This window comes from Ruegeria sp. I1, assembly GCF_056532675.1.
Genome location: NZ_JBQFNM010000001.1, coordinates 170,809 through 282,396, shown reverse-complemented (window position 1 = coordinate 282,396; position 111,588 = coordinate 170,809). Strand labels below are relative to the sequence as shown.

Here is a 111,588-nt window from a genome sequence, read left to right as displayed (position 1 = left end):
CACAATCAGAAATGACCAGCCTCGCCACACGCCCAGTGTCAAAGCCAGCCCCCAAAGAATGAATGAATTGTCGATCGCAAAGATCGTCTGCCAAGTGGATGAGAAATAAAGCTCATCAAAGACGACATTTGGCGGGATACCCAGAATATAGAGTGATGTACCCGCCATCAGATAAAGCGACAGGTCTGGCAGCAACGACCCCAGCAAGGCGGCCCCCAGAATGCGCCCATGTGCGGGCCGAGCAAAAACGGCGGCGCCGATCAAAAGATGCGCGGGAGTGTTCATCCAGGGCTTTCCCTTCGGCGTCAAATCAGGTCATCTGCACGCCAGCATAGGAGACGACTATGGTTCGTGCCATCATGATACAGGGTACCGGCAGCAATGTCGGGAAATCGGTGCTCGTGGCCGGGCTGGCGCGCGCTTATACGCGGCGTGGGTTGAGAATTGCTCCGTTCAAACCGCAGAACATGTCGAATAATGCTGCGGTGACCGAAAACGGTGGTGAGATCGGTCGGGCGCAGGCACTGCAAGCGCGGGCTGCAAAACGTGCCACGCATACGGATATGAACCCGATCTTGCTGAAACCCGAAACCGACACCGGTGCTCAGATCATCGTGCAGGGGCAGCGCGCTGGGACCATGAAGGCCGGAGACTACCGCAAGGACAAATCCAAACTTTTGGACGCTGCTTTGGAAAGCTTCGACCGGCTTTGCAGTGATGCCGATCTGGTCCTGATCGAAGGGGCCGGCAGCCCCGCCGAGACCAACCTGCGCAAGGGCGACATCGCCAATATGGGCTTTGCCTGTGCGGCGGGTGTTCCGGTGGTTCTGGTCGGTGACATCCACCGGGGTGGCGTGATCGCGCAGATCGTTGGTACCCAGGCCGTACTGAATGACGGCGATCTGGCGATGATCAAGGGATTTGCCGTGAACCGGTTCAAGGGCGATGTGTCCCTTTTCGATGAAGGGCGCGATGACATTGCGGAACGCACCGGTTGGCCATGCTTGGGCGTTGTTCCCTGGTTTCACGATGCGTGGAAACTGCCCGCCGAAGACATGATGGACATTCGATCCCATACCGGCGGCGCCTGTAAGGTTGTGGTTCCTCAACTTGAGAGGATGGCCAATTTCGACGATCTGGACCCGTTATCCGCAGAATCCGGCGTGAGCGTCGAGATCATACCCGCAGGCCGCCCCTTGCCCGGCGATGCCGACCTTGTGTTACTGCCCGGCAGCAAATCCACCATCGGCGACCTGACCTATTTCAGGGCTCAGGGATGGGATATCGACCTGCTGGCGCATGTCCGTCGTGGCGGACATGTTCTGGGCCTGTGTGGCGGCTATCAGATGCTGGGCAAAACCATCGCTGATCCGGATGGCGTGGATGGTCGTCCAGGCACGATTGACGGGCTCGGCCTCCTAGATGTCGACACAGTCATGGCAGGCAAGAAACATGTGACGCTGACCGAAGCCATTGCCCTGCCCAACCGCGCGCCTGTCAGCGGGTATGAAATTCATATGGGCCGGACCGAAGGCCCGGATTGCGCACGTGCTTGGTTGGAGGTCGATGGTCGCCCCGAAGGGGCTGCAAGCGCAAACAACCGTATTCTGGGCAGCTACCTGCACGGCATATTCTCATCCGATGTGTTCCGCGCCCAATATCTGGCAACATTGGGTGTGAAATCTGAGAATGCGTATGAAGACGGGGTTGAGCAAACGCTTGATGCGCTGGCCGATCACCTGGAACAGACCATGGATTTAGACCTGTTGCTGGAACTGGCGCAGGCACCCAAGCGCGCCTGAGCGGCTATTCCAATTCCTGCGCAGCCAATGCGCGATAAATCTCGCGCCGCACCATTTTGCGGACATTGCGCGTGATCCGTTCGCCCAACGCGCCTTTCAGCTCTTCCCGTACGACCTCGGCGATCATTGAACGCAGCGCTTCTTCGTCGACTGACAATTCCCGAAGCTGCGCAGCCTCCTGTTCCGCAGCCTCGGTCACGGGCACAGCCTCGGCAGAGCGGATAAATGTGGCGGGCTGCGCCTCATCACTTTCTAACTCTTCTTGTTGAGGCGTTTCGATGACTGGTTCTTCGACGTCGGAAGCAACCTGATCGCTCTGGGGCAGTTCATCTTCTGGCTGTTCATCCAGAGAGGTTTGCCCATCACCTTCAGCAAATGCCGTACCCGTATCCCAGGACAGGCTTTGATTCGGTGTACCTGAATAGGCATCATCGCTGTCACCGTCAGGCTCCCACTGATCTTCAGTACGGGCAATGGCAGCTTCCAGCGCTTCAATCTTTGCGCTCAGGCTGAGTGTCGGGTCGTCCGAATGCTCATCCATCGCCACTTCGCTGGGGGTTTCCTGATCGGCGCCCGCATCATCTCGCACGATATCGCAGGCGCGCAGCAGCATTGGTTTTGCCGAAACTTCGGCACTGTATTCAGGTTCCAGTTTCAACGGGGCAGTTTCAGCCGCAGCGGGTTTTGAGATGCGCAGCGCATCCGTTAGCACCAAACGACCGGGTTTGCGCGCTTTGGCGCTTTGATCAGCCCCCTTGCCCGTTTTACCTTCTTCACTGACAAGACGTTTGACCGAAGACAAAACGTCTTCGATCCCGGCTTTTACGACATTATCCGCCATTTTTCTCTACCGCTCTATCCTCAGGGTAGAGTGTAGCCAATCCTGTCAAAGCGAACAACAGGTAGTATTGCCCGTCAGTCCCGGCGCAACGCTTTTAGCACGCGATCCAGATCCTTGCTCTGTTTGCTGACCTGCGCTGGTGCATTTTTGACCAGATTGTAGTACAGCGTCGGGTCGTAAATCTGCACAGCCAGTCCCAAACGTTCGGCCGTCAGAAGGCCCTGAGCCTGAAGCAGCTGATACGCGGCCAGCGAACGCTCGGTCCGCGATGCGATCTCAGCCAGTTGCGCATCCAGCAAATCCTGCTGGGCCGTCAACACATCCAATGTGGTTCGTGCACCAAGTGTGGCCTCTTCGCGGATACCGTCGAACGCCACCTGCGACGCGCGAACGCGCTCGGTCGATGCCGTCAGACTGGCTGTTGCAGTTTCAAACCGGACATAGGCATCGGTCACGCCCTGCGTGATATCTTTTTGCACATTCAACAGGTTCGCCCGCGACGCATCTCGGGTGGCCATGGCACGGCGGACAACCGCTGCCAATCGGCCACCAGCATAGATCGGCTGGCGGAAGATCAGCGAGACAGATGCGTTTTCGTTGTTGTCGTCATTGTCGTAGCTCTCAGTCAGACCGGCATCTGCACTCAAACTGACATTTGGACCAAGTCCGGCACGCTGCTGCTGAACGGTCAAATCCAAAGCGCGCACCTGATGCTGGGCCGACAAGATCGACGGATGATTGCGAAGCGCCAGATTGATCGCCTCGGACTGCGAGCGCGGTAAGTTTGGCAGGCTGGGCTGCCCCGTTGTGCGGCCCGGCAGTTTGCCGACGGCATTGACATACTCCGCTTGTGCCGTGCTCAGATCACCACGCGCATCGGCAAGATCCGCGCGCGAGCTTGCCAGCTGTGACTGCGACAAGGCCACGTCAGTCCGGGTCACTTCACCCACTTCGAAACGGTCATTCGATGCCCGCAGTTCTTCACTGGACAGATCGACGTTGTTTTGACGAATTTGAACTGTCTCTTCCTGCAAAAGCACATTCAGATAGGCGGTCGCCGCGCGGAATAGAACCTGTTGCTCGATATTGATCAGCGATTGACGTGTCGCCAGAACAGTTTCCTGCGCGGATTGCTTGCCAAGAACGGATGCGCCACCGTCATAGACCAACTGGCTCAGCGTCAGACCCGTGAAAAAATCTGTGGGCTCATTGCTTGATACAACGCCGCTGGTTCTGCTTCGGTTGTAAGTTTGCGTGACACGCACGGTCCAGTCGATGATGGGGCGCAGAGCAGCCAGCGCAATCGCCACGTCTTCATCTGCAGCCCGCAGCAGCGCGCGATTTTGCTCCAACAACCCGCTGGTGTTGTAGGCCCCGATAAACGCATCTGTAAGGTTATCAGCCCATGCCTGACGCAGCGGCATAACGCTTAAGGCCAGTCCTGCGGTCAATGCACACGCTCTGACCAGTTTGCCAGTCGACGTCCTACGCATCACCAAATCCTCTCAACTCAAAAAATTTCTGCCCTGTCGGCAATTTGCGCCGTCATTTTCAACTAATCAAGGTGGCAGAACAAACTACCTCTGGACTATAGCGAAAATGCACTCTGATGTGAAAAGCTATCCAGCACTGGCGCGCTGGCATTGAAAACGTCACGCCAACTGACACGCCCACTCGTCTTGCGCCCGATACGAACAACACCCAAGCCATCCTCGACAAACAAGCAGGCGATGCGGCCATTGTCTTTCAATTGATCCAACAGAGCGCCCGGCACTTGTTGCACCCCTCCCTGGATCATGATCACATCGTAGGGCCCATGCTCTTCCGCACCCTGTTCTAGCGGACCAACGTGCACCACGGCATTGTCAGCAGCAACTTCGGTGAGCGCATTCTGCGCCTCCGATGCCAGTGCTTCATCGCTTTCCACTGCGACAACCAATTCTGCCATACGCGCGGCTACCGCGGTCGAATACCCCAGAGCCGGCGCGATATCGAGCACGACCTCGTCATTGCAAATATTCAACGCATCCAACATCTTGGCCAGGGTTCGCGGCTCCAACAAACTACGCCCATTCCCCAGATCGATTACATCTTCGACATAGGCGGCTTCGCGCTGCGAATCCGGCACAAAGTCTTCGCGCGGCACCGAGAGCATGGCATCAATGATCGGGAACTTCGTCACATCCGAAGGTCGCACCTGAGTATCAACCATTATGCGGCGTCGCGTTGCGAAATCTGTCATGTGATCTCTCGTCTGAAGTCTCAAGCCTGTTCGGCTTTTGCCACATCCCTTGGTCACCGGCAACGCCTCTATTGCCGCAATCCGCCATCATCAATGATTGGGCTGAGTATGAAATCACGGTATTTCGCACTTTGGTCCTGAAATTTCATGGCTGTCCTCTGGACGCCCTGCCGCAAAGCTGCTAAAACGCCAACCACACCACGGCAAGTATTTGATTTTACTTGAAAAGGCGAGTTGGCGGAGTGGTGACGCAGCGGATTGCAAATCCGTGTACACCGGTTCGATTCCGGTACTCGCCTCCAATTGTTTCCAAATCATTGACTTAGCCCTGTGGTGCTCGGGTGGGCCACACCTACAATGATACAATCATCCTGCCTAAGCCTTTAAAGACACGGTGTTTATTGCTCCCGTTGGCTTATCACTCCTTCTATTGAGGGAAGACGGACATCTATAAGAATATCGCTGCGCACGCACTGCCCGCATCGAGCTGGTGATCTGGCCCGCTGTCCACGACTGGAGCGCGCACTTGAATAAACACTAAAGTCCAATGTCTCATGGGCGTGCAGGTTACCCGGGAAAGCGGATCTAGCGTTGGTAATTTGGGGGAGGCTTCCAACATGACGCACTCATTTTCACCCCCGCGAACCGGTTCATCTTTCGCAACGACCGAACGGCTACCGAGTATTTTGTTCATGCCTACCGGCTAACCAGTAAGTTCAGTGGGGCGGTGCATGCCAACCCCCGGTAAATAGTGACGATCTACGCCCCCGGAAATCGAGCAGGAGAATACCCGAATGAAACTATTTTTCGCTGAAAAAGTTGACGGCACCGCGCGCGTTTTCAACACTCGCTATCTGGTCGGCATCAGTGGCTATTCTGTCGGTGGCGTAAAGCAAAAAGGAAAGTGTTGTTTTCACACCGACCCGAGTTCTGATGGCGTCGGACGGCACTATATCAAGGGCAGCCTCAAGAGCTGGATCAAGCGCTTGGGCGTGATGGAATGAGCGTCCAAATCAGTTTTTTGCGGTGCATTGATCACTTGATCGGTGAGATCAATGAACTCAAAGACCACCCAATCGCACTGCACCAAGGCCAACAAACACGGCTAGATTCGGACGGTCGGACCGACGGGGAATCTAGAACGAGGTAACTGTTTGTTTTGCTCTTATTTAGTGGTGCCCCCACACGGACTCGAACCGCGGACCTACTGATTACAAATCAAGTAGCAAGGGTGTTGCAAGGGCGTGCGACCCATTGCGATGCAGTGCATCCAAGCCATTGTTTTTAATGGTTTAACAGTGCCAGCCGCTTTGCGAGGCGTTATCATTTGTTACATGCGAATGCGACGCGTGATTTGTGAAATTGTCTGCCATATGTCTGACAGGATGAAATGAGAAACTGGTCGAATCTGGATTGAGAGAATGGCCCGGCCATGCGCCGGGCAACATCCAGCCGAGCCTCAACATGCTGATTTGAAATGATGATTTCAGACCAGGAAAAGTGATCTTATTTCTTGTTGATGCACAGATGCCCGTCGCCCTACGGATGAAGAGGCCAGACCAGAAAAAAGGTCGGCCAGTTTGAAAGGGTTTGGATATGGTTGAACGTGTCAGATTGACGGATCGCTCGGTTGCTGCGCTCAAGGCGCGGGACAAGCGCTATGACGTATCGGACAGCTTGCGGGTTGGTCTTCGCGTTCGAGTAACCCCGACTGGGATCAAAACTTGGGTGTTTGAAAAGCGCATTCGTGGTGGTCCCCTGCGTAGCCACACCCTTGGCCGTTTTCCTGCCATCAGCCTGTCTGAGGCACGGGAGAAAGCAATCGCACTTGAGAAAGAGGCCATGGAAGGCGTCGACCGCAAGGCCGAGCAAATCCGCAACACAACGGTCGCCACAGTTTTGGACACCTATAAGACGCTTCATCTCGACAACCTGAAATCCGGCGTTGAACGCTACCGCCAGTTACAGGCCGCATTGGCTGACCATCTGACCAAACCGATTTCCAAGCTGACCCGACGCGATATGCAGGCTTTCATTGACGCGACCGCAGCAAGTGCTCCGATCCATGCAAACCGGTACAAGGCGGCATTGAGTGCATTCGGCAAGTTCGCATGGCAGCGGTCATATACGGATGAAAGCATCGGCGCTGGCTTGTCAAACGCTGTACGTGAAAAGCCACGCGACCGGGTTTTGGCGCTGGACGAAATCCGCGCCATCTATGACGCCGCCGAGTTCCTTAGCCCCCTGTGGACACCGATAGTTCGCCTGCTCATCCTGACCGCGCAACGCCGCTCGGACATTGCACACCTACGCTGGTCTGAGGTCGAACTTGAGAAGCAGCGCTTCACCCTGCCTGCTGCTCGCACCAAATCAGGGCGCGCCCATATCGTTCACTTGTCAGAAGCAGCACTGGCGGAACTGCCCGAGCAAGGCGAATGGGATTTGCTCTTCACGACTACTGGCAACAGTCCGGTTTCAGGGTTCAGCAAGATGAAGCGAGAATTGGACAAACTTCTGCCTGATCTTGAGCCTTGGCGGTTTCATGATTTTCGCACATCGTTTGCCACTGTTATGGCGGAATCCGGGGCCAACGAAGGTGTGGTGGATCGTATCCTTAACCACGCAGCCACTGGGTCGGCGGCATCAGCGGTCGCGAGGGTCTACAACATGTCCAGCCAACTGCCCCAACGCGCCAAAGTGCTGGATGACTGGGCCACACTGATCACGCAACGGGAATCCAATGTTGTGAGGCTGGCAGTATGACAAGCGCAACCGATCCCGTGGACCTGCTGACCCACTACCTACAGCGTACCTATCCTGAACCTATCATTGCTCCAATTCGGACCGACGATGCCGTGCTACTGCGTGAACTGGGATACCCGGCAATCCCTGATCGAGTTCAGGCGTTCAATGACTATTGCGCTCTTGATCCCGACGCACAACGGGACTTGGTACTGCGGTTGTTAAACGCGGCGGCGGAAAAGCAAAACCAAGCAGCATGGGACGAGGCAGCGGATTTGGTTCGCCGAATGACCGAGGCTTATAAAATCTGGGGTGTTGAACACCGTCACTTCCGCGACCTTCAATTCGAGCTTGGTCTGGTTTTACGTCCCAAGCCCGGGAAACGGCGATCCGACCCAAATGGGGGTGATCAACGTAAAGCATTGATGAAAACACTTGTGACTATCCTCGTCAAAGAATTTGGAATCAAAGCCTCGCACAGCAAGGACAATTCACACGATTGCACCTGCGCAATCGTCGCTCGCGTCTGCGCCGCCCATTTCGAAGACACACGGTTCACCGAATCTGCGGCTTGGACGGCTTATTATCGGGGCTGACGGCCCCACCTTTTGCTCCCGATATTAACAAGCGTCGATCCCGCTTGTCTGTCGCGTTGTTGCTAGGTTCACAACGCGACAACGCCCCTAAATGCCCCTACATATACGCCCCCCTCGAAACCGCCGTAGAACGCGGAATATGAAGATGCGCAAAGGGAGGCCAAGCGCCCGGATGATGATCCCCCCAGCCACCTGTGGTGACCATATTATTGTGTGATTTTTGGGGGCCCTCTCCATACATCACATGCGCCCCCCAATTGAGCCGAATACGTTGATTGCAGCACAGCAATTGAGGGCGACACAATGGACGAGATCAGACTTCTCCGGCGTCAGCAGGTTGTCGATTTGACGGGTCTGTCCGTCTCGACCCTGTACGCAAAAATCCGAAACAACGAATTTCCCAAACCGCTCAAGACGAGCGCAAACACCGTGGCGTGGCGATATTCAGACGTCGCAGCATGGGTACAATCACTCCAAGAAGTGGAACGCTGAAATGACCGAGGCAATCGCAAAAGAACTTCACTTGAGCGGCGAGGTTAAGAGGGCTTTGAAAACCCACGGCAAGTCCTTCACGCCCGACGCGGTTCAACACCTTACCGACGAAACCCAAAACCTCATTGGCGATCTGGAAGGCGAAATTACCAAAAAGCAGAAGGTTGTCCGGGACATAACCACCGAAGACGACGTCCGCGAAAGTGCAAAACGTGATCTGTTGGCGCTGCAAGGGCAACTGGACATGTTCGGCGATGCCTTGCCGCGATTGGAGGAATTGCATCAGTTGGTCTCTGTCCGGGTGCGCGATGAGCAACAAAAGCGCGACTACACGGCGTTGCAAAAGGAGGGTGCTGAACTGCACACCTTGATGCGTGAGTTTATGCAAGCTTGTCCCGGTTTCGCGCGACTGTTGGCTCGCACGGCGCGGTATCACGATGCCATCCGCCGTTTCAATCAGCCGCCGCAGCCGGGCCACCAGTTTATCAATCCCAAGGATCGACTGGAAAGCAAATATGAGCCGCTGCCACATATCGCCCCGGACGCCGTTATCCGCCAATCCGTGATCTGCGATATGACCGGTGCTGTTCTGTATTCTGGCGCTACACCCAAGGCCAGCCACCCGGCCCCGATGGCGGCAAACCCTGTGGACACCGTTAAACACACCGCTGAAATTGAGCAGGTAAAACAGGCTCGGGAAATGCGAGCCCATGCCAAAAATCGCTTAAAAGACCTTACGGGGATAGCTCAGAGCAGAAAGGTTTCACTTGAGACCGTGGCATCATGGCAACCCCCGGCAGGCGAGGATTTAAAGCTGCTACAGGAACAGGCCGACGGCAAGTTCTTGGCAAAGGCACAACGCGAACTTGAGAAGGCGATTGGCGCAGAACAACCCTCTGTGAAAAAGGACGGGCCTAGCGGCGGGCATTGAGCCTGTATCGCTCTCAAAAACCGGCTCGCTGACAAATGATCAGCGGGCCAAGTCTAAAACTCTTAACCTTTCCAATGATCTATCGCCTGACCTGTGGTTCAAGCAGACACATGTCAGACAATAGGCCCAATTTCGCATCTCAAGAGGTCAAAATGGCCAAGCTCGCCTCCGTCTTTGACGCGTCCAATGTCACCCCCTTCCCGAATGACACCACAACCCGGTTTGCGAAAATTCCGAAAAAGATGCGCGACGGTAAATGGTGGATGGTCGCGCGTGCCGGGACCAAGAAGCCTTGCCGTGTTGTTGACGGCAAGGTGCTGCCGGGCAGTTGGAACAACCCGGATCATCACTGCACATTCGATACCGCAGTTGAAATGATCAAACGCGAACCCTCGCTGAATCTGGCGCTGATACTTGGCTTTCGAAATGACTTCGTTTGTTTGGATGTCGATCCGCTTGAGAAAGTGGCCAGAGAAAACTTAGACGAAGCAATCAGGGTTCGAGCAAAGATAAAACTTGCCCTTTCCAATGTCACCTATTGCGAGACCTCCATGTCTGGGGCCGGTTTACATTACATCGGCAGAGCGCCTGCTCTAACCGAACAAGAAAGAGCAACCCACAAAGCCCGGCATTCGAAGTACAATATTGACCTCCTGATGCGGCACACACTGATTTTGACCGGGAATTGCCTCAGTACCAATTTACTCGCAGATATAAGCGAGGAAACCGCGCAGACGCTGCAGGCGTTCCGAAAAACTAGCGTTCCTGCGCTTCCATCATCTCTGGGCACAGTTACCCCGGCGCACTGCACCGAAGCCCGGTTGCAGGCCATCATAGGCGGCAGCGTTCACGGTGACGCATTCCGCACAGGCTCCAACCTCCGAAACGGATGGTCGGATGTTATGACAGCGGTCACCAACACAGCAGCGCAATTCTGCACGGATGAGCAGACCGTCTATCGTGTCCTTTCACGAAGCGGCCTTGTCCAGCTTGCGGAGCCATCGGCCAGTGGCGAAAGCCGAGTGGACAAGTTCAACCGACTTTGGTCCAGCGAATGGCCCAAAGCCCTCGCGACCACAGAGCAGTCTCGGTGCGAACAATCTCAGGAAGCGGCAGTGGCACCAAAAGTTTCACTCGCCAACTTCTGGGAGCAAACTCTGTTCGTCAAACGTATGGTGGAAAATCGCGCAGCTATGTTGGTCTCGCAGGCGCTGATGAACAAATCCGAGCCTGCCACTTTCGCCCCTTATTTCCTCTATATGCGTCCAGAACGTGCCAACGCGCTGCAAGACGATTTGAAAGATGCAGATGACGACTTCGGGGCCAAGCTGATGGAGGCCAGAATGCAATCGTCTCGATTGGACAAATCCGCCGTCACTATCTTGGACGACTGTATCAACGATATGATTGCCAAAGAGGCAAAGATCGGCAGACAGGCACGCATCAAATGGTACAATGAAAACTACTATCTGATTGAGAACCACGGCGGCACACCAATGGTGTTTGAAGACAGGTTCGATCCCTTCAATGGTTCACAAATCAGCTGGCGGATGCCGCAGTTTTGCCAAGCAAAATCTTACGATGACATGTTCTGTGGCTGGGATATCGACAAGAATGTGCCGATCATCAAACCAGCCGCTGGCGAATGGTGCAAATCCGACAAGGCGCGCCGCTACGTCAAACAAGAAATGCGATATGACACTCTGAACCGCACCATTTCGACCGACACTGGCAGCATTCTCAACACCTTCAGAGGATGGGCGACAACCCCAGTCATGGGCGAGTGGCCCACGATATCCTATCTAATCCGAGAGGTGATTTGCGCTAGCAACAATCAGGCAGCCGAATATTTGCTAAATTACCTCGCCCACTTGATTCAGAAGCCAATGCATCTGCCGGGAACGGCAATCATCCTGCAAAGCGAAGAACAGGGTACGGGAAAATCCACCTTCATGGACCTGCTGCGAGAACTCCTTGGTGAGCAGTACTGTGCCACAACCGCAGATGCCAATACGCTGGTTGGTCAGTTTAACAGCAGCGCCAAAGAGAAGATTCTGCTGCATTTTGAAGAGGCTGTTGCTCCAAATGATAGGGCTGTGGAAAGCAAGGTTAAGGCGCTCATCACCAACAAAACCATGACCTACAATGCAAAGGGGATTGCCGCCGTTGAGGCGCGGAATTGCGCGAGGGTGTTCATGACATCTAACGCATCGCAGGTCGCTCATATCGCCCGTCACGACCGCCGTATGTTCGTGTTGGTCGTATCCCCGCGCCATGCGAAAGACTGGGATTATTGGGGGCAATTCAGGCGGCGGTATCCACATGAGATGGAAGCATTCATGCATGCTCTGACAACCCGTGATATTTCCTCTTTCAACCCAGGTTCCGTCCCTCACACTCAAGGCCGTGATGATCAGAAACTTGAATCCGCGGTTGGGCCGGAACGGGTATTGCGTGATTTGTTGGAAAACGGTGTTTTGCCCCCGTGTTCACGCAATGTTGGTGGAGCATGGGAAGTGCGAACCAAAGCGCTTGCTGAACATTTTCGGAGTTTTAACATCCGCGTTGGATCAAATGCCCCGCAGCCTGCAAGGGTGTTGAAACCGATTACTTTGATGCCGGGCCGCAATCGCACTATGTCTGTGAGCGGCGATCCGGCACAGACACACAGGGTAATCACCATCCCGGCTCTACAAGCTGCTCGTACAGCTTTCCTCCAGCACATGAATGTCGCCGCGCATAATTGGGGTGACGCCGAGGACGCGGATTGGTCCTTGGCATGACCCCCATGTAGGTGGGGGTGGGGGGTGGCAAGAGGCGGGAGGTCTCAATTTACACTTGAGCGGTTTTTTGGGGAGTAGAACCCATTTTAGTTCAATACACCCCTGCCCAGGGCGAGCGATCCCATTGGCCCAGGCGGCTAAGTTAGGTCGCCAAACCTATTTGAAATCAAACAAAAGGATTATGTAAGCTGTAGGTGTCAGAAAGATTTAAGGTGCAAGAATGCAAGACGTGGAATTCGTTAAACAACTTCTGGCGACGAAGTATAGAACTCACCTACCAAGTGAATACCCATACCCCGACCTTAGGCAGCTGATTGCAGACACAGATTTTGACTTTATGTCCGGCGAGGTTCTCGACCAACGAGAAAACGGCGAGCCAAATCGAGACGGGCTATTTTACCAGTTTTTTCAAGCCGAAAATAAGCGAATATTGGTACATCGCTTTATAGTCGCTTTGGCCTTAGGCAAATGGCCACCACGGGATTTGGACGTACACCATATAAACAGCAGACCAGACGACAATAGACCGATCAATCTGGAGCTAGTTACTCGCAGGGACAACAACGCAGCACGTAGAGCACCATTGAAGAAAGTCGCCGACTTGGACAAAGCGAACAAGTGGGCAAACAGTATACCGAAAGCGGAAAAACAGGAAAAAAGAAAGAATGCCCGTGGCAGCAACGTTGTACTTGGGCAAACGGATCCAGCATTGAACTACCCACGCTCCAGAAAAGTGGATACCCAAGCAGTATTGAACCAGTTCTATCAAATTCCCGAGGGCGTCACTTGGACCGGTAAACGCAAGGGCAACGGAGGGTGCTACCACGAGGCAACTAACGGAGTATGGTACTATGTGAACCCCGAAGCGGAGAGCTAGCACTTCTGGGGTTTAGTCGCCGTTTTTTATACCTCCGCCATAGCAACTTAGCTGAATGTCTTGTCGGCGTAGCCGGTTAAGTAACTATCGGAAAAAAGATCCAGTATCATAGATGCCAAGGTGCTCGATCTTCGCATCATATCCCCTTGGATCGTCTCCGCGCTCAAACATGATCATTGGATTCAGGTGCATGAGCCTCGTCAGCGTCTTCCGTAGCAACAATAAGTGAACGTCTTTGCCATACCCGGCGACTGATGGATGCAATGCTGAAACACGTCCGCCGATCAATTTGTATGCAGCGTTAGCAATTGTGGAGACTTTCGTGGGGCGATCCTGCTCAAGCAATGTTGCCAGAGCATTTCGCTCGTAGGGATTTGTGCCATCATGCATGCGTGAATAGTCGATCTTGGCAAGCTTGCGGCCCATTTCGGGTTTCCACAGATGAGCGTGAAACTTGGGTTTGCGCCCGCTTCCATCCATCACATAGACAAGCGCATGGCTGATCTGAATATCGGGGTCGATTTCGCTCCACTTCCAGCAATTGTCTTGCATATCTGCCAATGCCAACTCGAAATCGTTGAATGCGTAGTACTTGCGGCCATAGAGAGGGTTGGACAACAGCGACCCTCCTTCGGCAGGTCTGCCGTACAAGCGAAACGCACCAAAAACGCGTTCATTTCTCACTGCGTGGTTCAGGTCAAACCGCATCTGCTTTTCATCAAATTCCAACCCCTCAGGCATCGCGCTGATCATGATCTCACCCTCATTATTGAACATCCACCAATGTATTTGGCTTTCACGCTCAACCCAATGAAAAATAAGATGCTTTTTCGTCTTCGATAATATGCATCAGGTCGTATTACGGCCCAGTGCGCGGCGCTCACATCTGTCTTACAATAACCCTCAAAACGATGGAGGCAGCTGCAATGACCCCTGAAGAAGAAGCCAAAGTGAACCATGCGTTGACGCTCAGGGCGCAAGGCGGTGACGCAGACGCCGCACGCATTCTGTTCAGCGAGAAATCGAAGCGTATTCGCCCCGTTAAATTCAGCGAATGCGAAACGCTGGATCAGTTGAAACGGGCGTTCGAGCAGTACATGGCGCAAGCAGACATAACGAAAGCAGAGTCTGAACATGCGACGAAGGCGTTTGACCGACTGTTCAAGCTCATGGTCGCGCAAGAAGAGGTCAAAGCCCTGCACAGTAAGGAATTAGGTCGGGTGTCCGGTCTGATGCTGGTCCCACTGATGTCGGCAACAGACTGGGAAGCCGAAGCCATGCGTTCGCAAACTGCGCTGAAACAACACGCAAGGCACTGACACACTCATTTACAATGCAGCTTGAAGCTCTACCGAGAAAATGGGGGGCCAATGGCCCCCCAAAAAATGATTAGGTTAGCTTTTCAGCTCGGACATGCGATCTGCTTCAACAGCTAAATCCACCACATGATGCCAAAGAAACGCTTCAATTAGCGAAAGCGCGTACTCGCTGTCGATAGGCAACATGTCATCACTTAAGTGGTGATTGTCGACATAGTCAGCCACATCCCAAAGCTCTCTGGTTTTCTTAGGATTATTGGGTTCGATCCGCCTAAAGGCCATTTCGAATGTAGAGTTTGCGAGATCGATGGCTTCAGCTCGGTATTCGGCGCTGAACGGTAAGCTTTCAATTGGATAGCCGGTTTTCGGCCCAACCAATGGCTTCGGTTTTTGATCTTCGAGCTTTCGGATCAGTAGGCTCCAGCTTTGGTACCCTTCTTCTCGCGCGATGCGATCCAACGCCTGATTGTGAGGCAAGCCGGTTTCGCGACGAAGGTTCTTTGCCTTGCGTTTCAGTTCATAGATTGGTGCTGATAGGTCCATCTGAGGTTCTCCTATTGCGAGCTTTGAACACAATCCCCCCTTATGTGTGCGCTCGAACAGAAAAAACTCTAGCTCATACCCTACATGAAAAGTGCTTCCCCGTCGGAGGGAGGAGGCGCGGGCGCAAACCTGCATCCAACTTAGGAAACTCGGGTCAGAGCTTCAAGTACAAATAGCTCGAATATATCATCTGCTCTCTCATCTCGACGCTACTCATGGCCTCGTTAGCTACGGCCACCATATTGGTTGAAAGTGTTTGTCGGATGTTCGGTTGCGGCAAAGGGCACTCCGATATCTTGTTCTAAGTCGGTCGAGATATGGGTGTCCCTTCGGGGAACACCTACATATTGCGTGGGTTTCGATATGTTTTGTCTTTGTTCCCGTGAAGGGATAAGTTGACGACACAACTCTAGTTAGAGCGATTCAAATACGGATATTTCAATGGGTGAACTAAAAATTTTTGAGCGTCACATCGTTGTCGATCAACCAGCCCGAGAGGACGACTTTGAAGGTAAAGGTCACCTTCGAACTGCTCATCAATTGGCCAGAACTATTGTCGAATTTGTCAATGAAGATCGTTCAATTGGATTGGAGGGCGATTGGGGGGCAGGGAAATCTACGGTGGTTCAACTCGCCTCCAAAAAGTTGTCTGACACAGAAAATAGAAACTTTAGGTTCTTCACCTTTGATATGTGGAGCAACCAAACGAGCCCCTTCCGCCGTACCTTCCTTGAAAAACTGATAGACTGGGGAAAGCGCGAGTTCACCGATGAAAAGAGCCGCGTTGATAAGCTTGATGAACTGCTAGACAGGGTTCGTGACAGAACTGTAACAACAAAATCCAACTCTTTCAGGCGACTTGACTGGTTTGGGGTTCTCTTCATCTTGTTTGGACCGATGCTGCCTTTGGCTTTTGCCTGGCTCAGCCCATTCTCGATAAACCCAACGAGCGGTTCAGCCTTATCCTTCACCATTTTCGGCATTTGTGTGCCGGTTTGGTCCGTGGCAATTCTACTAGTTGCTTTCCTATATGCGGCGTTCATTGTCAGAGTTTGGAAACGAGGAAAGAGCGAAAACATCAAGTTTTCCGAAGCACTTTCGATGTCGGCATCACTGTTCACCAAACAGCAGGAAAACGAAACCACTACCCAAAACATTCGAGAAGAAGACCCTAACGAGTACGAGTTTGAGATCACATTGTTGGATACTTTACAGGTTCTCCAAGAAAACGACGACCGGATTGTCGTCGTATTTGACAACATCGACCGCCTTCCAAAAAACAGTATCTCTAATGCTTGGGCGGACATCCGAGCAGTGTTTTCTGGCGATCCGACAAACCCGAACAAAGACCAACGCGCGTGTACTGCCATCGTACCATACGACCGAGATCACGTCTTCGAAGCGATATCTGATGGGGGTCCTAACGGCTCTTCTGAAAAGGACTTATTCCGAAAAACATTTGACGAAATATTTCGGGTTTCACCCCCAGTTGCTTCAAATGTATCCGAGCATGTAGAAACTACTCTTCGAAAAGGGTTACCTAACTTCGATGACAAAGCCGCAATCTACAACGTAACAAAAATCTTCCAACGGTCGACACAACTACAGGATCGCCCTGTCACACCAAGGCAAGTCATTTCCTTCGTCAATGCAATTTCAAGCATGTTCGCCCAATGGGAAGGAAAGATACCCCTCGACACAATTGCACTTTTTCAAGTTTTTCGAGACGATATCGAACGTAAACCGCAGTTGTTGAACGAAATTTCTGACAAGCTAGCACCGTATCTGGTTAACTCCAGTGATGGTGACTTGAACCGGCATCTAGCGGCGATTGCCTACAACGTTGAACCCCAGTTGGCATACCAAATTCTGCTGGAAGGTCCTGTTTCAGCAGCACTCGTGGACAAGGAGCCCAACCAAATTCAAGCCCTCTCGGATGCGCCGGGGTTCCCACAGGTTTTGATTGAGATTATGGAGACGCAGGCATCAACTTGGGCAAAGGAAGCGGCAGCCACTTATGCCCAAGTCGCCAAAAATCTGAGTTCCGTTTCTCTAGATGATCAGACCTCTTCGCATGTGCTCACGCTATTTCTTTCGGGGCTGAATGATTTGAGTTCCACAAAAATTCAGGACCCCGAAGACGTGCAGAGCCTGCGCGGGATAATTGATCTATGCCCAAGTGATCAGCGTTCGACCGTATCACTTCGCTTGGCGGAATGGATGAAGAACTGCTTTGACGCTAAGGAAGCGACTTTCGACGATGGCAAGATTTGGGTCAAGTCACTCGGTATGCTGATCAACGACCCCGATGGAAGGGTTGAACCGTTCGCCCATCCATTGCTCGATGCGTTGCGGCTGCCTCAAAATGTACAGTTTGTACTCGGTGTTGCCTATGATTGTGACGAAATTGGCCTTTCGTTCTCTCAGTTCAAGCATTCTATTTCTTCGAAGGCATTCTTAGAACCCCTCAAAAAGATATGGTCAGACGAACCCCAAACTTTTCACTATGTTTTCAAACAGCTGAAGTCGGCAAAATCATTGAATGCGTCTGACCTTTTGGCGCTGCTGCAACACCAGCACGATCAGCTAACGGGCCAAACATTCGGGGGTGAAGAAGACTATTTCGCCTCTCGCGCTGAAAATTTCATTGCTACCTATGGAGCAATTTCAGGTCACAAGAAAGCTAATGAGTTGCTTGGAACACTTTCTAGCAACGGCACTCTTGCATGGCATGCAAACGCCACAAAACAATCAAATGAAGCGGATGAAGCCTTGGCCGCCGCGGTATGGTTGACGTTGCGGAACCTTGAAACGGCGACATTTGAAGTCGGCGGAAACACGAACCAGCCACCTTTTGGGAACCTTCACCCAGCACGACAGTGGTTAAGTCAAGTATTGAATGGTTCCGTCGAGTTGTCGGATAAAGCGATCGATCAACTGGCTTCTCATGTTATTCGCCAGAACATGGTGTCGCGTTGGATTGGTTTGGCCGCCGAGACTTCACCGAGCCAAAAAATCTACTCTTCTGTTTCCGAACGCTTGGGCGAGAGGGATGACCTGTATCCATTGCCTTTGACGACTCTGCTTAGCCGCTACGATCAGATACATGACACATTTGGAGATAGGACCGATCAAGTTCTCAAAAATACAGGTGGGATTGTTCGAGATGACCATTTGGAGAACCTAGATCTTAATTCGATACCTACTGCACTTTTGCGGGATACGGCCAATCGTGAAGAGAACGGCTGGAAGCTTTTTCACACCGCCGTTGAAAAGGCCCTTACGGAAGTTTCGGACGAGGACTGGAAATCCCATCTAGCATCCGACAGTGTTGTTCTTACGGTATTGTCGGTTGAAGCCACCCGGAGAGGCTTCAAGCTACCCGCGCATAGGTTTCAAGAGCCATTTTCTGATCTGATGGTTGAGTTGATGTCTGGACAAGCTAAGCTGGGCAAGCGGCCAAATTTGTCTGAAAAACTTTTGGATTCGATCCCTCCCAAGGCACGAGCTGCGATGCCCAAGGCAATAGCTGACCGGATGGGCAGCGTGTCCACAAACAAAGAAACCTTCGGATACGTGCAAACCAGATTTGCGGAACTTGTCGATAAGATTTTCTCCAAGTCATCCGACGATGCAAAAGTGAGAAATTTTGCCACGCCGGCCATCGCATCCGCTAACGAGCAAGGTGTAAGTTTTGTGGAGAGGCATTCTAGATCGTTGAAATCTTCGCTTGCCAAGGTTGACGAAGAACAAAGAGATCACTTTGTAGAGGTGATTGAAAGCGTTCGCTCCGAAATCGATCCGCAACGCGTCCACGCTCTAGCTAGTAAGGTTGGAATCGATTTGACGCCTATTGAAAACAATGAAGACGAGGCCAGCGAAACGAAGCAATGATGTTGGGGATGAGTGCGAGCTAGTCAACGTGGTGTTTACAAGCGAGATCACGGAAGAACCATCCGTACACGGCGAAGAGAGTTCTTTTGGGTATCCTTGCTTATGAACAATGCGTTGATATCAAAATACGGAAATGCCGAGCTTCTTATACGACTTCATTCGTCACCTTTTGTGCCCGATTCCTGTGTTGAAATCTGATGTCTCATTGAACAACGTATTTTCATATCAAAGCATATCAAGATATTGAAAATAAAAACAAAAACTGGGTACGAGAACTGTCTCCCAATCTACTAGAACGTATTGAACATGTCAGACTGATGTGCCGCAGGGCACACGGGGCCTGAATCGCAGAATGTCTGCTATATGTCTGATTGTGCAATGGGCAGCAAATTCGCGCGACCAGATGTCGCGCAACACGTTGTTTTATATTGAAAAAATGGTGCCCCCACACGGACTCGAACCGCGGACCTACTGATTACAAATCAGTTGCTCTACCAGCTGAGCTATAGGGGCGCTGACCGTCGATTACTTTCTCCAGAGAAAGACTGCAAGCCGGAAATTTAGCATAGAGTTAGGGATTGTCGATTTTCCTTAGAAAGTGTGAAATCACTCGCAACGAAATGCCCAGTCTTGATAACAGTGAAGCAAAGCTGAAAACGGCTCTGTAGGACAGTCGGGCGCAAGGAACATGATGCATGTAGTCATTCACGCCGGGGTCCCCTACACGGATGCGGGACAATTGCTGGCAAATCTCGCAGCCCACAAAGGCGCGTTGTACAAGGCTGGGACCTTACCACTAGGACCACGCCGGTGTAGGCAATTCGTCAAGGTCATGTCCGACGCCATGGCGAGCGGTCTGCCTCTGGCAGAGGCGCGCGAGCAGATGAATGCCGTGCTGCCTGATGCTGCTGATATTCAGCGTGTCGTTGTTTCCAGCGAAAAGTTCTTTGGGCCGATGCGCGCAGCCTTGCAACATGGGCAGATCTATCCCTTTGCGGGGAAGCGGGCTGCGTATACGCAGGACCTGCTGAATGGCGCGCAGATCGAAATTTTTGCCGGGCTGATGAACCCCGGCCTTTTCATCCCAAGGGTTTTGACGGCACTGGACCCGGCGCGCACCAGATCAATACTGGACACGACAGACCTGAGTTGTCTCAGCTGGGTCACCATGATCGAAGACCTGGGCGATCTGGTTCCAGATGTCAAAATCACCCTTTGGGAGAACGAGGACTCACCACTGATCTGGGGAGACATCCTGCGCGCTATGGCCGGTTTGCCCGACAGCATTGCCATCCCTGGGGAACATACCTTGCTCGCTTCTTTACTGACCGAACAGGGTAAACATCAGCTTTTGCCGTTGATCCAGCAGGAACAATCCGGCGCACGGCTTGCATCAGGCGCTGAACTGGCTGGGCTACTTGAGGCCCATGCTCAACCCGATCGGGTTGAGGAGGAGTTAGACCTGCCCGGCTGGAGCACTGAAATCGTCAGTGCGTTTTCCGAGCTTTATGCACAAGACATGGCAAAAATCCGAACGATGCCGAATGTACGAATATTAGAGGTCTGAACCAGTCAGACGCTCTACATTCCCAATGCTTCTTTGTACATTTCCAGCACCGCTTCTTCTTCGGCGATGTCGTCCTTGTCGCGCTTGCGCAAGGCGATGACCTTCCGCATGACCTTGGTGTCGTAGCCCCGGGCCTTGGCCTCGGCCATGACTTCTTTTTGCTGTTCAGCCAGATCCTTTTTCTCAGCATCCAGCCGCTCAAACCGCTCGATGAACTGACGCAGCTCTCCCGCTGTGACGCGGTAGTTGGCGGTGGCCTGATCTTCGGTCATGTCTTCCATAGGCGTCTCTCCCCAAGGCTAGAATCTGATGCTGTGACATCGGCAAGATGCCGGATACAGTGCGACCGCCCGGGTCGCAAGCACGCAATCCCGAACCGGGCCCAAAGCACGCTTGTGCGAATTGCCCCGATCCTTTAATCGCGGGTGCGGATCAGGCAGCTTTGCGGGGAACCATGTTTGAATTCATCACTTGGGGCGGGGCCGCCCTGTCCGTTGCCGGGCTTACCGGGTTGGTCTGGTGCATTCTTCGCGTGATAAAAGCGCGCAAGGCCGGACTGTCTGATGATGAACTGCGTACGGTTGTTCAGGGCGTTCTGCCCTGGAACCTCGGATCACTTTTTCTGTCGGTGATTGGCTTGATGCTGGTCATCCTCGGGATTTCCTTTGGATGACCTTGCGGAGTTAGACAGGCATATTGTCAAACTGCGCTTCCATTGCATCTTCGCACAACGCCGAGTCCAGTCGACGCAAACGAGATGGGACATGCATGCCCTGACGGCGCATGCGATCAACGATCTTGCTCACATTCGGTTGCAGGGCCAGGCGCGTATCGAGACAGGCATTCTCGAGCTTTTGTTCAATCTCTGTGAATTCGGAAAACAGGGTGTTCTGTTTCATATTGCTCCTCCCAGGTGGTGCCAGTATCTCCGATATAGGTAACGGGATTAAGACCAGAACAATCTAACCTCAGGTTGTGCGGAATCTTGCCGGGTAATTCGGTAGATTCGGCAGTCTTTCCCGGTTCGACTAAAGTTTAATCCAATATTGGTGTGGCTGCCTTGACAGACATCAATTGCCAAATCGGCAGTTGAAACACATTCCACATCCAATACATGTTATATAGACCGGGACGGAGGATGATATGACCCCTAAAGTGCAGGCTTTTTTTGATGATCAAACCTTCACGGTTTCCTATGTCGTGCGCGAACCCGAAGGCCGGGCCTGCGCTATTATCGACAGCGTTCTGGATTTCGATCATGCATCCGGACGCACCGGGACGAAGGCCGCGGACGTCATCGTTAAGTATGTTCAGACGAACGATTTGAAGGTCGAGTGGATCCTCGAAAGCCATGTCCACGCCGATCACCTGTCGGCCGCGCCTTATCTTCAGGAGAAGCTGGGTGGCAAAATCGGGATCGGCGATCAGATCGTGACCGTGCAAGACACCTTTGGCAAAGTGTTCAACGAAGGCACTGAATTCCAGCGCGACGGCAGTCAGTTCGATGCCCTGTTCAAGCAAGGCGATAGCTTTCATATCGGTCAGATGCGTGGGGATGTGTTGCACACGCCCGGTCATACCCCAGCCTGCCTGACCTATGTGATCGGCGACGCGGCCTTTGTTGGCGATACATTGTTCATGCCTGATTTTGGCACCGCCCGTTGCGACTTTCCGGGCGGGTCGTCCTCTACGCTGTATGAATCGATCCAGAAAATCCTCGCCCTGCCTGATGAAACGCGGGTCTATGTGGGACATGACTACAAGGCCCCAGGCCGGGATCAATACGCCTGGGAAACCACTGTGGGTGAGCAAAAAGCGCTCAACATTCATATCGGACAGGGGCGCAGCGTCGAAGAGTTCGTGGAAATGCGCGATGCACGGGATGCAACGCTGGCAATGCCACGCCTGATCCTGCCGTCTCTGCAGGTCAATATGCGTGCGGGTCAGATGCCCCCGGCGGATGAGCAGGGCGATGTGATGCTCAAGCTGCCGATCAACAAGCTCTGACTCTGCGACAACAACATTAAGGACGAACCGGATATGGACGCATCTTGGGTGATGGGCCTTTTGGGCGGATTGCTGATTGGTCTTGGCGGTGCGGTGTATCTGCTCGGCAATGGCCGCGTCATGGGGGCCAGCGGTATACTGGGCGGACTGGTCGACGGCAGCGCGCGCAACGAGATCGCCGAGCGTCTGGCATTTATTGTCGGCTTAATCGGAATGCCCCTGCTGTTACGCCCATTGATCGCGCCACATTCTGAAACACATCTGACCGGAAATCTGCTGCTGGTCGTGATCGCCGGGCTGCTGGTGGGTGTCGGGACCCGCATCGCAAATGGTTGCACCTCTGGCCACGGTGTGTGCGGCATCTCTCGGTTCTCACCGCGCGGGATTGTGGCAACACTGATTTACATCGCAGCTGGTGCGCTGACCGTTTTGGCCCTGCGGCACATGCTGGAGGTCATTTGATGCGCATCCTGATCGCTTTGATCGCAGGGGCCTTGTTCGGCACCGGCCTGCTGGTTTCGGGCATGACCGACACGACCAAGGTTCAAGGTTGGCTGGACCTGTTCGGCGCCTGGGATCCAACACTTGCCTTTGTCATGGGTGGGGCCATCCTGCCTATGTTGATCGCCTGGCGGATGACCAACGGACGGAAACCCATCGCTGGCGGCCAATTTCCGGCACCTCCACGCCCCGAACTGGACCATCGCTTGATCATCGGCTCTGTGCTGTTTGGCATGGGCTGGGGGCTTGTTGGGCTGTGCCCCGGGCCTGCAATGGCTTCGCTAAGTTTTGGGGGCCTCGGCGGATTGCTGTTTATGCTGGCGATGATCACAGGAATGTTCATCGCACCTAGCCTTGGCGCACAGCTAGACAGGGCTGCAAACCCAACCTAAGGATTTGTCATGGAGATTCGCCCAATTACCCCCCGCTACGCCGTCTCACCGCAGATCACGGTTGAGGATGTGCCCGCCATCGCCCAAGCCGGGTTCGTCAAGGTGATTTGCAACCGTCCCAATGACGAGGTTCCCTCAGACATGCAATCCGACACCATCGGCGAGGCAGTGCGCGCAGCCGGGTTGGAGTATGAGGTTCTGGAACTGACCCACCAGACCATGACACCCGAAAACGTGGCACGTCAGAGGGATATGGCCGAAGCTTGTGGCGGACCGGTTTTGGCATATTGTGCATCTGGCACACGGTGTTCGGTCGTCTGGGCCCTTGGTCAATGCGACCGGATGAGCACCGATGACATTCTAAGTGCCACAACACATGCAGGGTACCAGTTGGAAAACCTGCGCCCGGCATTGGATCACATGCGCAAGGCTGTCGACTAATGTTTCGGCATCTCGGGCGACTAACTCGCGTCTTCGGGGCCGTCCAGCCCCGCTAGTTGCGATATCTCAGCCACCATTTGTTCAGAGTTTTCAAAACTCAGATCACCGTCTTGTGCCTCTAGGGTGTCTGGACCAGCATCATAATCCGTAACATCGACGGCTTGGGCGCCCAGAGGCATATCAGGTGCGTTTTGACTGGCCGAGGCTGCCCGGCTTTCAATAAACTCCTGCGTCTCAATATCTGACAGAGCAGCCAAAGGGGCCTGTTCGTTAATCCGCACCGCGCGCAGTCCGCCACATTGGCCAAGCCGGCCAACCGCAGTCCGCGACCGATCAATGGCCAGAATTTCCGTCCGGTCAATGCGCGCATGTTGCAGCGGCAGAATATCCCCGGCGCTTAGCCCTGACAGGTCAGACAGTGGCACGTTCATGCGGCACAAAACGGCATTCAATTCGGCCCGGACAACGCCAGAGGATTGCTCCAGGCTGGGGCCCTCATCCGTTTCGGGGATCAGGCAATCCTCTTCCGGGGATGATTGTTGAGGCAACAAAATACAGACATGACCCTGCCGAACGCCACCTGCCAGATCGACCGTCAGTTCGAACCCACAATACAGATCTTCAACCAATGTCAGGCAAACGGATCGCAAACCCTGCGCACGGGACATGTATTCATAGCCGATCAGCCCAACATCATCTGATGCATTTTCGGCCAGCTCAGCCGCCTTGGCCAGCGCAGCTTCCAGCAGCGGTGCCGTCATAGCAGCATCCGTATTTGTGAACGCGCGCGCCTCTGGCGCAGTTTCGGTGACCTGACCAATAGTCTGGGTTTGCAAAATCGCCGACACCGCATTTGGATCCAGGCAGGCGGCTGCAATTCCATCTGGCCCTTTCAGGAACAGCAGCAGCCAGTCATTCCCAACCACATCGACCAGATCATTGGCAGGCTGCAGCGATTGCTTCGCACCAATCACAGCAAGGGGCAGGTTCAACCGATCCGCCGCTGCCCGCGCGAATCCCAGACGCAGCGCGCGCAGCACTGAACGCGGCCGGTTCTTCAAATCCTCGCGCCCCGCTGACAGCTTGCGCAACAGCGCGGTGTTCCCTGCCTCTGACATGACCAAAACTCACCAAATTGCTCGAGCCTCTGACCCTTGATGTAACCCGGTGAGTGTTACGAAGTTCTTTATCCGTCCCTCATTGCGCCGCTTGCTGATAGGCCAACGGCAGGCTGACCCGGAACGCAGCCCCGCCCTGCCCCGGCAGATAGCTGATCTCGCCCCCAAGCCGCTGCATGATCTCACGGCAGATCGCCAGCCCCAGACCCGCGCCGCCGGCCTTATCGATCCCGATCCGCGCAAATTTCTCGAATACCAACGATTGGGCCTCGACTGGAATGCCGTTGCCGTTATCAACGAAATCGATCACCACGCGTCCCCCGATATCATGCGCCGAAATCGTCAGAACGGGCTCATCCGCGTCGCAGTATTTCAGTGCATTGGAAATCAAGTTGATGACAACCTGCCCGAAACGGTCGAGGTCAGTGTGTAGCGGAATACGTTCCGAAGCGCGTGTTCGGCGGATTGTCAGAGGTTTCGATGCTCCGGCCAGCGCGGTTGAAACCGCACGATCCAGCACCGAACGCAGGCTACCATCGCTCATGTTCAGGCTGACCTGACCATTTTCAAGTACGCTCAGATCCAACAGATCATCCAGCAAACGGGTTAGGCGTAAGGCTTCATCATGAATGGTTGCAGCAAATTTAGTCTGTTCCTCGTCGCTCAGCCCTTCGGTGTCGCGCAGGATTTCGGAAAACGCGCGGATCGAGGTCATCGGGGTGCGCAGCTCATGGCTAACTTGGCTCAGGAAGCTGTCTTTTTGTTCCGACATTAGGGTCAGTTTGGTATTGGCTTCGCGCAGCTGCCGCGCGGTCCGGCTTAGTTCTGCCGACTTGACCTCCAGCTGGCTGGAGTATTCCAACAACTGAGCAGATTCGTCCGCCACAGCCAACAAATCCTCGACCGAGATTGAGGCGCCTCCAACGATCTGACCAATCATGGCATGGGCCGTGGCCGCACCAACCGAACCGCTGAGTTCACGTTCAAGCCGGTTCAGGAAGCCCGGCGTGGGCTCGGGCAGGTGTGACCTCCCACCCTGATGCTCGGCTTCGGCCTGAAAGAATGCCTGCGCGGGGCCAGTACCCAGAATGCGCTGGGTCATGATCATCAAATCTTCGCTTTGCGCCACCGACCCCGACCAGCCGCGCGGTGCAACGGAATGGTCGAAGACATTCACAAACTGCGCCCCCTGCAAACGCTCCAGCGGGCTGGGGAAGCTAATAAGCGACGCGACGCAAAAGGCGATTGTGTTCAAAGAGATCGACCACATCACGGTGTGGACCATCGGGTCCATTCCCTCGATCCCAAACAAGGCATGAGGGCGCAACCACCCTATCCCAAACGGGCCCTGTTCGATCACTATTTGAGACATCCAAAGCCCACCCATACCAGGCAAGAGCAGCGTGTAGCACCAGAGCGTAAATCCCACAGTCAGCCCGGCCAAAGCGCCGATGCGCGTCGCCCCTCGCCAGAACAATCCGCCCACAAGGGCGGGCAGGATTTGCGAGACCCCGGCAAAGGCAATCAAGCCGATCGAAGCCAGCGCCGCGCCATCGCCGATCAGGCTATAGTAGAAATATCCCAGCGCCATGACCGCAGCGATCGAAACCCGACGCGCCATCAAAACAATGGTCCGTACATCACCAGGGACAGATCCCACCCGCTCATGGGTATTCAGCCAGATCGGCATGACAATCTGGTTCGATACCATAGTGGACAGCGCCATCGCCGTGATGATCACCATCGAAGTGGCCGACGAAAAACCACCGATGAATGACAGCATGGCAAGCCAATCATTGCCCTGTGACAGTGGCACCGTCAGCACAAAAAGATCAGGGTTAGAACCAGGCGGTAAAAGGTCCAACCCGACGACCGCAATGGGCACAACAAACAGGCTCATCAGCAGCAGGTACAAGGGAAACGCCCAAGCTGCTGTCCTCAGATGGCCTTCATCGTCATTTTCAACGACCATGACCTGAAACATGCGCGGCAGACAGACAAAGGCAGCTGCGGACAGGAAGATGAACGCAGTCCAGCGGCCGGCGTCGATGTTCCATTGGCCAATTTCCGAGGCATCAATCCGATCCATCATTGGGCTAATCCCACCGGCAATACCCCATACGACAAACACACCAACGGCGATCAGGGCAAACAATTTGACCACCGATTCCACCGCAATCGCTGTGACAACGCCATGATGACGCTCGTTCACGTCCAGATTCCGTGTGCCGAATAGAATAGCAAAGACAGCCAAACCGGCCGCAACCCAGAATACGTTTGATCCGCTAGGGTATAGGCCAGATGGATCAGCCTCGACAAAAATCGAAAACGACAGGGTGATCGACTGAAGTTGCAGGGCAATATAGGGCGTTCCGGCAAGAACCGCCAAAATGGTAACGCATACGGCCAGCGTGTTGGATTTACCATAACGAGACGACAATAGGTCCGCGATCGAGGTCACCCTTTGGCTACGCGCAACCCGAACCAGTTTGCGCAAGCCCCACCACCAGCTGACCATCACCAACGTCGGCCCCAGATAGATCGTCACGTATTCCAGCCCGGACCGCGCGGCATTGCCAACCGCGCCATAAAAGGTCCAGGCGGTACAATAGATCGACAAGGAAAGTGTGTAGATCAGGGGCGAGCGTAGCCATTTCCCTCGCCCTGCCTCGGCCATTCTTTCAGCTGCGAAGGCCACACCAAATAGTAGTACCACGTAGCCCAGGCTTACCAATATCAGAATATTCGGCGTCGCCATCACTCAGTGTCCGCGCCGATATCGTCGCGAACGCCCAGACTTCTGGCAGTCAGGCCAAAGATCAGGCCAATCGCAATCAGCACGCCCCAGCATACAAATATGTACAGCATAGCCGATGAAAGCGGTACAGCGTCGTCGCCCGCGCTCTGATCCGGCCAAAGCAGCGGTAGTGCGAGAAGTGCCGCGCCTAAAAATGGCAATAGCCGGGCAGCATCGGCCAGTCTGCGACGGCGATAGCTTTGCCGCCCAAGGAATAGCGAGGACCGTTTGCCAGTAGGCATCTGGTCTATGTCACTATCAGAGGTCATGCCCGTGAGGCCTGCGCGTGAAGATCACGCACCGCAGTCAGCACCTCGGCATTTGAAAACGGTTTTGTCATGAACCGGCTAACACCCGCATTCTCGGCCATTTCCCGATCGCGGGATTGCCCGCGTGCCGTTAGCATCAAGACCGGCAAGCGTTGCATATCATCCAACTCGCGCAGGTCTCGCAGAATATCCATGCCGTTCTTTCCCGGTAGCATGACATCAAGGATGACAAGATCCGGGGCTGCAGACTGAATCACCTGAATCGCATCAGACCCTTCTGAATGCGTTTCAACATGCCAGCCTTCGCGTGTCAGCAAAAAGCGGATGGCCTCAGCGATGTTCGGCTCATCCTCGATCAACAGAACCTTACGGCTCATATTTTCAGTTCCTCCCCATGGCAGATCGCGCTCTTGGCACGCTGCCACCGCCAGATTAAGCGGTCAGTCATCGACCTGTCAAAAACCTTCGCTCAGAATCGAAGGCTCACGCCGCGATGTGCAATCCCGGCTGGGGCACACCCGGCAATTGGCCCCGACATGGGTCAAAGCCGATGCCCCCTCCTCCCCGACCGGTCGCACCAGCATGATCGACCGATAAGCCGGATCCTGATCATATCCGGGCACCGCATGAGGCCAAGCGTAAGCATGGCACTCGAACTCAGCCGCACTGCGCCCCAACTGAGCGATTTGTTTGCGAACCGGCACCAGAGGACGACTTAGCGCGGTGAACAAGGGCCACAACGGACAAGCCTCGCCATGGCGCGGCATAACGAAACCGGGAAGCGGTTTGAGGAACAGGACGCTGCCCGATGCATCGCACAAGGCCAGCCCTGCAGGGCGCGGCAAATACTCCTCTGGCACAAAGGCCAAACGTCGCAGAACTGTAGGGATATCGACCGCGAAACGTTGCGCCAACGTGATAGGGTCCGGTTCGCCCTTAGCGAGAATTTGCTTCAAATCGGCAAGCGGCATCGCAACCGCGTCCTCTGCGCACCAGCGCAGAATCTCTTGGGCGACAGAACGGGCGGTGGCGGTGTTCAATCCGTCTAGGGCAATACTCTCAGCCCCTGCCCTCGCTTCGAGTTCGGGAAAACTGTAGTTTCGAGCTGCAAAAAAGCTCTCAACCTCTTCCAGAGGGACACTACGAGGGGTCTTGGCCGCATCGCTTTCATCCAGATAAGACACCAGCGCCTTAGAGCTTTCGGCCAGTCGTTCAGCATCCTGATGCAGGTTCTTGTGAAACCGGTCCTGCCATTCGATTTCGATATCCTGCGTATCGGCCAGAATGGATGCGGTAGATCGAATGGCGGCAGCGGTTGTCAGAACCTCATGCATCGACGCGGCCAGATGCGGGTCATGTGTCAATCGGTCCGATAGCGTTTCGACCGTGCGTTCCAGTGACACGACGCGCTGATGCAATTGCGCCAGAACGCCGGCCCAGCCAGCAAAGCGGCTGGCAAATTCCTCCACCCCGTCAACCTCAGCCTGCTGTCCAACTGCATCTGCCGCCGCCTCTCGCAGTGCAGAAATCAGCGCCGCCTCGATCCCCTGGGTCAGTAGCGAGGGCTCTACATCCAAGGCTTCGGCAATATCGACTAAAAGCTTTCCACCGATTCTGCGGCGGTTATGTTCAATCAAGTTCAGATATGACGGCGAAATTCCAACGCGCTTTGCAAGCTCGGATTGCTTGAGCCCAGAGATCTGACGGCGTTCGCGGATCCGGCTACCGGTAAGCGTATCGCGCATCAAAGGCTCCTCCCTCACCAAGCTTTCAATCACAATCGAGCATTTTCAAGATATCTTATTTAGGCAATGTAGTTAAGGCAGAATTTTCAGATAGAATTTACAAGATTAACAAAAGCAACGGTAAATCACCCACTTCAAATCCACAGCAAATTCTCATGACCTCTTCTATTTCCGACCAATTCCCGGCACGATATGACGATGAGTGACCCCGCCTTCGAATATGCCCCAATTGGGCTGGTTGAACTGGAAAACCGGATCATCCGGCGCTGCAATCTGCAGTTTGCCCGGACGTTCGGAGGGGGTGAGAGCGACTATCGCAACATGCCTCTGCTTCACCTTTACCCCTCCGTCGCAGATTGGGAAAGGATCGGCGCGCGTAGTTTGCAGGTGATGCGGGACACCGGGTATTACACCGATGAACGGGTTATGCGACGACGCAATGGCGATTTATTCTGGTGTCGCGCACGCGGCAGGTCGCTGACACCGGATGATCCATTCCGTCATGGTATTTGGAGCTTTTCAGACATCTCGGAAGAACGCCCCCTGGTCGAACTGACCGTGCGGGAACGCGAAGTGGCGATCCTGTCCTGCCGCGGCCTCTCGGCCAAGGAAATCGGTGTCGAACTCGGCCTCAGCTATCGCACGATCGAAGCCTACCGCGCGCGCCTATTGGAAAAGTTCGGCGCGCGTAAGTTATCAGAGCTCGTGGCGAAACTTTCGGGCATGCCGCTCTGACCGCTCAGAGCGCGCACAAATTCCTTGAATCCTCGCTTCAGACTGCGCTTTTCATGGCCCCAAGCTTAGCTTATAACGCTGCGTAATTAGACCAAAGCCCGCAGGTTTAGATGGGCCACTAGGGGAACCGTCGAGGACACTCATGACAGATACCAAACACGACGCAGATGTAGCATTCATCAAGGCACTGGCCGAGTTGCTGCGCGAAAACGACCTGACTGAATTGCAGGTGAAACGCGAGTATGGCGAAGAAGACAGCCTGAATGTGCGCGTCAGCCGCATGACGCAGGCAGTCGCTGCGCCGGTTCAGGTCGCCGTACCTGCCGCCGCCCCGGCAGCCCCAGCCGCCGCACCCGCCCCTGCTGCAGCTGCCGCCGAAGCCCCTGCTGCACAGGAAGACCCGGCCAGCCACCCCGGCGCTGTCACCTCTCCCATGGTGGGCACGGTTTACATGCAGGCCGAACCCGGCGCGCCGTCGTTCATTTCCGTCGGCGGAGCGGTGTCCGAAGGTGACACGCTGCTGATCGTCGAAGCGATGAAGACCATGAACCACATCCACGCGCCCAAATCGGGTACCGTCAAACGCATCTTGGTTGGCGACGGCGACGCTGTGGAATTCGGTACTCCTCTGGTCATCATCGAGTAAGGCGGGCCCATGTTCGACAAGATCCTGATTGCCAACCGAGGCGAGATCGCCCTGCGCGTCATCCGCGCCGCGCGCGAGATGGGGATTAAGACGGTCGCCGTCCACTCCACCGCCGACAGCGACGCGATGCATGTGCGCATGGCAGACGAATCGGTCTGTATCGGCCCTCCGCCAAGCCCGCAAAGTTACCTATCTATGCCAGCGATCATCTCGGCCTGTGAGATCACCGGCGCACAAGCGATTCACCCCGGCTATGGCTTCCTGTCGGAGAATGCCGAGTTCGTGCAGATCGTCGAAGATCATGACATCACATTTATCGGTCCGAACGCCGAGCACATTCGTGTCATGGGCGACAAGATCACCGCCAAGGATACAATGAAAGAACTGGGCGTCCCTTGTGTACCCGGTTCCGATGGCGGCGTTCCCACGCTGGATGACGCAAAGCGCATCGGTGAGGAGTTCGGCTATCCCGTCATTATCAAAGCCACCGCCGGCGGCGGCGGGCGCGGGATGAAAGTCGCCCAAAACGCCGATGAGATGGAAAGCGCCTTCATGACCGCGCGCGCCGAGGGCAAGGCCGCCTTTGGCAATGACGAGGTTTATATCGAGAAATACCTTACCACGCCGCGCCATATCGAGATTCAGGTCTTTGGCGACGGCAAGGGCAACGCGGTCCATCTGGGCGAGCGCGATTGCTCGTTGCAGCGCCGCCATCAGAAAGTGTTTGAGGAGGCCCCCGGCCCCAGCATCACCCCTGAAGAACGCGCCAGGATCGGTAAGATCTGCGCCGATGCTGTGGCGAAGATCAACTATATCGGTGCAGGCACCATCGAGTTCCTGTACGAAAACGGTGAGTTCTATTTCATCGAGATGAACACCCGCTTGCAGGTGGAACACCCGGTAACCGAAGGCATTTTCGGCGTCGATCTTGTGCGCGAGCAGATCCGCGTCGCCTCAGGCCTACCGATGTCGTTCACTCAGGACGACCTGGAAATCGAAGGCCACGCCATCGAGGTTCGGATCAATGCAGAGAAACTACCCAATTTCTCACCCTGCCCCGGTAAGATAACGGCGTATCATGCGCCGGGCGGTCTGGGCGTGCGGATGGATTCGGCGTTGTATGACGGGTATTCGATCCCGCCCTACTACGACTCGCTAATCGCAAAGCTGATCGTACAGGGGCGCGACCGGACCGAAGCGCTGGCGCGCCTTGAGCGCGCATTGGGAGAGTTGATCGTTGACGGTATCGACACCACCGTGCCGCTGTTCCACGCGCTGCTGCAGGAACCTGACCTGCATAGCGGCGATTACAACATCCACTGGCTGGAGCACTGGCTTGCGGAGAATATGGCAGACTAACCTGTCTGGAAGGCCGGATGGAACCAATCCTCCGGCCTTCGGGTTTTTCTAATGAGCCTGACTACGGAACTTTTGCTGCATGGCTACTCCATCGGCATTTTTCCCATGGCAGAACATCGGGATGACCCAGAACTGTTCTGGGTCGACCCAAAATACAGGGGCGTGTTCCCTCTGGACGGGTTTCATATTTCGCGCAGTCTGGCCCGGAGCCTACGCAGATCCGGCTTTGACATCTCAATCGATCAGGATTTCAACGGCGTGGTCGATGGCTGCGCAGACCGGGTGGATACCTGGATCAACGGCGAGTTGCGACACCTTTATGATCAACTACACATGACAGGTCACGCCCATTCACTTGAGGTATGGGATAATGACAAGCTGGTCGGCGGCGTCTATGGCGTGGTGTTGGGGGCGGCTTTCTTTGGCGAAAGCATGTTTTCGAGGCGTACTGATGCCTCAAAAATCGCCCTGGCCTATCTGGTCGACCGGCTTAGACAAACGGGTTTCAAACTGTTTGATACGCAGTTCTTGACAACTCACCTTGCCTCGCTTGGCGCCATCGAAATTCCACGCGGTACATATCGTGAAGCACTTGAGGAAGCGATCAACGCAAGCGCTGATTTTTCCGCTGATATTCCTCAGTCAGCGGATGGTGTGATACAGCGGATCACCCAGACGTCATAGCGCGCATGATCCAAAGCATTCAACGCCGGTGACGTCGCAATCATCCAACCGTCAAACAGCTGATCTGCTTTGCCTTTTTCCCAGATCGTCAGATAGGCAAACGCATCGCCTGTGGGATTGTCCGCCGGGTACCGACAATCCCCCAAGGCTACATCCAATCCAAACACAGGCTGGGTGTCGCCGTTTTGCATTTCGATATCGATGGTCTGGCCGTTTACTTTGTCCAAGCCGCGCAACATGGCACCAGGGCCGGATTCGACCTTCTGCTGCGCAGATGCAGCGGTTGCGCAAAACGCGATGGCCATCAGCACCGAATGCTTCATTCGCTGCCATCTCCGGCCACGAATTTGACGAGCAGTGAAATCAGGCTGACCGCGCCTTGAGTATCTTCGATCTCGTCCCCCGGCTCGAAAAAGAACGGTGAGCCGCCCGGCATGACCTCAACAAAATTCCCACCCAGCAGACCTTCGGACGAGATCACGATGGCACTGTCATCAGGCACAAGGATCCCATCCGCAATCGTAAAGGTCGTATCGGCGCGATAGGTGTCCGGGTTCAGATCGACGTCGGTTACGGTGCCGATCTTGACCCCGGCCAAACGCACATCAGTCCCCACGCCGACCCCTTCAAGCGACCGGAAGGAAGCCCCCAGCTCATAACCCGCGCTGCTTTGCGACAGGCCCGTCGACTGGCTGGCGTAAACGCCAAATGACACGGCAACCGCCAGAACGGCACCACCGACGATGACTTCGGTCCAATTGTGGGTCGACATTGCTCGCCTCTGTTATTCGGGGCTCCAGGCCTCATAGTCTTTGCGCTCGACCGGATCGGGTCTGCGCAGCGATCCTGCCGGAGTGTAAGCCAGAGCGGTGCCCGTCAGGTTTTCCTGATGCGGTTTCTCCCAAGATTTATGAGGCAGCGGCTTATCGGTCGGCGGTTCATCCCAGGTACGATGCAACCAGCCATGCCAATCTGGATCAACGCGGCTGGCTTCGGCTTCGCCATTGAAAATCACCCAGCGTTTGCTGTCATCCGCATTGCGATAGAAGACGTTGCCTTCGTTGTCTTCGCCAACTTTCACACCTTTTCGCGCGGTATAAATCTGGGTGTTCAGGGTTGCCCCGTTCCACCAGGTCACGGCCCGCAGAAGAGTGTTCAGAATGCCCATCAGGTGCCTCCGGCAAAGTGCTCGGGAATGGTATGGACCAAAGGCGCGCCAAGGTCCAGTGCCACAGAAATCATCCGCGTTTTTCCGACAACGCGGCCGTTACTTCGATCTCGATACGATCCTCTGGCGTAATCAGATTACACTCAATGACTGTCGCTGCTGGAGGGTTGAGGCCAAAGGCCTCTTTTAGCAGAGGCCAGCATTGTTCAAATTCTGACATATCGGGCAGGTAATAGTTTACGCGCACAACGTCTTCAAAACCTGCGCCCGCCTCAGCCAGAGCTTTTTCGATAGCGTGCAACGACGATTTGCATTGCGAAACTACATCTTTCGGGATGTTATCGCCTTGGGCACATGTTCCTGCCACAAATACGAAGCCATTCGCTACCACCGCTCTGCAGTACCCAACCTTCTCTTCATACTCTCCGCCAGAATGAATTCTTCTAATCATTTAACCCTCCTTTACTGAAAAACGGCACGGGTTTACCGTGCCGTTTCATCAATTCGGTCGAACTGTTCAGCCGGCTGACGCAGATTCAGCCGCCTCGGCATAGATGATTAAAGGTTGTGCGACAGAGGTCACGGCCTCTTCGTTCACGACCACCTCGGTCACGTTCTTCATGCCCGGTAGTTCGAACATCGTGTCCAGCAAGATATCTTCGAGGATCGATCGCAATCCGCGCGCGCCGGTCTTGCGTTCGATGGCCTTTTTGGCAATCGCTTTCAACGCATCATCCGTAAAGGCCAACTCGGCGTCTTCGAGTTCGAAGAGGCGTTGATATTGCTTGACCAATGCGTTTTTGGGCTTGGTCAGAATTGTGACAAGTGCGTCTTCGTCCAAGTCTTCCAAAGTCGCCAGAACCGGCAAGCGGCCGACAAATTCCGGGATCAGACCAAATTTCAGCAGGTCTTCGGGTTCCAGGTCCTTGAATATCTCACCGACACCGCGATCATCATTCTCACGCACATCAGCGCCAAAGCCCATGGCAGAGCCTTTGCCACGCTGTGCGATAATCTTGTCCAGCCCCGCAAAAGCACCGCCGCAGATAAACAGGATGTTGGTCGTGTCCACCTGCAGGAATTCCTGCTGCGGGTGCTTGCGACCGCCCTGAGGCGGTACGCTGGCCACAGTGCCTTCCATCAGCTTCAGCAGAGCCTGCTGCACCCCTTCGCCCGAGACGTCGCGCGTGATCGATGGGTTTTCTGATTTGCGCGTGATCTTGTCGACCTCGTCAATATAGACGATACCGCGTTGTGCGCGTTCAACATTATACTCACTGGCCTGCAGCAGTTTGAGGATGATGTTCTCGACATCTTCACCCACATAGCCCGCCTCGGTCAGAGTGGTTGCATCTGCCATCGTGAACGGGACATCCAGAATGCGCGCCAGCGTCTGGGCCAGCAATGTCTTGCCGCAACCCGTTGGGCCGATCAAAAGAATGTTGGACTTCGCCAGTTCAATATCACCGCCGGCCTTTTGCGCGTGGTTCAGACGTTTGTAGTGATTGTGGACCGCCACCGAGAGAACACGCTTTGCCGTGGCCTGACCGATGACATAGTCGTCCAGCACCTCACAAATGTCCTTGGGCGTTGGTACCCCATCAGAAGATTTCAGCCCGCTGGCTTTGGTCTCTTCCCGAATGATGTCCATGCAAAGCTCGACACATTCATCGCAGATGAAAACGGTCGGACCCGCGATCAGCTTGCGCACCTCATGCTGGCTTTTTCCACAAAAGCTACAGTAGAGCGTGTTTTTGCTGTCACCGCCTGAATTCGTCGCCATGATCTACCTTTCGGGCTTCGTCCACTGCCCCTTATTCGGGGCCGCGCTTGCGCATGTTCATGCAGCTTAGGCCAGCACTGTGGCGGCTACAATCTCAAAAATGCGCCCGACGCCGATGGCGCCAGGCATGTTTCTTAGGCTTCTTCCGTGTCCATCTTGGCGCGGTTCTCGACAATCTCGTCGATATGGCCCCAGTCCTTGGCCTCTTCCGGGCTCATGAAATTGTCACGATCCAGCGCTTTTTCAACCGCCTTTTTTGTCTGCCCTGTATGGCGCACATAGATGTCATACAGGCGATCTTTCAGTTTCTGCGTCTCGGCCGCGTGGATCATGATGTCGCTCGCCTGACCCTGATAGCCACCGCTGGGCTGGTGCACCATGATGCGGCTGTTGGGCAGCGAAAAGCGCATACCCTTCTCGCCACCGGCGAGCAGGACCGACCCCATCGAGGCCGCCTGACCGATCACCAATGTCGAACATTTCGGCTTGATGTACTGCATTGTGTCGTAGATCGACAAACCACTGGTCACTACGCCGCCGGGCGAATTGATGTAAATCGAGATTTCTTTGTTTGGGTTTTCCGCCTCAAGATGCAGCAGCTGCGCCACCACCAGATGGCTCATCCCATCATGGATCGGGCCGTTGATGAAAATGATCCGCTCTTTCAGCAGACGCGAGAAGATGTCATAGGCGCGCTCACCCCGGCTGGTCTGCTCGACAACCATGGGGACAAGCGTATTCATGTAGGTTTCTACGGGATCGAACATTCTTAACCTGCCTGCTTTGCGATGGATCGGGAGAGTATCCCAACAAGTGTTACCCGAGTCTTAGTGTTGCCTTTGGGGGGCTGCAAGGGGTGCACCTCACTTCGCAGGCCGATTGTGAGATTGTTGATCGCTGGTGCTAACTCAGGTCATATTCAACCGGGCCTGCCGCTTTTGTCACGAACAGCGCCGCTGATGCTGGTCCCGCTTGGGAAAAGGTGCTACCGAAATCAAGATCGACCACCAAGGAGACGAATATGATCCGAGCAATCCTGATTGGCCTGAGCCTGTTGGCCCTGACCGCCTGCGAAACCGCCAAAGGCGCGGGCAAAGATATCGAAAACGCAGGGGATGCAATCCAGAATGCGGCCACTGAGGTTCAAGAGAACATCTGACAAGCCCAGTATATTGCGGAGCCGCGCCAAAATTCATCAACATATTGTTGATCTTCTGATCTAGAACCACTAGTCTCGGCGCTACAGGTGCATAGACGCGGCACTGCATTATCTGACACAAAGACGGGGTTCTTTCGTTCACACGAAGGAACCCCGTTTCCATTCGAAGGGGTCTTGGATGATGGCCTGTATGGAACCAGAATAGGAAAAGGCGTCAGGTGCGCAGACGCGGTCTTTGCATGTATCCTTGCGGACACTCCTGACGCCTTACCGGTTCAGCGCGCCCCAAGGGGCACCCTGATCCAGTTGCCTCAGCCCCTTTCGAAGCTGCGACTGCTGCTTCGACCCGAAGGCCGTTACAGCGCCCAAGACCCATTTTGAGAAGCTGATCTATCGACCCGGGATCTGACACCCAATTCGACCGCTCAGCAACCGGTAAACCCCTGCAAACCCGAGCAAATCCTAAAACTTACCCGATCCTGCGTTGGCCCCCTGGCCCTTGCGCCCCGCTGCCTGTTCCGAGGAAGTGCTGCGGTGATTTCACTGTTACATTGCGGCCAGAAACCGGCAAGAAAATAGCACTGCAGCATGAAAAATAGACGGGGATAACCTGTTGATATCCGCCGGGAGGGCGATGTGGATAAATCGAGAAGTTTTGCAACTTGGCCTGCTTGCGCGTGGAAAAGTCCGAACCGAACAAAAACGCTCGAAACCCAGTCGATGCTGCAGGTGCGAAGGCCACCTGCAGCCGAAACTTGACTGATCCCGCCTTGGTTGAGCCCGAATCGATGGGCGACGACCAAAGCGGGTTGGTTCTGAGAAGCGTCCCGACCTGATCATAAATACCTACTAAACGCCGCCCGCTTGGGCAGCTGGTACCCCCTACAATAGATCAGGCCGGAGACGCTTCAGTTCACCTGTCGTTCCAGAACAGTGCTGTAGGTCGTTCCAGTCCGCAGGCTACGGAAATCTGCGTAGATCTTGTCGTCCTAATATCGCGCATCGATCAGCGCGTTGATTCCGGTAGTAGGTTCGGCAGAACTCTCGATGATGCCGATCTTGCCCGAGCCATCCTGACTGATCGAACCCGTCGCTTCGTACATGGTCCAATCATCCATGGCGCTGCGGCGCCACATGCTGGGCCCCCAAAACGCATTGTCATGTTGCACCTTGATGTCGAGCACCCATTCCGACTTGTTGAAACGCGGCGCAGCGCCGGTGGCCGAATTCGAGGGCGAAACGGTGGTTTGGCTGGCTGTCCAAGTTCCACGCAGATCGGGTGTGGTGTCGGCGGCGGCAGCGGTGCCGAGGGCGAGGCTCGTGGCCAGAGCGGCTGCTCCGGCAGTCATAAATCTGGTCATGGGCTTTCCTCCCTGAGGTTGAGGCCATCAGCGGCCCGTGTTCCACAGATTGGGAGGGGGAGGACGGGTTGCAACTTACCTAAAGGAAACTTCATGAAGGGCTTAGATTGGCGTTAAGTACCGGGCGCGCTCAGGCCCAGGCCAGCGCGGTGCCGATGATGACAAGGCTGATGCCGAAGGCTTCACGGTATGAGAAATTCTCGCCGAACAGAAAGTACGAGGCGATGGCGATCAGAACAACCTCGGCCCCCAGAATGCCGGTATAGATGATGCCCAGCCGTTCTTCGCGCAGCGCGGCGAGTTCCAGCGTCGCCCCGGCCAGCAGGGTCGCAACGATCAGCAGCCCGAGCCCCACACCGGGGAGCTTCCACCAGAACTTCATCGCGATCATGGCCACGGAATAGAGCCCCGCCGACCCGAGGGCGATGATGGGGATCATGGATGTGGACATCTGCGCCTCCTGCCGAGGGTTCCGATGGGTCAAGTGTAGCAGGAGAGGGTGGTTGGGGCTGTGAGGTGGGTCACAGTGGATTTGGGAATAGCGGTGACGAGTCGCTTTGCTCTGGGCGAGGTAAGTGATTGGTTGAGACCGCTGCGGCGTACATCTCGCCAATCACAGTAACCAAATAAGACCACCGACAATCAACGGCTTCTATGTCGTTGTTTTTTCACACGCATTACTTGAACATCGCCCCTCGAAAAACTATCCTAAAGATACCAATTCTCGGAGGCAAAAAGTGCTTGAACAGATCAAACAATTTGATGATGAAACGATTCAAAAATTATTTGGAACAGATACAGCGGAAGACGAAGACCCAGTCAGGTTAAAAGAATATTTCTTCAAAAACAAAAGTTACCAAAACATTCGCTCAAGTTTGCCACTCAGAATTCTAGTCGGGCACAAGGGTATCGGTAAGAGCGCTCTCTTAAGAATGTCGCACTTAGAGGATTTGGATGACGGAACGCTCTCACTATGGATTCAACCAAACGATTTGATCTTGGAAAATTCCAAGGACAAAACTTTTCTAGAGAAAATTTCCGGTTACAAAAAACTAATTAGCCGCGCCATCTACCACAAAGCATTGGAAAGCTTAGGTATTCAAGACGCCAGCACGCCAACGATTACCCTCCAAAACGCTGGAAAACAAATTATTTCAGCTTTAGTTGAAAAAGTATTAAGCCATACCGGCGCGGATACCGATCTGGAAATTCAAAAGATGCGCGACCTCTTTGCCTCGGATCGCGAGATACGAATTTATATCGATGACATCGATCGCGGCTGGAAAGCAACGCAGGATGACATCAACAACATCTCCGCCCTAGTAAATGCATCTAGGGATCTAACAAACGAGGATCAACGTATTAAGATACGCATTGGTCTGCGTAGCGACGCTTACTATCTGTTCAGAACATCCGATGAGAGCACTGACAAAGTTGAAGGCAACGTGGTTAGACTTTCATGGACTAGGCACGATGTTATCAGCGTTATGGCTCTCCGTGTCGCAAGTTACTTCGGAAAAAGTATAGACCCTGCAATACTGGAAGAATTGGGTCAGAAGGACATTGCCAGAGAGATTCATCCGGTGATTGAGGATCGGTTTACTGTAGGAAAAGGGCATTGGTCCGGTGCACCAATCCACATCGTTCTTTTATCGTTAAATCGCAATAGACCTCGTGATTTGATTAAATTGCTGACTGCAGCGGCTCGCGAAGCCTACAAGAATGGTAACGACAAAATCAAATCGAGTGATTTGGAGAAAACATTCTCCGATTACTCGCACGGGCGCATCACAGACCTTACCCTGGAATTTAAATCTGAAATGCCGGAGATTGAAAAACTCCTGTACAATATGAGGCCGAGTGGGAAAAGGCAGCAAGATAAAGATAAAAGATGGTTATACACAAATGACGAGCTGATCAAAAAAATTAAGGATATCGGCCAGAGTCAATCTCTTTCGTTTAGGAACGGAAAAGCCGCCACACCCAAAGCGATCGCTGAATTTCTATATAAAATCGACTTCATTATAGCCCGCGACGATGACGAGCGAGGTGACGCTCGGTGGACTCACTTTGATCAAAACCGAATGCTACAAAGCCAATTCGTGGATTTCGGATATAAATGGGAGGTACACCCCGCTTATCGTTGGGCACTACAGCCTAAGAGCGTCCACGAGATCATGGATGATATAAGTTTCAGCTAGTACACATTTTGCTACCATGTGGGCACGCGGTTGCCTGCACCAACCACATTCGCCCACCCGCCGTAAAAATGGCCAGCCTTTAGCTGTCCACTTGCTCTCAAACTGCACCGGGTGCCGCACGCGTTTGGCTTTGCCAAAAGCTTTCGCGCACTCGCACTTAAAATGGACTAAGAGTCCATTTTAAGTGCGGAAATAAACGCCTCCTGCGGGATATCGACCTTCCCGAACTGACGCATCTTCTTCTTACCCGCCTTCTGCTTGTCCAGCAGTTTGCGTTTCCGCGTGGCGTCGCCTCCGTAGCATTTTGCGGTCACGTCCTTGCGCAGCGCCGAGAGGGTCTCACGCGCGATGACCTTGCCTCCGATGGCGGCCTGGATCGGGATTTTGAACATGTGGCGCGGGATCAGGTCCTTGAGCTTTTCGCACATCGCCCGGCCCCGCATCTCAGCCCGGTCGCGGTGAACCATGGTTGACAGCGCGTCGACTGGTTCATCATTCACCAGCACCGACATCTTGACCAGATTGTCCTCGGTATAGCCGGTCATCTGGTAGTCGAACGAGGCATAGCCCTTGGTCACCGATTTCAGGCGGTCGTAGAAGTCGAAGACGACCTCGTTCAGCGGCAGGTCATAGACGACCATGGCACGGGTACCCGCATAGGTCAGGTCCAGCTGGATGCCACGGCGGTCCTGGCAGAGTTTCAGCACGTCGCCGAGATATTCATCGGGCACAAGGATGGTCGCCTTGATGCGCGGTTCCTCGATATGGTCAACCTTGGACGGGTCGGGCATGTCGGCGGGGTTGTGCAGCTCGATCATCTCGCCGTCCTTCATGTAGACGTGATAGATCACCGACGGCGCGGTGGTGATGAGCTCGATATCATATTCGCGTTCGATGCGGTCGCGGATGACCTCAAGGTGCAGAAGGCCGAGGAAGCCGCAGCGGAAGCCAAAACCCAGCGCGGCCGAGGTTTCCATTTCAAAGCTGAAGCTGGCGTCGTTCAGGGCCAATTTGTCGATCGCATCGCGCAGGTCTTCGAATTCGGAACTGTCGACGGGGAAGAGACCGCAGAACACCACCGGCTGCGCGGGCTTGAAGCCGTCCAGCGCGATTTCAGTCCCGTTGCGGTCATTGGTGATCGTGTCACCGACGCGGGTGTCACGGACCTGTTTGATCGAGGCGGTCAGGAAGCCGATCTCACCGGGGCCAAGACTGTCGACCATCTCCATCTCGGGCCGGAAAACGCCGACGCGGTCGACATGGTGCAGGGTGCCGTTCGACATGAACTTGACCCGCATGCCCTTTTTCAGCGTGCCGTCCATAATGCGGACCAGAACGATGACGCCGAGATAGGCGTCGTACCACGAATCCACCAGCATCGCCTTGAGCGGCGCGTCCAGATTGCCCTGCGGCGCGGGCAGTTGCTGCACGATGGCTTCGAGCGTTTCGTGGATGCCCTGCCCCGTCTTGGCGCTGACCTGAATGGCGTCGGTCGCGTCGATGCCGATCACGTCCTCGATCTGTTCCGCCACGCGGTCACAATCGGAGGCAGGCAGGTCGATCTTGTTCAGAACCGGCACGATCTCATGATCGGCGTCGATGGCCTGATACACGTTCGCCAGCGTCTGCGCCTCGACCCCTTGGGTCGAGTCAACGACCAGCAGCGAGCCCTCGACCGCACGCATGGACCGGCTGACCTCATAGGCAAAGTCCACGTGGCCGGGCGTGTCGATCAGGTTCAGCACATATGCCTCGCCATTGTCGGCGGTATAGTCGATGCGGACCGTGTTGGCCTTGATGGTGATGCCGCGTTCCCGCTCGATATCCATGCTGTCGAGCAGCTGCTCCTTCATGTCGCGATCCTTGACGGTTCCGGTCTCTTGGATGAGCCGGTCAGCAAGGGTGGATTTGCCATGGTCGATATGCGCGACGATGGAGAAATTGCGGATATGAGCGAGGTCTGTCATGGGTTGGGGATATGCGTCGGAAATGGACTGTGGTCAAGGTGGGACGAGTCCCCAGCGAAACCCTTTGATTGCGAGGCCTCAGACCGTTCAGAGCAACCTGTTTTTGACCAACTCCGCGTTCATCCAATGCGTCTCGCTTTGAACGTGGCCCTCGCGCACATATTTCGCGAGGTGAGTGGGCATGTCTTCCTCGTTAAACGCAGCCGTTGTGCGAACGACAAACCCCTCCTGCGTATCCAGATTCAAGTCTGCTATCACATCCGCCACGACCTTAGCAGAGAACCGCCCGCGATAGAGTTCGGGCACAGCGGTGATCCCAAGCTCGACGAAGCGTGAACGCGTCGCGTCCCAAGACTGTACCATGTCCCGCTTCACCCACGCGAACCCAAGGAAATAGGTCGGCAATGCCGAATACGCTATGGAGTGGCACGCAAACAGTTATTCACCAACAATGCGCTCGTCTTCGGCAAGCTGCGGCGAAATTCCGGCTGCGAAGGCCTTCATCCAATCTCGAGACGGGTGGTATCGTGCGTCAATACTGCGGGGGTGACAGCCGTGGCTGTGAATAGTCGTGTTCTCGCCATCCATCTTTTCAGTAAAAACCACCTCGTCAGCCGACACCAACGCGTCAACGCTGGACATGATCTTGTCATCGCTGGTGGCACCGGGAGATTGCGGCAAATGAAATGTACGCCCGTATTTCTTAAGCATATTCGTCTCGCGAATGAATTCTAAGCAAACTCGGGCCAGAAAACGCGACATCAACCATGTGTGCAATCACTTTTTCGAAGCACCCGATTGATCCCGAATCCACTTTGATTCATACTCCGCCGCAGACTGAGAGGGGCACAAGACCCCTCCGGGCAGGCAAAGAACGAGGCTCTAGCATGAAACAGTTCCTCCTCATCGCATTTTGTACGGCATCGCTGACGGCGATTGCTCCGGTTGCAGACGCGTCTCAGATCAAGCGGGCGTGTCTGGCATCAGATCGTCAGGCGGCGACGCGGGATCGGTGCAGTTGCATTCAGCGCGTGGCGGATCAGGCGTTGACGCGCAGTGATCAAAAGACCGTCTCGAAATGGTTCGAGGACCCCCATCAGGCGCAGCAGTTGAAGATGTCGCAGACCGCGCGTGATGATGCGCTGTGGGATCGATATCAGAACTTCGGCCAGATGGCGCAGGCGATCTGCAGCTAACCCCTGTCAGTCCTTGACCTGACCCGCCCTGCGCCCCAGAAAAGGCGCAGCGAAAGGTGTGTGCGATGGTGATGAAAGGGCTGACCCTGCGGGGCCTTGAGGTGTTTGAGGCTCTGGCACGGACCGGATCGGTGGCGCAGGCGGCCGAGATCACGGGGCTCAGCCAGCCCTCGGTTTCCCAGCAATTGCGCAATCTGGAAAAGGCCTTGGGCACCGATCTGGTGGATCACGGGCGGCGGCCGATGCGGCTGACGCAGGCCGGGCGCAGCTTTTTGACCCGCGCGCAGGCGGTTTTGGCTGAGTTGCAAATGGCCCAAAGCGAATTGACCGTGATGGATCTGGGGCATCTCACAACTTTGTCCATCGGTCTGATCGACGACTTCGACAATGACCTAACACCTCGGCTGGCGACACTGCTGGCTGACAGCCTGACCCGATCCAAATTCAAGCTCATCACCCTACCCAGCCTGGACCTGTTTGCCGAGTTAGAGGCCCAGCGCCTGCATCTGGCGGTTTCCGCCCATAGCGGCGAAGTGCTGGAAGGTGTCATCGAGTACCCGCTGGTACAGGATCCGTTCATACTGGTCGCTCCGGCTGGCGCGGGTGATGCGCAGACCGTCGTGCAGAACCTGCCTTTTCTGCGCTACGCACGTGAGCAACTGATCAGCCGCCAAATCGAAGGGCATCTGGCCCGTCAGCAGATTGACTATGAAGAACGGTTCGAGATCGGCTCACACCTGGCGCTGATGGCCATGGTTGCACGCGGTCTGGGCTGGGCCATCACAACGCCGCTGGGCTATATGCGTGCGGCACGGTTTCACGACGACATGCAGGCCCATCCCTGCCCGTTTGGCGCATTTGCCCGCACCATTTCATTGTTCACCCGAACGGACTGGTCCGATCAGGTGCCGCAAGAGGTGGCAGGCATGATGCGGCGCTTGATGCAAAGCCAGATCATTGACCCGGCGACGGCGAAACTGCCCTGGCTCAGTGATCAACTAAAGGTGCTGGACGACCCATCCAAGTGATCGAGCAACCCGGCGATGGCGATCTCGATCAAATCCAACGCCCCGTCAAAATCCCGCGTATAGTAAGGATCGGGTACATGATCGGCACCGGCTTGGGGCGCGAACTCTGTCAACAGCCGAACTGGCGTGTCGTTTCCATCCGGCCTAAGGGCTTCGATGTTCGCGATGTTGTCGGCATCCATTCCTATGATCAGATCGAACTGATCAAAATCCTTAGCCACAAACTGCCTTGCGCGCAGATCGCCTAGCTCGACGTCACGGGCACGCGCAGAAGATTGCATGGGACCATAAGGCGGGTTGCCAATATGCCAACCCGCAGTTCCAGCACTGTCGGCCATGTGATGCGGGGCTTGGGCGCGAAACACACCCTCGGCCGCAGGTGACCGACAGATATTGCCCAAACAGACAAAGAGGATACGCTGTGTCATAAGCAATCTTCTATCGCGCAGAGGACAAATGGAAAAGATCGTCATTCTCACCGGAGCAGGCATTTCCGCCGAAAGTGGCCTTAGCACCTTTCGGGATGAAGGCGGGTTATGGGCGCAACACAAGATCGAAGACGTCGCAACCCCCGAGGCGTTTGCCCGGAATCCGGCTTTGGTTCAGGGATTTTACAACACCCGCAGGGCTCAGGCCGCTCAGGTCCACCCCAATGCTGCGCATCGAGCCCTTGCGCGGTTGCAACAGGATTGGCCCGGAGATGTGGTCATAGTGACGCAAAACGTGGATGGCTTGCACGAGGCTGGTGGTGCCACAGCGGTGATCCATATGCATGGTATCCTGTCTGGTGCATTATGTGCGGCTTGTGGTCATCGATGGACGGCACCGCCAGAAATGGCCCCTGACGAGCCCTGCCCGGCCTGCGCCGCCCCTTCCGGGCGGCCTGATATCGTCTGGTTCGGCGAGATGCCCTATCATATGGACAAGATTTTCGATCATCTCGCCACCGCTTCGATCTTTGCCGCAATCGGCACGTCTGGTCAGGTCTACCCCGCCGCTGCCTTTGTGCACGAAGCGCAGGCAACAGGGGCGCACACCATTGAAATCAATCTGGAGCCGACAGGTGGTGGTTTCGATGATCGCCTTCTGGGCAAAGCAACCGAAACTGTACCAAGATGGGTTGATCGGTTGCTGATGGCAAAGACTTAAGACAACATGGGCGGCAAATTGCACGATCAAATGCATCACCTCCCTCAGGAGAAGCCGCGACATGACAGATCAAGACCCAAAAACCGGTGAAATTCTCGAAGACGGCAGCATGGCTGACCGCGACCAGCTTAGCGCTCAGCTGTCCAGTCTTTGGTGGACCTTCTTGGTTCGCGGTGTTTTGGCCGGTGCTGTTGGCATTGCCGCGCTCTTCTGGCCCTCTGGCAGCATTGCATTGCTACTGCGCTTGGTCGGGGCCCTGCTGATCATTGATGGCGGGCTAACGCTGCTTGGGGTCGGACGCCGGGGCCTGTTAGGTGGCGCAGCCATCGGTGCAGTACTGATCGGACTGATCTTGCTGATCTGGCCTGAGGGCACCGTGAAATTGGCCTTCTTCCTGTTGGGGGCCTGGGCGCTGATTATTGGCATAGGCTCACTGGCTGCGTCGCAGCAGATGAATGAGCGTGATCCGCAACGCGGTTCGATGCGCGGTTCGGGGATTGCGGCACTGATCGTGGGTCTGGTGTTGATGATCTGGCCCGCCATTGCGCTGGTCGCGCTGGGATGGGCGATTGCATTCTCGGCGCTTGCCATTGCGGTTGTCATGTTCTGGCTGGCAAACCGTCTGCGCAGCGCCAACGACCGGATCGGCATGAAGACCATACATCGCTAGGAAAGATCACGAGCCACCTTGCAAACAGGCCGGGCAATGCCCGGCCTGACGCATGGATGACGGCCGCAAACCGGCCCGAAGACAGGCGTTGCTGCTAGTTCGAATGGGATCCGTGATCGTGACCATGCTTGTCCTGGCGCTCCAGATCCACTGGGATGTCTAGAACAACCTCTCCGGCCTGCTCAAACACCAGTGTGACGGGAACCGTGGCACCGTGCTCAAATGGGGCTTTCAAACCCATCAACATCACATGCGCACCACCGCGTTTGAGCATATAGGTCCCGCCTGCAGGGATGGTAAAGCCTTCCTCGACATGGACCATCTGAGCCACGCCGTCATCGTTGATCTTATGCGTGTGCAACTCTACCCGGGCTGCGGCATCTGATGTTGCACTGATCAAGCGGTCATCCGTCTCGCCCTGGTTCTGGATCATCATGAACGCGGCCCCTGCCTTGGCGGCTTTGCCGGATGAACGGGCGTAGGCGTCGTCAACAATGATCTGGCTGTCAGCAAAGGCCGGAACGGCCAGAAGGACGGTTGAAAAAGTAGCGAACAGGGTTGTTTTGAGGGACATTGTGCCTCTCCTTATGTGTCTAGCGGTCTGAAAATCTGTAGGTCGGGTCAGACCAAGACAGGAGGTGCACGTGCGGGTGTGTCCGGGACGGGAGCTGCGACAAGGTTGTCCGTCTCACGAATTGGCGTGGGAAGCCGAAGAACCGGGGCCTCGGGCTGCGCGGGTTGTGCATCCGCAACCGCCCCCAACAGGGTCAGCGCATAGTCGGGGCAATAATGTGGTGGGGCTGTTGGCTGTCCATTTGCGTCAACATGGACAACAACAGGACCGTTTCCCGTACACAGGACCATCTGGCCCGTCGCCATATCCACGCCACGCGACACAGCAATACTCTGCCCGGTCAGAACCAGCAGCAGAGACAAAATTACCGGCAAAAACTTATGAAACGCAGATCTCATCCTGACCTGCATATAGGCCAGACAGATGAAACGCTTCAAGCGCCAAACAGTCGCGCTTGAAGCGTTTCTTAGTAATCCAGCCCAGGCCGTTTAACGACCCCTTTAGTCAGGCTGGTATGGGAGCGATTCACCTGACGCTGAATACGCGTGCAGGCTAAAATTGCTTTTTTGATAACGGTCGAAAGCAACAGGAAAATATAGAAACTCTTTAACGACATCACTCGGCCCCCAACCCAAAGAATGTAGTCAACATACGCCCTACATCTGCGCGCGTATGTGAACTGTTTCACGGTCGTTACAATTTATTTGAACTTTTTTGGGGCCCGAGCTGAATCGCAAAACGAAAAACCCCGCACCAATCGGGTACGGGGTCATTCAAACGGAATGTCAAAGAGGGTTACGCCGACACTTGTGCCTTGGCGATTTCCTTTTTCACTTTCAATGCGTTCGCAGACAGCTCTTCATCCTTGGCCTTCGCCAGGAACGCGTCCAGACCACCGCGGTGGTCGACAGAACGCAGCGCAGCCGCCGAGATACGCAGCTTAACGCCACGGCCCAGGGTTTCGGACTGCAGGGTGACATCGTTCAGGTTCGGCAGAAAACGACGACGAGTTCTGTTTTTGGCGTGGCTGACATTGTTGCCAGTCATCGGGCCTTTTCCGGTCAGTTCGCAACGGCGCGACATGGTTTCTTCCTTTGTTTCTGGAGGCCGGGCAAAACGCCTGCGGCCAAATCACAAGGGGCGCAACCCGAAGTCGCGCCCGAAAACTGGTTGGATGCGTGTAGTGGGAATCGCAGGAAGGGTCAAGACGGGTTACGCGGAATATTTGCGCCCTCTGTACCTTCCCTGAATGCCGGCGCGACCGGCGCATGCAACAGGGGTTTATTGTTTTTTAAATGACGCGAAACCAGCCGGGTCTGTAACTTGCCACGTGGGATCAGCCGCGCCGGGTCGGGGCTGTGATCGTGATCCGCCAGCTCCGGGAATATCTTGAATATCTCACGCCGCGCAGAGATGCTGAGCGATTTCAACGCCTCAGGCCCGGAATACAAGCTCTCAGTTGGGGCGCCTTCAGCATAGATCACCTCATGCCGGTCAAACAGCAAGTGGAAATACTCGACCGATTGCACCTCTTGATCCACATAGATACCCGGCACTGAGGTCAGCTTGATCGCCGGGATAAGAACTTCAGCTGCTCCAAACATGCGCTGCGCGATTTTGGATTGAACCAGCATCCTGTGCTGGCGCGAGACCAGCAAATCGCGGTTAGGCATCCCTTGCCCCAAGGCGCCTGCCACGATGCGTACCGGGCGCAGTTTGGGGTCCTGTTCAAGGTCACGGGTTGTGAACGCCCGCCGTCCCGTCCAACGCACTGTTTGGGGTCCCAAGCCAACCGTCTGGACCCTGTCCCCGGCCATGATGTTCTGGATCGGGCGAAACCCACAATTCGTCGCGATCAGAGTATCGCGGGTAAAGCACGGAAACCCGGCACCATTTTCGAAACCTGTATACGTAACAGTTGTTCCCGACGGCAGGGTAAACGACCCGCTGGAAAGCGAATAGCTCGTGCCTGCCACGACTGTGATTGTGCCGAACGTACTGTCAGTGATCACGGTACCTTCGGGTAGGTTCAGCGTATCGGTACCACCGCCGCCTTCGACCGTACCTGACACACTGGTGCTTTGGAAATCCAGCGTATCGTTGCCATTCCCCAATGCAATGCTGCTTATGTCGGACCCACGGACAACGACGGTATCCGCGCCCCCTCCGGCATTCAGCGTTCCAACTGTGCTGCCGGTGATGGTAATATCGTCACCACCCCCGTTGCCACGTACAACTCCGATAACCGTGCTGTTCGTAACCGTGATCTGGTCGCTGCCTCCACGGCCGCGAATATTGTCAATCGGAGTACCCTGAGGCGTACCATTCAACGTACCGTTGTCATCGGTAACGTCGATTATGTCGTTGCCATTGGTACCCCTTATATTGGGCATCGTCCTCTATTCCCAAGCAACAGTCAGGTCTAAGATAGCAACCAATTACGCGACCAGATCGGCATGATCCGATACAATACGCAACCATAGTGCGATGAGACGCCGCGCGCATCAAGGCCCGGGCCAAAACACCCGAAGACTGAATCAGGTGGCAGAGAGTTTTGACAACATATGCCGCGCAGCGGTCGTGGGGCTGATCGTACCTTGACCCACCTCAGTGCTCAGCTCATCCATTTCCCGGCGCGCCTCGGGTGTGTCGAGACGGGCCAGCAGAGCATGCCGAACCTCTTGATCGAACCAGTAGCGGGCCTGTGCAGCTCGGTTTGTTGTCCAAAACCCGTTGTCCCGCCGCCATTGGCTGAGCGACTGTATTTCTGTCCAGGCTTGGTCGAGGCCATGTTCTTCAATGGCTGAGACTGTCATCGCTTTGGGAAACCCCTCCGGGTCCTGCGGGCGTTTGCGTAACAGGCGCAGGGCACCGGCATAATCCGCGCAGGTGCGTGTCGCCGTCGCCTTCAGGTCGCCATCGGCCTTATTGATCAGGATGATATCTGCCATCTCCATTATACCGCGTTTGACACCCTGCAACTCATCCCCGCCCGCCGGAGCAAGCAGCAGCAGGAACAGATCCGAGAGCTCGGACACTACAGTTTCCGACTGGCCGACGCCCACGGTTTCGATCAATACGACATCATATCCTGCCGCCTCACACAGCGCGATGGCTTCGCGCGTGCGACGGGCAACACCCCCAAGCTGGCTTTGGCTGGGAGAAGGCCGGATAAAGGCGTTTGGATCACGGCTCAGACGTTCCATCCGGGTCTTGTCACCCAGGATAGACCCCCCGGACCGGGCCGAGCTTGGATCGACGGCAAGAACAGCAACGCGCAGGCCTTGCCCGGTCAACATCATGCCAAAGCTTTCTATGAAGGTGGATTTACCCACGCCCGGCGTACCCGACAGGCCAATCCGCAATGATTGTCGGCCTGACTGCGCCAGATAACTCAGAAGTTCCGAGGCCTGCTCCCGATGATCTGCACGGATGCTCTCGACCAGCGTGATTGCACGCGCCAGGGCCCGGCGTTCACCTTGCACGATCCTTTCACCCAATTCAGCTATGTCCATCCGCCCGGCCTCTTTTGGAGATTTGCCCTAAATGACGGTGCCGCGTAGCAATTGTCCAGAGCGCATCCAGTGTTTTGGCTGGGCCTTCTGGACGTTGACCAGCGCTTTGGCGATAAGGCGGTATGACACGACTACCAATAGACGACGCGCTGCCCGACTTGATTTCAGCCCTCCGGGACCATGGGCGCGCCGTTCTTCAAGCCCCGCCGGGCGCGGGTAAGACAACCCGCGTTCCTCTGGCAATGCTAAAGGCCGGTCTTTGTACCGGTAAGATCGTGATGCTGGAGCCGCGCCGTCTGGCCGCACGCGCCGCGGCTGAACGCATGGCGGATACGCTGGGTGAGCGCGCGGGTCAAACCGTCGGCTACAGGGTCCGTGGTGAGGCCAAAACCTCGAACTCCACACGGATTGAGGTCGTGACCGAAGGTATCCTGACCCGAATGCTGCAATATGACCCTGATCTTCCTGGTGTCGGGGCTGTGATCTTTGATGAGTTTCACGAACGATCCCTGAACGCGGATCTAGGTCTGGCGCTGTGCCTTGAGGTCGCCGGGGCGTTGCGCGATGACCTTATCCTCGTGGCGATGTCGGCCACGCTGGACGCTGAGCCGGTCGGGCGGTTAATGGAAGCCCCTCTCGTGACCTCGGAAGGGCGCAGCTATCCGGTTGAAACCCGCTGGCTGGACCGTCCGTTGGGCCCACAGGCCAGACGGTTGGATGCGCTGATTGATCTGGTTGAAACGGCAGTGTCCGAGACGCCGGCGATTGGCGGCGGCATTCTGGTTTTCCTACCCGGCGAAGGTGAAATCCGACGGGCCGAAGCAGCGCTGAACAAGCGCCTGCCAAAGACCTGCACGTTACGCCCTTTGTTCGGTGCCCTGCCTTTTACTGCCCAGAGCGCGGCCATCGCACCGGTTGAGGCCGGACGCAAAGTGGTGCTGGCAACATCAATCGCGGAAACCTCGCTGACCATTCCCGACATCCGCGTGGTCGTGGATATGGGTCAGGCGCGACGGTCGCGGTTCGATCCGGGCTCGGGCATGTCGCGGCTGGTGACCGAACGCGTCACACGAGCCGAAGCCACCCAGCGAACTGGCCGCGCGGGCCGCGTGGCCGAAGGGGTCTGTTATCGGTTGTGGTCAAAGGGCGAGGAAGGTGCCTTGCATGCCTATCCGCCCGCAGAAATTGAGGCCGCTGACCTGGCCGGACTGGCTTTAGAGCTTGCCTTATGGGGTGCGGAAGCTGGTGATCTAGCGTTTCTGACCCCTCCACCCGATGGCACATTGGCCGAGGCACGATCCCTGTTACGAATGCTTGGCGCGCTGGATGGCAAAGGGCGGATCACAGATCACGGGCGGCGTTTGGCATCCCTGCCGCTACACCCGCGTTTGGGCCATATGCTGGTTCGCGCCGGAACACAGGCAGCCCCGCTGGCCGCGTTACTGGCTGAACGAGATCCCCTTAAGGGCGCTCCGGTCGATCTGACCCTCAGGATGGCTGCGATACGCGATACACGCGCTTTTCAAAGGGAAAAGCCCTGGCAGGTCAATCCAAGCGTCGTGGATCGGATCAAAGGCGAAACGAAACGTCTGCGCGCGATGATCAAACCTCAGGACGAAACCCTCAGCGCCGCAGCGATGGCGGCACTCGCCTATCCCGATCGGATCGGACAAAGGCGAAATGGGGATACACCAAGCTATGTCCTGTCGGGCGGCAAAGGCGTGGTGCTGGAAAACGACGATACCCTGGCCACTGCGCCCTATCTTGTCGTGCTCGACACCGATGGGAACCCGCGCGAAGCCCGCGTGCGGATGGCGGTGCCAATATCCGAACGCGACATCCGCGATCAGTTCGCTGACCAACTGTGTTGGGTCGATACCTGCACCTGGTCCAAGCGCGAACGGCGCGTAATCGCGCGACAGCAGGAACGGCTTGGCGCAATCACCCTGAGCGACCGCCTGTGGAAAGACGCTCCCGATGACACCGTGGTACAAGCTATGCTGGACGGTGTGCGCGATCTGGGGCTGCGCCTGGAAGGCGCCGCCGCGCGTTTTGCCGCGCGGGTCGAACTGGTACGCGCCGATGGGATTGATCTGCCGGATTTTTCAATCGAAGGGCTGATGTCTTCAATCGAAGATTGGCTATTGCCCATGCTGTCTGGCGTGCGCAGCGCCGAAGACTGGAAACGCTTTGACCTACTACCCGCGCTCCGGGCGCGGCTGGATTGGGAACAGATGCAAGAGTTGGACAAGCGTGCGCCGGGGTCTTTCAGCACGCCATTGGGGCGCAAAGTGCCGATTGACTATGGAGGCGACGTACCTGAAATCGCAGTTCGCCTACAGGAGCTTTTCGGGGTTGCGCAACATCCCGTTGTCGCAGGCGCGCCGCTTAAGATCACCCTGCTGTCCCCTGCGCAGCGCCCTATTCAGATCACGCGGGATTTGCCCGGGTTCTGGTCCGGGTCCTATGCGGATGTCCGCAAAGATATGCGAGCGCAGTATCCCAAACACCCGTGGCCCGAAGATCCGACGCAAGCAGACCCTACCCTGCGCGCTAAACGCCGCAGAAGCTGAGGCAAATCGGGGGATCAGCCACCAAAGACCACAAAAAGACACATATTTCCTTAAAAATGGGTAAAATATTAATCTTTTGGTCACGGATTTGTTGAAATATCATGACTCAATTGTTACCTGATCGGCCGAAGAATCGAGAAAAGCACCTGATATTTTGACTATGTCACATTGGTTTCGCAACATATGGGAAGAGGTCGCAAAACCCCTGTTTCTGCGCCCGCGCCGGGTGCAATTTGCAGCCCTGTGCACGCGACAAACCGATGCAGGGCCCGAAGTTTTGCTGATTACCAGCCGCGATACCGGGCGTTGGATAATTCCAAAAGGTTGGCCGATTGACGGGCTGGATGGCGCAGAAACCGCCGCGCAAGAAGCCTGGGAAGAGGCCGGTGTTGAAGCTGATATGGTTGAAAAGAACCCGTTAGGCCACTTCACCTACGACAAAATACTAAAAGACGGTTCTGCACAGCCGGTTCTGACAAGCGTTTATCGTGTTGCGGTACGCGCGCTGGCCGATGAATTCCCCGAAATTGGCCAACGAAAGCGCAACTGGGTTACCCCCAAAACGGCGGCGACCTTGGTCAGAGAGCCGGAATTGCAGGCCTTACTACAGAAGATCGAGTAGCACGTGTCGAAGCCAGCCAGAACTCGCGGCCCCGTTACTGGGAAACCACTGGCACTTTAACACTGCGAGCTCTCGTGTCGCCCGGCCGCACATGGGCTCAGTTGAAGGTCTTGATGGGACTGATTGAAATAGTCGGTTCGGCAATCCATAGGGAGCATCGATCGTTCATGCTGCCGCGGAGATGGTCTAGCAACATAGATCGACGTTGGAAAACACCCGCTGTCAGCGCCCCGGGCAAATCCGCCAGGAACATCAAAGGCACGGTCTTATCCAGACTGATCTACCTGCCTCTGAACGCCTTTGCCCCGGGCCGTATCTCCTGTGGGCGCACGGGCGGCGCGGGTCGCTGTTGGATCAAATCAGAAACTCGAGCACAAATTGGTGTCTTCATGCCCGTTTGCTCTGCGAGACGCATAACCTCACCTTGAAGGCTATCAATTTCCGTTTTGCGACCCTGCATCAAATCATAGGCCATCGAAGTGCGTGCGGTTGGGTCAATCGTCAGCATCTTCGACGCTACACGCATAAAGATCGGCGTTGGCAGACGCAGAATGAAAGGTGTCAGGCCGGCGGGTAACGGCGTAGTCGACGCGACCGGCTTACCCGCAGCTTTCAGCACATTCAATGCCTCGGCCATCTGGTCGGCCATCAGGCAGCGCCATTGTCGATCCATCAACTGATCGACAAGTGTTAGTCCGGACAAGGCGTTCAGCGCATTGTTCAGATTGATGACCAGTTTGCCCCACTGGACCGCTTCGATCTGATCGCTTGCCGAGATTGGCAGATTAGGGCTGTTCAGGCGTTCAGCCAAGTTTCCGGGGCCGGTCCGAACTACGATGTCACCGGATGTGGCACAGTGGTAGGTTGCGGGTTCAGTCGGGACCACATTAAACGGTACCATGCCCGCGCGCACGTCGTAGCCAGGCAATGCGTCGCGCAGGGTTTGGACATTCTGGATCCCATTTTGCCAAGATAGAACGGGCACCCCTTGTGTCGCATGAATAGCAATCAGACCCGCCATTTCAGACGTGGCCCCAGATTTTACCGTCACGATGATCGCATCGGCACCACCGAGGCATTTGGGATCATCGCTTAGAGTCAGCTTCTGCGCGGGCAGATGGCGATGCAGCCCCGCATAGTTTGTGACCGTCAGGCCCTGCTTTCGGATCGGTTCCAATACCCGGGGCCGCCCAAGCAAGGTGACTTCGTGACCGGCATCAGCCAGCAGCGCACCGCAATAGCATCCGATACTGCCAGCCCCAGCGATGACAATCTTCATGGCGATCCCTCCGCTTTGCAAAGGATCACCGGGTTCTCAGCCCGGGACAAGCCCATGGCTCAATGACGTCGCGTTCACCGTGCCAGACGGGGCTTGGTGCGTTCCAATTCCTCTGAGATCGGAATGAACTCCTGATCATCCCCGGGCGGCAGATGGAATGCGCCATTGGCCCAATCTGCGGTTTTCCACTCGCGGGTTGCGGTTTCGATCTTTTCTTTCGACGAGGATACAAAGTTCCACCAGATATACCGGTCCTCGTTCAACGTCGCCCCGCCCAACAGCATGAGCCGCGCGCCAAGAGGCCCTGCTGTAACCGAAAGTTTGTCGCCTGGGCGGAAAACCATCATGCGCCCCGCGTCGAACCTGTCTCCGGCGATCTCAACCTGACCTTCGGTGACATAAACGCCCCGATCTTCATGATCGTCGGGCAGCGGGAAGGATGCACCAGGGTCGAGCTGCACATCCAGATAGAAGGTTTCAGACAGCATGGTCACCGGGCTTGTTTCGCCATAGGCTGAACCCAAGATCAGCCGCGCGCTGACACCCGCATCCTGAATATGCGGCAACGCGCCCTGTTTGTGATGCTCGAAATCAGGGGCCATGTCTTCATGTTGTTCTGGCAGTGCGATCCAGGTCTGGATACCGAACAGACTGTTTCGCTTGCCTCGGGTCTCATCGCTCGTACGTTCTGAATGGGTTACGCCGCGTCCGGCAACCATCCAGTTGACCTCACCCGGATAGATCATCTGGTGGGTTCCCAGGCTGTCGCGGTGCTCGAACTCACCCTGATAAAGATAAGTCACGGTACCCAGCCCGATATGGGGGTGAGGGCGCACGTCGATTCCGCCTTCGGTGATGAATTCCGCCGGGCCCATCTGGTCGAAAAAAATGAAAGGTCCCACAAGCTGCCGCTGAACCGAAGGCAGTGCTCGGCGCACCTCGAACCCGCCAAGGTCACGCGCGCGCGGGATGATCAAAGTGTCCAATGCCGGGTTTTCGGATAGGCATTCGGGATTGTGGGTCGGATTCCAACTCATTCCTGCTCTCCCAGTCGGGCGGCCCGAGGGGCCATATTGCGTTCACAAATGTGAATATAGGGCGAAACGTGTGCGGTAAAAGCGCATCAACGCACAGTTTGCGTGCAGGGAGATATCAGTGTTGGCAACAGGCACCAAACCTCACAGAGGCGTGAGGGCGAAACCTTGCGATTCCATTCGACGCGACCTCGGAATCGTCCGCGCATGTGCTATCTTTGGATATAGAGGCCATTGAACGAAGGGCTGCATTAGGTTCGACAGGAGAGTATCCATGACCCGCCTACTAATCACGCGCCGGAACCTGATCGCTACCGGAACAGCCGCACTAGCAGGCGGATTTACACCGGCACTGGCGGCTGGCGTTGCTCCTACTCCATCGATGCGAGGTGGGTCGAACAATTATCGCCCGGGCGCTCCGATCGTTGAACGGATCGGTGGCGGCGGCTTTTGGATGACAGGCTCGGTGCGCCGCGCGGGCGATGGGGCTCCCTTGCCGGGTCAACGCATCCAGATCTGGGCCCATACCACCGAAGGGCACGAGCGCGATCCGCAAAGCCATGGCGCGACACTAACGGATGCAAATGGTGAATTCCGGCTGGAAATGCCACAAATCGTTCCAGCCTTTGGTCAACCACATGGTCACCTGGCCTATGACAGTGGCACATATGAGACTGTGTTTCTGCGCCCGGTGATGTCCAGCTCTAAGGATAAAACGCTGGCTGCGCATTTCGTGTTGCAACCGATCTGACCCTCGTGATCCGTAAAATCGCACTCTGGGCGAGCCTGTTTGCCGCACTGGCCATTCCTTTGATGGTCGCAGGCTTCAGCCCATTGCTGGCATGGCGCGACCCTGTCTACATTGCGGCCGGTTTTTCGGGGATCATCGGCCTAGGTCTGCTGTTGGTTCAGCCCCTGCTCGCGGCCAGAGACCTGCCTGGCCTGACCCCAATGACCAGCAGAAACCTGCATCGCTTGTTGGGCGTCACGCTGATCATCTCCATTTTATTGCATGTCGGAGGTTTGTGGATCACCAGCCCGCCTGATGTTGTTGATGCGCTGCTATTCGTTTCACCGACACCATTTTCCGCCTGGGGTGTTGTCGCGATGTGGGCCGCCTTTGGCGCCGCTGTGCTGGCCCTTTACCGAACGCGCCTACGCCTTCGGTTTCGCATCTGGCGGCTGGGTCATGCGGGGCTCGCAACTATCACCATTCTAGGCAGCGTGATCCATGCGATGCTGATCGAAGGCACGATGGAAGTCATAAGCAAGACTGCACTCTGTGTGCTGGTTGTTTTGGCGACCGCGCAGGCGCTCGCCAAATTGCGGGTATGGGATGTGAAGCGAAGGGCTTAGACGCCCAGACACCAGCGCATTACCGCCTTTTGCGCATGCAGGCGGTTCTCGGCTTCATCAAAAATGACCGAGTTCGGGCCGTCCATAACCTCGGAAGTTGCTTCTTCTTCACGGTGTGCGGGCAGGCAATGCATGAACAGCGCATCCTGTTTCGCATGGGACATCAGTTCGGCGTTGACCTGATAAGGGCGAAGCAGGTTGTGGCGACGCTCTTTCGCGGACTGAGAGTCATGCATGGACACCCAGGTATCCGCAACAATTAGGTCAGCCCCTTCGACAGCTTTATGGGGGTCGCGTTCGACGATTACCTTTGAGCCCCGCTGACGGGCAAAGCCCATGAACTCTTCCTCGGGGTCGAACTGGGCCGGGCCAGTAAAGGTGAAGTCAAATCCAAACTGTCCGGCAGCATGCAGGAACGAGGCGCAGACATTGTTGCCGTCCCCTGTCCAGACGACCTTTTTGCCTTTGATCGGTCCGCGATGTTCTTCGAAGGTTAGGACATCGGCCATGATCTGGCAGGGATGGGTTCGGTCGGTAAGTCCGTTGATCACCGGCACGTCCGAATATTCGGCCATTTCGGTCAGAATGGTTTCGTCAAAGGTCCGGATCATGATCATATCGACATAGCGCGACAGAACGCGGGCGGTGTCAGCGATGGTTTCGCCATGGCCCAGCTGCATGTCCTTCCCTGACAGAACCATAGTCTGCCCCCCCATCTGGCGAACGCCCACATCAAAGGAAACACGCGTCCGGGTTGATGGTTTTTCAAAGATCAGCGCAACCATGCAGCCCTTGAGGGGCTGTTCATCATCCGGCGCGGCTTTGCGGAGACCCAAACGGGCCTGTTTCATTTCGCTGGCCTGATCGATCATCGCTCTAAGGGATGCGGTATCGGTTTTGTGGATATCAAGGAAATGGTTCATGGCGTATCGCTTTTTGTTGTCGACGGGCGGGGGCTCTGCCCCCGAACCCCCGAGGTATTTTTTAACAGAAGAAGGGTCATGCGGTGGCAAGTTGGCCTTCAACCTGTGCGGCAGCCTTGTCGAGGCGGATCAGAGCTTCGACGATGTCATCCTCGCTGAGGGTCAAGGGCGGTAGCAAGCGGATCACGTTGTCGGCAGCGGGCACAGTAATGACCTGGTTGTCATAACCTGCGTTGACGACTTCGATATTCGCCGCCTTGCATTTCAGGCCCAACATCAGGCCGGATCCGCGCACCTCTTCAAAGACATCCGGATGTGCGGCAACCAGACCTTCGAGTTTCTGACGCATCAAGCCCGCTTTTCGGTTGACGCCCTCAAGGAATGCGGGTGTGGCAACCTGATCAATCACGGCGCAGCCCACAGCGCAACCCAGCGGGTTCCCCCCATAGGTCGAACCATGAGTGCCAGCAGTCATGCCGCTGGCGGCTTCTTCTGTGGCCAGCACTGCGCCTAAAGGGAAGCCTCCGCCAATGCCTTTGGCGACCATCATGATATCCGGGGTGATGCCCGCCCATTCATGCGCGAAGAGTTTGCCAGTGCGGCCCACGCCGCATTGCACTTCGTCCAGGATCAGAAGCAGGCCATGGTCGTCGCAAATCTGGCGCAAAGCTTTAAGTTCGGCATCGGGAACAGGCCGAATACCTCCTTCACCCTGCACTGGCTCGATCATGATCGCAGCGGTGGTTTCGGAGATGGCGTTGGTCACACCGTCGAGATCTCCGAAGGTGAGATGCACAAAGCCGGGCAACAGAGGGCCGAAGCCCTTGGTCATCTTCTCGGACCCGGCGGCGGCGATACCAGCCGAGGAGCGGCCGTGGAACGAGCCATCAAAGGTGATGATCTCGACCCTCTCGGGCTGGCCTTTGTCATAGAAATACTTGCGGGCCATTTTGACGGCCAGTTCACAGGCCTCGGTGCCCGAGTTGGTGAAGAACACGGTATCCGCAAAGGTGTGTTCGACAAGCTTATCGGCCAGCGCCTGCTGCTGCGGAATGTGGTAGAGGTTCGAGACATGCCACAGCGCATGCGCCTGTTCCGTCAGCGCATTGACTAACGCCGGATGCGCGTGGCCAAGCGCGTTCACCGCGATCCCGGCACCGAGGTCCAGAAAACGTCGGCCATCCGCCTCAGTCAGCCAGGCACCTTCGCCCTTCACAAAAGTCAGGGGCGCACGGTTATAGGTCGGCAGAACGGACGGGATCATCGGATCATCCTTTTAAGATAGCTTAAGCCCTGTGAGTGATACACCGGGGCCATGGTCGTCAACTGATTTGGTGAGATTTGCGGCGCTTTACACGGCGCAAAGAGATCAAACGAAGCGGTTACGCAGAAAAGCGTCGGCGTCGGAGGCGCAGGATATGTGCGGTTTTGATCATGCGGGCCGTATAGCGACCCGTAGCGGTTCTGGAAACCCATAATTTGCGTCGTGCAAGAAATATTGCTCAGCATCGCTGCGCCTTGCAGTTACGTCTTGCCATTCTGGACGCGCTGCCCCACCGGTAGACCATGTTCGAACCCAAGGATCAGAATCCGCCACTGGCCGCCCTGCTGATTTTCTTCGCCAGCGCCTTTATTGCTGCAACGACCTTGTTGGCCAAGGCGTTGGGAACAGAAACGCTCGGCCCGCCGCTTCACCCAATGCAAATCAGCCATGGGCGGTTTTTGTTTGCGTTTGTGGTGATTGTCAGCGCAGTTGGCATTCTGCGCCCGCAGTTGCGGCGCCCCCATTGGAAGCTGCATATTGGTCGAACAAGCTTTGGCTGGCTTGGCATCACACTGATGTTTGCCTCGGTCGCGTTCATTCCAATCGCAGATGCAACGGCAATTTCCTTCTTGAACCCGGTCTTTGCGATGGTGCTTGCAATTCCTTTGCTGAAAGAAGGTGTTGGACCATGGCGCTGGCTGGCTGCTGCTGTATCGCTGGCAGGTGCGTTGATCCTGCTACGCCCAACCCCAGAAAGCTTTCAGCCCGCAGCATTGTTAGCCTTGTCGGCTGCCGCTGTAATAGGAATGGAACTGATTTTCATCAAAAAACTCTCAGGCAAGGAAATTCCTATCCAAATCCTACTGGTTAACAACTCGATGGGATTGGCCATCGCATCCGTTGCTGTCGTCTTCGTCTGGCAAATGCCCAACCCAGCACAATGGGCTGCGCTAATTGGAATCGGTGTCTTGATGGCCTGTGCCCAAGCCTGTTTCGTGAATGGTATGGCGCGTGCGGATGCCTCATTCGTGGCACCGATCAGCTATGCAACACTGATCTTTGCTGCGATCTATGATTTCGCCGTGTTTCGAGTCGTGCCGGATCCGGTCAGCATCATCGGCTCGTCCATCATCATTGCCGGAGCGTTGATCCTGGTCTGGCGTGAAGCGCGGCAGCGTCAGGCCTTGAGCCGGTAACCCTTGCGCAACATCCACCATGTCATCGTACAGACCAGCAGAGTTGCCAGGCTGCACACAATGGCCCCCAAAACGGGAGAGCTGTCAGACACACCGATCATGCCGTATCGCAACCCGTCGATCAGATAGAAAACCGGGTTTACATGGCTGATCGCGTTCAGAACCGGAGGCAGGGCGTCGACGGAATAGAATGTGCCCGACAAAAACGCCAAAGGTGTAACGATGAAATTGGTGATCGCAGCCATCTGATCAAACTTGTTGGCAAAGATACCGGCGAACAGGCCCAACGCGCCCATGAAAGCGCCTCCGAGAAGCACAAAGACCAGTGTGACCAAGGGATTCTGCGGAGCAATAGACAAGTAAACCCAAAAGGCCAGGGACACAACGCAGGCGATCAATGCGCCCCGTGCGATCCCACCTGCCAGGTAACCCAACATAATCTCAAGCGGTGACAGGGGCGGCATCAACGTATCAACGATATTGCCCTGCACTTTGGCGATCACCATCGAGGACGAGGTATTGGCAAAGGCGTTTTGAATAACGGTCATCATCATGATGCCCGGCGCAAGGAAGGTCAGGAATGGCACACCCATCACATCTGGCCTGCTGGGACCGATGGCGATTGTAAAAATTAGCAGAAACAAACCAGCCGTCACCAAAGGGGCCAGCAGAGTTTGTGTCCAGACCGCCAGAAAGCGCAGAGTTTCGCGCTGCGCCAGCGTATAAAGCCCCATCCAATTCACCGCACCGAACCGGCGCGTGCCCTGATCCACAAGATTCTGCATGTCTGCCCCATAGCTGATTCGAAGACCGCTTGTAACTCGGCCCGCAGTGATTAGAATAGGGCGCTGAAACAAATTCCCAAGGCGGCCCGAATCCGGGGCCGCTTTCCGCTTTTGAAAGGCAAATGATGTCCTGGACTGACGAGCGTGTAGAGCTGCTGAAGAAGATGTGGGGCGAGGGCCAGTCGGCCAGCCAGATCGCAAAAGAACTGGGTGGCGTGACCCGCAACGCCGTGATCGGCAAGGTACACCGTCTGGGCCTGTCAAACCGCGCAACCGGCGCGACCCCGGCGAAATCCGAGCCCAAGGAAAAGCCTGCCCCCTCACCCAAGGTCGAGGCCAAGCCCAAAGCTGCACCCAAGACTGAACCCGCTCGCCCCGCGCCAGCGCCTGCGGCCGAGTCAAAACCTGCGGTTCCTGCCCGCCGGCAGATCATCCCGGCCGGTCAGCCGTTGCCGCCGCAGCCTTCAGCCAATGAAATCAGCCCCGAGGCATTGGCCAAGGTCAACGAGGTTGAGAAGAAGGCCAAGAAGCTGACGCTGATGGAACTGACCGAAAAAACCTGCAAATGGCCCGTGGGTGACCCGGCAACCGATGATTTCTGGTTCTGCGGTCTGCCGGTTGAGCCCGGAAAACCCTATTGCGAGGCCCATGTAGGTGTGGCGTTCCAGCCCATGAGCTCACGCCGCGACCGGCGGCGGTAACGGCACATCGGGTGCAATTCAATTGTCTTGGTTTTGCACCTTTCGAACAAACACTGTCTTTGGCAAGCCGTTACCTTGAAAGAGGTTGGCTTGTCCTAAATATTTCAGTCTTCGCCGGGTATTTCGCTTTGAGGCCCGTTTGAAACACAAAGTTTTATTCTTTGCCTATGCCGCACTAATTATTCTGGCTTACCTACAACCATTCAACAACACGGTGTACACCCCTTCCGCGTCTGGCAAAGGCCAACCCTTTTGGGTGCAAACTTTATACCTTTCAACTTGGATAGCCCCAATCCTACCTCTGGCAATCGCAGGATTTGTATCAATGGGGGTGCACTACATACCAGCCACTCTTGCCAAGCTTTGTGCTGCAATATCGGCTGTTGCAGGTATCTTTCTGACGCTGGCATCAGGAGTTTTTTCTCTGTTTTCAGAAACCCAGGTAGTTCATGGAATCAGTCTGACGATTGCCGTCTCATCCAGCTTTCTTGTTTGGTCGGGGAGTGACGGAAATCCAAAACCCTCATGGTTAGCCAAAATCGGGGTTTCGATTGGAACAGTGGCAGCGCTTTGGTCTCTTGTGACAGTTCCTATGATCCAAGTTCAAGCTCACATCATCGCGAATGGGTCACCTTTCTGCATTGCGCATCACTCACCGCGATCCACAGTCGAGACACTTTATGAACTACGTGGGTTTTCTTTTTACACCGAAGCGACGGGCTGCAAATCCACTTCCGATTGGTTCTTTCACGGCCTGATGATCGTGGATCATCCAGACGCACAACGCATTTACAACTGGTCCCCACGGCGATGGCGGTTCGATCAGGTTGAGCGCCCAGACGCATTTGTCGCGACTGTAAGGAATGTTTGCATTCCAACCTGAACCCTCATCGCGCCGGATAGGTCGCTTCGTCTGACATCGGCACCCAACCCGGCAGATCCTGAGGCGATACCGAGACGTGCAGTTGTTCGGATCGATCCTGTCCGACCCTGCGATGCTTGCGTAGCAAGAAAATCTTGCCCCACCCCCGCCAAGTGCCCACCGAAGGCGCGCTGACATCTGTTGGGAACCGGTCCCTCCACCCGTCTGGCAAAGGCAGCCCATGTCGCTCGGCCTTATCCAGCATCCAGATCATCGAGATATTGCTAAGCGGTCGGGCCTGTTCGAACCCGTTCAACTGACCACCTACATCTCCATGGCTGCCGCGGAACCAGACCTGTTCAACATGGCCTTTAAAGTCGGGTTTGCACTGCCAGAGAACGGGCTCATAGACTTCACGCGTCTCATCCAGGGCCATGGCGTGATAGCCATGGCGCGTTGCTTGCCCCAGATGATGGTTGTGAAAAGCGTGCCTGTCTTCTGCCCAGCGCCACAACAATGGCAGACGCAGCCCAAGCGCCTTTACGGTATCCCAGACGCCAATCATCTCGATGGCAAGGTCGTCATGGCAGAACTTGCCCCGGAAATCCCGCGCCGCCGCGCCCGAAGGGTTGCACTCATAGTGGCGGTAGGCCTGTTTGATATTGCGCTCGGTTGCGTGCTCGGCCTTAAGCAGGCCGATCATATCGATCACCCCGGCCAGGCTGCGCACGCCATAGGCACCGCGTGAGTAACCCATGAAATAAATACGATCCCCCGGTTTGTACCGCGATGCCAGATATCCATAAGCGCGCCTGATTTGCCGGTTGATCCCACGCCCCATCATCACATCCAGCGAGGATTTCCAGCTGTCCCACTGTACGCCAGCTTCATAGAAAACGGATACTTGGCTGCCCATCTCCTTGCACAGTCGGTAAGTCTGACCCGCGTGGGTTTCGAATCCCGGTTCGAGCGTCGACATGGTCCCGTCCAGAATGATGACATGGCTGATCGGCTCGCGATGCCGCACTTCGGCAGAATGCTCGGACCGCAATGGCCGCCCAAGCCATCCCAGTACCTTTCTGCTTAGCCGCGACCAAACCATATCTCAACCACTCCTGTACTCTGCAAGGTTGCGCGCGCGTCTCAGCATCGCACCTCCTCTGACCCTGGTCGCATGCGCACCAATAGCCTCTGCATCCGCCTCTCACCCCCGCAACACCAACGAGCGTCCAGCTTAAGGCGCGCTGATAAACGCGGCATGGAGATAAACTTAAGGATGGGCATCCTGCCCCTGCCGGACAAGGCACCCAACGAAACCGTGAGCCTCTGCGCCATCATCTCGATCCTAGTCAGCCATTTGGGCAGCATCATGGCCAAGTCCGTCACCTGCTTCAGCGCCTTCAATAGAACCACCATATGTCTGAATATATTACGAAAGTTCAAAACCAGTGCAAATCTCCAGAAAGCGTCTGTCGCCGGGTCACGAAACTGACAGCAAAGCTACATGTTGTCCCGCCGCGCGGCCCTGTGACCACACCGTAAGAGTGTGATCGACCCGACCATCCGTTGTCTGTGGTGTGGTTCACGGTCGCGATGAACTTCGCCGCTGAGGGGAATTGGCGGCAAAGCCTTCCACTTTCGCAAACCTTTCGCTATTGCAGGCGCTGACCCTCAATTCGATGACGCAGGACGCATCCCATGGCGATGGAAAAGACATTCAACGCGGCCGAGGCTGAGGCCCGCATTTATGAGGCCTGGGAACAGGCCGGAGCCTTCAAGGCAGGCGCGAACAGATCGCGAGACGAAAGCTTTACCATCATGATCCCGCCGCCCAACGTTACCGGTGCTTTGCATGTGGGCCATGCGTTCAACAACACGCTACAGGACATCTTGATCCGCTGGCACCGCATGCGTGGGTTTGACACTCTCTGGCAGCCTGGTCAGGACCATGCCGGTATCGCCACGCAGATGCAGGTCGAAAAGATGCTGGCCAACACCCAGCAGCCCGGTCGGCGAGAGTTGGGCCGTGAGAAATTCCTTGAGAAAGTCTGGGAGTGGAAAGGCGAATACGGCGGCACGATCATTGAGCAGTTGAAACGCCTCGGCTCCTCCTGCGACTGGTCGCGCAACGCGTTCACGATGGCCGGCGCCGCGGGCGACCCGCGCACTGGCCATGAGAACTCGGCCAATTTCCACGATGCCGTGATCAAGGTCTTCGTCGACATGTACGAAAAAGGCCTGATCTATCGCGGCAAGCGCCTGGTCAACTGGGACCCGCATTTTGAAACTGCTATCTCGGACCTCGAAGTCGAGAATATCGAAGTCGCGGGCCACATGTGGCACTTCAAATACCCGCTGGCCGGGGGTGAGACCTACACCTATGTCGAGAAAGACGAGGACGGGAACATTGTGCTTGAGGAAGAGCGCGATTATATCTCGATCGCCACGACCCGCCCCGAAACCATGCTGGGCGATGGCGCGGTTGCGGTTCATCCCTCGGATGAACGTTATACGCCAATTGTCGGCAAACTCTGCGAAATCCCGGTTGGCCCGAAGGAACATCGCCGCCAGATCCCGATCATCACCGATGACTATCCCGATCCCGATTTCGGCTCGGGCGCGGTAAAGATCACCGGCGCGCATGACTTCAACGACAACATGGTCGCCAAGCGTGGCGGCATTCCGATGTACCGCCTGATGGACACCAAAGGCGCGATGCGGGCCGATGGCGCGCCTTATGCCGAGGCGGCGGATTTGGCGCAGGAATTTGCACGTGGGCGTGAGTTCACCGAGAACGAGATCGACGCGATCAACCTGATCCCCGACCACCTGCGCGGCCTCGACCGGTTCGAGGCGCGGGCGAAGGTGGTGGAAGAGATCACCGCTGACGGCCTGGCCGTCATGACCCGCGCAGACGATCCGCGTTTGGGTTCAACCGCTCTGAAGCCCGATCATGAGGGCGCAGACAAGCTGGTCCCGCTGGTCGAGAGCAAACCGATCATGCAGCCCTTCGGCGACCGCTCGAAAGTGGTGATCGAACCGATGTTCACCGACCAGTGGTTCGTCGACGCCGAAAAAGTCGTCGGCCCCGCGCTGGATGCGGTCAAGGACGGCACGGTCAAGATCATCCCCGAGTCGGGCGAGAAGACCTACTATCACTGGCTGGAAAACATTGAGCCCTGGTGCATCTCGCGCCAGCTGTGGTGGGGGCATCAGATTCCGGTTTGGTATCTTCTCGGGACTGGTGAAAACGCAGACCCGAAACCATTCTGTGCCGCAAGTTTCGATGAGCTGACTGAGCGCCTGAAGCAGGAGTTTGGCAGTGACGAAGTGGTCGAGATCACAATCAACTCTGAGCAATATGAACGGAGCGATTATGTCGCTCCAATGGACGTTCATCACGGAAACTGGGCAACAATCAACAATGGCTTTGCTCCGAATGGTGTTAAGAAGCTCTTAGTTTATCGCGACCCCGACGTCCTCGACACATGGTTCTCCTCCGGCCTCTGGCCCATCGGCACGCTGGGCTGGCCCGAGCAAACCGAGGAGCTGGAGCGCTATTTCCCGACGGACGTTCTGATCACCGGCTTTGACATCCTGTTCTTCTGGGTCGCCCGGATGATGATGATGCAACTGGCCGTGGTCGATCAGATCCCGTTCCACACCGTCTACCTGCACCAGCTCGTCCGCGACGAGAAGGGCAAGAAGATGTCCAAGACCACCGGCAACGTCATCGACCCGCTGGAGATCGTGGACGAATTCGGTGCGGATGCGCTGCGCTTTACCAACGCCTCGATGGCGGCGATTGGCGGCGTGCTGAAACTGTCGCGGGAACGCATCACCGGTTATCGCAACTTCGGCACCAAACTGTGGAACGCCGTCCGCTTTGCCGAGATGAACGAAGTCTTCACCGACGCCGTGCCGCAACTGGATGTGGCCGACCTGAAGCCCAAGGCGGCCGTGAACCGCTGGATCATCGGCGAAACCGCCCGCGTGCGAGAAGAAGTCGATGCTGCGCTGGAAAGCTATCGTTTCAACGATGCCGCGAATGGGCTTTATGCCTTTGTGTGGGGCAAGGTTTGTGACTGGTACGTGGAGCTATCGAAACCTCTGCTGCAAGGCGATGACGCCGAGGCGCAGGCCGAGACCCGCGCCACCATGCGCTGGGTTCTGGATCAGTGCATGGTCCTGCTGCATCCGATCATGCCCTTCATCACCGAAGAACTATGGGGCCTGACCGGCGTGCGCGCCAAGATGGTCGTCCACGCCGACTGGCCGACCTATGCGGCCACCGACCTGATCGACGCCGATGCGGATCGTGAGATGAACTGGGTGATCTCGGTGATCGAAAACACTCGCTCAGCCCGTGCGCAGATGCGCGTCCCCGCCGGCCTCTATGTGCCTATGCTGGTGACGGAAATCGACGACCACGGCCAAGCCGCATGGGACCGCAACCAAGCGCTGATCAAACGCCTCGCGCGGATCGACAGCCTGACCAAGACGGATGAGCTACCCAAAGGCACCATCTCGATCGCCGCCCCCGGCGCGTCCTTCGGCCTGCCGCTGGCCGATATCATCGACATCGGCGCGGAAAAGGAACGGTTGGAAAAGGCCAAGGGCAAGCTGGCCAAAGAACTCGGCGGTTTGCGTGGGCGTTTGAACAACCCCAAATTCGTGGCCTCGGCCCCGGAAGAGGTGGTTGAAGAAGCCAAAGCCAACCTTGCCGCCCGCGAGGAAGAAGAGGCGAAACTGAACGAGGCGCTTGCGCGTCTGGCCGAAATCGCCTGATCTTCATCTTTCCACAATCGCACAACTCAGAAACCCCGCCACGCGCTTTGGCGGGGTTTTCCTTTTCTCTGACGCTTTTGACCTTGTTCCCTGCAGGCTGCGATTGTTAGCAAATGCAAGTGGCAACCCCTGAGGACGCAATGACACAGCGCTTTCCCCCGATGCAGACCGTTTCAACCGGGTTGGTGGTTGCAATCGTTGGGTTCTTTAGCTCATTCCCGATTGTCTTGCAGGGGTTGGCCGCCATGGGTGCCTCGCCCGCTCAGGCCGCATCCGGCCTGATGTGCGCGGCCATCGCAATGGGATTGGCCGCCATCATTCTCAGCACAGTCTACAAGCAGCCAATCAGCGTCGCGTGGTCCACGCCGGGGGCTGCGCTGCTGGCTGTTTCGGCCACGCCGGTGGAGGGCTACTCCGGCGCTATCGGAGCGTTCTTATGCGCCGGCGCTCTGACGGTTCTGGCCGGGCTCTGGAAACCGCTGGGACGCCTGGCGGCGGCGATCCCGACTACGCTGGCTCAGGCGATGCTCGCTGGCGTGCTTTTGCCACTTTGTCTGGTGCCTTTCAAAGCAGCGGTAGAGATACCTTGGCAGGCCCTGCCGGTAATCCTGACCTGGTTCATCGCAGGTCGTTTCAATCGACTATTCGCCGTCCCCGCCGCTGTGATCGCGGCGGCCATTGTGGTGACGTTGAATGCCGGGGACGTCCAGTTGCGGCCCGATCAACTGGTAGCCGCCCCGGTCTGGATCATGCCTACGTTTTCAGTCGCGTCCGCAATAGGGATAGGCGTGCCGCTTTTCATCGTGACAATGGCAACGCAGAACATCCCCGGCGTCGCAGTGATGCGCAGCTTTGGCTACAAGCCAGACGCAGGTCGGTTGTTCTCGGCCGTTGGGGGCGCAAGTCTGCTGTCGGCACCTTTTGGCGCACCCGCAACCTGCCTGGCTGCGATCACCGCCGCGATGTGCTCGAACGAAGACAGCCATCCCGACCCTGCTCTGCGCTATTGGTCCGCGATCATGGGCGGCGTGTTCTACTGCCTGTTCGGCGTCTTTGCGGTGGCGATCACCAGTTTCGCCACACATGCAGATCCGTTGCTTATGGGTACTCTGGCCGGTGTAGCCCTGATAGGTGTAATGGCCAACTCAATGCACGCAGCATTGAACGTGCCTGCCGAGCGAGAGGCCGCCATTCTAACCCTGGCTATCACTGCCTCGGGCATCACCGTGTACGGGTTGGGGGCTGCGGTCTGGGGGCTGCTGGCAGGTGGAATCGCGTATCTTGTGTCAATCCGCGTGCGCTAGCGACTTTTACCAGCGCTTTATCGCATGTAGACTGCAAACATGTTTGGATCATTGGCAAAACTGGTGGAACACCAGATCAAGAAGGCGCAGACTGAAGGCCAGATGCAAGACCTGGAAGGCGAAGGGGCGCCTTTGCCAGATCGGTCAGGCGAGGCCCAAGGCGATCCCGCCATTGCGATCGGGCATCGGATCATGGCACAGGCCGGGGTGCTGCCAGAAGAGTTCAACATCAAGAAGGAACTGGACGCGGCACGCAAATCCTATGCTGATCTCATGGATCCGTTTGAGCGCAAATCTGCAATGGCAAAAATTGCCGACCTCGAGATGCGTTACCATATGGCACGTGACGCACGACGCGCCTTTATGCGCTAGATTTGGTCAGAAAATGCCCGACTAGATACAGAAATCGAATTTTTTGAAGGGTCTTTTGCGTTGGCAAAATCATACCCGTCCGCATGATGTATAGCGCCGAATTCCAAACCATTCTCTTTGGCACGTGCACAGAAGGCCGCGACGTCATCCACATCGAACACCAATTTGACCGCGACCTGTCCTTCGCGCGCAGATTTTGCCGCAGGGTGCAAGAGAAGGCGCAACCCGGTGTTTGGAGGAACCAACTCCACAATGCGATCCCCAGCGGCTTGTTGAGCCGAGTACCCAAAATACGTTTCATAAAATCGGATCATTTCATCCATGCGTTTGGTATAGATAATGATCCGAGCTATCGTGGCGGTAGTCATTTGAATTCCGGCTTTCGACCTTGCATCTGGGCCATAACAACCTCCATCTGGTCGGGCTTTCCGATCAGGTCCACTTGCTCTGAAGATTCTGCCAACAAAACATCCTGACGGCCCCTGGATTCGGCAACCTCGATCAGCCGTTTTGCGGCCCGGATTGCTGAGGGGCTTTGGCCTGCGATGTTTTCAGCCATCGCGAGGGCCTCGGTGAGGGGATCGTCAGACAATTTTGTCACCAACCCCCAGTCCGATGCCTGAGGCGCGCCGATGGGACGGGCAGTATAGGTCAACAGACGCAGCACATCAGAGCGAACCAACCGAGGCAGCAGGACCATGCCGCCCATATCCGGAATGATGCCCCATTTCATTTCCATCACGGCCAGTTTGGCCTCGGGATGCGCGATGCGGATATCTGCGCCCAGCGCGATCTGCAGCCCGCCGCCATAGGCCACGCCCTGAATCGCGCAGATCACCGGAACCGGAATGCGGCGCCAGATCAGGGCAAGCTCTTGCATCTCATTGGCGTCTTCGTGGCTGCGGGTCATCAGCCATTCGGTCGGGTCTTTATGCGCCATGCTGGCAAAGCTGGCCATGTCGAGCCCGGCACAGAAACTTTTACCCTCGCCCGACAGGACAACGGCGCGTGCGTCGGATACAGCGACCTCTTGCCCGGCCCCCAGTAGCGCCTTGATCATCGCGTCATCCAGCGCGTTCATCTTGTCGCCCCGCGTCAGGGTGACATGGGCGATGTGATTGCGGTACTCAACGGATACACGTGCCATAATGGCCTCCCAACACTGTTTGGGCCAGCATGGCCTGAAATGGGGGTTCAGTTCCACTGCGACGTCAGGGCAATGCAGATGCTTGCCCCGACTGTGCGCATACGTTTATCTGCGCCTATGACTGGACCACGCTACACATCGCTTGCCCAAACCCTGCCCGCAACCGTGCCGTTTGTTGGCCCTGAAACGCAGGAACGTCAGCGCGGTGCACCGTTTTCGGCGCGTCTGGGCGCAAATGAGAACGTGTTCGGCCCCTCGCCCCGCGCGATTGAGGCCATGCGTGGGGCAAGTGCCGAGATTTGGATGTATGGCGATCCCGAAAACCACGATCTGCGTAACGCCCTGGCGGATCATCATGGGATCGCCCCCGAGAACATCGTTGTTGGCGAAGGGATCGACGGGTTGCTGGGATACCTGGCGCGGCTGATTGTCGAGCCAGGAGATGCGGTTGTGACCTCGGATGGAGCCTACCCGACCTTTAACTACCATGTCGCGGGTTATGGCGGGGTTTTGCACAAGGTGCCCTATGCCGGGGATCACGAAGACCCACAGGCCCTGTTTGCAAAAGCGGCCGAGGTTGGTGCCAAACTGGTCTATCTGGCCAATCCTGACAACCCAATGGGCAGTTGGCACAGTGGCGCAGATATCGTTGCCGCGATGGACGCTCTTCCCGAGGGATGTTTGCTGGTGTTGGACGAGGCCTATGTGGAATGCGCCCCGGAAGGCACCGCAGCCCCTGTGCGAGCCGATGATCCACGCGTGATCCGAATGCGCACATTTTCAAAGGCCTACGGCATGGCGGGTGCACGGGTTGGGTATGCGATTGGTGCACCCGAGTTGATCCTGTCCTTCAACAAGATACGCAACCACTTTGGAATGAACCGTGCAGCCCAACCGGGGGCGCTGGCGGCGTTGGCAGATCAGGCTTGGCTAGGAATGGTGCAACATCGCGTTGAAACCGCGCGCAGTCGTATTGGCGAGATCGCGCGAGAGAATGGGCTGATCGCTTTGCCTTCGGCCACAAATTTCGTCGCAATTGATTGCGGTGAAGATGGCGAGTTTGCCAGGGCGGTGTTGGCGTCCCTCGTGGCGCAAGGCATCTTTGTTCGTATGCCATTTGTTGCACCGCAGAACCGGTGTATCCGCGTCAGCTGTGGTACCGAAGATGATCTAACGGCTTTTTCCAGGGCTCTGCCGATCGCGCTGCAGGCTGCACGGTCGAGCGAGGCATCCGGTTGAGGCAGGGGGCTCTGCCCCCGCCGCGCGGCGCGCGCCTCCCCCGGGATACTTATGGCCAGATGAAGCGGATCAGGCCTGGTTCGCCAGGATTGTCGCAGCAGCCTCGAGCGCGCCGTTACCGCGTGGTATGTTCAAGGCCGCCATTGCGGTTTCCACGCCGCCTAGCATCGCCATAACCATCTGGGCGTTTACATAGCCCATATGGCCGAGGCGGAAACAGCCGTCCCAGTCCTCCATCCCCAAGCCGATGCCGAGCGTCAGGCCGAGGTGGTTTTCGGTAAAGTTGCGCAGCGGTGTGCCGCGCCCTTCGGTCAGGCGCAGGGCGGTGACCGCATGACTGCGAAAGGCCGGATCGGTGACATTGAAATGGAGAGCACCGCCCTCCGCCCAGACCTTGCAGGCGGCCCAGATCGCTTTGGCGAGGTGTTCGTGGCGCGCCCAAACGTTTTCGATACCTTCCGCGTGAATGAGATCAAGCGCGGCGCGCAGGCCATAGAGGTGATGAGTCGGCGCGGTGCCGTCAAAGTATTGATAGAACAATTCAGGATTGGCGCGCGGTTGCCAGTCCCAATAGAGCGAGACACGAGGCATTGCGGCCCGTTTTGCCTGCGCTTTGTCGTTAAAGAAGACAAAGCCCATGCCGGGCGGTGTCATCAGCCCTTTTTGGCAGGCGGTGACTGTCACATCGACGCCCCAGGCGTCCATTTCGAACCGGTCGCACCCGAGTGAGGCAATGCAGTCGGCCATAAGCAGCGCCGGATGGTTCAACTCGTCCAGAAGCGTGCGCAAGGCTGGGATATCATTTCGGATCGAGCTGGATGTATCCACATGGACGGCAAGAACTGCCTTGATCTCATGCGCTTGGTCGGCCCGCAGAACATCCGCAATTTGCTCGAAACTCCACGGAGAAGATGTGCCGAAATCAATCGTTTTGACCTTGGCGCCAATCCCTGCGGCCATCTCGGCCCAGCCATAGGTGAACCTACCAGAGGCCGGAGCCAGAACGGTTTCGCCGGGCGCGATCACGTTCGACAGCGCGGCCTCCCACGTGCCGTGGCCGTTGGCGATATAGATGGCGACGTTGTGTTCGGTGCAGGCGACGCGCTTTAGATCGCGCGTAAGGGCCGGCATCATCTCGATCAGCGCGCCGTCATAAATATTGGGTGACGGGCGGTGCATGGCCTGTAGCACCGCGTCGGGCATAACAGAAGGGCCGGGAATGGCCAGATACTCGCGCCCATGCGAGAGGGAGGGTCGGTTTGTCATGAGGGCAACCTGTTTGAATTGAGGCCTACCCTAGCGTTTCGCCCTGCGACGTCAATCCATCAGACCAGCGGCCTCGCGCGCAAGGGATTCGATCCCGGACCAATCGCCGTTTTGGACCATCTGCTGGGGCACAACCCAGCTGCCGCCTGCGCAGATCACGTTGGAGAGAGACAGATAATCACGCGCGTTTGAGGGCGAGACACCGCCCGTGGGGCAAAAACTGATTTGCGGCAGTGGCGCGCCGATAGCTTTCAGCGCAGGGGCACCGCCCGAGGCTTCGGCGGGGAAGAATTTCAACATGTCATAGCCATTTTCCAGCAGAGCCATGGCCTCACTCGCGGTAGCCGCGCCGGGTAAAAGGGGCAGGCCTTCGGCTTCGCAGGCGGCGATGAGGGCGTCGGTCGCGCCGGGCGAGACGCCGAACTGCGCGCCAGCCTCTTTGGCGGCGCGGACGTCTTCGGGTGTGACCAGCGTGCCTGCGCCCACGACGCCTCCGGGCACAGCGGCCATGGTGCGGATCACGTCCAGTGCCGCAGGGGTGCGCAGAGTGACTTCGAGAGCGGGCAGACCGCCCGCGACCAGTGCCTCGGCCAAAGGCCGTGCGTGGGCGGCGTCATCCACGACCAGCACAGGAACGATTGGGGCCAGCGCGCAGATCTCGCGGGTGCGTTGGGTTTTAGACATAGGTTAAACTCCAAAAATGCTGGCACCCGTGTCGGCGGAGCCGACATTCTGGCGGAACGCGCCGAAGAGGTCGCGGCCGACGCCGTGCTGGTTGGCAGACAGATCAGCAGTGGCTGGGGTACGGTCGAGGACGCCGGGGTTGAGGATCTCAAGCTCACCCTTGACTGCATCGACGCGCAGCAGATCACCGTCTTGCAGATAGCCGATGGCACCACCGTCCAGCGCCTCAGGGCAGACATGGATGGCGGCGGGAACCTTGCCCGACGCCCCAGACATGCGGCCATCGGTGACCAGAGCGACCTTTTGGCCTCTGCCCTGAAGGATCGACAGTATCGGCGTCAGCGAGTGCAGCTCGGGCATACCATTGGCCTTCGGGCCCTGGAATCGAACAACGACGATGACGTCATCAGTGAACTCTCCGGCCTTGAAGGCGGCTTTGACGTCGTTTTGGTCGTGAAACACACGGACGGGCGCTTCGACCACTTGGTGTTCGGGTGCCACGGCTGAGACCTTCATGACGCCGGTGCCCAGATTTCCGGTCAGGCGCGACAGGCCACCGGTGGACTGGAACGGGTCCTTTGCCGGGCGCACGATCTTTTCATTCAGGCTGTGGCCTGCACCGTCTTCCCAGACCAACTCGCCGTCTTTCAGCTTTGGTTCCTTGGTGTAGTTGTGAAGGCCCTGCCCCGCGACGGTCAGTGTGTCAGGGTGCAGCAGCCCATCGTCCAGTAGCGTACTGATCGTAAAGCCCAAGCCCCCCGCGGCGTGGAAGTGGTTCACATCGGCCAGACCGTTGGGATAGACCCGCGCGACCAGTGGGACCACTGCGGAGATGTCGGAAAAATCCTCCCAATCCAGCACGATACCACCCGCGCGCGCCATGGCGATCAGGTGGATCAGCAGGTTGGTCGAACCTCCCGTGGCCATCAAGCCAACGATACCATTGACGAAGGCGCGTTCATCGAGGATCTGGCAGACCGGTGTGTAGTGATTGCCCAACGCGCTGAGAGACAGGGCGCGGCGCGCGCCTTCCTCGGTCAGAGCATCGCGCAGAGGCGTGTTGGGGTTGACGAAGCTGGAGCCCGGCAGGTGCAGGCCCATGAACTCCATTAGCATCTGGTTGGTGTTGGCGGTACCGTAGAAGGTGCAGGTGCCGGGGCCATGGTAAGCTGCCATTTCAGCCTGCATCAGGGCGTCGCGACCGACCTCTCCGGCAGCGAATTGCTGGCGCACCTTGGCTTTTTCGTCATTCGGTAGACCGCTGGTCATCGGACCAGCCGGCAGGAAGACGGCCGGCAGATGGCCAAAGGCCTGCGCGCCGATGATCAGGCCGGGCACGATCTTGTCGCAGACCCCCAGAAACACCGCCGCGTCATAGGTGTTGTGGCTGAGCGCGACGCCAGTCGCCAGCGCAATGACGTCGCGTGAGAACAGAGACAGCTCCATCCCCGCCTCGCCTTGGGTCACGCCGTCGCACATGGCGGGAACCCCGCCTGCGACCTGCGCTGTGCCGCCTGCCGCGCGGATCGCTTGGCGGATCAGCTCGGGATAGCGCTCGAACGGTTGGTGGGCCGATAGCATGTCGTTATAGGCGGTGACGATGCCAAGGTTCCCAGCCGTACCGGTCGCCATCGAGTTCTGATCCTCGCCCGCACCGGCATAGGCATGCGCCTGACCGCTACAGGACAGATGTGCACGCGCAGGGCCTTTGGATTTGGCCTGTTCCATCCGCTCAAGATGCGGGCCGCGCAAGTCGGTGCTGCGGTCGATGATACGTTTGGTGACGTCGGAAATAACTGTATTGACCATGATTACCCTCCGATCTGACGCCAGCGGCGTCCATCGCGATGCATCAGCATCAATGCTTCTTCGGGCCCTGAACTGCCCTGATCGTATTTTGCGGGCTTGTCGCCACGCTCTTCCCAGCCGTGAATGATGGGATCGACCCAGGCCCAGGCAGCTTCGGCTTCGTCCCCACGCATGAACAAGGTCTGATCACCGCGGATCACGTCCATAATCAGGCGTTCATAAGCGTCGGGGGATTGACCATCATCGCCCAAGGCGTCGGCAAAGCTCATATCCAGCGCCACGTCGGACAGGCGGAACCCGCCCTGCCCCGGTTCCTTGATAGTGGTGCGCAAGGTGATGCCCTCATCCGGTTGCAAGCGGATCACCAGCACGTTGCCATGCAGAGGCCCTACGTTGGGGAAAATCGTATGGGGCGGGTCGCGGAAGAACACCGCGATCTCAGATTCACGGGCCCTCAGGCGCTTGCCGGTGCGCAGGTAGAACGGCACACCCGCCCAGCGCCAATTGCCTATATGCGCCTTGAGCGCGATATAGCTTTCGGTGCGGCTGGCCGGGTCACCAACATGATCCAGATAGCCATCGCTGCCCTTGCCCGTACGATATTGGCCGCGCGCGATATCCTTGGGCTCAACCGGTTCCAGTGCTTCGATCACTTTGACCTTTTCATCCCTCACCGCGTTGGGTGCGAATTTCGAAGGCGGCTCCATCGCCGTCAGACACAGCAATTGCACCAGGTGGTTCTGAATCATATCCCGCATCGCGCCGGATTGATCATAGTAAGCGCCACGCCCCTCAACACCCACCGTCTCAGCCACGGTGATCTGAACATGATCGACATGCGTGGCGTTCCAGAGCGGCTCGAATAATGAATTGGCAAAGCGCAGCGCCATCAGGTTCTGCACGGTTTCCTTGCCCAGATAGTGGTCGATCCGGTAGATTTGATGCTCTTCGAAACAGGCGCGCAACCCTTCGTTCAACGCCTTGGCTGAGGCCAGATCATGGCCAAAGGGTTTTTCTACCACGATCCTGCTGTCGGGCGTGGCCAAACCATGATCGTGCAGCCGTTGCGCGATGCCCGAAAACAGGCTGGGGCCCACGGACAGATAGAAAGCGCGCACCACATCAGGTCGAAGCGATTTCGCCAGATCAGGCCATCCTGAATCGCCCAGCGCATCCACCGGGACATAGTCGACGCGTGACAGGAACCGGTCCAAAATGCCCTTATCATATTTCGGGGCAAACTCATCCATCGACGCGCGCAGTTGTTTGCGAAACCCTTCACTGTCCATGTCCGAGCGCGCCGTACCAATGATACGCGCATCTTCGGGCATCTGACCAACCTCAAAACGGTGATACAGCCCGGGCAAGATCTTGCGTTGCGCCAGATCGCCCGTCGCGCCAAACAGCACGAGGTCAAACGGGTCTACAGGAATTACACGTGAGACCATGGCCTGGTTCCTTTTGCATCCACCTGTGCCAGCCCATCATGCCCCATGATTTGAGAAGGTGACACTGCCGTCATAAGAATGTTATCGCTAACATTTGTGGTTGTAATAAGTAGATAGACCCAAGAAATCAAGCATGGATTTGCGCAAAGCCGCAGGTTTTCCGGTTAGCTCTGGCTGCGCAACCACTCCATCACCGAAGGTCGCACAGATTGCTCGCCCCGGTGGCGTGCATCGGCGATGATCTTGCGCACTTCCTGAAGGTTCGAACGCAACAACAGGCTTTTCACAGGACCAATCGAGGCCGGACGCATCGACAAAGTCCGAATTCCCATCGCCGCCAAGCACAGGGCCTCGACGGGCCGGCCCGCATCCTCACCGCAGAAACTGAGCGGCGTATCCGAGATATCGCAGCGTTCAACCACGCGTTCGATAAAGCTGAGGAAGCTGACATTAAGGGTGTCATACCGCCTGCGCACCAATTCGTTTTCGCGATCGGCCGCAAAGAAGAACTGTTTCAGGTCGTTGCCACCGATTGAAATGAAATCGACCTCGTCAAAGAACTTCTGCGGTGCGAACCCCAAAGACGGCGTCTCGAGCATCGCACCGACTTCCAGCGTTTCGGGCAGCACATGACCCAGTCGCTTTTCCCGCTCGATGGTCTTGTTGACCTCCCATCGGGCTTCACGAAACTCATCGGCCTGCGCGACAAAGGGGAACATAACCGTTAGCGGCCGCCCATTCGCCGCGCGGATCAGCGCCTGCAGCTGCATCCGCATGACGCCACGCTTATCCAGACCCACGCGGATCGCGCGCCAGCCAAGGGCCGGGTTTGGCTCGGCCACATGTTTCATATAGGGCAGCACTTTGTCTGACCCGATATCCAGCGTGCGAAATACCACGCGTTTCTCACCTGCTGCGTCCAGCACGCGTTGGTATTGCGTAACAAGTTCAGACCGTTTCGGCATCTGATTACGGACCAGGAATTGAAGCTCGGTCCGGAACAATCCAACCCCTTCGGCCCCCGAATTATTCAGCGACGGCAGGTCTGCCATCAGACCCGCGTTCATCACCAGATTCATCCGTGCGCCGTCCTGTGTCACGCATGGTGTTTCACGGATCGAGGCATAGCGTTCCTGCGCTTTGGCCTGCATTGCGATCTTGTCGCGGAAGGCGCTGACCACCGTATCCTCGGGGCGCAGGTGCACAACACCTTGGTCGCCATCGACTAGGATATGATCCCCATTGAGCGCCTCGGTCGTGATGCGCCCCACATGGACAACCAATGGGATCGCCAAGGCACGTGCCACGATGGTCGCATGGCTGCCGACAGACCCTTCTTCCAGCACGATGCCTTTCAGCGAGCGGCCATATTCCAGCAGATCGCCTGGGCCAATGTTGCGCGCAATTAGAATCGGATCCGGTGGCAGGTCCGAACTATCAGTTTTACCCTGCCCCGTCAGGATCCGCAGCAGACGGTTGGACAAATCATCCAGATCGGCCAGACGCTCTCGTAGATAAGGATCTGTAACCTGCCCCATACGGGCCCGCGCCTGCGACTGCTCTTTCTCAACCGCCGCCTCGGCGCTGAGGCCCAGCGCAATGTCTTCCTCCATCCGGCGCATCCAGCCTTTGGAATTCGCGAACATCCGGTAGGCTTCCAACACTTTCAGCTGGTCAGAATCCCCGCCCTGAGAAATCTCCAACATCTTGTCGACGCCAACGCGCAACTCTTCGACCGCCTCGACCAGCCGCTCACGCTCTCGATGTGGATCATCGGCAATCGGATTGGTGATTACAACGCGCGGCTCGTGCAGCCAGACATGCCCCTCGGCTGACCCTTCCTGCGCCGGTCCGCCCCGCAGCAGTACGGATTGCTGGTGCAATGGAGACAGCGCCGCACCTTCACCGACGAACGCGCCCAGCTCGGCCATTTCGGCCAACACCATGGCGACAACTTCCAGAGCGTAGACCTCATCAGCAGAATACTCGCGCGCCTCGCGCGACTGAACGACCAGTACGCCTAGGTTTTCGCCCAATCGCTGTATCGGAACACCCAGAAAAGACGAGAACCGTTCTTCACCGGTTTCCGGCATGTAGCGAAAACCTTTGGCCGATGGCGCGTCGGCGGTGTTCACGATCTTGCCAGACTTGGCTACACGACCGACCAGCCCTTCGCCCATCCGCATCCGCGTTTTATGAACCGCCTCGGGCGATAGGCCTTCGGTTGCGCAAAGTTCCAGCGTTTCCTCGTCTCGGAATAGATAGACCGAACACACCTCGGCCCGGATGCTATCGGCGATCAGATGAGTGATCCGGTCAAGCCGTTCCTGTCCGGCGGCCTCGCTCGCCATTTCTTCGCGCAGCCGTCCCAGCAGCTTGCGGGATTCAGTTTCGGTGCCGTCCGCCATGGCCCACCCAAATTAGTGCGTCAGGCAAGACCTTTGGCTGAAATGCTCAGGCCGCCTTGTCCAGTTCAAAGGCATCATGCAGTGCCTGAACAGCAAGTTCCATGTATTTCCGATCCACCAGAACGGAAATTTTTATCTCAGAGGTTGTAATGACCTTAATATTGATCCCCTCATCCGAGAGAATCTTGAACATCTTGGCCGCAACACCGGATTGCGAGCGCATACCGATTCCAACCACCGAGACCTTGCAAACGTCATTATCGGCAACAAGCTCGGCATAGTTCAGCTCGCCCGCATCCTTGATCGCCAGCAGCGCTTTTTCAGCGCGCGCGACCTGATCGGTCGGGCACGAGAAGGTCATGTCCGTGCGACCTTCGTCCGAGATATTCTGTACGATCATGTCGACATTGACGCCCTCATCGCTGAGCGCGGTAAAGATGATCGAGGCGATCCCGGGTCGGTCGGCCACCGAGACCACAGTCATCTTGGCTTCGTCGCGGGAATAGGCCACACCGGCCACAACATTGGATTCCATGATATCCTCCTCATCGCAGACCAGCGTGCCTGCATTGTCGGATTGTTCTTCGAAACTGGACAGCACCCGCAGGCGCACCTTATAGCGCATCGCCAACTCGACCGAGCGGGTCTGTAGAACCTTTGCGCCCAGTGAGGCCAGTTCCAGCATTTCCTCGAACGAGATTTTCTCAAGCTTGCGCGCCTTCTCGCAGATGCGCGGGTCGGTCGTGTAAACGCCATCCACATCCGTGTATATGTCACAGCGCTCGGCCTCGAAAGCGGCAGCAAAGGCCACAGCCGTCGTGTCTGAGCCACCCCGGCCCAGCGTTGTGATACGCCCTTCGGGGCTCAGGCCCTGAAACCCGGCGACAACCGCGACTTTCATGCCTTCCCCGAACTTCTGGTTCAGGTTGTCGGTCGGGATTTCTTCGATCCGCGCCGAGGAATGAGCACCATTGGTCAACAACGGAACCTGCCAACCCTGCCAACTGCGCGCCGGGATATCCATTTCCTGTAGAGTCAACGCCATCAGACCTGCGGTCACATTCTCGCCCGAGGAAACCACAGCGTCATATTCACGCGCATCGAACAGCGGTGAGGTTTCATTCACCCAGCCCACCAGTTCGTTGGTCTTGCCGGACATGGCCGAGACGATGACGATCACGTCATATCCCTTGGCCACCTCAACGCCCACACGCTTTGCCGCGCGGCGGATACGGTCAAGATTGGCAACCGATGTGCCTCCGAATTTCATCACGAGTACGGGCATGAGGCCAACTGTCTCCGTGCCTTGGGCTGTTAGTTCCGTGCCTCATATGCGAGGGGGGGATCAAGGGCAAGGGCGCAATCAGGCTTTGCCTGCGACCCAGGGCTGCTTTACAATCAGCGGGCACAGTGTCAGCCTGTCCTTCGCAATCATTCCAAGAGGTTATTTATGCTCCGCCTTGCCGCCGCCTTCGTCCTTCTGTCCTCTCCCGCCATTGCTCAGGTCGCAAGCGTGGCAGGAACCGATGGTCAGAACGCTTTGGGTACCGTCCCTTGCGCGGTCAATGCCGGTGACCCGCTGCAAAGCTGCAATGCGGAACTGCGCCGTCGCGATGATGGCAGCGCCACCCTGGCGGTGGCCTTAGGCAATGGCGAGGTGCGCAACATCTATTTCACCGATGGCGTGCCGGATTCCAGTAGTTCTCCTTCGAAACTCAGCTACGAAACACGCGGTGATCTGCTGATCATATTCATCGAACCCGGAGAGGTTTATGAACTGCCAAAGGCAGCGCTGAACGCTCAGTAAGCATGCGGCTGGCCATCATAGGTCTCAAAGCAACCGGTATTGTCCAATGAGAGCGCGTCAAAGCGTTTGATGAGGCCTGAAACGGCCTCATCCACGTGAATATCGGCTGACGATCCGCCCATATCCGTCTGCACCCAGCCCGGATGGTAAATCCCGACTGCAATGCCATCTGCCCTTAGATCGGTCGCCAGATTACGTCCCAGATTCAACGCTGCCGCCTTCGAAGCACGGTAGATATAACTGCCACCTGGCGCCCGCGAGTGTGATGCCATTTGTGATGAGAGAATTGCGATTTTGCCGCCAGCAGCCTTTAAATTTGGTAGCAAAGCCTGAATGGTTAGAAAAACACCGGTGACATTCGTCGCAAAGCTCTGTGCCCACATGTCTGCCGGATAGCCGTCGAGGCCCTGACCCTTGTCAAGATAAACGCCTGCATTGCAGATCAGCAGATCCAGCGGTTGACCTTCTAGCTGCCGCGCCATCGCCTGATGATGCGCGCTATCTGAGACATCCAACTGTATTTCAGCACTATTGTCGCGGGCCGTGCCGGTGACATTATGACCCTCAGCGCGATACTGATCCGCCAGAGCCTTTCCGATTCCGCGATTGGCTCCGGTAATCAGTAGATGCATAGATCAATTCGTCTTTCTGCTGGGCAAAAAGGGCAACGGGGCGACGGGCACGCCATCTTCGATCAGCGCTTTCGCCTCATCTGGCTTGGCCTCGCCATAGATCGATCGTTCGGGTGCGTCGCCCAAATGCATCTTTCGGGCTTCGCTGGCAAAATCTTTACCAACATAGTCCGAGTTTTCCTCGACCTTGCGGCGCAGCTCGGCCAGCGCTTTCTCTATCTCAGGCGCGGGTGTCGCCACACTGATGTCACCGGATCCGGCGGGCGCTGTTGCGTCGGGTTTGGGCGCGGCCTTACGTGCGGGGCGTACCCGTGGTGTCATGATTGCTTTTTCCACTTGCGAGCATCCGCAGACCGCACAAGTCAGAAGACCTGCTGCCGCCAGCTTGTCAAACGCTTCGGCGGACTGGAACCAGCTGTCGAATGTGTGGCCTTCGACGCATTTCAACGCGTATTGAATCATTTTTCACCCAAAAAAGCGATGGCCGAATAGATACCGACCGGCAAGACAATATCAAGCCCTACAAAAGGATGATCAATGCAGGCCGGACTTAAAGCTGCGTAAAATGACGGCAAGCTCAGGCGAGGCCACCTTGGACGCTGCTTTTTTCAGCGAACACCATTGCCGCTTGCGCTGCCCTTTTTCCGGAAACTCCTGTGCCAGGGATTTCACGTGCAGCGGATACACGTCGACCATACACAAAACCGGCCCTTTTCTGGGTCGCATCTTCACAAAAGGGAACTGTCCCAGCGATGGGTCACTGCATTTCCCGACAACACCTGCCTCTTCCCAGGCTTCCTGCGTAGCGGTTTCGGCCGCCGTCAATCCGGGCATCAGCCAGCCTTTGGGGATGATCCATCGCCGGGTTTGCCGTGTAGTGATCAACAGAACCTCCGGCCGACCCAGCTCAACCCGATAACATAAGGCAGCTGCTTGCGGTAAAATCGCAAGATTTTCCACACCATGCCATAGCTCGGATGAAAGCCGGGCGTTCATCGCGACAATCCCTTTCACAAGAGGTTCAAGCCTGTCTGTCAGGTCGCTGATTTTTGTCCTATTTTGCGAACCTGATAGTTTTTGATACCACATCATGCGGTTCAAGCCAAGGTTGCTGGTCTCAGGCTACATCCTGGACGACAGCATCCGAACCAGTTGATCGTGTGGAATATCGGCATCAATCGCCAATCGGCGCAGACCAAAATGAACATGCGCGATCTGCTGATAGTAGCGGGTGTAGATATAGTTTGTTCCGCCACCTGCGAGTGCCCCCAGCAGCGGTACCGACTGCGCGGCAAGTTTTTGCCCCAGAACGATCGATAGCCGCGGCGCAACCGCTGCGATCAGGCGCTGCATGGCTGGTCCGGTCAGCGTCAGGCGCACGGAAAAGAACCCCAAATCAGCCCCGTCATCATATGACAATGGGCCTGCCGCTGACAAAACGCGAACGCAGTCGAATTTGACGTTTTCCTCAGCCGGGTCAAAGCCTTCACGCGCCGCCGCACCCTGAATTGAGCGCAGCAACATTGCGGTGGTTGCCGGCAGTTCGACCAATGACGTCGATAGGCCGCCAATACCACCTGCCGCGCCCATCGCGGTTGTAACCGCCGTATTCACCCATGGTTCCTGATCCGGCACAGCGCGCCTTGAGCCTTGCGCTGCCTGAATGGCTAGCCATAGAGCGCTCTCGGTCGCTCCGGTCAGGCCTTGACGTACGGGTTCAGGCAATTGGTCAATCAGGGATTCAGCCGACCCACCCAAGGCATTCAGTAGTCGAACCCCGGCACCGCCCGCAGTTCTATAGTGCTGCGCCAAGCGGTCCAGCTCTGCCTCGGCATCTATGTCTTCAACAAGAACCACGTCCTGCATCTGATCCCTCCGTTCTTTGAACAGATCGGGGTTTGCAGTCAGAGTTTCAATAGGTCAGCGTGTCCATCTTGTGACGAAACCCGCCACATTAGCCCATCCTTCAGGGATTAAATCCAACCCGAGAATACGATCCGGGTTCGTTGGCGGTGGCATCTCGACACCTCTCAGCCGGGCAAAACCGAAGCGAGAGTAATAAGGCTCGTCACCTACCAGCATGACGCGCTGCCATCCCAGATCGCGCCCGGCCTCGAGACTGGCGTGGATTAGATACCCGCCCAAACCTTCACCTTGGCGCGTGGGGTGTACTGCGACTGGCCCCAATAGCAGCGCATCGTCTGTGCCGACATGGACCGGCCAGAACCGGATCGCACCCGCCAGAATGCCCTGCCCATCGCGCGCGACCAAAGAGAGCCCGGAAACAGGCGGAACATCGTCGCGTAAGCGATAGGAAGACAGCGCTTCGCGCCCCGGTGCAAAGCACAGGTCATAAAGGGCTTCAACCTCCCACCAATCGTCCGGCTCTTCCGGCCTGATCCCGAATTGCTGCACGCCTGCCCTCTTTTCCTTGCTGGCATTCGCCCTAGCACTTCGATACGCCTTGGGCAAACGCTTGGAGACCATATGTTCTATCGCCCCGAAGACGGCCACGGACTGCCGCATAATCCATTCAACGCCATCGTCACCCCCCGCCCGATCGGGTGGATATCAACGCGCAGTGCTGATGGGATCAACAACCTGGCCCCTTATTCCTTCTTCAACGCTGTCGCCTATACCCCGCCGCAGGTCATGTTCGCCTCAACGGCGTCTAAGCCGGATCAGGATGGCACCAAAGACAGCGTTGCCAATATCGAAGCAACCGGTGTGTTCTGTGTAAATGTTGTGGCTCAGACCCATCAGGATGCGATGAACGCAAGCTCAGCCGCACTACCGAAAGACACGGATGAATTTCACCATGCGGGCCTCACACCGGAAGAATGCGAAACCATCCCATGTGCGCGGGTCGCCAATGTCCCCGCGGCGCTTGAATGCAAACTGACCCAGATCGTCACCCTGCCAGGCGAAGCAAACCGGGTTGTTTTCGGCGAGGTTATCGGCGTGCATTTGCGCGATGACTGTATGAAGGATGGCAAGTTCGACGTGACCTCGTTTCAACCCCTGGCACGACTTGGATACCGCGACTATTCCGTGGTGTCCGAAGTGTTCAGCCTATCTAGGCCCGATGAGTAATGCCCCTGCCCCACGCCTCACGCCGATACCCGGTGACCCTGCCCAATGGAACCGAACATCCGGGGACTGTGTTCCTGAACCAGGCCATTGATCATCCTTGCATTGAAGCAGGTGGCTACAGCTATGCCTCGGATTTCGACGCGCCAACGGATTGGGCCGCTCGCCTGGCTCCGTTTCTATTTCCGTTTTCCCGCGAACGACTCGTGATTGGTAAGTTCTGTCAGTTCGCCCACGGTGTTCGATTCATAACGTCATCTGCCAACCATGCGATGGATGGGGTGACGTGCTATCCTTTCCCGGTTTTTGATCCCGAGAAGCTGTTGGAGTATCAGCCAGACACGCGAGACACTGTAATCGGCAATGATGTCTGGATCGGTTACGGTGCCCTGATCCTGCCGGGCGCGAGGATCGGGGACGGGGCGATCATTGGTGCCGGATCGGTGGTGCGCGGCACGATCCCGCCATATGGCATCGCAACGGGTAACCCTGCCGAGGTTCGGAAGTTTAGGTTTCCGTCCGACATCATCGAGCGGTTGCTTGCCTTGGAGTGGTGGAATTGGCCCGCCGAACAGATCAAGCGCGCCGAAGATGCGCTGATTTCAGGCGATGTTGATGCCTTGGAACGTATCGCGCACTAAGGAAAGGCGGCCACCATGGCCGCCTTTTGGGATCAGTGGCCGCCCAGAATTCCGGTTCGCACAGAGTAGTCGACAGCCAGACCGTAATCCGGGTCATCATCGCTATCGACCATCAGGTGACCGGCCTTGTTGAGCAGCCTGTGGCAGTCTCGGCTGAGATGGCGCAACATGACGCGTTTGCCGGCAGCCTCGTATTTACCAGCGATGTTTTCGATGGCCTGCAAGGCTGATTGATCCACCACCCGGCTTTCTGCAAAGTCAACAATCACGGTGTCAGGGTCGTTTGATACATCAAACAATTCAACGAAACCGTCAGACGATCCGAAAAACAGCGGGCCTTGGATTTCATAAACCTTAGCACCTTTTTCAGTCTCCGAGTCGCGCGTGATAGCATGGATGCGCTTTGCGTTGTTCCACGCATAGGCCAGCGCTGAGACGATCACGCCAACAACCACCGCAACCGCGAGGTCTTCCATCACCGTCACAACCGTGACCAGCACGATGACGAAGGCATCCGTCAACGGCACCTTCCGCATGATCTTGAACGAGTTCCAGGCGAAGGTGCCGATCACCACCATGAACATCACGCCAACCAGTGCGGCCAGCGGGATTTGTTCGATCAAAGGCGAGGCAAATAGGATAAAGATTAGCAGGAACAAAGCCGCAGCGATCCCTGCAATCCGCGTGCGGCCGCCGGATTTTACGTTAATCATCGACTGCCCGATCATCGCGCAGCCGCCCATGCCGCCAAAAAAACCAGTTACGATATTCGACGCGCCTTGTGCGATACATTCCTGCGAGGCTCCACCGCGTTTGCCAGTGATCTCGCCCACCAGGTTCAGGGTCAGCAGGGATTCGATCAAGCCAATGGCCGCCAGAATAACAGCGTAGGGTAGAATGATCTCAAAGGTTTCCCAGTTCAGCGGAACCATCGGAATGTGGAAAGCGGGCAGGCCACCCTCGATTGACGCCAAATCGCCAACGCGCGGAACATCCAGACCCAAACCGATCACAAGCGCCGCAACGACCAGAATACCAGCCAGAGGCGCAGGGATGATGCGCGTGATGCGCGGCATCACCCAGATCACTGCCATGGTCAGCGCCACAAGACCCAGCATGGTGTAAAGCTGAAGTCCCGACAGCCATTCACCGCCGCTCATACCGTGGCCGGTATTTTCCATGGTTCCGGGCACTTTGAACTGACCCATCTGGGCCAAAAAGATCACGATGGCCAGACCGTTCACAAAGCCCAGCATCACCGGATGCGGCACAAGGCGAATGAAGCGGCCCCAGTGCATCGCACCTGCGATGACCTGCAAGATGCCCATCAGAACAACGGTCGCGAACAGATATTCCACCCCATGCTGCGCCACCAAGGCCACCATGACCACCGCCAGAGCACCCGTTGCACCCGAAATCATACCGGGGCGGCCACCGATCAGGGCGGTGATTAGACCCACTAGGAAGGCCGCGTAGAGGCCCACAAGCGGATGAACGCCCGCAACAAACGCAAAAGCCACGGCTTCCGGAACCAACGCCAGCGCAACGGTCAGACCCGACAACAGCTCGATCCGCAGGCGCGAGACGGTCAACCCCTCATCTGGTACCCAACGCAGATCGGGTTTGGCTATACGGTTGGCAAAGCTTGCCAGCATGGCTCGGGGCATGGGACGGTCCTGTGGGTCGTTATGTTCGCGCGAAAGGGGCCTTCTACCGGGTAAGCCCTGGCTGAGATACCGCATTATCGGGAACCCGCTATGCGCTAGGCGCATGGCTTGGTAAGGTTTGCCCGGTGTTGCACACAAACAGTTGACTGCACTTGCCAATTCGCGCGCCGCCCCGCAGAAATCGGGTATCAGAAATTCGCATCGGAGGCCGAACGTGACCCAAACCAAAATCGCCGTCATCGGAGGATCGGGCATTTATGACATCGATGGGCTGGAAAATGCAGAATGGGTCACGGTTGATACCCCTTGGGGTGCCGCCTCGGATCAGATCCTTACCGGATCGCTGAACGGCGTCGAGATGGCCTTTCTACCTCGTCACGGACGTGGGCACGTGCATTCACCAACCGAGGTGCCCTATCGTGCGAATATCGACGCTCTGAAGCGTCTAAAGGTGACTGATGTCATCTCGGTCTCGGCCTGCGGTTCGTTTCGGGAACACATGGCACCCGGAGATTTCGTGATCGTCGATCAGTTCATCGACCGGACCTTTGCGCGTGATAAAAGTTTTTTTGGCACAGGCTGCGTTGCCCATGTCAGCGTTGCCCACCCAACTTGCCCGCGCCTAAGCGATGCGTGTGAGACAGCTGGCAAGGCCGCAGGCATCACCATCCATCGCGGCGGTACTTATCTGGCGATGGAGGGGCCTCAGTTCTCGACCCTAGCCGAATCCAAGATGTATCGCGAGCAATGGGGTTGTGATGTAATTGGAATGACCAATATGCCCGAGGCGAAGCTCGCCCGTGAAGCCGAACTTTGTTATGCCTCGATTGCGATGGTCACGGATTATGATAGCTGGCACCCAGACCATGGCGAGGTCGATGTCACCGCAATCATCGCGACCCTGACCGGCAATGCCGAGAAAGGCCGGGCGCTGGTCAAAGGCTTGCCCGCTCTGTTAGGGGCTGAGCGCGCACCCTGCCCGCATGGCTGCGACAGGGCGCTGGAATATGCGATCCTAACAGCCCCAGAGAAGCGTGATCCTGCCTTGCTGTCCAAGCTAGATGCGGTGGCAGGCCGGGTACTTTAGGCTATCAATGCCGTTTCGATCACGCCAACCTGGCTATTCGATGCGCACCAGTTCCCAATCGGCTTTCTTTCGCGTCAACCAGCTGATCCTAAGCACCTGATGTTTGGGCGCAGTCTTCACACACAGCGCACCGCAATCCTTTGGGATAATGCTGGAGCGTGACAATTGCACAAGTGCGGGCTGATCCGGAGTGTCCCGATCAAAATAGACCATATCTACGATGAACACAGACTGATCCGGCATCCGCACATGCTCGATCACGCGGTCCAGACAACTTTGTTCCAGCTTTGAATTCAGTTCATCGCTGCGATAGATCTTGTTGAACTCCCAGACGACATCTGCGTCCTCCAGGTTCATGCCAGTCAGAATCTTCTCGCCAACAAACTGTCCAACTTGCGAAATCGCATCATTCAGGCCTTTTCCCCATTCGTTGATGCCAGCAAAACTGACCGGTGCGATCGGGTAGTCATCCGCCACATGCAACGTGCACAGCTTGATCGACGCAAATTCTCCTGTCGAGTGATCAAACGCATATGCATCACCCGGTTTTGGGCTGCCCAGCCAATTGGCCGGGATACTGTTCCGATCATAGCGCAAGTCAGCCTCGTCCGCGTCAAGGATCAAGGGTGCGCAGAACGAAAACACCGCGATTATTCCCGCCACAACCACCAAGTAGACCGCGCGCTTGCGTAGGGTTTCCAGTACAGATGACAGTTTCATGGCTGCACCGTGGGGCAGCATAAATTACCTCCGCAGTCCGAGTATCCCTCGGGACAGCCATCAGCAGCAACATGTTCTGGAACAAACAAAGTCAGGAGCAAAAGCCCCACTGCAAAACGTTTCATACTAAAATCTCCACCTTAAAATAGGAGGCTAATTTAGCATATGTGTAGACAATAGGCGAATCTTGCCCAAACCTGGCTTGGTTTGGCGGGGTTCTTCAGGTTGACTTTGGGGCTAGTAGAGCCCTAGCTGATGCCATTGCTTTCAGAAATAGGTTGATACATGTCCCTAGACCTCTGGCTGGCTTTCGTTGCCGCATCCACCGCCCTGCTTCTTATTCCAGGACCGACCGTTCTGCTTGTGCTCAGCTACGCTCTGTCCAAAGGGCGCAGCGTGGCGGTGGCTTCGGCGACCGGGGTGGCTTTGGGCGATTTGATTGCCATGACAGCATCGCTGTTGGGCTTGGGCGCTTTGGTGCTGGCGTCGGCCACGCTCTTTTCCATTCTGAAGTGGATCGGCGCAGCCTATCTGGTTTGGCTTGGGATCAAGCTGCTGCGCAGCGCGCCGTCCGGCGGGCTAGCCCCGGTGGAAACGGGCCGCGATGTCACTACGCGCAGCGTTTTTGGACACGCCGCCGCTGTCACGGCCCTGAACCCGAAATCCATCGCGTTCTTCATCGCCTTTGTGCCACAGTTCATACGCCCCACAGACCCGCTGGGTCCTCAGTTTGTCATCCTGATCGCTACTTTCGTCGGCCTCGCCGCGCTGAATGCACTGGCCTATGCGTTGCTGGCAGATCGGTTGCGAATGATGGTGGGACGCGTAGGTGTGATCACTGCCCTGACACGGTTCGGAGGGGTCGCGTTGATCGGAATGGGGCTGGCGACCGCTGTCTTGCGCCGCCCAGCCTAGGCTAGTCTTCGGCGTTTTCTTTCATGAAACCGCGAATGAAGCGGCGAATTTCGCGTGCGGCCGAGGTGTCCAGCTCTTTGCACAGCTCAACAAATGCATCGCGTTCATCCTTATCCAGACGCAGCACTAACTGACTGTTTTTCTTAGTAGAACCTTTACCGTCTTTCTTCGCCACGCGTCTTATTCCCGTCAAAACCTTGATTCTCTACGCGATGCAATGTATATACACAGCATAGAGGTTGTAGATATCGTGCACCTAACAATAAAAAAAGGATTATGGCAATGAACCTTCATACCGCCCAAGCATTTCTTTTGCGAGATCAGCGCAATTGGCGCAAACCACACCTGTCGTGGCTGCCGGCTGCTTTGTACCGCTACTACAGCCTGCCAAACGCCGTTTCTAAAAGCCGCAAATAGGCACAATCGCGCAGTCTTTTCTTGCATGGTTAGCCCTGATAGGCCAAACACCGCCGGGTGTTTTGTCGCCAAAGGGTTGCCTCATGTCCAGAACCAAAACGGTCAAAGATTACATCCGGACCATCGTCGATTTCCCGCACGAAGGGATCATGTTCCGCGATGTGACGACCCTGTTTGCCGACCCACGTGGCTTTCGCATGGCCATCGACCAAATGCTGCACCCTTACGCAGGTGAGCGCATTGATAAAGTCGTCGGGCTTGAAGCGCGAGGGTTCATTTTGGGCGGCGCAATTGCGCATCAGCTGAGCGTTGGATTTGTACCCATTCGCAAAAAGGGCAAGCTGCCCGGCACCACAATCAGTCAGGACTACAAGCTGGAATATGGCGAAGCCATCGTCGAGATTCACGATGACGCCATCCAACCGGGCGAGAAAATCCTTGTGGTCGACGATCTGCTGGCTACCGGCGGCACCGCTGCTGCCGGGATCAAGTTGATCGAACGGTTGGGAGGTGAGATCGTCTCGTGCTCTTTCATTATCGAACTGCCCGAACTTGGCGGCCGAAAAGTGCTGGAAGAGATGGGAATGGATGTGCATGTTCTGTGTGAGTTCGAAGGGCTCTGACCCGAAAGAAATAACTTATTTTTGAGTGGAAATTTGAAATGACGCGGGCTTAGCCCAGGTAAGGCGGTTTTCAAGCTAATTCTTTGCGCGTTTGCTGTGATCTTTTTCCTTAGGTGACCGTAATCCGTGTGATGCTACTGAGAGCATCCCAATTTAGGGAGACTACCTTATGTTCCGCAAATTCGCCGCCGCAAGTGTTGCAACAATCCTTTTCAGCACCTCGGCCATGGCCGATGGCCACGGCAAAGACATCGTGGACACCGCTGTCGCAGCTGGCAGCTTTGAAACACTCGTGGCTGCTGTGCAAGCCGCCGAACTGGTTGAAACGCTGAAAGGCGAAGGCCCGTTCACCGTGTTTGCCCCAACAGATGAGGCCTTTGCGGCCCTGCCCGAAGGCACGGTTGCAGACCTGCTGAAGCCGGAAAACAAAGACCAACTGGTGGCAGTTCTGACTTATCACGTTGTTCCGGGCAAAGTGATGTCTGGCGATCTGTCTGACGACATGACGGCAGCCACCGTTCAAGGCGGCGATATCACCATCGATCTGGATTCGGGCGTAATGGTCAATGACGCAAATGTGGTTCAGGCCGACATCGAAACGTCAAACGGCGTCATCCATGTCATCGACAAGGTGATCTTGCCGTCGTCGTAAGCGACTACGGATCACGGCCCGGTCATACATGGGCCGTGATCACAACTTTAGAACCGCACCAGGGTTCATGATCCCTTTAGGGTCCATAGCGGCCTTGATCATACGCATTGCAGACAATTTGGCTGGGTCGGAAAACCGTTCCAGATCATCCGTCTTCAACCGCCCGATGCCATGTTCTGCACTCACCGAGCCCTCAAATGCATGGACGAGCTCGTGCACGGCCTGTTTGACCACCATGCGATCTTCTGCAAAGTCCGAACGGTTTTGTCCCATGGGAGGAAACACGTTGTAATGCAGGTTGCCATCCCCCAGATGACCAAAACAATTGATACGAAACGGTCCCAATGCGCTGATGATCTCGGCCCCGTGCTGAATGAACTCGGGGATTGCCGAGATCGGTACGGAAATGTCATGGCTGGACACCGACCCAATCAGGCGATTGGCTTCGGGAATACGTTCACGAACAGCCCAAAGCTCCTGGCGCTGAGTTTCGCTTTGCGCCACCACCCCCTCATCGACCAAACCCCTTGCGTTTGCGGTACTGAACAAGGCTTCCAGCGCCTCAATGGGATCCTGCCCCTTCGGCAGCCCCAATTCGATCAAAACCGACCAATCCGGCGCGGTTTCAAAGGGCTGGCGTACATCCGGCAAAACCTCTGCCAGAAAGTCAAACCCCTGCCGATGGACCAGTTCGAATGTGCTAACCACCTCGCCCACCTGATCCCGCGCTACGGCGAGCAAGTCAATCGCAGCCGCGGGGGAGGCCACCTGAAACATCGCCGTCCCAGTTGCCGCGGGTTGCGGATACAGCTTCAGTGACGCCGCCGTAATGATCCCCAACGTTCCTTCGGACCCGATCAGAAGGTTGCGCAGATCATAACCGGTATTGTCCTTCCGCAATCGGCTAAGACCATGCCAGATCTCCCCACTTGGCAATACGGCTTCAAGACCAAGACACAGATCGCGGGCGTTCCCATAGCGCAGCACATTGACACCACCGGCGTTGGTCGCAAGATTGCCACCAATCCGGCAAGAGCCCTGCGCGGCCAGCGATAAGGGAAACAACCGTTCCACCGCCTCAGCCGCGGCCTGAACATCCGACAAAATGGCACCTGCTTCGACGATCATGACATTTTCCTTAGGATAGACCTCTCGGATCGCGGTCATGCGCTCCAACGATATCAACAGCGGCGCTGGACCATCGCTCATCACCTGCCCGCCAACCAAACCTGTGCCGCCACCATAAGGCAGAACGGCAACTGCCTCGTCAAACGCCAAGCGGACAAGCGCCGATACCTCCTCAACCGTGCGCGGTAACGCCAGCAGCCCCGCCTGCCCGGCAAATCGACCGCGCGGTTCTTCCAGATACCGCTCTTCGATCGGGCGCAGCACATCAATGCCTACAGAGGCCCGGATCAGGTCGGCAATTCGGTCATCGGCGGAGTTCAGGGTCATTGTTCTTACTTGCCCAAGGTGCGCAGCACCCACAAGCCTTATTCCAGATCAATCAGATATTCCGGTTCAAGCACCACAACGGTTGGCCGATCCGGCAACGTGCGCAGTGAGACGGTGATCTCCGATACGCCCTCGCGCACAACCGGGAAATCATCCCGGATATCCACCAGGAACCGATCCAGCGAGAAACCGGAAAACCAATGCATCGGAATGATGACCGAGCTTTCCAGCCGCTTCAGAACCGCAATCATATCCGGCAAAGGCATGGTCGTGCCCCCATCCACGGCAGCCATGACCACATCCAGCCGCCCAAGGGCCGCAAATTGCGCGTCTGATGGTACATGGTGCAGATGCCCCAAATGGCCGATGCAAAGGCCCTCGACTTCGAATACAAAGATCGAATTCCCCCGCTCCTCAACCCCGCCATAGGCAGACCGAATATCGGTAGAAACATTCCGCACAAGCAATTCACCCAGATCAAGGTGATGATCAATGCCCTGACCAAATTCCCCCCATCCCGGCAGGACATGCGGGATTGCAGGATCAGGGTTTGCCGTCCAATGCGTGCTATGCGCATGGTTCATTGTGACGACGTCCGGGATCAGATCGGCGCCACCGATGAAACCAGTGAAATCTGTGACAGCGTTCAAGCCGCCTCGCGTTTGGATCAAAAACGACGCATGCGCCACATAGCTGATCCGCACCGAATACTCCGGCACAGGGTCCTGCCAGGCGGCCTTGTAAATATATTCAATTCCAGGTGCCGCATCAGCGATGGCGATGCAATGGCTTGGCCGCCGCTCCTGCGCAACCGCCCCACTTGAGATTACCATCAATGCTGCAACAAACCAGCGCATGGTCCAACTGTAGCGCAGAACGCCACCAAGTCATGCCTTTTTGCTGCGCGGTCCCACCCTCACGAGTTACCACCGGCTTCGCGCAATCTATCCCCTGCTTCATCTGGCCAAAAATATCCCGGGGGAGTTGCGGCTTGCCGCGACGGGGGCAGAGCCCCCTACCCCGCGTCGGTCTTGCCGCGCCGGTCTGATCGTAAGCTGGCATACAACACATGCGTCCGCCACCGGCCATTGATCTGCAAATACGATTGCGCAACGCCTTCATATTTGAACCCGGAACTTTCCAACAATCCCCGAGAGGCTGCATTCTCGGGCAGGCAAGCCGCTTCAATCCGGCTCAGATCCAGCCGCGTGAAAGCGTGGTGCACCATCGCGCCAATCGCTTCGCGCATATACCCGTTGCGCGCAAAGGCCTGACCTGTCCAATAGCCCAACGTGCCAGCCTGCGCAGGGCCGCGCCGAATATTGTCCAGCGTGATCGCACCCACCAGCACATCATCTTCGCGTCGAAACAAAAACAGCGGGACTGCTGTGCCACTGGCCACAGACCGCTGGGCCCAATAGACCCGGTTAGTAAAGGACTTCCGGCTCAGGTGGTCCTTAGCCCAAATCGGCTCCCACGGCGTGAGATAATCTTTCGACGCCCGGCGCAGCGCAGTCCAGGTGCTGAAATCAGAATGCACGGGCGGTCGCAAGCTCAGCCGCTCGGTTTCGAGTTTCAGCTTGCGTCTGCCCAACAGCATCACGCCGCACGCCTCTCCTGCAGATCAGCCAGTGAAGGCGCACCAGAGACAGGACCATACAACGCCAAAGCGGCTGGTGCGCGTGCTGCCATCTGTTCGGCAAAGGCCCGCACGTCCTCGGTGCTGACCGCGTCGATCTTGGCAACAGTATCCTCAAGCGAGGGCACCCGCCCCCAGATCTGCACCAGACGCGCCAGACGCTCAGCCCGGTTCGAGGGGCTTTCCAGCCCCATCAGCATCCCGGCTTTCATTTGCGCACGGGCACGAGCAACCTCTTCTTCGCTCATGTCATCGGCCGCGCGCTTCATCTCGTCTATCGTGATCGTTGCCAGCTCTGCGACCTGATCTGCCGACGTACCCGCGTAAATCGTGGTCGTGCCGGTATCCGCATAGGCCCCGGTCTGCGCAAAGATCGTGTAGCAAAGCCCGCGCGACTCGCGCACTTCCTGGAACAGGCGCGAGGACATACCGCCGCCCAACGCCGTCGAATAGATCTGGGCGGTATAGATCCCATCATCGCGATAGCCTGGGCTTTCCAGCGCCAACGCAAAATGCGCCTGCTCCAGATCCTTTTCTTGCCGAGCTTCACCACCGGTGAAGCGGGCGGCTTCGGGGATCAATCCTTTGCGCGGCTGCAGATGGCCAAACATCTCTTCGGCCATTTTCATCAGAGCGTCGTGGTCGACAGCGCCTGCCGCAGACAGGATCATTTGTTCGGGACCATAGTGCTCGGCCACGAAGCCTGAAAGATCCTCTCGGGAGAAGGAACTCACCCGTTCCGACGGACCGAGGATGGTACGGCCCAGCGGCTGATCGTGATAGCTTTGTTCCTGCAGCCAGTCGAAAATCACATCGTCGGGCGTGTCATAGGCCTGACCGATTTCCTGCAGGATCACGCCTCGTTCAACCTCGATCTCGCGCGGATCAAATACTGGATTCAGAACGATGTCACCGATCACGTCCATCGCCAGCGCCACATCGTCCTTCAGAACACGGGCGTAATAGGCTGTCACCTCGCGCGAGGTATAAGCGTTGATATACCCGCCCACATCCTCGATCGCCTCGGCGATTTGCAGTGAAGAACGCCGCTCGGTTCCCTTGAAGGCCATATGCTCAAGGAAATGCGCGATCCCGTTCTGTTCGATCCGCTCATGCCGCCCGCCGGCGGTTACCCAGATACCGATGGCCGCCGACTGCAGCCCCGGCATATGTTCACTGACGATACGAAACCCGTTCTTCAGCTGGTCTTGTCTGACTGTCACTCAGCGATATGCCTTCTGATATGATCCTCGAGGGCACCCAGATCATTGGCAATCCGCGTCACCCGTTCCGGACGTTCATACAGATCAGACATGCGGGATGGAAGAGGCGGATGTTCGCCGCTCGCCGTCTCGACCGCTGCCGGGAATTTCGCCGGGTGCGCGGTGGCCAGAGTGATCATCGGCACATCCGCTGTCCGGTGCTCTTCAGCGACCTTGATCCCCACCGCCGAGTGTGGACAGACCAGTTCGGCGCTGTGGGCCAAGGTGTGCTTAATCGTCTCCAGTGTTTCGTCTTCGGACACGCGACCCGAGTCAAAACTATCGCGCAGTGCTTCCATCGCGCCTTGGCTGACGTTGAAGCCACCGGATTTCAGCTCATCCATCAACTGAGCGACCGCGCTGCCATCCTCGCCATAGGCGTAGTAGAGCGCGCGTTCGAAGTTTGAGCTGACCTGGATGTCCATCGACGGGCTGATCGAGGGGATAGTCTCGCCTTTGAAATAGCCCTCACCCGATAGACAGCGGTGCAGAATGTCGTTCTGGTTGGTCGCCACGACCAGACGGTCGATGGGTAGTCCCATGCGTTTGGCCAGATAGCCTGCAAAGATGTCTCCGAAATTGCCCGTGGGCACGGTGAAGCTGACCTTGCGATGCGGGGCGCCCAGGCTGACAGCGGCCGAAAAGTAGTAGACGATCTGCGCCAAAACACGGGCAAAGTTGATCGAGTTCACGCCCGCCAGTTTGACCTCATCCCGGAAATCGAAATCGTTGAACATGTCCTTCAATGCGGCCTGACAGTCGTCAAAATCGCCATCCACGGCGAGCGCATGGACATTGCTATCCGCTGGCGTCGTCATCTGGCGGCGCTGCACCTCAGACACCCGTCCATGCGGATAGAGGATGAAAACATCCACCGCATCCAGCCCCCGGAATGCCTCAATCGCGGCCGAGCCGGTGTCGCCACTGGTCGCGCCAACGATGGTCACACGGTCGTTGCGGCGTTTCAGGGCCACCTGGAACAGCTGACCGATCAGCTGCATGGCGAAGTCCTTGAAGGCCAGAGTGGGTCCGTGGAACAGCTCCAACAGGAAGTGGTTTTCGTTCAACTGCTTTAGCGGCGCGCGGGCGTCGTGGCCGAAGCCTTCGTAGGCGCGGGCGATGATCTGTTTGAACTCATCCTCTGCGAAGGAGCCGCTGACATAGGGCCACATCACGCGGAACGCGATCTCCTCGTAGGACAGACCGGCCATGGCGGCGATCTCGTTATGGCTGAGCGTCGGGATTTCAGCGGGCAGGTACAGGCCACCATCACGGGCCAGCCCGGTCAGCATCGCCTCTTCAAAGCTCAGTTCAGGCGCTTGGCCACGGGTCGAGATGTATTTCATTGCGGGTCACTCTCAGAAGGTGCGCGATTGCGCCACAGGAAGTATCCGGTCATCGCGGCCCAGACGAGGGCCAGTCCAAACCATGTGATTGCATATTGCAGGTGATCATTAGGAATCCCGGCCGTGTCGACCGGCAGCGGCGTCACGCCCGGATCGGTCTGAGACCGGGCGATCAGCAAGATCGGCTCGGCCCCCAGAGCGACAGCCAGATTGGGCACGTCGCGGGCGAACCAGATGTTGCTGTCGATATCGGCATCGGGCGTATAGCTGTCGATCTCATCGGGCCAATGCAGGTTGCCTGTCACTTCCATCGGGCCGGTCAAACGGTCGGTCTGTTTGGCCGTCGTGGGTACAAACCCTCGGTCCACCAGAATGGTCCGATCCTGGGTGCCGAACGACTGGATGATGCGATACCCGGCCCCAACCTGCTTGACTGAGACCAGAACGTGGATCTCGCCGGGCTGCATTTCCCCAGAAACCGAAACTGGCAGATACTTGTGTTCGCTTTCGGAAATCTGCGACGGCAAGCCAATCGGAGCTGCGGAAATGCGCGCTTCGATTTCAGCCAGCACCTCCTGTTTCCAGGCCAAGCGCTGCACCTGCCAGATGCCCAGCGACAACAGCACGCCCAAACCAGCGAAACCGAAGATCAGCAGAAACAAAGTACGGCGCATATTGGATGATCGCTCATTGCAGGAACCGGCGTCTTGTTAAGGGGCGCGTGCACCGAAATGCAACCACGCAATTGTATGGGGCGCAATCTTGCGCCCCGGATAGAGAAAAAGCCGCCCCAAAGGGCGGCTTTTGCAATTGGATCACCTGGCCGGCGTCACATCAGCGGAGCTTGGCCCCAGATGTAGACGGCGAAGAACAGGAACAGCCAGACAACGTCAACAAAGTGCCAGTACCAGGCGGCAGCCTCGAAACCCACGTGTTTTTCGGGGGTAAAGTCGCCCTTGAGTGCGCGGATCAGGCAGACCGATAGGAAGATTGTGCCGATGATCACGTGCGCGCCGTGGAAACCGGTCGCCATGAAGAAGTTCGAGTAGAACTGATCGCCGCCGAAGACCCAGTCTTCGTGGGCCAGCAACTCGTAATATTCAAACGCCTGCAACGCGGTAAAGGCGATGCCCAGAACGATACCGATGGCCAGACCGTTGATCAGTGCCTTGCGGTCATTGTCATGCACTAGCGCATGGTGGGCCCAGGTGATCGCACACCCGGACAGCAGCAGGACCAGAGTGTTGATCAGCGGCAGATGGAACGGGTCAACCGCATGGATATCCGGTTGGATGTATTCGGTGCCCGCATAGTCATACATCGGATACATCCGATGCTTGAAGAACGACCAGAACCAGGCAAAGAAGAACATCACCTCGGACATCACAAACAGGATGAAGCCATAGCGCAGGCCGATGCGCACGACCGGCGTGTGATCGCCTTGACGGCTTTCGACCACGACTTCGGACCACCAGGCAAACATGGTGTACAGAACAGCCACCAAACCGGCCCAGAACATCCATGGCGTGATGCCATGCATCCACAGGACGGCTCCGAACAGCATCACAAAGCCCCCAATCGCGCCGACAAGCGGCCAGATTGAGGGGTTCAGAATGTGGTAATCATGGTCTTTTGCGTGTGCCATCAGTGTCCCTCACCTAAAGGCGTTAGTTCGTATTTGTATCTGCCTGCGCGTCCAGGGCTGCATAGCCCTCGGGCAGGTCAATTTCGTAGAATGTATACGACAGAGTGATCGTATGCACATACTTTGCTTCCAGATCCTCGACCATTTCAGGGTCGACGAAGAAGGTTACCGGCATCTCAACCCGTTCGCCGGGCTGCAGCACCTGTTCCTCAAAGCAGAAACAAGCGATCTTCTGGAAATACCCGCCTGCTGAATAGGGCGCGACATTGTAGGATGCCTGCCCGGCAATCGGGCGATCGGTCGGATTGTAGGCCTCGTAGAAGGCCAACCCTGTCTCGCCGATGCGCACTTCCATCTCACGTTCGATGGGCTTGAACTCCCACGCCATATCCTTGGCTTTGGAGGCGTCAAAGCGCACAGTGATCGTGCGGTCCAGAATGTCATCAGGGGCGGCCTCAGCCACACCCGTTGTACCACCAAAACCGGTTACGCGGCAGAACCAATCGTAGAACGGCACCGCCGCCCATGCTAGGCTGCCCATCAGGATAACGACCCCGACGGTTTGCAAAACCGTTTTCCGTGGACCAGACATCGCCATCAGTTCTGCACCTCCTGCGTGGCCATACCGAAATCAGTACCGGATACTTTCACAACCGTCAGGCCGAAGATGATCACGATAAACGCTGCCAGCGTCAGGCCGACGCCAAGATTGCGGCCAAAACGGCGCTGATGCAATTCGTGGCTTTTGCGCAGACTCATGACCATCCTCCTAAACCGTAAGGCTTCAGAAGCGCCTCAACCAGAATGGCACCGAAGTGAAGGAACAGATAAATCAGCGACAGCTTGAAGAAAGAGCGCTCAACCCTGAAGTTATCCGCCTCTGCGTCATCTTCAGTGCGCCGCAAAATCTGCCAGGCACCGCGCAGGAACAACGCGTTGAGGATGATGGCGACCGTCAGGTAAATCGGCCCGCCGATGCCCGAAAACGCGGTGCCGACAGCCAGCAGGGCCAGCAGAACGGTATAGGCCAGGATATGCCATCGAGTCGATTTGCGGCCATGGGTCACGGTTAGCATCGGCACGCCCGCATCGTCATAGTCCGAACGCATGAACAGCGCCAGCGCCCAGAAATGCGGAGGTGTCCACATGAAGGTCAGGGCGAACATCAGCCAGGGCTCAATCGACATCGTGCCGGTCGCGGCAACCCAGCCGATCACCGGCGGGAACGCACCCGCAGCGCCGCCAATGACAATGTTCTGCGGCGTCGTGCGTTTCAGCCACATAGTATAGACGACAACATAAAAGAAGATGGTGAAGGCCAGAAATGCACCCGCAAACCAGTTGGTTGCCAGCCCCAGCATGATCACCGACAGGCCCGACAACGTCAGGCCCAGCGCCAGCGCCTCACCCGCATCCACCTTTCCTGACGGGATCGGGCGGCCCTTGGTGCGCTTCATAACGCGGTCGATATCTGCGTCCCACCACATGTTCAGCGCACCAGAGGCACCGCCACCGATGGCGATGAACAGAATCGCACAAAAGCCCACAAAGGGATGTACGGGGGTTGGCGCTGCCAGCAGACCAACCAGAGCCGTGAAGACAACCAACGACATGACACGCGGCTTCAGCAAGGCGAAGTAGTCGCCAAAGCTGGCCTCGTCCGCCTTTGCGGCCGCAATGCTGGCATTGATGCTTGCGTCGGTCATTTCAGGTCCTTTAGGGCGAAGGCTGCGCGATGGTCCGCGCAGCTTGCTCGTTCGTGGCGGATGGGCTTATCCCACCCAGATGGCTATCAGTTCGAGGCCACCTGATAAGCTTGCGGCAGCTCCGCATACTCATCAATGGCACCCTTAAGCCACTCTTCATATGCCTCTTCGCTGACCACCTTTACGGTGATCGGCATATAGGCGTGGTCCTTGCCGCAGAGCTCCGAGCACTGGCCAAAGTAGACGCCTTCTTTTTCGGCTTCGAACCACAGTTCAGCCAAACGTCCGGGCACACCGTCCTGCTTCACGCCGAAAGAGGGGATCGTCCAGGAATGGATCACGTCAGATGCGGTCACCTGCATGACAACGATCTTACCTACCGGAACGACCACGGCAGTGTCAGTTGCCAGCAGCCATTCGTCATCACTATATCCGGAATCGGCCAGCTTCGCGCGCATTGCATCATCCAGAACAAACGGCGTGACATCCGCATCTGCGGGGCGGGCACCTTCGTCCAGGGTCGCCGGGTGGCCCAGCAGGTAGCTGTCAAAGGCAAAGTCGTGGTCGACATATTCGTAGGTCCAGTACCACTGATTGCCCACAACCTTAATCACCACATCGCCTTCAGGGATTTCCTGCTGTTTGAACAGAACCGGCAGCGAAAACGCGCCGATAAAGACCAGGATAATGATGGGGCCCAAGGTCCATGCGATCTCGACCGGGGTATAGTGCGAAAAGCGCGCCGGGGTCGGGTTGACGCGCGAATTATAGCGCACGATGCAATAGACAAGCAGAGCCGCCACAAAGATACAGATTGCGGTGATGATCACCAGAATCATGTTGTCCAACCTGTGAATGCCTTCCGCAAGGCTGGTCGCCGCGGGCTGGAACCCAAGGCCGCCATCGACCGGCTTACCAATGATCTCAAGGTCCTGAGCCATGGCGGGAAGGCTGGAGAGGGCTGTCATCAACCCCGAAAGCATCAAAGCATTCTTCATGTTCTGTCCTGATCGTTTGATCTTTGCGTCTCTCGCGAAAAGGTGTGAATCGGTCGCACCTCTCCCGTTGTCTTTGGCCGCGTTAAAAACCATATTCCGTCGGGTAGATAAAGCAAAATGCTTGCGTCAAACAGACGCTATTTTTGATCTGGATCAAACCCGAAAGGTTCCAACCCATGACTCAAGCCCCGTTTCGCCCCTTTGAAAGCGCACTTCCGCAGGACGAAGCGCTGGCAGTTTTGCAATCGGCAACCGCCGGGGCCGAGGACGGAGAGCTATTTGTTGAGCGCCGAAAATCGGAATCGCTTGTTTTTGATGACGGGCGGTTGCGCACCGCATCTTATGATGCATCTGAGGGGTTTGGTTTGCGCGCGGTCCAAGGCGAAGTGGCCGGCTACGCGCATTCTACGGATGTTTCGATCCCTGCTCTGAAGCGTGCAGCCGAAACCGCGCGCCTTGCTGTCGGCGATGGTGGCGGGACGCTCGCCGAAGCTCCGCGCGCCACAAACACTCGGCTTTACACGGACGAGGATCCGATCGAATCCGCCACCTTTCCTGTAAAGATCGACACGCTGCGCGAGATTGATGCCTTTGCCCGGGGGTTGGACCCGCGCGTTGTACAAGTCAGCGCCACAATCGCGGCAACCGTGCAAGAGGTCGAAATTCTGCGCCCCGACGGCATACAGGTGCGCGACGTGCGTCCGATGACTCGGGTGAACATCTCGGTCATCGTCGAGCAAAACGGCCGCCGCGAAAGCGGCTCAGCTGGCGGCGGCGGACGCGTTGGCCTAAGCGGGCTGATCGATCCCGCCGACTGGCAGAACAAGGCACGCGAGGCTTTGCGGATTGCGCTGGTCAATCTGGAAGCGGTACCCGCCCCCGCTGGTGTCATGGAGGTCGCTCTCGGACCCGGCTGGCCGGGTATCTTGCTGCACGAAGCCATTGGTCATGGGCTCGAAGGTGATTTTAATCGCAAGGGCAGCTCGGCTTTTGCGGGGCTGATGGGACAGCAGATTGCGTCAAAGGGTGTGACTGTTGTGGACGATGGCACTATCGCAGATCGACGCGGCTCGATCACCGTGGATGATGAAGGCACGCCCAGTTCACGCACCGTGTTGATCGAAGACGGTGTCCTGACCGGCTATATGCAGGATCGCCAGAACGCACGCCTGATGGGGGTCGCGCCAACCGGCAACGGACGTCGCCAAAGCTATGCACATAAACCGATGCCACGAATGACAAACACCATCATGCTCGGGGGCCAGGACGATCCGGCTGCTTTGGTCGCGGATATCAAAGATGGTATATGGGCCGTCGGCTTTGGCGGTGGTCAGGTGGACATAACCAATGGCAAATTCGTTTTTTCGTGCACCGAGGCCTACCGCGTCGAAAACGGCAAAATCGGCGCTCCGGTAAAAGGCGCCACCCTGATCGGAGACGGCCCCTCGGCCCTGAAACGTATCCGAGGATTGGGTAATGACATGGCGCTGGACCCGGGCATGGGCACCTGCGGAAAAGACGGTCAATGGGTTCCTGTGGGGGTCGGTCAACCCACCGTTTTGATGGATGGGCTGACCATTGGCGGCTCTGCCACCTGAGTCGAAATCGTCATTTCCGGCTATTCGAGGTTAATGCAGCCTTCCCGCGTGGTTGAGTATTTTGGGTAGTCAGCTAAATGCGCACTGAAAACTTGCATGAATTTGTGTTTTATTATCAAATGAATAGTGGCAAATTGCGCTAATAGATGCGATCGAAACGCAGCAAATTTTCATCGATTTACAGGCTGTTAACCCGCCCTGACGTAAACCAGTTTTGCAATCAGGCGGAGCATCGGATGACCGAAGAGCAGCTTTCTTCCAATCACCCCCCACTCCCACCCACCACGGAAGAGGACCGGTTTTCGTGGCTTCGTCTGTTGCGTTCTCGCAAGGTCGGTCCGGCGACATTTCGTCGGCTGCTTCGCGAACATGGCTCAGCGCAGAACGCGCTGGCCGCGCTGCCTGAAATGGCACGCGCCGCCGGTATAACAGGGTATGAAACCTGCCCCCCCGGCGTGATCGAGGCGGAACTCAGGGCCGCAAAAGCCGCCAAAGCGCGGCTTTTGTGCCTTGGGTCCGCTGATTTTCCACAGGCATTGAACGATCTGAATGATGCCCCGCCGATGCTATGGGCAATTGGCGATGTTTCACTTTTGCATAAACCCGCAATTGCGATGGTTGGGGCCCGCAACTGTTCATCACTCGGCGCGCGGATGGCGCGCGGGTTGGCGAAGGAGCTAGGGCAAAAAAACCATGTTATCGTGTCGGGCTTGGCACGCGGCATCGATACCGCAGCGCATATGACATCGCTTGAAACAGGGACAATCGCTGTCATGGCGGGCGGTGTCGATGTCATCTACCCGGCCGAGAATACAGAACTCGCCCACACTATTGCGACCAAGGGCCTAAGGCTATCTGAGCAACCCGTCGGTGTCACACCACAGGCGCGGCACTTCCCGCGCCGCAACCGGATCATATCAGGGCTGGCTCAGGCTGTTGTAGTGGTTGAAGCTGCAGCAAAATCCGGCAGCCTGATCACGGCCCGGGACGCGTTAGACCAAGGCCGTGAGGTTCTTGCAGTGCCCGGGCACCCGTTCGATGCACGTGCCGCCGGATGCAATCTACTGATCCGAGACGGGGCGACGCTGGTCAGATCCGCCGATGATGTGATCGACGCGCTGCCACCACAGCAGCCCAAACTGTTCCCCCAAGCCGAAGCAAGGGGCGAAACGGCCGCCCCTGCCCCTACAAAATCAGCGGTTTTGCATGATCAGGTATTGCTGCGCCTGGGCCCGTCCCCCATAGCCGAAGACCAGCTGATCCGCGACATCGCCGCAACCGCGGGCGAGATTGGCCCGGTCCTTGTTGATCTGGAGCTGGAAGGGCGGATTCAACGCCAGCCCGGCGGGCTGTTGTCATTGGCCAGTTAACCGACGAACCTGCTGGCTCAGACCGTGTGGGGCGATGAGAAACCGCGCATCAGCCTAGACGCCAAAGGAACGCATTGACAATTCGATCTTGTCGCACACATCTTGCACGGCCATAAAACGCGCAAAGTCTGTCGAGCAAGGATTCATCTTAAATGCCCGTAGTTGTTGTAGAATCTCCGGCCAAAGCCAAAACGATCAATAAGTATCTTGGTCCGGACTACACGGTTTTGGCCTCATACGGGCACGTTCGCGACCTGCCACCAAAGGATGGATCGGTCGATCCGGACCATGAATTTTCTATGACATGGGAAGTCGGCAATGACAGCCGCAAACATGTCAAAGCCATCGCCGATGCCTTGAAAGAAGATAATGCGCTGATCCTTGCCACTGACCCGGATCGTGAGGGCGAGGCGATCAGTTGGCACCTGCAAGAAGCACTGACCAAGCGCCGCTCGATCAAGAAAGACACGCCTGTCAGCCGGGTAACCTTCAACGCCATCACCAAAGAGGCCGTGACCGAGGCAATGCAGAACCCACGCCAGGTCGACATGCCGCTGGTCGAGGCCTATCTGGCGCGCCGCGCGCTGGACTATCTTGTGGGGTTCAACCTATCTCCGGTTCTGTGGCGCAAACTGCCGGGTGCCCGGTCGGCAGGCCGCGTGCAATCTGTCTGTCTGCGCCTGATCGTCGAACGCGAGATGGAGATCGAAGCGTTCAAGCCAGTCGAATACTGGTCGGTCCGGGCGCTGTTCGAAACCCCACGGGGCCAGACCTACGAGGCGCGTCTGGTCACCTTAGCGGGTAAAAAGCTCGACAAACACGATCTGGCCAATGCCACGCAGGCGGAACTGGCGGTTCAGGCGATCACCAGCCGTGCACTCAGTGTGACCTCGGTCGAGGCGAAACCGGCAGCCCGCAACCCCAGCGCGCCCTTCATGACCTCGACCCTGCAACAAGAGGCCAGCCGCAAATTCGGCATGGGTGCGCGTCACGCGATGCAAGTGGCGCAGCGGCTGTATGAGGCGGGCTACATTACCTATATGCGGACCGACGGCATCGATATGGCCCCCGAAGCCGTGGCTGCCACGCGCGACACCATAGCCGAAAGGTATGGCAGCGAATACGTGCCGGACAGCCCACGTATGTATAAAAACAAGGCCAAAAACGCACAGGAAGCGCATGAATGTATCCGACCAACGGATATGACGCGCGATGCCAAGGCTCTGAAAGTCACCGACGAGGATCAGCGCAAACTGTATGATCTGATCTGGAAACGCACGATCGCCTGCCAAATGGCGGCGGCACGCCTTGAACGAACCACGGTTGAGATCGGCAGCGACGATGGACAGGTGGGCCTGCGCGCCACCGGTCAGGTTGTTCTGTTTGACGGCTTCATGCGTGTTTATGAGGAAGGTCGCGACGACGTTGCCGATGATGACGAAAAGCGCCTGCCACAGATCATGCAGGGCGATCCGGCGCCATTTGCCAAAACCTCGCTAAAAGGTCAGGCTTCAAAGGCAGAAGACAAGGCTGCCATCCTGTCCGATAACGAATCCGTTCTGGCGCTGCAGCACCACACCCAACCTCCGCCACGTTATACCGAGGCCACATTGGTCAAGCGCATGGAAGAGTTGGGGATCGGGCGACCCTCGACTTATGCCTCGATCGTGACCACGATTCAGGACCGCGAATATGTGCGCAAAGACAAGAACCGGCTGATCCCCGAAGAAAAGGGCCGGATCGTCACAATCTTCCTGCTGAACTTCTTCCGCCAATATGTGGGTTATGAGTTCACGGCCAATCTGGAAGAGGAACTGGACGACGTCAGCGCAGGAGACCGCGACTACAAGGACCTTCTGGGCAAGTTCTGGCGTGATTTCTCGGCTGCGATTGGCGAGACGTCAGAGTTGCGGATTTCCGAAGTGCTGGACAAGCTGGACGAAGCGCTTGCGCCTCAGCTGTATCCACCGCGCGAAGACGGGTCAGATCCGCGTATCTGCCCAAAATGCGGGACTGGGCAATTGCATCTGAAAACCTCTCGCACGGGCGGGTTCGTTGGATGTGGCAACTATCCCGAATGCACCTACACACGACCCATCGCTGGTGAAGGCGCAGAAGGTGATGAACGTTTACTGGGTGAAGACGCAGGTGATGAGATCTGGCTGAAATCCGGACGGTTCGGCCCTTATGTTCAACGCGGCGAACCGACGCCTGAGAATAAGAAGCCCCCGCGCGCCTCTCTGCCGCGTGGATGGAGCAAGGACGACATGGACCTTGAGAAGGCCCTGACGTTGTTGTCCCTGCCCCGCCAGATCGGCGAGCACCCCGAGGGTGGCATGATCAGTTCAAACTTCGGTCGCTTCGGACCATATCTGATGCATCAATTGGCCGATGAGGCCAAGCCGGTCTATGCCAATCTCAAAGACCCAAATGATGTGTTCGAAATCGGCATGAACCGTGCCGTCGAACTGTTGGCCGAAAAGCGCGCCAATCCGGGTCGCGGGCGCCGCGCCGCTGCAAAACCGCTGAAAGAGCTGGGCGAGCACCCCGATGGCGGTGTGATGCAGGTGCTGGACGGGCGCTATGGTCCATATGTGAAGTGGGAAAAGGTCAATGCGACAATCCCCAAAGACATCAAGCCCGAAGATGTGACGCAAGAAATGGCCGTTGAACTGGTCAACGAGCGCGCAGCCAAGAAAGGCACCAAGAAAAAGGCGGCACCCAAAAAGAAGGCCGCCACCAAGAAGACCGCCAAAAAGGCGGCCGGGTAGGTAGAAATACCACCAGCCCCTTGGTTTCATTGACTTCCCAATGACGTGGCGGCACAACCTGCCCATCACCATGTCATTGGGGGAGTTTTCCATGAAGAAAGTCTATGCCAATGCCTCTGAGGCGCTCGACGGAGTGCTGTCGGATGGCATGCTGATTGCGGCGGGCGGATTCGGCCTGTGCGGCATTCCAGAGTTGTTGCTTGAGGCGATCAAGGATTCGGGTGTCAAAGACCTGAGCTTTGCTTCGAATAATGCCGGTGTGGATGATTTCGGAATCGGCATCCTGCTGCAGACCAAGCAGGTCAAAAAAATGATCAGCTCGTATGTCGGCGAGAACGCCGAATTCATGCGCCAATATCTGAGCGGAGAGCTGGAGCTGGAGTTCAACCCCCAAGGCACGCTAGCCGAAAGAATGCGCGCGGGTGGTGCTGGCATCCCCGGTTTCTACACTAAAACCGGCGTGGGCACCGTGATCGCCGACGGGAAAGAGCACAAGGACTTCAACGGTGAGACATATATCCTTGAAGAAGGCATCTTTGCCGATCTGGCCATTGTGAAGGCCTGGAAGGCGGATGACACTGGCAATCTGGTGTTCCGCAAGACCGCTCGCAACTTTAATGTTCCCGCCGCAACCTGCGGCAAGATTTGTGTGGCCGAAGTGGAAGAGATTGTTCCGCGCGGCTCACTGGACCCGGATTCTATCCATCTGCCCGGCATCTATGTGCATCGCATCATTCAGGGCAGCCACGAAAAGCGCATTGAACAGCGCACCACCCGCAAGAAGGAGGACGCATAATGCCCTGGGACCGCAATCAGATGGCCGCGCGCGCAGCGGAAGAGCTGGAAGACGGCATGTATGTGAACCTCGGCATCGGCATTCCGACGCTGGTGGCGAACTATGTGGGCGATAAGGACATCACCCTGCAATCCGAAAACGGCATGCTGGGCATGGGGCCCTTCCCATTTGAGGGTGAAGAAGACCCAGACCTGATCAACGCAGGCAAGCAGACGATCACCGAACTGTCCCGCACATCCTACTTCGACAGCGCCACATCCTTTGCCATGATCCGAGGCGGAAAAATTGCCGCGGCGATCCTGGGCGCGATGGAGGTGGACGAGAAAGGCGATCTGGCCAACTGGATGATCCCTGGCAAGCTGGTCAAGGGCATGGGCGGCGCGATGGACCTCGTGGCCGGTGTTGGACGTGTCATCGTTGTGATGGATCACACCAACAAACACGGTGACTCGAAAGTTCTGAAAGAATGCACCCTTCCGCTGACCGGGAAAGGCGTGGTTGATCTCATCATCACCAACCTGGGCGTTCTGGACGTTGTCGAGGATGGTTTGAAGATCGTCGAACTCGCGGATGGTGTGAGCGAAGACGACATGCGCGCTGCGACTCAGGCTAAGATCGTCGATTAAACAATCGTGTTCAGCCAAGGGCCCGCTCGGAGTGGCGGGCCTTTTTAGTTGGTGGTCTGAAACACGCAACCGTCAGAGATCAGATCAGGTGGTGTCGAACAAAGCGCACGCGCGATCTGAAACGCTGCCAGAACTTTAGGCACATAGTCCCGTGTTTCAGCATAGGGCGGCACACCGCTGTGTTTTCTAACGGCACCCTCGCCCGCATTGTATCCAGCAAGAACCAGAATCGGATCATTGCCGAACTCTTCCATCAGCCAATTCAGATACTTCACACCACCAGAGATGTTTTGATCCGGCTGGAAACTGTCATTCACGCCGAAACGCGCTGCAGTTGCGGGCATCAGCTGCATCAATCCCTGCGCCCCAGCGGAACTGACAGCATCCGCACGACCCGCTGATTCAACTGCAATCACAGCTAGCACCAAGGCTGGCGAGACATTTGTGCCAACTGTCGAGCGCAGGATATCCACGCCCTGTTGTTGTGCAATGTTCTGCAAAGTCTGAAGCCTGGGGGATTTGATACTCGTTGCTGACAGGGCCTGGATAGCGTCCTCCAATCGGCCAGCCCGAGCCTGCGCCAATTCCGGCGATATCCGATCCCAGAATGCTTTGTATGAACCTTTGGGGTTACTTTTGACACCTGCATCCGGCGTGATCGCTGGCGGAACTTTGGCTTTCTTGATGACTTCGGGCACGATCAGTTCGGCCCCTGTACTTGGCGCGGATGGTCTGGCGGCATGCTCTTGTGGAGATATCTGAACGGTCACGCGCGGGCGTTCACCGGGTTTCGGCGCTTTGATCCGTTTATATACACCGCGTGGTTCGCGTTCAGTTGCCCCTAAAGGCGCAACACTAACGGTTAGGAACACCAACACACCGGCGCATTTAAGTGCGCCCCGGAGATCCATTTGCCTGCCTCATGCTCTCTTTTTTCTGAAGTTGAACCGCAAAACGTCTCGCAAGGCCAGAAAAACAAAGCGAATTGGGGCAATTTCGCCTCATTTGGCGCTTTTTTGCACCGCCCAGCACGGTGAAAAGGGTACTAACTGATTTTTTTTCTATGTGTTATCTGATAGTTAAGCAATTCGTATCGAAAAAGTTAAATCAAACAGAAAAAAATATCGGTTTGGCCCAATTCCTGCCATGCGTACCCGTCAAACATAAGCCCATACCGAGACGGACTGGAGCGGACTGAGAGAGAAAGCTCTGAAAGACGCCAAGGTTCAACAGACTTTATTAGATCCTTTAGGAGGGACGTAACATGATCAAGTTCATCAAGAACTTCCGCAAAGACGAAGACGGCGCAGTAACAGTTGACTGGGTTGTTCTGACCGCAGCAGTCATCGGCCTGGCAGCCGTTGCATACCAGCAGATTTCGGCTGGCGCGACCGGCCTGGCGACTGACGTCAACACCGCCCTGAACGGCGCAACCATCTCGACCGGCAGCAACACTGCCGCAGGTGGTGTGACCACAGCAGGCAGCAACTAAGCGAACGCTTAACATTTGATTTAGAACCGCGCCTGTCCAGGCGCGGTTCTTTTTTTGTTTTTGAGGTTCTTCCAGTGGATTCCGGTCGCGTAGCAAAAAGCCAGATGCTGATTGCCAGTAAATTGCATTCGCACCTTGCCAGAACAACCATCCCCCCAGTTTTAGCCTGCAGTGTTACTTTGGGCGGCAAACCACAAACTATGGCGCTATGCGCAATCTTTGGCCCTATTTCCGCCATTGATGTCACGCAAAAATGATCTCAGAACTGCAGCATATGCGGCCTGCACCCATGCTTAGGCTGCGCTAGACCACGGACTCGGAGAGGTGAGATGTACAAGTTCATCAGACGGTTTTCACGTGACGAAAACGGCGCCGTCACAGTTGACTGGGTGGTATTGACGGCCCTGATAATTGGAATCGGCTCGGCCTTGTACTTGGCGATCGCCTCAGCGACGAACAGTTATGGCGGAAACGTGAAT

The 111,588-nt window shown here is 56.6% G+C and carries 113 protein-coding genes, 3 tRNA genes and 1 pseudogene (2 of these 117 cut by a window edge); 52 read left to right on the top strand and 65 right to left on the bottom strand.

What is annotated here, in order from left to right:
• Positions 1-285, bottom strand: partial view of a cobalamin biosynthesis protein CobQ gene (locus tag ACR0DH_RS01410; RefSeq protein WP_480546606.1) — the start only. 285 nt of this gene lie to the left of the window's left edge; 285 of the gene's 570 nt are visible here — the first part of the coding sequence; it begins with the start codon at positions 283-285; its stop codon lies beyond the left edge, outside the window.
• Between the two features lie 59 nt (positions 286-344).
• Between ACR0DH_RS01410 and ACR0DH_RS01405 the strand changes: the two genes are divergently transcribed.
• Positions 345-1,802, top strand: a complete 1,458-nt coding sequence (locus ACR0DH_RS01405) for a cobyric acid synthase (protein WP_480546604.1) — start codon at positions 345-347, stop codon at positions 1,800-1,802.
• 4 nt (positions 1,803-1,806) lie between these two features.
• Here the strand turns inward: ACR0DH_RS01405 and ACR0DH_RS01400 are convergent, their stop codons facing one another.
• From ACR0DH_RS01400 to ACR0DH_RS01390, 3 genes are all read right to left on the bottom strand, one after another.
• Entirely contained in the window at positions 1,807-2,643 is an 837-nt protein-coding gene (locus tag ACR0DH_RS01400) for a hypothetical protein (protein ID WP_480546602.1), read from the bottom strand.
• Between the two features lie 74 nt (positions 2,644-2,717).
• The gene (locus ACR0DH_RS01395) at positions 2,718-4,136 is read right to left on the bottom strand and encodes a TolC family outer membrane protein (protein ID WP_480546600.1); all 1,419 of its coding nucleotides are present in this window, start codon (positions 4,134-4,136) and stop codon (positions 2,718-2,720) included.
• 95 nt (positions 4,137-4,231) lie between these two features.
• On the bottom strand, positions 4,232-4,885 hold the full coding sequence (locus tag ACR0DH_RS01390) for a protein-L-isoaspartate O-methyltransferase family protein (protein ID WP_480546598.1): 654 nt from the start codon (positions 4,883-4,885) through the stop codon (positions 4,232-4,234).
• 228 nt (positions 4,886-5,113) lie between these two features.
• On the opposite strand from ACR0DH_RS01390, the gene ACR0DH_RS01385 reads away from it, so the two are divergent.
• A tRNA-Cys gene (locus ACR0DH_RS01385) sits at positions 5,114-5,187 on the top strand.
• A 492-nt stretch (positions 5,188-5,679) separates the two neighbouring features.
• Positions 5,680-5,889, top strand: a complete 210-nt coding sequence (locus ACR0DH_RS01380; protein WP_480542197.1) for a hypothetical protein — start codon at positions 5,680-5,682, stop codon at positions 5,887-5,889.
• A 169-nt stretch (positions 5,890-6,058) separates the two neighbouring features.
• On the opposite strand, the gene ACR0DH_RS01375 is transcribed toward ACR0DH_RS01380, so the two are convergent.
• A tRNA-Thr gene (locus tag ACR0DH_RS01375) sits at positions 6,059-6,146 on the bottom strand.
• A 335-nt stretch (positions 6,147-6,481) separates the two neighbouring features.
• Between ACR0DH_RS01375 and ACR0DH_RS01370 the strand changes: the two genes are divergently transcribed.
• The 6 genes from ACR0DH_RS01370 (at position 6,482) to ACR0DH_RS01345 (ending at position 13,306) form a co-directional block, all read left to right on the top strand.
• Positions 6,482-7,648 carry a tyrosine-type recombinase/integrase gene (locus tag ACR0DH_RS01370; protein WP_480546596.1) on the top strand — a complete coding sequence of 389 codons (1,167 nt, stop codon included), beginning with the start codon at positions 6,482-6,484 and terminating at the stop codon, positions 7,646-7,648.
• Positions 7,645-8,223: a hypothetical protein gene (locus ACR0DH_RS01365; protein ID WP_480546594.1), complete on the top strand. Its 579-nt coding sequence runs from the start codon at positions 7,645-7,647 to the stop codon at positions 8,221-8,223. The genes ACR0DH_RS01370 and ACR0DH_RS01365 overlap by 4 nt, the downstream gene beginning before the upstream one ends.
• 303 nt (positions 8,224-8,526) lie before the next feature.
• Entirely contained in the window at positions 8,527-8,715 is a 189-nt protein-coding gene (locus ACR0DH_RS01360; protein ID WP_366871110.1) for a helix-turn-helix transcriptional regulator, read from the top strand.
• Between the two features lies 1 nt (position 8,716).
• On the top strand, positions 8,717-9,646 hold the full coding sequence (locus ACR0DH_RS01355; RefSeq protein WP_480546592.1) for a hypothetical protein: 930 nt from the start codon (positions 8,717-8,719) through the stop codon (positions 9,644-9,646).
• Positions 9,647-9,798: 152 nt separating this feature from the next.
• A complete protein-coding gene (locus tag ACR0DH_RS01350; protein WP_480546590.1) occupies positions 9,799-12,429 on the top strand; it encodes a DUF5906 domain-containing protein in 2,631 nt (876 codons plus the stop codon).
• Positions 12,430-12,649: 220 nt separating this feature from the next.
• Entirely contained in the window at positions 12,650-13,306 is a 657-nt protein-coding gene (locus ACR0DH_RS01345; RefSeq protein WP_480546588.1) for an HNH endonuclease signature motif containing protein, read from the top strand.
• Positions 13,307-13,390: 84 nt separating this feature from the next.
• Here the strand turns inward: ACR0DH_RS01345 and ACR0DH_RS01340 are convergent, their stop codons facing one another.
• A complete protein-coding gene (locus ACR0DH_RS01340) occupies positions 13,391-14,059 on the bottom strand; it encodes a hypothetical protein (protein ID WP_480546587.1) in 669 nt (222 codons plus the stop codon).
• 173 nt (positions 14,060-14,232) lie between these two features.
• Here ACR0DH_RS01340 and ACR0DH_RS01335 point away from each other — a divergent pair, with 173 nt between their 5' ends.
• A complete protein-coding gene (locus ACR0DH_RS01335) occupies positions 14,233-14,625 on the top strand; it encodes a hypothetical protein (RefSeq protein ID WP_480546584.1) in 393 nt (130 codons plus the stop codon).
• A gap of 75 nt (positions 14,626-14,700) precedes the next feature.
• On the opposite strand, the gene ACR0DH_RS01330 is transcribed toward ACR0DH_RS01335, so the two are convergent.
• A complete protein-coding gene (locus ACR0DH_RS01330) occupies positions 14,701-15,168 on the bottom strand; it encodes a glyoxalase superfamily protein (protein ID WP_480546583.1) in 468 nt (155 codons plus the stop codon).
• Positions 15,169-15,609: 441 nt separating this feature from the next.
• On the opposite strand from ACR0DH_RS01330, the gene ACR0DH_RS01325 reads away from it, so the two are divergent.
• Positions 15,610-19,062, top strand: a complete 3,453-nt coding sequence (locus ACR0DH_RS01325; RefSeq protein WP_480546581.1) for a P-loop NTPase fold protein — start codon at positions 15,610-15,612, stop codon at positions 19,060-19,062.
• Positions 19,063-19,499: 437 nt separating this feature from the next.
• On the opposite strand, the gene ACR0DH_RS01320 is transcribed toward ACR0DH_RS01325, so the two are convergent.
• A tRNA-Thr gene (locus ACR0DH_RS01320) sits at positions 19,500-19,575 on the bottom strand.
• 175 nt (positions 19,576-19,750) lie between these two features.
• Between ACR0DH_RS01320 and ACR0DH_RS01315 the strand changes: the two genes are divergently transcribed.
• A complete protein-coding gene (locus tag ACR0DH_RS01315) occupies positions 19,751-20,629 on the top strand; it encodes a hypothetical protein (RefSeq protein WP_480546579.1) in 879 nt (292 codons plus the stop codon).
• 14 nt (positions 20,630-20,643) lie between these two features.
• Here ACR0DH_RS01315 and ACR0DH_RS01310 read toward each other — a convergent pair whose 3' ends face one another.
• The gene (locus tag ACR0DH_RS01310) at positions 20,644-20,910 is read right to left on the bottom strand and encodes a DUF2312 domain-containing protein (protein ID WP_170530827.1); all 267 of its coding nucleotides are present in this window, start codon (positions 20,908-20,910) and stop codon (positions 20,644-20,646) included.
• 173 nt (positions 20,911-21,083) lie between these two features.
• On the opposite strand from ACR0DH_RS01310, the gene ACR0DH_RS01305 reads away from it, so the two are divergent.
• Positions 21,084-21,302 carry a hypothetical protein gene (locus ACR0DH_RS01305; protein WP_480546577.1) on the top strand — a complete coding sequence of 73 codons (219 nt, stop codon included), beginning with the start codon at positions 21,084-21,086 and terminating at the stop codon, positions 21,300-21,302.
• Positions 21,303-21,312: 10 nt separating this feature from the next.
• On the opposite strand, the gene ACR0DH_RS01300 is transcribed toward ACR0DH_RS01305, so the two are convergent.
• Positions 21,313-21,528 carry a hypothetical protein gene (locus ACR0DH_RS01300; protein ID WP_480546576.1) on the bottom strand — a complete coding sequence of 72 codons (216 nt, stop codon included), beginning with the start codon at positions 21,526-21,528 and terminating at the stop codon, positions 21,313-21,315.
• Between the two features lie 244 nt (positions 21,529-21,772).
• Here ACR0DH_RS01300 and ACR0DH_RS01295 point away from each other — a divergent pair, with 244 nt between their 5' ends.
• From ACR0DH_RS01295 to ACR0DH_RS01280, 4 genes are read left to right on the top strand one after another with little or no spacing between them, the layout of a single operon-like run.
• Entirely contained in the window at positions 21,773-22,636 is an 864-nt protein-coding gene (locus ACR0DH_RS01295) for an MBL fold metallo-hydrolase (protein ID WP_480546574.1), read from the top strand.
• Positions 22,637-22,669: 33 nt separating this feature from the next.
• Positions 22,670-23,098 (top strand): YeeE/YedE family protein, encoded by a 429-nt coding sequence (locus tag ACR0DH_RS01290; RefSeq protein WP_480542191.1) that lies wholly within the window; start codon positions 22,670-22,672, stop codon positions 23,096-23,098.
• On the top strand, positions 23,098-23,529 hold the full coding sequence (locus ACR0DH_RS01285; protein WP_480546572.1) for a DUF6691 family protein: 432 nt from the start codon (positions 23,098-23,100) through the stop codon (positions 23,527-23,529). Before ACR0DH_RS01290 ends, ACR0DH_RS01285 begins: the two co-directional genes overlap by 1 nt.
• A gap of 9 nt (positions 23,530-23,538) precedes the next feature.
• Positions 23,539-23,970, top strand: coding sequence for a protein tyrosine phosphatase family protein (locus tag ACR0DH_RS01280; protein WP_480546570.1), 432 nt, complete (start codon positions 23,539-23,541; stop codon positions 23,968-23,970).
• Between the two features lie 20 nt (positions 23,971-23,990).
• Here ACR0DH_RS01280 and ACR0DH_RS01275 read toward each other — a convergent pair whose 3' ends face one another.
• The 5 genes from ACR0DH_RS01275 to ACR0DH_RS01255 form a co-directional block, all read right to left on the bottom strand.
• Positions 23,991-25,088 (bottom strand): FliM/FliN family flagellar motor C-terminal domain-containing protein, encoded by a 1,098-nt coding sequence (locus ACR0DH_RS01275; protein WP_480546568.1) that lies wholly within the window; start codon positions 25,086-25,088, stop codon positions 23,991-23,993.
• 79 nt (positions 25,089-25,167) lie between these two features.
• Positions 25,168-27,846, bottom strand: a complete 2,679-nt coding sequence (locus ACR0DH_RS01270) for an ATP-binding protein (RefSeq protein ID WP_480546566.1) — start codon at positions 27,844-27,846, stop codon at positions 25,168-25,170.
• Positions 27,846-28,154: a hypothetical protein gene (locus ACR0DH_RS01265; protein WP_480542182.1), complete on the bottom strand. Its 309-nt coding sequence runs from the start codon at positions 28,152-28,154 to the stop codon at positions 27,846-27,848. Before ACR0DH_RS01265 ends, ACR0DH_RS01270 begins: the two co-directional genes overlap by 1 nt.
• Complete coding sequence (locus ACR0DH_RS01260) at positions 28,151-28,531, bottom strand: response regulator transcription factor (protein WP_480546564.1); 381 nt, start codon at positions 28,529-28,531, stop codon at positions 28,151-28,153. The genes ACR0DH_RS01265 and ACR0DH_RS01260 overlap by 4 nt, the downstream gene beginning before the upstream one ends.
• A 78-nt stretch (positions 28,532-28,609) precedes the next feature.
• Positions 28,610-29,899: a helix-turn-helix domain-containing protein gene (locus tag ACR0DH_RS01255; protein ID WP_480546563.1), complete on the bottom strand. Its 1,290-nt coding sequence runs from the start codon at positions 29,897-29,899 to the stop codon at positions 28,610-28,612.
• Positions 29,900-30,097: 198 nt separating this feature from the next.
• Between ACR0DH_RS01255 and ACR0DH_RS01250 the strand changes: the two genes are divergently transcribed.
• The 4 genes from ACR0DH_RS01250 to aat all read left to right on the top strand — a co-directional run bounded on the left by ACR0DH_RS01250 (position 30,098) and on the right by aat (position 33,323).
• Complete coding sequence (locus ACR0DH_RS01250; RefSeq protein ID WP_353006179.1) at positions 30,098-30,634, top strand: LuxR C-terminal-related transcriptional regulator; 537 nt, start codon at positions 30,098-30,100, stop codon at positions 30,632-30,634.
• A gap of 142 nt (positions 30,635-30,776) precedes the next feature.
• Positions 30,777-31,280, top strand: a complete 504-nt coding sequence (gene accB / locus ACR0DH_RS01245) for an acetyl-CoA carboxylase biotin carboxyl carrier protein (protein ID WP_170530851.1) — start codon at positions 30,777-30,779, stop codon at positions 31,278-31,280.
• Between the two features lie 9 nt (positions 31,281-31,289).
• Positions 31,290-32,639 (top strand): acetyl-CoA carboxylase biotin carboxylase subunit, encoded by a 1,350-nt coding sequence (gene accC / locus ACR0DH_RS01240; protein ID WP_480546561.1) that lies wholly within the window; start codon positions 31,290-31,292, stop codon positions 32,637-32,639.
• 51 nt (positions 32,640-32,690) lie between these two features.
• Positions 32,691-33,323 carry a leucyl/phenylalanyl-tRNA--protein transferase gene (aat, locus tag ACR0DH_RS01235; protein ID WP_480546559.1) on the top strand — a complete coding sequence of 211 codons (633 nt, stop codon included), beginning with the start codon at positions 32,691-32,693 and terminating at the stop codon, positions 33,321-33,323.
• Here aat and ACR0DH_RS01230 read toward each other — a convergent pair.
• The 6 genes from ACR0DH_RS01230 to ACR0DH_RS01205 all read right to left on the bottom strand — a co-directional run bounded on the left by ACR0DH_RS01230 (position 33,278) and on the right by ACR0DH_RS01205 (position 37,041).
• The gene (locus tag ACR0DH_RS01230; RefSeq protein ID WP_480542174.1) at positions 33,278-33,646 is read right to left on the bottom strand and encodes a DUF2155 domain-containing protein; all 369 of its coding nucleotides are present in this window, start codon (positions 33,644-33,646) and stop codon (positions 33,278-33,280) included. The genes aat and ACR0DH_RS01230 overlap by 46 nt on opposite strands.
• Complete coding sequence (mlaD, locus tag ACR0DH_RS01225; RefSeq protein ID WP_170530859.1) at positions 33,643-34,095, bottom strand: outer membrane lipid asymmetry maintenance protein MlaD; 453 nt, start codon at positions 34,093-34,095, stop codon at positions 33,643-33,645. Before mlaD ends, ACR0DH_RS01230 begins: the two co-directional genes overlap by 4 nt.
• Before the next feature lie 12 nt (positions 34,096-34,107).
• Positions 34,108-34,491 (bottom strand): NADH:ubiquinone oxidoreductase subunit NDUFA12, encoded by a 384-nt coding sequence (locus ACR0DH_RS01220; protein ID WP_170530861.1) that lies wholly within the window; start codon positions 34,489-34,491, stop codon positions 34,108-34,110.
• A gap of 70 nt (positions 34,492-34,561) precedes the next feature.
• Positions 34,562-34,942, bottom strand: coding sequence for a RidA family protein (locus tag ACR0DH_RS01215; protein WP_480546557.1), 381 nt, complete (start codon positions 34,940-34,942; stop codon positions 34,562-34,564).
• A 66-nt stretch (positions 34,943-35,008) separates the two neighbouring features.
• A complete protein-coding gene (gene clpX, locus ACR0DH_RS01210; RefSeq protein ID WP_170530864.1) occupies positions 35,009-36,274 on the bottom strand; it encodes an ATP-dependent Clp protease ATP-binding subunit ClpX in 1,266 nt (421 codons plus the stop codon).
• Between the two features lie 134 nt (positions 36,275-36,408).
• A complete protein-coding gene (locus ACR0DH_RS01205) occupies positions 36,409-37,041 on the bottom strand; it encodes an ATP-dependent Clp protease proteolytic subunit (RefSeq protein WP_480497281.1) in 633 nt (210 codons plus the stop codon).
• A gap of 254 nt (positions 37,042-37,295) precedes the next feature.
• On the opposite strand from ACR0DH_RS01205, the gene ACR0DH_RS01200 reads away from it, so the two are divergent.
• Complete coding sequence (locus ACR0DH_RS01200; protein WP_480546555.1) at positions 37,296-37,433, top strand: entericidin A/B family lipoprotein; 138 nt, start codon at positions 37,296-37,298, stop codon at positions 37,431-37,433.
• Positions 37,434-38,422: 989 nt separating this feature from the next.
• Here the strand turns inward: ACR0DH_RS01200 and ACR0DH_RS01195 are convergent.
• Together ACR0DH_RS01195 and ACR0DH_RS01190 are read right to left on the bottom strand one after the other, a co-directional pair.
• A complete protein-coding gene (locus tag ACR0DH_RS01195; protein WP_480546553.1) occupies positions 38,423-38,794 on the bottom strand; it encodes a hypothetical protein in 372 nt (123 codons plus the stop codon).
• Between the two features lie 130 nt (positions 38,795-38,924).
• A complete protein-coding gene (locus tag ACR0DH_RS01190) occupies positions 38,925-39,245 on the bottom strand; it encodes a hypothetical protein (protein WP_480546551.1) in 321 nt (106 codons plus the stop codon).
• Between the two features lie 286 nt (positions 39,246-39,531).
• Here ACR0DH_RS01190 and ACR0DH_RS01185 point away from each other — a divergent pair, with 286 nt between their 5' ends.
• Positions 39,532-40,995, top strand: coding sequence for a P-loop ATPase, Sll1717 family (locus ACR0DH_RS01185; RefSeq protein WP_480546549.1), 1,464 nt, complete (start codon positions 39,532-39,534; stop codon positions 40,993-40,995).
• A gap of 167 nt (positions 40,996-41,162) precedes the next feature.
• Here ACR0DH_RS01185 and lepA read toward each other — a convergent pair whose 3' ends face one another.
• Entirely contained in the window at positions 41,163-42,962 is a 1,800-nt protein-coding gene (lepA, locus tag ACR0DH_RS01180) for a translation elongation factor 4 (RefSeq protein ID WP_480546547.1), read from the bottom strand.
• An 87-nt stretch (positions 42,963-43,049) separates the two neighbouring features.
• A pseudogene (locus ACR0DH_RS01175) lies at positions 43,050-43,604 on the bottom strand (RNA ligase family protein).
• Positions 43,605-43,849: 245 nt separating this feature from the next.
• Here ACR0DH_RS01175 and ACR0DH_RS01170 point away from each other — a divergent pair.
• Entirely contained in the window at positions 43,850-44,158 is a 309-nt protein-coding gene (locus ACR0DH_RS01170) for a hypothetical protein (RefSeq protein ID WP_480546545.1), read from the top strand.
• A gap of 65 nt (positions 44,159-44,223) precedes the next feature.
• Positions 44,224-45,186, top strand: a complete 963-nt coding sequence (locus ACR0DH_RS01165; protein WP_480546543.1) for a LysR family transcriptional regulator — start codon at positions 44,224-44,226, stop codon at positions 45,184-45,186.
• Here ACR0DH_RS01165 and ACR0DH_RS01160 read toward each other — a convergent pair.
• On the bottom strand, positions 45,153-45,614 hold the full coding sequence (locus ACR0DH_RS01160) for a low molecular weight protein-tyrosine-phosphatase (RefSeq protein WP_480546541.1): 462 nt from the start codon (positions 45,612-45,614) through the stop codon (positions 45,153-45,155). The genes ACR0DH_RS01165 and ACR0DH_RS01160 overlap by 34 nt on opposite strands.
• Positions 45,615-45,642: 28 nt before the next feature.
• On the opposite strand from ACR0DH_RS01160, the gene ACR0DH_RS01155 reads away from it, so the two are divergent.
• Together ACR0DH_RS01155 and ACR0DH_RS01150 are read left to right on the top strand one after the other, a co-directional pair.
• Positions 45,643-46,335: an NAD-dependent deacylase gene (locus tag ACR0DH_RS01155; protein WP_480546539.1), complete on the top strand. Its 693-nt coding sequence runs from the start codon at positions 45,643-45,645 to the stop codon at positions 46,333-46,335.
• Positions 46,336-46,396: 61 nt separating this feature from the next.
• Positions 46,397-47,005, top strand: coding sequence for an HdeD family acid-resistance protein (locus ACR0DH_RS01150; protein ID WP_480546537.1), 609 nt, complete (start codon positions 46,397-46,399; stop codon positions 47,003-47,005).
• A gap of 94 nt (positions 47,006-47,099) precedes the next feature.
• Here ACR0DH_RS01150 and ACR0DH_RS01145 read toward each other — a convergent pair whose 3' ends face one another.
• The 5 genes from ACR0DH_RS01145 to meaB all read right to left on the bottom strand — a co-directional run bounded on the left by ACR0DH_RS01145 (position 47,100) and on the right by meaB (position 51,094).
• The gene (locus ACR0DH_RS01145; protein ID WP_480546535.1) at positions 47,100-47,579 is read right to left on the bottom strand and encodes a copper chaperone PCu(A)C; all 480 of its coding nucleotides are present in this window, start codon (positions 47,577-47,579) and stop codon (positions 47,100-47,102) included.
• Between the two features lie 47 nt (positions 47,580-47,626).
• A complete protein-coding gene (locus tag ACR0DH_RS01140) occupies positions 47,627-47,977 on the bottom strand; it encodes a hypothetical protein (protein ID WP_480546533.1) in 351 nt (116 codons plus the stop codon).
• A 397-nt stretch (positions 47,978-48,374) separates the two neighbouring features.
• Positions 48,375-48,662: a 50S ribosomal protein L28 gene (gene rpmB / locus ACR0DH_RS01135; protein WP_480546531.1), complete on the bottom strand. Its 288-nt coding sequence runs from the start codon at positions 48,660-48,662 to the stop codon at positions 48,375-48,377.
• Between the two features lie 119 nt (positions 48,663-48,781).
• Positions 48,782-49,972: a Hint domain-containing protein gene (locus ACR0DH_RS01130; RefSeq protein ID WP_480546529.1), complete on the bottom strand. Its 1,191-nt coding sequence runs from the start codon at positions 49,970-49,972 to the stop codon at positions 48,782-48,784.
• 144 nt (positions 49,973-50,116) lie between these two features.
• Entirely contained in the window at positions 50,117-51,094 is a 978-nt protein-coding gene (gene meaB, locus ACR0DH_RS01125; RefSeq protein WP_480546527.1) for a methylmalonyl Co-A mutase-associated GTPase MeaB, read from the bottom strand.
• A gap of 122 nt (positions 51,095-51,216) precedes the next feature.
• Between meaB and hrpB the strand changes: the two genes are divergently transcribed.
• Positions 51,217-53,667, top strand: a complete 2,451-nt coding sequence (gene hrpB, locus ACR0DH_RS01120; RefSeq protein WP_480546525.1) for an ATP-dependent helicase HrpB — start codon at positions 51,217-51,219, stop codon at positions 53,665-53,667.
• A gap of 160 nt (positions 53,668-53,827) precedes the next feature.
• Positions 53,828-54,289, top strand: coding sequence for an NUDIX hydrolase (locus ACR0DH_RS01115; RefSeq protein WP_480546523.1), 462 nt, complete (start codon positions 53,828-53,830; stop codon positions 54,287-54,289).
• A gap of 280 nt (positions 54,290-54,569) precedes the next feature.
• Here the strand turns inward: ACR0DH_RS01115 and ACR0DH_RS01110 are convergent, their stop codons facing one another.
• Both ACR0DH_RS01110 and ACR0DH_RS01105 read right to left on the bottom strand, forming a co-directional pair.
• On the bottom strand, positions 54,570-55,568 hold the full coding sequence (locus ACR0DH_RS01110; protein WP_480546521.1) for a 2-dehydropantoate 2-reductase: 999 nt from the start codon (positions 55,566-55,568) through the stop codon (positions 54,570-54,572).
• A gap of 74 nt (positions 55,569-55,642) precedes the next feature.
• Positions 55,643-56,605: a pirin family protein gene (locus tag ACR0DH_RS01105; protein ID WP_480542136.1), complete on the bottom strand. Its 963-nt coding sequence runs from the start codon at positions 56,603-56,605 to the stop codon at positions 55,643-55,645.
• Positions 56,606-56,876: 271 nt separating this feature from the next.
• Between ACR0DH_RS01105 and ACR0DH_RS01100 the strand changes: the two genes are divergently transcribed.
• Together ACR0DH_RS01100 and ACR0DH_RS01095 are read left to right on the top strand one after the other, a co-directional pair.
• A complete protein-coding gene (locus ACR0DH_RS01100) occupies positions 56,877-57,353 on the top strand; it encodes a twin-arginine translocation pathway signal (protein WP_480546519.1) in 477 nt (158 codons plus the stop codon).
• Between the two features lie 8 nt (positions 57,354-57,361).
• Positions 57,362-57,958, top strand: coding sequence for a ferric reductase-like transmembrane domain-containing protein (locus ACR0DH_RS01095; protein ID WP_480547286.1), 597 nt, complete (start codon positions 57,362-57,364; stop codon positions 57,956-57,958).
• Here ACR0DH_RS01095 and argF read toward each other — a convergent pair.
• Together argF and ACR0DH_RS01085 are read right to left on the bottom strand one after the other, a co-directional pair.
• Complete coding sequence (gene argF / locus ACR0DH_RS01090) at positions 57,955-58,881, bottom strand: ornithine carbamoyltransferase (protein WP_480546517.1); 927 nt, start codon at positions 58,879-58,881, stop codon at positions 57,955-57,957. The genes ACR0DH_RS01095 and argF overlap by 4 nt on opposite strands.
• A gap of 76 nt (positions 58,882-58,957) precedes the next feature.
• A complete protein-coding gene (locus ACR0DH_RS01085) occupies positions 58,958-60,145 on the bottom strand; it encodes an acetylornithine transaminase (RefSeq protein WP_480546515.1) in 1,188 nt (395 codons plus the stop codon).
• Positions 60,146-60,447: 302 nt separating this feature from the next.
• Between ACR0DH_RS01085 and ACR0DH_RS01080 the strand changes: the two genes are divergently transcribed.
• The gene (locus ACR0DH_RS01080) at positions 60,448-61,341 is read left to right on the top strand and encodes a DMT family transporter (protein WP_480546513.1); all 894 of its coding nucleotides are present in this window, start codon (positions 60,448-60,450) and stop codon (positions 61,339-61,341) included.
• Here the strand turns inward: ACR0DH_RS01080 and ACR0DH_RS01075 are convergent.
• Complete coding sequence (locus tag ACR0DH_RS01075; RefSeq protein WP_480546511.1) at positions 61,323-62,126, bottom strand: ABC transporter permease; 804 nt, start codon at positions 62,124-62,126, stop codon at positions 61,323-61,325. The genes ACR0DH_RS01080 and ACR0DH_RS01075 overlap by 19 nt on opposite strands.
• Before the next feature lie 125 nt (positions 62,127-62,251).
• Between ACR0DH_RS01075 and ACR0DH_RS01070 the strand changes: the two genes are divergently transcribed.
• Entirely contained in the window at positions 62,252-62,827 is a 576-nt protein-coding gene (locus ACR0DH_RS01070; protein ID WP_170531686.1) for a GcrA family cell cycle regulator, read from the top strand.
• A gap of 139 nt (positions 62,828-62,966) precedes the next feature.
• Positions 62,967-63,710, top strand: coding sequence for a hypothetical protein (locus ACR0DH_RS01065; RefSeq protein ID WP_480546509.1), 744 nt, complete (start codon positions 62,967-62,969; stop codon positions 63,708-63,710).
• A 4-nt stretch (positions 63,711-63,714) separates the two neighbouring features.
• Here ACR0DH_RS01065 and ACR0DH_RS01060 read toward each other — a convergent pair whose 3' ends face one another.
• On the bottom strand, positions 63,715-64,791 hold the full coding sequence (locus ACR0DH_RS01060) for a DUF2235 domain-containing protein (RefSeq protein WP_480546507.1): 1,077 nt from the start codon (positions 64,789-64,791) through the stop codon (positions 63,715-63,717).
• 596 nt (positions 64,792-65,387) lie between these two features.
• On the opposite strand from ACR0DH_RS01060, the gene ACR0DH_RS01055 reads away from it, so the two are divergent.
• From ACR0DH_RS01055 to ACR0DH_RS01045, 3 genes are all read left to right on the top strand, one after another.
• Positions 65,388-68,477: a valine--tRNA ligase gene (locus tag ACR0DH_RS01055; RefSeq protein ID WP_480546505.1), complete on the top strand. Its 3,090-nt coding sequence runs from the start codon at positions 65,388-65,390 to the stop codon at positions 68,475-68,477.
• Between the two features lie 140 nt (positions 68,478-68,617).
• Positions 68,618-69,781 carry a benzoate/H(+) symporter BenE family transporter gene (locus ACR0DH_RS01050; RefSeq protein WP_480546503.1) on the top strand — a complete coding sequence of 388 codons (1,164 nt, stop codon included), beginning with the start codon at positions 68,618-68,620 and terminating at the stop codon, positions 69,779-69,781.
• A gap of 39 nt (positions 69,782-69,820) precedes the next feature.
• Positions 69,821-70,153 carry a DnaJ family domain-containing protein gene (locus tag ACR0DH_RS01045; RefSeq protein ID WP_480546501.1) on the top strand — a complete coding sequence of 111 codons (333 nt, stop codon included), beginning with the start codon at positions 69,821-69,823 and terminating at the stop codon, positions 70,151-70,153.
• Here ACR0DH_RS01045 and ACR0DH_RS01040 read toward each other — a convergent pair.
• A complete protein-coding gene (locus ACR0DH_RS01040) occupies positions 70,150-70,521 on the bottom strand; it encodes a VOC family protein (RefSeq protein WP_480546499.1) in 372 nt (123 codons plus the stop codon). The two genes, ACR0DH_RS01045 and ACR0DH_RS01040, sit on opposite strands and share 4 nt — an antisense overlap.
• Positions 70,518-71,300, bottom strand: coding sequence for a crotonase/enoyl-CoA hydratase family protein (locus tag ACR0DH_RS01035; protein ID WP_480546497.1), 783 nt, complete (start codon positions 71,298-71,300; stop codon positions 70,518-70,520). Before ACR0DH_RS01035 ends, ACR0DH_RS01040 begins: the two co-directional genes overlap by 4 nt.
• Positions 71,301-71,417: 117 nt before the next feature.
• On the opposite strand from ACR0DH_RS01035, the gene ACR0DH_RS01030 reads away from it, so the two are divergent.
• Positions 71,418-72,539: a pyridoxal phosphate-dependent aminotransferase gene (locus ACR0DH_RS01030; protein ID WP_480546495.1), complete on the top strand. Its 1,122-nt coding sequence runs from the start codon at positions 71,418-71,420 to the stop codon at positions 72,537-72,539.
• Positions 72,540-72,608: 69 nt separating this feature from the next.
• Here the strand turns inward: ACR0DH_RS01030 and ACR0DH_RS01025 are convergent, their stop codons facing one another.
• From ACR0DH_RS01025 to ACR0DH_RS01000, 6 genes are all read right to left on the bottom strand, one after another.
• Entirely contained in the window at positions 72,609-73,805 is a 1,197-nt protein-coding gene (locus tag ACR0DH_RS01025; RefSeq protein WP_480546493.1) for a pyridoxal-phosphate-dependent aminotransferase family protein, read from the bottom strand.
• Positions 73,806-73,856: 51 nt separating this feature from the next.
• Positions 73,857-74,489 carry a bifunctional 4-hydroxy-2-oxoglutarate aldolase/2-dehydro-3-deoxy-phosphogluconate aldolase gene (locus tag ACR0DH_RS01020; RefSeq protein ID WP_480546491.1) on the bottom strand — a complete coding sequence of 211 codons (633 nt, stop codon included), beginning with the start codon at positions 74,487-74,489 and terminating at the stop codon, positions 73,857-73,859.
• Between the two features lie 3 nt (positions 74,490-74,492).
• Positions 74,493-76,298, bottom strand: coding sequence for a phosphogluconate dehydratase (gene edd / locus ACR0DH_RS01015; protein WP_480546489.1), 1,806 nt, complete (start codon positions 76,296-76,298; stop codon positions 74,493-74,495).
• Between the two features lie 2 nt (positions 76,299-76,300).
• Positions 76,301-77,746 carry a glucose-6-phosphate dehydrogenase gene (gene zwf / locus ACR0DH_RS01010; protein ID WP_480497219.1) on the bottom strand — a complete coding sequence of 482 codons (1,446 nt, stop codon included), beginning with the start codon at positions 77,744-77,746 and terminating at the stop codon, positions 76,301-76,303.
• A gap of 164 nt (positions 77,747-77,910) precedes the next feature.
• Positions 77,911-80,154, bottom strand: coding sequence for a phosphoenolpyruvate--protein phosphotransferase (gene ptsP / locus ACR0DH_RS01005; protein WP_170530932.1), 2,244 nt, complete (start codon positions 80,152-80,154; stop codon positions 77,911-77,913).
• Positions 80,155-80,200: 46 nt separating this feature from the next.
• Entirely contained in the window at positions 80,201-81,439 is a 1,239-nt protein-coding gene (locus tag ACR0DH_RS01000) for an aspartate kinase (protein ID WP_353013671.1), read from the bottom strand.
• A gap of 165 nt (positions 81,440-81,604) precedes the next feature.
• Here ACR0DH_RS01000 and ACR0DH_RS00995 point away from each other — a divergent pair, with 165 nt between their 5' ends.
• On the top strand, positions 81,605-81,961 hold the full coding sequence (locus ACR0DH_RS00995) for a hypothetical protein (RefSeq protein WP_480542096.1): 357 nt from the start codon (positions 81,605-81,607) through the stop codon (positions 81,959-81,961).
• Here ACR0DH_RS00995 and ACR0DH_RS00990 read toward each other — a convergent pair.
• The 5 genes from ACR0DH_RS00990 to ACR0DH_RS00970 all read right to left on the bottom strand — a co-directional run bounded on the left by ACR0DH_RS00990 (position 81,955) and on the right by ACR0DH_RS00970 (position 85,008).
• Positions 81,955-82,593, bottom strand: coding sequence for an SDR family NAD(P)-dependent oxidoreductase (locus ACR0DH_RS00990; RefSeq protein ID WP_480542094.1), 639 nt, complete (start codon positions 82,591-82,593; stop codon positions 81,955-81,957). The two genes, ACR0DH_RS00995 and ACR0DH_RS00990, sit on opposite strands and share 7 nt — an antisense overlap.
• A 3-nt stretch (positions 82,594-82,596) precedes the next feature.
• Entirely contained in the window at positions 82,597-83,055 is a 459-nt protein-coding gene (locus tag ACR0DH_RS00985; RefSeq protein WP_480546487.1) for a DUF1178 family protein, read from the bottom strand.
• A gap of 72 nt (positions 83,056-83,127) precedes the next feature.
• Positions 83,128-83,589 (bottom strand): NUDIX hydrolase, encoded by a 462-nt coding sequence (locus ACR0DH_RS00980; protein WP_480546485.1) that lies wholly within the window; start codon positions 83,587-83,589, stop codon positions 83,128-83,130.
• 126 nt (positions 83,590-83,715) lie between these two features.
• Complete coding sequence (locus ACR0DH_RS00975; protein ID WP_170530945.1) at positions 83,716-84,459, bottom strand: EcsC family protein; 744 nt, start codon at positions 84,457-84,459, stop codon at positions 83,716-83,718.
• A 54-nt stretch (positions 84,460-84,513) separates the two neighbouring features.
• Entirely contained in the window at positions 84,514-85,008 is a 495-nt protein-coding gene (locus tag ACR0DH_RS00970; protein WP_480546483.1) for a GNAT family N-acetyltransferase, read from the bottom strand.
• A gap of 72 nt (positions 85,009-85,080) precedes the next feature.
• Between ACR0DH_RS00970 and ACR0DH_RS00965 the strand changes: the two genes are divergently transcribed.
• Positions 85,081-85,686: a flavin reductase family protein gene (locus ACR0DH_RS00965; RefSeq protein ID WP_480546481.1), complete on the top strand. Its 606-nt coding sequence runs from the start codon at positions 85,081-85,083 to the stop codon at positions 85,684-85,686.
• Complete coding sequence (locus tag ACR0DH_RS00960) at positions 85,686-86,324, top strand: CatB-related O-acetyltransferase (RefSeq protein WP_480852337.1); 639 nt, start codon at positions 85,686-85,688, stop codon at positions 86,322-86,324. Before ACR0DH_RS00965 ends, ACR0DH_RS00960 begins: the two co-directional genes overlap by 1 nt.
• Before the next feature lie 32 nt (positions 86,325-86,356).
• Here ACR0DH_RS00960 and ACR0DH_RS00955 read toward each other — a convergent pair whose 3' ends face one another.
• Entirely contained in the window at positions 86,357-87,991 is a 1,635-nt protein-coding gene (locus ACR0DH_RS00955; protein WP_480546477.1) for a SulP family inorganic anion transporter, read from the bottom strand.
• A 214-nt stretch (positions 87,992-88,205) separates the two neighbouring features.
• Between ACR0DH_RS00955 and ACR0DH_RS00950 the strand changes: the two genes are divergently transcribed.
• Entirely contained in the window at positions 88,206-89,078 is an 873-nt protein-coding gene (locus ACR0DH_RS00950) for an S-methyl-5'-thioadenosine phosphorylase (protein WP_480546476.1), read from the top strand.
• Positions 89,079-89,111: 33 nt separating this feature from the next.
• On the opposite strand, the gene ACR0DH_RS00945 is transcribed toward ACR0DH_RS00950, so the two are convergent.
• Positions 89,112-89,798 carry a hypothetical protein gene (locus ACR0DH_RS00945; protein ID WP_480546475.1) on the bottom strand — a complete coding sequence of 229 codons (687 nt, stop codon included), beginning with the start codon at positions 89,796-89,798 and terminating at the stop codon, positions 89,112-89,114.
• A gap of 285 nt (positions 89,799-90,083) precedes the next feature.
• Between ACR0DH_RS00945 and ACR0DH_RS00940 the strand changes: the two genes are divergently transcribed.
• Complete coding sequence (locus tag ACR0DH_RS00940; protein WP_480546473.1) at positions 90,084-90,713, top strand: LysE family translocator; 630 nt, start codon at positions 90,084-90,086, stop codon at positions 90,711-90,713.
• A 1-nt stretch (position 90,714) separates the two neighbouring features.
• Here the strand turns inward: ACR0DH_RS00940 and ACR0DH_RS00935 are convergent, their stop codons facing one another.
• Entirely contained in the window at positions 90,715-90,888 is a 174-nt protein-coding gene (locus tag ACR0DH_RS00935) for a hypothetical protein (RefSeq protein WP_170354960.1), read from the bottom strand.
• A gap of 325 nt (positions 90,889-91,213) precedes the next feature.
• Here ACR0DH_RS00935 and ACR0DH_RS00930 point away from each other — a divergent pair, with 325 nt between their 5' ends.
• Positions 91,214-91,753, top strand: coding sequence for an adenine phosphoribosyltransferase (locus ACR0DH_RS00930; protein ID WP_480546471.1), 540 nt, complete (start codon positions 91,214-91,216; stop codon positions 91,751-91,753).
• Positions 91,754-91,922: 169 nt separating this feature from the next.
• A complete protein-coding gene (locus ACR0DH_RS00925; protein WP_353013693.1) occupies positions 91,923-92,405 on the top strand; it encodes a fasciclin domain-containing protein in 483 nt (160 codons plus the stop codon).
• 39 nt (positions 92,406-92,444) lie between these two features.
• Here ACR0DH_RS00925 and ACR0DH_RS00920 read toward each other — a convergent pair whose 3' ends face one another.
• The 11 genes from ACR0DH_RS00920 to coxB all read right to left on the bottom strand — a co-directional run bounded on the left by ACR0DH_RS00920 (position 92,445) and on the right by coxB (position 102,456).
• On the bottom strand, positions 92,445-93,860 hold the full coding sequence (locus tag ACR0DH_RS00920) for an FAD-binding oxidoreductase (protein ID WP_480546469.1): 1,416 nt from the start codon (positions 93,858-93,860) through the stop codon (positions 92,445-92,447).
• 38 nt (positions 93,861-93,898) lie between these two features.
• Positions 93,899-94,717 (bottom strand): MBL fold metallo-hydrolase, encoded by an 819-nt coding sequence (locus ACR0DH_RS00915; protein ID WP_480546467.1) that lies wholly within the window; start codon positions 94,715-94,717, stop codon positions 93,899-93,901.
• A 158-nt stretch (positions 94,718-94,875) separates the two neighbouring features.
• Positions 94,876-95,460, bottom strand: coding sequence for a GNAT family N-acetyltransferase (locus ACR0DH_RS00910; RefSeq protein WP_480547284.1), 585 nt, complete (start codon positions 95,458-95,460; stop codon positions 94,876-94,878).
• Complete coding sequence (locus tag ACR0DH_RS00905) at positions 95,460-96,722, bottom strand: M16 family metallopeptidase (RefSeq protein ID WP_480546465.1); 1,263 nt, start codon at positions 96,720-96,722, stop codon at positions 95,460-95,462. The genes ACR0DH_RS00910 and ACR0DH_RS00905 overlap by 1 nt, the downstream gene beginning before the upstream one ends.
• Entirely contained in the window at positions 96,719-98,107 is a 1,389-nt protein-coding gene (gene thrC / locus ACR0DH_RS00900; protein WP_480546463.1) for a threonine synthase, read from the bottom strand. The genes ACR0DH_RS00905 and thrC overlap by 4 nt, the downstream gene beginning before the upstream one ends.
• Complete coding sequence (locus tag ACR0DH_RS00895) at positions 98,104-98,781, bottom strand: SURF1 family protein (protein WP_480546461.1); 678 nt, start codon at positions 98,779-98,781, stop codon at positions 98,104-98,106. The genes thrC and ACR0DH_RS00895 overlap by 4 nt, the downstream gene beginning before the upstream one ends.
• 155 nt (positions 98,782-98,936) lie before the next feature.
• Complete coding sequence (locus ACR0DH_RS00890; protein ID WP_170530976.1) at positions 98,937-99,752, bottom strand: cytochrome c oxidase subunit 3; 816 nt, start codon at positions 99,750-99,752, stop codon at positions 98,937-98,939.
• 22 nt (positions 99,753-99,774) lie between these two features.
• Positions 99,775-100,350: a cytochrome c oxidase assembly protein gene (locus tag ACR0DH_RS00885; RefSeq protein WP_480546459.1), complete on the bottom strand. Its 576-nt coding sequence runs from the start codon at positions 100,348-100,350 to the stop codon at positions 99,775-99,777.
• The gene (locus tag ACR0DH_RS00880; protein WP_170530980.1) at positions 100,350-100,511 is read right to left on the bottom strand and encodes a hypothetical protein; all 162 of its coding nucleotides are present in this window, start codon (positions 100,509-100,511) and stop codon (positions 100,350-100,352) included. Before ACR0DH_RS00880 ends, ACR0DH_RS00885 begins: the two co-directional genes overlap by 1 nt.
• Positions 100,508-101,458, bottom strand: a complete 951-nt coding sequence (gene cyoE / locus ACR0DH_RS00875; protein WP_480546457.1) for a heme o synthase — start codon at positions 101,456-101,458, stop codon at positions 100,508-100,510. The genes ACR0DH_RS00880 and cyoE overlap by 4 nt, the downstream gene beginning before the upstream one ends.
• An 86-nt stretch (positions 101,459-101,544) precedes the next feature.
• On the bottom strand, positions 101,545-102,456 hold the full coding sequence (coxB, locus tag ACR0DH_RS00870) for a cytochrome c oxidase subunit II (RefSeq protein ID WP_480546456.1): 912 nt from the start codon (positions 102,454-102,456) through the stop codon (positions 101,545-101,547).
• 176 nt (positions 102,457-102,632) lie between these two features.
• On the opposite strand from coxB, the gene tldD reads away from it, so the two are divergent.
• The 5 genes from tldD (at position 102,633) to ACR0DH_RS00845 (ending at position 109,617) form a co-directional block, all read left to right on the top strand.
• Positions 102,633-104,054 carry a metalloprotease TldD gene (gene tldD / locus ACR0DH_RS00865; RefSeq protein WP_480546455.1) on the top strand — a complete coding sequence of 474 codons (1,422 nt, stop codon included), beginning with the start codon at positions 102,633-102,635 and terminating at the stop codon, positions 104,052-104,054.
• Positions 104,055-104,290: 236 nt separating this feature from the next.
• Positions 104,291-105,424, top strand: coding sequence for a DNA-processing protein DprA (gene dprA, locus ACR0DH_RS00860; protein ID WP_480546454.1), 1,134 nt, complete (start codon positions 104,291-104,293; stop codon positions 105,422-105,424).
• A 152-nt stretch (positions 105,425-105,576) separates the two neighbouring features.
• The gene (gene topA / locus ACR0DH_RS00855; protein WP_480546453.1) at positions 105,577-108,195 is read left to right on the top strand and encodes a type I DNA topoisomerase; all 2,619 of its coding nucleotides are present in this window, start codon (positions 105,577-105,579) and stop codon (positions 108,193-108,195) included.
• 91 nt (positions 108,196-108,286) lie between these two features.
• Positions 108,287-108,991: a CoA transferase subunit A gene (locus tag ACR0DH_RS00850; RefSeq protein WP_353013719.1), complete on the top strand. Its 705-nt coding sequence runs from the start codon at positions 108,287-108,289 to the stop codon at positions 108,989-108,991.
• Positions 108,991-109,617 (top strand): 3-oxoacid CoA-transferase subunit B, encoded by a 627-nt coding sequence (locus ACR0DH_RS00845; RefSeq protein ID WP_480542051.1) that lies wholly within the window; start codon positions 108,991-108,993, stop codon positions 109,615-109,617. Before ACR0DH_RS00850 ends, ACR0DH_RS00845 begins: the two co-directional genes overlap by 1 nt.
• 44 nt (positions 109,618-109,661) lie before the next feature.
• Here the strand turns inward: ACR0DH_RS00845 and ACR0DH_RS00840 are convergent, their stop codons facing one another.
• Positions 109,662-110,528 carry a lytic transglycosylase domain-containing protein gene (locus ACR0DH_RS00840; protein ID WP_480546451.1) on the bottom strand — a complete coding sequence of 289 codons (867 nt, stop codon included), beginning with the start codon at positions 110,526-110,528 and terminating at the stop codon, positions 109,662-109,664.
• A gap of 353 nt (positions 110,529-110,881) precedes the next feature.
• On the opposite strand from ACR0DH_RS00840, the gene ACR0DH_RS00835 reads away from it, so the two are divergent.
• Entirely contained in the window at positions 110,882-111,109 is a 228-nt protein-coding gene (locus ACR0DH_RS00835; RefSeq protein ID WP_480542047.1) for a Flp family type IVb pilin, read from the top strand.
• A gap of 477 nt (positions 111,110-111,586) precedes the next feature.
• Positions 111,587-111,588: a 2-nt sliver of a hypothetical protein gene (locus ACR0DH_RS00830; RefSeq protein WP_480546449.1), read on the top strand. 382 nt of this gene lie beyond the right edge of the window; only 2 of the gene's 384 nt are visible here; the start codon is cut by the window's right edge — 2 of its three bases fall inside, at positions 111,587-111,588; the stop codon falls past the right edge of the window.

Excerpts from the sequence above, each read along its gene's own strand:
- ACR0DH_RS01405 (WP_480546604.1), top strand. The coding sequence starts at position 345 with ATGGTTCGTGCCATCATGATACAGGGTACCGGCAGCAATGTCGGGAAA.
- ACR0DH_RS01400 (WP_480546602.1), bottom strand. The coding sequence starts at position 2,643 with ATGGCGGATAATGTCGTAAAAGCCGGGATCGAAGACGTTTTGTCTTCG.
- ACR0DH_RS01395 (WP_480546600.1), bottom strand. The coding sequence starts at position 4,136 with ATGCGTAGGACGTCGACTGGCAAACTGGTCAGAGCGTGTGCATTGACC.
- ACR0DH_RS01390 (WP_480546598.1), bottom strand. The coding sequence starts at position 4,885 with ATGACAGATTTCGCAACGCGACGCCGCATAATGGTTGATACTCAGGTG.
- ACR0DH_RS01380 (WP_480542197.1), top strand. The coding sequence starts at position 5,680 with ATGAAACTATTTTTCGCTGAAAAAGTTGACGGCACCGCGCGCGTTTTC.
- ACR0DH_RS01370 (WP_480546596.1), top strand. The coding sequence starts at position 6,482 with ATGGTTGAACGTGTCAGATTGACGGATCGCTCGGTTGCTGCGCTCAAG.
- ACR0DH_RS01365 (WP_480546594.1), top strand. The coding sequence starts at position 7,645 with ATGACAAGCGCAACCGATCCCGTGGACCTGCTGACCCACTACCTACAG.
- ACR0DH_RS01360 (WP_366871110.1), top strand. The coding sequence starts at position 8,527 with ATGGACGAGATCAGACTTCTCCGGCGTCAGCAGGTTGTCGATTTGACG.
- ACR0DH_RS01355 (WP_480546592.1), top strand. The coding sequence starts at position 8,717 with ATGACCGAGGCAATCGCAAAAGAACTTCACTTGAGCGGCGAGGTTAAG.
- ACR0DH_RS01350 (WP_480546590.1), top strand. The coding sequence starts at position 9,799 with ATGGCCAAGCTCGCCTCCGTCTTTGACGCGTCCAATGTCACCCCCTTC.
- ACR0DH_RS01345 (WP_480546588.1), top strand. The coding sequence starts at position 12,650 with ATGCAAGACGTGGAATTCGTTAAACAACTTCTGGCGACGAAGTATAGA.
- ACR0DH_RS01340 (WP_480546587.1), bottom strand. The coding sequence starts at position 14,059 with ATGATCAGCGCGATGCCTGAGGGGTTGGAATTTGATGAAAAGCAGATG.
- ACR0DH_RS01335 (WP_480546584.1), top strand. The coding sequence starts at position 14,233 with ATGACCCCTGAAGAAGAAGCCAAAGTGAACCATGCGTTGACGCTCAGG.
- ACR0DH_RS01330 (WP_480546583.1), bottom strand. The coding sequence starts at position 15,168 with ATGGACCTATCAGCACCAATCTATGAACTGAAACGCAAGGCAAAGAAC.
- ACR0DH_RS01325 (WP_480546581.1), top strand. The coding sequence starts at position 15,610 with ATGGGTGAACTAAAAATTTTTGAGCGTCACATCGTTGTCGATCAACCA.
- ACR0DH_RS01315 (WP_480546579.1), top strand. The coding sequence starts at position 19,751 with ATGATGCATGTAGTCATTCACGCCGGGGTCCCCTACACGGATGCGGGA.
- ACR0DH_RS01310 (WP_170530827.1), bottom strand. The coding sequence starts at position 20,910 with ATGGAAGACATGACCGAAGATCAGGCCACCGCCAACTACCGCGTCACA.
- ACR0DH_RS01305 (WP_480546577.1), top strand. The coding sequence starts at position 21,084 with ATGTTTGAATTCATCACTTGGGGCGGGGCCGCCCTGTCCGTTGCCGGG.
- ACR0DH_RS01300 (WP_480546576.1), bottom strand. The coding sequence starts at position 21,528 with ATGAAACAGAACACCCTGTTTTCCGAATTCACAGAGATTGAACAAAAG.
- ACR0DH_RS01295 (WP_480546574.1), top strand. The coding sequence starts at position 21,773 with ATGACCCCTAAAGTGCAGGCTTTTTTTGATGATCAAACCTTCACGGTT.
- ACR0DH_RS01290 (WP_480542191.1), top strand. The coding sequence starts at position 22,670 with ATGGACGCATCTTGGGTGATGGGCCTTTTGGGCGGATTGCTGATTGGT.
- ACR0DH_RS01285 (WP_480546572.1), top strand. The coding sequence starts at position 23,098 with ATGCGCATCCTGATCGCTTTGATCGCAGGGGCCTTGTTCGGCACCGGC.
- ACR0DH_RS01280 (WP_480546570.1), top strand. The coding sequence starts at position 23,539 with ATGGAGATTCGCCCAATTACCCCCCGCTACGCCGTCTCACCGCAGATC.
- ACR0DH_RS01275 (WP_480546568.1), bottom strand. The coding sequence starts at position 25,088 with ATGTCAGAGGCAGGGAACACCGCGCTGTTGCGCAAGCTGTCAGCGGGG.
- ACR0DH_RS01270 (WP_480546566.1), bottom strand. The coding sequence starts at position 27,846 with ATGGCGACGCCGAATATTCTGATATTGGTAAGCCTGGGCTACGTGGTA.
- ACR0DH_RS01265 (WP_480542182.1), bottom strand. The coding sequence starts at position 28,154 with ATGACCTCTGATAGTGACATAGACCAGATGCCTACTGGCAAACGGTCC.
- ACR0DH_RS01260 (WP_480546564.1), bottom strand. The coding sequence starts at position 28,531 with ATGAGCCGTAAGGTTCTGTTGATCGAGGATGAGCCGAACATCGCTGAG.
- ACR0DH_RS01255 (WP_480546563.1), bottom strand. The coding sequence starts at position 29,899 with ATGCGCGATACGCTTACCGGTAGCCGGATCCGCGAACGCCGTCAGATC.
- ACR0DH_RS01250 (WP_353006179.1), top strand. The coding sequence starts at position 30,098 with ATGAGTGACCCCGCCTTCGAATATGCCCCAATTGGGCTGGTTGAACTG.
- accB (WP_170530851.1), top strand. The coding sequence starts at position 30,777 with ATGACAGATACCAAACACGACGCAGATGTAGCATTCATCAAGGCACTG.
- accC (WP_480546561.1), top strand. The coding sequence starts at position 31,290 with ATGTTCGACAAGATCCTGATTGCCAACCGAGGCGAGATCGCCCTGCGC.
- aat (WP_480546559.1), top strand. The coding sequence starts at position 32,691 with ATGAGCCTGACTACGGAACTTTTGCTGCATGGCTACTCCATCGGCATT.
- ACR0DH_RS01230 (WP_480542174.1), bottom strand. The coding sequence starts at position 33,646 with ATGAAGCATTCGGTGCTGATGGCCATCGCGTTTTGCGCAACCGCTGCA.
- mlaD (WP_170530859.1), bottom strand. The coding sequence starts at position 34,095 with ATGTCGACCCACAATTGGACCGAAGTCATCGTCGGTGGTGCCGTTCTG.
- ACR0DH_RS01220 (WP_170530861.1), bottom strand. The coding sequence starts at position 34,491 with ATGGGCATTCTGAACACTCTTCTGCGGGCCGTGACCTGGTGGAACGGG.
- ACR0DH_RS01215 (WP_480546557.1), bottom strand. The coding sequence starts at position 34,942 with ATGATTAGAAGAATTCATTCTGGCGGAGAGTATGAAGAGAAGGTTGGG.
- clpX (WP_170530864.1), bottom strand. The coding sequence starts at position 36,274 with ATGGCGACGAATTCAGGCGGTGACAGCAAAAACACGCTCTACTGTAGC.
- ACR0DH_RS01205 (WP_480497281.1), bottom strand. The coding sequence starts at position 37,041 with ATGTTCGATCCCGTAGAAACCTACATGAATACGCTTGTCCCCATGGTT.
- ACR0DH_RS01200 (WP_480546555.1), top strand. The coding sequence starts at position 37,296 with ATGATCCGAGCAATCCTGATTGGCCTGAGCCTGTTGGCCCTGACCGCC.
- ACR0DH_RS01195 (WP_480546553.1), bottom strand. The coding sequence starts at position 38,794 with ATGACCAGATTTATGACTGCCGGAGCAGCCGCTCTGGCCACGAGCCTC.
- ACR0DH_RS01190 (WP_480546551.1), bottom strand. The coding sequence starts at position 39,245 with ATGTCCACATCCATGATCCCCATCATCGCCCTCGGGTCGGCGGGGCTC.
- lepA (WP_480546547.1), bottom strand. The coding sequence starts at position 42,962 with ATGACAGACCTCGCTCATATCCGCAATTTCTCCATCGTCGCGCATATC.
- ACR0DH_RS01170 (WP_480546545.1), top strand. The coding sequence starts at position 43,850 with ATGAAACAGTTCCTCCTCATCGCATTTTGTACGGCATCGCTGACGGCG.
- ACR0DH_RS01165 (WP_480546543.1), top strand. The coding sequence starts at position 44,224 with ATGGTGATGAAAGGGCTGACCCTGCGGGGCCTTGAGGTGTTTGAGGCT.
- ACR0DH_RS01160 (WP_480546541.1), bottom strand. The coding sequence starts at position 45,614 with ATGACACAGCGTATCCTCTTTGTCTGTTTGGGCAATATCTGTCGGTCA.
- ACR0DH_RS01155 (WP_480546539.1), top strand. The coding sequence starts at position 45,643 with ATGGAAAAGATCGTCATTCTCACCGGAGCAGGCATTTCCGCCGAAAGT.
- ACR0DH_RS01150 (WP_480546537.1), top strand. The coding sequence starts at position 46,397 with ATGACAGATCAAGACCCAAAAACCGGTGAAATTCTCGAAGACGGCAGC.
- ACR0DH_RS01145 (WP_480546535.1), bottom strand. The coding sequence starts at position 47,579 with ATGTCCCTCAAAACAACCCTGTTCGCTACTTTTTCAACCGTCCTTCTG.
- ACR0DH_RS01140 (WP_480546533.1), bottom strand. The coding sequence starts at position 47,977 with ATGAGATCTGCGTTTCATAAGTTTTTGCCGGTAATTTTGTCTCTGCTG.
- rpmB (WP_480546531.1), bottom strand. The coding sequence starts at position 48,662 with ATGTCGCGCCGTTGCGAACTGACCGGAAAAGGCCCGATGACTGGCAAC.
- ACR0DH_RS01130 (WP_480546529.1), bottom strand. The coding sequence starts at position 49,972 with ATGCCCAATATAAGGGGTACCAATGGCAACGACATAATCGACGTTACC.
- meaB (WP_480546527.1), bottom strand. The coding sequence starts at position 51,094 with ATGGACATAGCTGAATTGGGTGAAAGGATCGTGCAAGGTGAACGCCGG.
- hrpB (WP_480546525.1), top strand. The coding sequence starts at position 51,217 with ATGACACGACTACCAATAGACGACGCGCTGCCCGACTTGATTTCAGCC.
- ACR0DH_RS01115 (WP_480546523.1), top strand. The coding sequence starts at position 53,828 with ATGTCACATTGGTTTCGCAACATATGGGAAGAGGTCGCAAAACCCCTG.
- ACR0DH_RS01110 (WP_480546521.1), bottom strand. The coding sequence starts at position 55,568 with ATGAAGATTGTCATCGCTGGGGCTGGCAGTATCGGATGCTATTGCGGT.
- ACR0DH_RS01105 (WP_480542136.1), bottom strand. The coding sequence starts at position 56,605 with ATGAGTTGGAATCCGACCCACAATCCCGAATGCCTATCCGAAAACCCG.
- ACR0DH_RS01100 (WP_480546519.1), top strand. The coding sequence starts at position 56,877 with ATGACCCGCCTACTAATCACGCGCCGGAACCTGATCGCTACCGGAACA.
- argF (WP_480546517.1), bottom strand. The coding sequence starts at position 58,881 with ATGAACCATTTCCTTGATATCCACAAAACCGATACCGCATCCCTTAGA.
- ACR0DH_RS01085 (WP_480546515.1), bottom strand. The coding sequence starts at position 60,145 with ATGATCCCGTCCGTTCTGCCGACCTATAACCGTGCGCCCCTGACTTTT.
- ACR0DH_RS01080 (WP_480546513.1), top strand. The coding sequence starts at position 60,448 with ATGTTCGAACCCAAGGATCAGAATCCGCCACTGGCCGCCCTGCTGATT.
- ACR0DH_RS01075 (WP_480546511.1), bottom strand. The coding sequence starts at position 62,126 with ATGCAGAATCTTGTGGATCAGGGCACGCGCCGGTTCGGTGCGGTGAAT.
- ACR0DH_RS01070 (WP_170531686.1), top strand. The coding sequence starts at position 62,252 with ATGTCCTGGACTGACGAGCGTGTAGAGCTGCTGAAGAAGATGTGGGGC.
- ACR0DH_RS01060 (WP_480546507.1), bottom strand. The coding sequence starts at position 64,791 with ATGGTTTGGTCGCGGCTAAGCAGAAAGGTACTGGGATGGCTTGGGCGG.
- ACR0DH_RS01055 (WP_480546505.1), top strand. The coding sequence starts at position 65,388 with ATGGCGATGGAAAAGACATTCAACGCGGCCGAGGCTGAGGCCCGCATT.
- ACR0DH_RS01050 (WP_480546503.1), top strand. The coding sequence starts at position 68,618 with ATGACACAGCGCTTTCCCCCGATGCAGACCGTTTCAACCGGGTTGGTG.
- ACR0DH_RS01045 (WP_480546501.1), top strand. The coding sequence starts at position 69,821 with ATGTTTGGATCATTGGCAAAACTGGTGGAACACCAGATCAAGAAGGCG.
- ACR0DH_RS01040 (WP_480546499.1), bottom strand. The coding sequence starts at position 70,521 with ATGACTACCGCCACGATAGCTCGGATCATTATCTATACCAAACGCATG.
- ACR0DH_RS01035 (WP_480546497.1), bottom strand. The coding sequence starts at position 71,300 with ATGGCACGTGTATCCGTTGAGTACCGCAATCACATCGCCCATGTCACC.
- ACR0DH_RS01030 (WP_480546495.1), top strand. The coding sequence starts at position 71,418 with ATGACTGGACCACGCTACACATCGCTTGCCCAAACCCTGCCCGCAACC.
- ACR0DH_RS01025 (WP_480546493.1), bottom strand. The coding sequence starts at position 73,805 with ATGACAAACCGACCCTCCCTCTCGCATGGGCGCGAGTATCTGGCCATT.
- ACR0DH_RS01020 (WP_480546491.1), bottom strand. The coding sequence starts at position 74,489 with ATGTCTAAAACCCAACGCACCCGCGAGATCTGCGCGCTGGCCCCAATC.
- edd (WP_480546489.1), bottom strand. The coding sequence starts at position 76,298 with ATGGTCAATACAGTTATTTCCGACGTCACCAAACGTATCATCGACCGC.
- zwf (WP_480497219.1), bottom strand. The coding sequence starts at position 77,746 with ATGGTCTCACGTGTAATTCCTGTAGACCCGTTTGACCTCGTGCTGTTT.
- ptsP (WP_170530932.1), bottom strand. The coding sequence starts at position 80,154 with ATGGCGGACGGCACCGAAACTGAATCCCGCAAGCTGCTGGGACGGCTG.
- ACR0DH_RS01000 (WP_353013671.1), bottom strand. The coding sequence starts at position 81,439 with ATGCCCGTACTCGTGATGAAATTCGGAGGCACATCGGTTGCCAATCTT.
- ACR0DH_RS00995 (WP_480542096.1), top strand. The coding sequence starts at position 81,605 with ATGCTCCGCCTTGCCGCCGCCTTCGTCCTTCTGTCCTCTCCCGCCATT.
- ACR0DH_RS00990 (WP_480542094.1), bottom strand. The coding sequence starts at position 82,593 with ATGCATCTACTGATTACCGGAGCCAATCGCGGAATCGGAAAGGCTCTG.
- ACR0DH_RS00985 (WP_480546487.1), bottom strand. The coding sequence starts at position 83,055 with ATGATTCAATACGCGTTGAAATGCGTCGAAGGCCACACATTCGACAGC.
- ACR0DH_RS00980 (WP_480546485.1), bottom strand. The coding sequence starts at position 83,589 with ATGAACGCCCGGCTTTCATCCGAGCTATGGCATGGTGTGGAAAATCTT.
- ACR0DH_RS00975 (WP_170530945.1), bottom strand. The coding sequence starts at position 84,459 with ATGCAGGACGTGGTTCTTGTTGAAGACATAGATGCCGAGGCAGAGCTG.
- ACR0DH_RS00965 (WP_480546481.1), top strand. The coding sequence starts at position 85,081 with ATGTTCTATCGCCCCGAAGACGGCCACGGACTGCCGCATAATCCATTC.
- ACR0DH_RS00960 (WP_480852337.1), top strand. The coding sequence starts at position 85,686 with ATGCCCCTGCCCCACGCCTCACGCCGATACCCGGTGACCCTGCCCAAT.
- ACR0DH_RS00955 (WP_480546477.1), bottom strand. The coding sequence starts at position 87,991 with ATGCCCCGAGCCATGCTGGCAAGCTTTGCCAACCGTATAGCCAAACCC.
- ACR0DH_RS00945 (WP_480546475.1), bottom strand. The coding sequence starts at position 89,798 with ATGAAACTGTCATCTGTACTGGAAACCCTACGCAAGCGCGCGGTCTAC.
- ACR0DH_RS00940 (WP_480546473.1), top strand. The coding sequence starts at position 90,084 with ATGTCCCTAGACCTCTGGCTGGCTTTCGTTGCCGCATCCACCGCCCTG.
- ACR0DH_RS00930 (WP_480546471.1), top strand. The coding sequence starts at position 91,214 with ATGTCCAGAACCAAAACGGTCAAAGATTACATCCGGACCATCGTCGAT.
- ACR0DH_RS00925 (WP_353013693.1), top strand. The coding sequence starts at position 91,923 with ATGTTCCGCAAATTCGCCGCCGCAAGTGTTGCAACAATCCTTTTCAGC.
- ACR0DH_RS00920 (WP_480546469.1), bottom strand. The coding sequence starts at position 93,860 with ATGACCCTGAACTCCGCCGATGACCGAATTGCCGACCTGATCCGGGCC.
- ACR0DH_RS00915 (WP_480546467.1), bottom strand. The coding sequence starts at position 94,717 with ATGCGCTGGTTTGTTGCAGCATTGATGGTAATCTCAAGTGGGGCGGTT.
- ACR0DH_RS00910 (WP_480547284.1), bottom strand. The coding sequence starts at position 95,460 with ATGCTGTTGGGCAGACGCAAGCTGAAACTCGAAACCGAGCGGCTGAGC.
- thrC (WP_480546463.1), bottom strand. The coding sequence starts at position 98,107 with ATGAAATACATCTCGACCCGTGGCCAAGCGCCTGAACTGAGCTTTGAA.
- ACR0DH_RS00895 (WP_480546461.1), bottom strand. The coding sequence starts at position 98,781 with ATGCGCCGTACTTTGTTTCTGCTGATCTTCGGTTTCGCTGGTTTGGGC.
- ACR0DH_RS00890 (WP_170530976.1), bottom strand. The coding sequence starts at position 99,752 with ATGGCACACGCAAAAGACCATGATTACCACATTCTGAACCCCTCAATC.
- ACR0DH_RS00885 (WP_480546459.1), bottom strand. The coding sequence starts at position 100,350 with ATGGCGATGTCTGGTCCACGGAAAACGGTTTTGCAAACCGTCGGGGTC.
- ACR0DH_RS00880 (WP_170530980.1), bottom strand. The coding sequence starts at position 100,511 with ATGAGTCTGCGCAAAAGCCACGAATTGCATCAGCGCCGTTTTGGCCGC.
- cyoE (WP_480546457.1), bottom strand. The coding sequence starts at position 101,458 with ATGACCGACGCAAGCATCAATGCCAGCATTGCGGCCGCAAAGGCGGAC.
- coxB (WP_480546456.1), bottom strand. The coding sequence starts at position 102,456 with ATGAAGAATGCTTTGATGCTTTCGGGGTTGATGACAGCCCTCTCCAGC.
- tldD (WP_480546455.1), top strand. The coding sequence starts at position 102,633 with ATGACTCAAGCCCCGTTTCGCCCCTTTGAAAGCGCACTTCCGCAGGAC.
- dprA (WP_480546454.1), top strand. The coding sequence starts at position 104,291 with ATGACCGAAGAGCAGCTTTCTTCCAATCACCCCCCACTCCCACCCACC.
- topA (WP_480546453.1), top strand. The coding sequence starts at position 105,577 with ATGCCCGTAGTTGTTGTAGAATCTCCGGCCAAAGCCAAAACGATCAAT.
- ACR0DH_RS00850 (WP_353013719.1), top strand. The coding sequence starts at position 108,287 with ATGAAGAAAGTCTATGCCAATGCCTCTGAGGCGCTCGACGGAGTGCTG.
- ACR0DH_RS00845 (WP_480542051.1), top strand. The coding sequence starts at position 108,991 with ATGCCCTGGGACCGCAATCAGATGGCCGCGCGCGCAGCGGAAGAGCTG.
- ACR0DH_RS00840 (WP_480546451.1), bottom strand. The coding sequence starts at position 110,528 with ATGGATCTCCGGGGCGCACTTAAATGCGCCGGTGTGTTGGTGTTCCTA.
- ACR0DH_RS00835 (WP_480542047.1), top strand. The coding sequence starts at position 110,882 with ATGATCAAGTTCATCAAGAACTTCCGCAAAGACGAAGACGGCGCAGTA.